Below are 112754 nucleotides of genomic sequence, written 5' to 3'. Positions count from 1 at the left end.
GAGCGGTGGGGTGGGGGGTGTCATGCCGCGCAGAGGCGTGCTTGAGGGGGACGGGAAGGCAGGCTCGGGGCGAGGCGGAGTGGTCGTGCCGCCGAGCGTGGAGTAGCCCGGGGGCCTGCCGTCCAGGGGCGAGCCTGTCGAACCGCCCGGTGCCCTGTCGCTCAGCGCGCCGCCGGGCAGAACGGTGCCCGGCAGCGGGGAATCCGCCGTGTCCCGGCGCACCCGTGCCTCGCTGGGCCCTCTGTCGTCCGGCTGCAGTACCGCCAGGATCCGGGCGGCGACCTGCCGCTTGACCGGGAGCGGTGCGGCGCGCAGCGCGATGGCGCCCACGACCGCGGCCAGGGCCAGGCAGTACATCACCGTCACCCAGGTGGCGGCGGGACGGCCCGCGTACAGCCCGTGGATCAGGGCCGAGCACCAGGCCGGATAGGCCAGCATGTGGACCGCCCGCCAGCGGGCGGCCACCTGGACCGGCGACGCGAAGGCGCTCCGCAGGGCTCCCGTCAGCCCAGTGGTGACCATGAGCAGGGCTGCGAGGGAACCGAAGCCGATGAGGCCCTTCGTGCCCGTGAAGCCGAGTCCGAACGGGATCAGTGCGGCCAGCAGCGTGGTGTGGTCCAGTGCGAGCTTGACCGTGATGTGCAGCAGCAGAAGGGCCAGCGCGGCGACCGCGGTCGCGCGGTGGACGGCCTGGGCGAGCAGCCGCTGCCGGGAGTTGAGGAACAGCCTGTCCGTGGCGACCAGGCCCCAGATCACGGAGCTGGTGAGGGAGACGAGCGACAGGACGCCCGCGCCGAAGTTGAGGAAGTCGCGGAAACCATCACCTCCGACGAACACGAGCACGGGTATGAGCAGCAGCGTCATCGCCGCCACCCCGCCCCGGGCCGTGGGGCTCGGAAGCGGAAGAGAACGGATCTTGCGACGAGGGTTCATGGGCGGCGACTCCGAATGGTTCGGCAAAGCGTTCCCACAGCCGCATGCTAGGTGTCAGCAAACCGTTGGGTACGTGGTTTGAGTTATTGCGTTGTTACCAAAGGGCAACCCGGGATTTCTGCTGCCCCGATAGCAGTACGCGGGGTGAGCCCCGCCCCTTCAACGGTGTGAGCCACGCCACGCGCGCGTGGCCGACGGTTCCGCCCCCCGGCGGAAGCTCGTCGCGGGCCGCGCGAGGGCTGCGGTACCCTGACGCCATGCGTGCCGTACGCCTTCTGCTTAGCGGGCCGCGCTGATCAGTGCCGACGGATGAAAAGACCCGTCGGAATCGGCGCGGCGTCCCCTCCTGTGCGAGGGGCTTTTTCGTTTCCGAACCGGTTGCGCACGGCTTCCGGACCGCTGGCAGAGACGATCGATGGAGCTTTGAGGATCATGAGCGAGACGAATTCCTCCCCCGCCGCCGAAGGCGCGGGAGGGGCCACGGCCGAGGTGGCCGCGCCGCACCGCTACACGGCCGCCATGGCCGCCGAGATCGAGGCACGCTGGCAGGACTTCTGGGAGGCCGACGGGACGTACGAGGCCCCCAACCCGAAGGGCGACCTGGCGGGCGACCCGGCGCTGGCGGCCAAGCCCAAGAAGTTCATCATGGACATGTTCCCGTACCCCTCGGGTGCGGGACTGCACGTCGGCCACCCCCTGGGGTACATCGCCACGGACGTCTTCGCCCGCTTCCAGCGCATGACGGGCCACAACGTCCTGCACACCCTGGGCTTCGACGCCTTCGGCCTGCCCGCCGAGCAGTACGCCGTGCAGACGGGCACGCACCCGCGCGTGTCCACCGAGGCCAACATCGAGAACATGACGGCGCAGCTGCGCCGCCTGGGCCTGGGCCACGACAAGCGCCGGTCGTTCGCCACGATCGACCCGGACTACTACAAGTGGACCCAGTGGATCTTCCTGCAGATCTTCAACTCCTGGTACGACGATGAGGCGAAGAAGGCCCGTCCCATCAGCCAGCTGATCGCCCAGTTCGAGAGCGGCGAGCGCGCAATTCCGGGCACCACGCGCGCGTGGAACCAGCTGAGCGCCGCCGAGCGCGCGGACGTCCTGGGCGAGTACCGCCTGGCGTACGCCTCCGACGCGCCCGTCAACTGGTGCCCGGGCCTGGGCACCGTGCTGGCCAACGAGGAGGTCACCGCCGACGGGCGCTCCGAGCGCGGCAACTTCCCCGTCTTCAAGGCCAAGCTGCGCCAGTGGAACATGCGCATCACGGCCTACGCCGACCGGCTGCTGGACGACCTGGAGGCGCTGGACTGGCCCGAGGCCATCAAGCTGCAGCAGCGCAACTGGATCGGCCGGTCCGAGGGTGCGCGCGTCGACTTCCCGATCGACGGCGAGCGCATCACGGTCTTCACCACGCGCCCGGACACCCTGTTCGGCGCGACCTACATGGTGCTGGCGCCCGAGCACCCGCTGGTCGAGAAGTTCACCCCGGCCGCCTGGCCCGAGGGCACCCACGAGGTGTGGACCGGCGGCCACGCGACCCCGGCCGAAGCCGTCGCCGCCTACCGCGCGCAGGCCGCCTCCAAGTCCGACGTCGAGCGGCAGGCCGAGGCCAAGGACAAGACCGGCGTCTTCATCGGCGCGTACGCGACCAACCCGGTCAACGGCGAGCAGGTCCCCGTCTTCATCGCCGACTACGTCCTGATGGGCTACGGCACCGGCGCGATCATGGCCGTACCGGCGGGCGACCAGCGCGACTTCGAGTTCGCGCGCGCCTTCGAGCTGCCGATCCACTGCATCGTCGAGCCGACCGACGGCCGCGGCACCGACACGTCGACGTGGGAGGACGCCTTCGCGTCGTACGATGCGAAGATCATCAACTCCTCCAACGACGACATCTCGCTGGACGGCCTGGGCGTCGTCGAGGCCAAGGCGCGCATCACCGAGTGGCTGGAGCGCAAGGGCATCGGCCAGGGCACCGTCAACTTCCGGCTGCGCGACTGGCTGTTCAGCCGCCAGCGCTACTGGGGCGAGCCGTTCCCGATCGTCTATGACGAGGACGGCATCGCCCACGCGCTGCCCGAGTCGATGCTGCCCCTGGAGCTGCCGGAGGTCGAGGACTACTCGCCGCGCACCTTCGACCCGGACGACGCCGACACCCAGCCCGAGACCCCGCTGTCCCGCAACGAAGAGTGGGTCAACGTCACGCTGGACCTGGGCGACGGCCCGAAGAAGTACCGCCGCGAGACCAACACCATGCCCAACTGGGCCGGTTCCTGCTGGTACGAGCTGCGCTACCTGGACCCGCACAACAGCGAGAAGCTGGTCGACCCGGCGATCGAGCAGTACTGGATGGGCCCGCGCGAGGGCCAGCCGCACGGCGGCGTCGACCTGTACGTGGGCGGCGCCGAGCACGCCGTGCTGCACCTGCTGTACGCGCGCTTCTGGTCCAAGGTGCTGTACGACCTGGGGCACGTCTCGTCGGCCGAGCCGTTCCACAAGCTGTTCAACCAGGGCATGATCCAGGCCTACGTCTACCGGGACAGCCGTGGCATCGCGGTGCCGGCCGCCGAGGTGGAGGAGCGCGACGGCGCGTACTACTACCAGGGCGAGAAGGTCTCCCGGCTGCTGGGAAAGATGGGCAAGTCCCTGAAGAACGCGGTGACTCCGGATGAGATCGCCGCCGAGTACGGCGCGGACACGCTGCGCCTGTACGAGATGGCGATGGGTCCGCTGGACGTGTCGCGGCCGTGGGACACGCGCGCGGTGGTGGGCCAGTTCCGGCTGCTGCAGCGGCTGTGGCGCAACGTCGTCGACGAGACGACGGGCGAGGTCACCGTCGTCGACGTCGCCGAGTCCGACATCGACGAGGACACGCTGCGCGCCCTGCACAAGGCGATCGACGGCGTCCGCCAGGACCTGGAAGGCATGCGGTTCAACACCGCCATCGCCAAGGTCACCGAGCTGAACAACCACCTGACCAAGGCCGGCGGTGCCGTGCCGCGGTCCGTTGCCGAGCGCCTGGTGCTGCTGATCGCGCCGCTGGCCCCGCACATCGCCGAGGAGCTGTGGCGCAAGCTGGGCCACACGGACTCGGTGGTCCACCAGGACTTCCCCGTGGCCGACCCGGCGTACGTCGTGGACGAGACCGTGACCTGCGTCGTGCAGGTCAAGGGCAAGGTCAAGGCGCGCCTGGAGGTCTCTCCGTCGATCTCCGACGAGGAGCTGGAGAAGGTGGCGCTGGCTGACGAGAAGGTCGTGGCGGCGCTGGGCGGCGCAGGCATCCGCAAGGTGATCGTGCGGGCGCCGAAGCTGGTGAACATCGTTCCTGCGTAAACGGGGCCTGTGGCCGGGACGGGGCGGCACCGTCCCGGCCGACCCGGGGCGAGGTAGTCGGTCGGGGTAGTCCCCTACGGGCAGGTTGGGGGTTCCACAGGAACCCTCGGCCTGCCTCTTCCGTTTACCGTGGGAGAACCGGTACAGGTCCTGGGAGGAGCGTCATGGACGTCGTGATCGCAGTCGTGGCGCTGCTGTTCGTGCTCTTCGTCGTGGTGGCGGGGTACGCCACGGTGAAGGTCGTCGGCGCCGCTAAGCGCGGCGTGGACCGCACGATCACCCAGGCGCGCCGCACGGTGGAGGACACCACGCTGCGTGCGCGGACGCTCGCACAGCCGGGAGCCGTGGGCGAGCTGGCCCAGCTGCGCCTGCACCTGCGCACCTCGATGAGGGCCACCCAGGACGCGCTGCACGCGGCCGTGGCCGAGGACGCCTCGCTGAAGGAGTCCCTCGGCCTCTTCGAGCGCCTCAGCGTCCACGGACACGAGCTGGACGACGAGCTCAAGCGGCTGGAGAGCGAGCCGGACAGGGCCCGCCTCGCCGAGCAGCTGCCTGCGCTGCGGGAGCGTACGGAGCGGATCACCACGTCGGCGGACGCCCTGCGCTGGGCGGCGCGTGACCGTGCGCGCCGGTTCGCGGACGACGACCTCGAGTCGCTGAGTGCCCAGATCGACGTGGAGGCGGGCGCCCTGCGCCACTGGACGACGGAGCCGGAGCAGCCGCGGCATGCGGGGTCGTCGCCGGGTCCGGCGTCGCGTCCCGCCGCCTCGTGGCCGGAGGCCCCGGGTCCCGAAGGGGCCGCCGCCGAACAGACCTGGCAGGACTCCTCGGCAGCGGCAGGCCAGGAGCCGACGCGGCCCGCGATCACACCGCCGGGCCCGCGGGTCACGTACTCGTGGCAGAAGAAGGCCCGCCCCGAGAACACGACTTGACACGACTTGATGTGGGCGGCGGCTCTGGCGGCCGGCTGAAGACTCATGCGGTGGCTGTGCCGTTGGGTGAACGCGCGTGCCGTCGTGGCTGGTTCCGTGTGTTGCTGTGGCTCGTGGCGTGTGCGCCGTTGTGGCTGGCTCCGTGTGCGTCGTCGCGGTGATCGGGCAGAGGATTGGAGGCCGGTCCTGCAGCATGCCGGTGGGTGATCCCGCAGAAGGCCGGTGGGGCCGGGCTGCCGCCCGGGCGCCCCGGCAGGTAATCTCCAGCTCATGTCCCGCCATGTCGCCATCGTCACGGATTCCACGGCCTACCTGCCGAAGCCGACGATGGAGCGCCACGGCATCACGTCGGTACCCGTGACGGTGGTCCTGGGCGACCAGGCGCTCGACGAGGGCACCGAGATCTCGGCACGTTCGCTGGCCCAGGCGCTGCAGGAGCGGCGGCCCGTGACCACCTCCAGGCCCAGCCCGGAGGCGTTCGCCGAGACGTATCGCAAGGTCGCCGAAGCCGGCGCCACCGGGATCGTCTCGCTGCATCTGTCCTCAGAGCTGTCGGGAACGTACGACGCCGCCGTGCTCGCGGCGGGACAGGCGGCTGTGCCTGTACGCGTTGTGGACACCGGCATGGTGGCCATGGCCCTCGGTTTCTGCGCCCTCTCGGCGGCCGAGGCCGCGGAGGCCGGCGGTACGGTCGACGAGGCGGTCGCGGCCGCCGAGAAGCGGGCCAAGGGCACGTACGCGTACTTCTACGTCGACACTCTCGACTATCTGCGCCGCGGTGGCCGGATCGGGGCCGCGCAGGCCCTTCTCGGATCGGCTCTCGCGGTCAAGCCGCTGCTCAAGCTCGACGGTGGCCGCATCGAGCTCCTGGAAAAGGTGCGGACCGCCTCCAAGGCGATCGCCCGACTCGAGGAGGTCGTGGCCGAGCGCGCCGGAACGGGCCGCGTCGACATCGCCGTCCACCATCTCGCGGCGTCGGAACGGGCATCGGCACTCGCCGAGAGGCTGCGGGAGCGGGTGCCCGGGGTGGCCGACCTGCATGTGAGCGAGGTGGGTGCGGTGATCGGGGCCCATACGGGACCCGGATTGCTGGGGGTTGTCGTTTCGCCTCGGTGAGGGGGCGCGCGGTCGGGTGTGTGGACGCGGCCCTTGTGGGTGACGCAGTTATCCACAACTGCTGGGTAATCCACGGAATTCGAGCAAGATCAGCGGGTTGGTCTCGCGGGGCATAGCTTCGCGGCCATGGGACTTCGATCACCTTCCAGCCACAGGGTCACCGTCGTCACGAGTGGGCCGGGGCGCGGACCCGCCTCCGACCTCCGGGCACGGCGACGTCACAGCCGGCGCCACGGTTACTACAGCCAAGGCCACGGCCGCGGTTACGGCTACGGGCACGGGCGGGGGCGAGTCGGCCGCCGGCGCACTTCGGCCGAGGCGTTGCGCCTGCGGGCGGAGGCGCTGTTCGCGGAGGCGGAACAGGCGGGGCGGCGGGGGCGGGGGGATTCGGAGCATGGCCCGCCGCCCGGGGGGCCGGCCGGCGAAGGTTCTGTTGCTGCGTCTGCGTCTGCGTCTGCGTCTCCGTCTGCTTCTGCTTCTGCTGGTCTTGCGCCCGCTCGGGGGCTTGGTGCTGCGCCTGGTGGTGGGCCGGATGCCGCGCCTGCCGAAGGGCCTGGTGCTGCGACTGGCGGCGCGCCGGATGGTGCCGGTGCGGCCGAGGACACGGCCGACTCCACGGGGCATGCGGAACGCGCGGAGCCGTCGTGGCGAGGGCGGGCCGCGCTTGCCGTACGGGAACGGCTTCCGCTGTGGCTGCAGTTGAGATGCGGTCTCGAGCGGCGCAGCGTGACAGCGCTCGCCGTGGTCCTCGTTGCCGCAGCGGTCTTCGCGGTGCAGCACTTCTGGACCGGGCGGACCCAGCCGGTGCGCGCGCCTGACGTGGTGCGCGCGGAGGCCCCGGCTGCCGGGGAGGAAGCAGCGCCGGACGCCTCGGCCGGGGTGGGTGCGGGGGCAGCGAGAGGAGCCCTCCCGGACGGGGGCGGCGCAGCGATCGTCGTCGACGTCAGCGGGAGGGTACGCGACCCCGGAATCCACGAGCTGCCCGCGGGCTCCAGGGTTGCGGATGCGCTGCGCGCGGCGGGCGGTGTCCGCCCGGGCACGGATATCGGAGGACTCAACCGGGCGCGCCTCCTCGTGGACGGCGAGCAGGTGGTCGTCGGCGGGCCCCCGGGAGCCATGACAGGAGGGCCTGTAGCGCCGGGTGCGGCAGGGGCCGGCTCCGGCGCGGCCCCCGCCGGTCCCGTCAGCCTCAACACGGCCACGGCGGAACAGCTGGACACGCTGCCGGGCGTCGGTCCTGTGCTGGCACAGCACATCATCGCCTACCGCACCCAACACGGCGGTTTCCGCTCGGTCGACGAGCTCCGTGAGGTCAACGGCATCGGAGACCGACGCTTCGCCGACCTGCAGAATCTCGTACGGCCATGAGCCGGCGGCCAGTTCACACACGCGGCAGGCGAGGACCTGCGTCCTCGAACCATGCGCCGGAATCCGTCTCCTTGGTGGACACGGGGACCCCGCGGGCATCCCTCCCCTCGGTGGACACGGGGACCCCGTCGGCATCCGTCCCCACGGCGGGCACGGCACCCCCGCAGGCTCCTCGCCAGGCTGTGCACGCGGCGTCCGGGAACCGGCTCGGTGTGGCACACCCGCGGCAGGAAGGGCCTCCCGACCTCCGTCTCGTGCCGCCCGCGCTGGCGGCGTGGGCGGCGGCGGCCGTGGCGCTGGGGGCGCCTCCGGGCTGGGCAACACTTGCGGTGGCGTTCTCCGTTGTGGCAGCCGGGATGCTGTTGCTGCCAGAAGTGGTCGCGAGAGCGAGGAGGCAGGCGCATTCCGCTGGGCCCCGGCGAGCGTGGGGACGCCTCTCGGTGGCCGCGGTCCTTCTCTGCACGGCCGCATCCACCGCCTCGGCCGCTCTCCACGGGGCCGATGTACGCCGCGGTCCCGTCCCCGCCCTGGCGGCGCGATACGCCGAGGTGACGGCGGAGCTGGAGGTGAGCTCGGACCCGCGTCTCACCAGACCGCGCATCAAGGGGCATCACCTGGCACCGACCAGTGTGGTCATCGACGCCCAGGTGCTCCGCGTCGTGACGCCGGACGGCACGGCGACGTCGACCCGCACACCGGTCCTCCTGATCGCCGACGCGATCCCGCCCACCCCATCGGATTCCGGGAGGTCTCACACCACTGGTCCGCCCACGGCGCGGAACCCTGGCAGCTCGCCCTGGCTCGCGTTGCTTCCCTCGACACATCTGCGTGTGCAGGCACGGCTCGCGCCGCCGCTCGCCGACAGCGGACGGATCGCGGCAGTGCTGCGCGTGAGCCGCGGCGAAAGCCCTCATGTCGTGGGAGCACCGTCCGGGCTACAGCGGTTCGCCGGAGAGTTGCGCGGCGGGCTTCGCGAGGCCACGGACGGGCTGCCGCCGGACGCGCGGGCGCTGCTGCCGGGGCTCGTCGTGGGAGACACCTCCCGTGTACCGGCCGACCTGGACGATGCCTTCAAGGCGACGGATCTCACGCATCTGCTTGCTGTCAGCGGGGCCAATTTCACGATCCTGCTCGCCCTGCTCATCGGACCGCCGGGAAGGGCCCACAGGGCGGAGCGGGGCGGTCTCGCTCCGCGCCTCGGTATTCCCCTGCGGGCTACCGCGCTGCTCGGCGGCGCCCTCGCCCTGGGCTTCGTCATCGTGTGCAGGCCGGAGCCGAGCGTCTTGCGGGCGGCGGCCTGCGGAGGCATCGCGCTACTCGCCATCGGCACCGGGCGGCGCCGCTCCCTGATCCCCGCGCTGGCCGCGGCGGTGCTGCTGCTCGTCCTCTACGACCCGTGGCTGTCCCGCAGTTACGGCTTCCTGCTCTCCGTACTGGCCACCGGTGCCCTGCTCACGGTCGCCCCGCGGTGGAGTGCCGCACTCAGGAGGCGCGGTGTGCCGCCGCGTCTGGCCGAAGCTCTCGCCGCGGCGGCTGCCGCCCAAGCGGTGTGTGCCCCGGTCGTGGCGGTCCTGGCCGCGCGGGTGAGTCTGGTGGCGGTGCCCTGCAATCTGCTGGCGGAGTTCGCGGTGGCCCCGGCCACCGTGCTGGGCTTCGCCGCGCTGGCGGCGGCACCTGTGGCGATGCCCCTCGCCAAGGCGCTGGCTTGGTGCGCGAGTTGGCCCGCCGACTGGATCGCGAAGATCGCCCGTACCGGTGCGGCACTGCCCGGGAACGGCGTGGACTGGCCGGGCGGCTGGAGCGGCGGGTTGTTGCTCGCCATCGCCACGGCTGTGGTCGTGCTGGTGGGCCGGCGGATGGTGAGGCACCCCTGGTGGATCGCGGCCTGCGCCCTGCTGCTCCTGGTCGTGGTGGTGCAACCGCCGTCGCTGAAGCGGGTGATCACGGGATGGCCGCCACCCGGCTGGCGGCTGGTGCTGTGCGACGTGGGCCAGGGGGACGCCGCCGTGCTCTCTGCAGGACACGGCAGCGGGGTGGTCGTGGACGCCGGGCCGGATCCGGTGCTGGCCGACCGTTGTCTGCGTTCGCTCGGTATCACTCGCATTCCGCTCGTCCTGCTGACGCACTTCCATGCCGACCATGTGGCGGGGCTGCCCGGGGTGTTGCGCGGGCGTTCGGTCGGGGCGATCGAGACGACCGGGTTTCAGGAGCCGCCCGATCAAGCCGAGTTCGTTCGCCGACAGGCGGCCGTCCGGAACATTCCGGTGAGCCGGGCTGCGGCGGGGGAGCGGCGGCGCACAGGCTCCCTCGAGTGGCAGGTGCTGTGGCCTCCACCGCGCCCGGCGCCAGAGCCGGAGGGCCCGAACGACGCCAGCGTCACGCTGCTCGTACGAACCGCAGGACTGACCATGCTGCTTCTCGGCGACCTCGAACCACCCGCGCAGCGGGCACTGCTGCGGACCCCTTCGGGCGCACGGCTGCCGCGTGTGGATGTGCTGAAGGTGGCCCATCACGGTTCGGCGTACCAGGATCCCGTGCTCATGCGTCGCGCCGCTCCCCGTCTGGCCCTGATCTCATGTGGCGAGGACAACCCGTACGGGCACCCTTCGCCCGGCACCGTCGCGGCTTTGCAGAGCGGGGGCGCCACGGTGCTCCGTACGGACAGGGACGGGGCGTTGGCCGTCATGGGGGCGGCCGCCGGGGGACTGATGTGGGCGGCCGCCGAGGCAGGGCCGACGACCGGTCGTGAGGCTCGGGCGCCGCCGGGGCGTGGTGGGGTGCTACCCGCAGAAACCACATCCCACCTGAAGAATCAGTAACTGCACCGACCAATTCGGGATTACTCGTGCCAGCTCACATTACTTCCGCTGCATTCCCGTAATGTGAGCGTGTGTTGCCTCGAATGCCGCATCAGTGGTCGAATGCATCCTCGATACGAGTGAGGCAAGTGGCACAGGGGGATGTTGCGCATGTTCGGCCGTCGGCGGGGCAGTCAATCGAATCGGGTTCTGCGCTCGGGTCCTTTCTCCGCGGTGCAGGTGCCGCCTTCGGCCGGTGTGGTCAGCTGTCGGGTGCTCGACCCGGTGAACGAGCCGGTGCGGAACGCCGAGTTCGCCATCAGCGACGAGATGGGCCGCACGGTGGTCAGCGGAAGCACCGACCCCTTCGGCTCCTTCGTCGCGACCGTGCCGGCCGGTGACTACCGCCTGGCGGTCTCCGCGGAGGGCTTCACTCCGTACCACGCGAACGCCTCGGTCGGTGAGAGCGCGCACGCCTCGCTCGGCGATGTCACGCTGCAGGTCGCCCAGCTGCCGGTGCTGCCGCAGCCCGGGGACTGGGAGATCGAGCCGACGCACTCCTCCATCGGCTTCACCGCGCGGCATATCGGGCTGGCCCGTATCCACGGCCGGTTCAACACGTTCGCGGGGGTCATACGCATAGCCGAGCGCATCGAGCACTCCGCGATGCATGTGGTCATCGATGCTTCCTCCATCGACACCAATGTCAAGATGCGCGACGACCATCTGCGGTCCGCCGACTTCCTAGACGTGGACCGGTTTCCGGTGCTCGAGTTCTACAGCGACCGGTTCGTGCACAGGGGCGGCAGCCGGTGGGCGATCACCGGTGCGCTCTCGTTGCACGGCGTGACGCGCACGATCACGCTCGACACCGAGTATCTCGGTGTCGGCACCGGCATGGAGGGCGAGACGCGGGCCGCCTGCCGCGCCACCACCGAACTGCACCGCGACGACTTCACGATCAGCTGGCAGACGATGCTCGCGCGTGGCATAGCGGTGGTCGGACCCAGCATCAAGATTGACTTGGACGTGCAGGCGGTCCCCAAGGCGTGACGTGCAGGCGGTCCCCAAGGCGTGACGTGCAGGCGGTCCGCAAGGTGTGGGGCCCGAGGGACCGAGGCCTCGGTGGTACCGGAAAATGTGCACGTGAGCGATGTGAGACATGTGCTGGTGCTGCCCGACCGCGATGCCGCGGAGGAGGCCGCCGAGGCGCTCGGCGAACGGTTCGGGGTCGAGGAGGAGCCGAAGCTCGTCAGGGACGCCCTGGCCGGCGAGGACGACGCCGAGGACGCGCAGTGGCTCTTGGTCGTGGAGGACCCCGAGGACCGGCTCGACCCCGTGGCGCTGGACGCGTTCGCGGGCGAGTGGGACGGGTGGCGCGAGGAGCCGTGACCACGCGGCCGCGGCCGCGAGACCGCGTTTTGCGAACGGTGATCTCCCGGTCCTGCGGCCCGCGGGCAAGGTGGCCGGAGGGCCCGGTGGCCTGCTGCTGTTCTTCGCCGGGCGACGCCTGCCGGTGGATGCCGGGGGCGTTGTCAGTGGGCCGTGGGATGCTTGGGCGCGATGGCAAGGAAGACTGAAACCGCCGGTCAGGCAGATCCGCTCGCGCCCGTCACGCTTGCCGTGGGGCAGGAGGAGCTGCTGCTCGACCGTGCCGTGCAGCAGGTCGTGGCCGCGGCCCGTGCCGCCGACGCCGACACGGACGTGCGTGACCTCACCCCGGACCAGCTGGAGCCCGGCACGCTCGCCGAGTTGACGAGCCCCTCGCTCTTCGCCGAGCGCAAGGTCGTGGTCGTGCGCAATGCGCAGGATCTGTCGGCCGACACGGTCAAGGACGTGAAGGCGTATGTGGCTGCTCCGGTCGAGGAGATCACGTTGGTGCTGCTGCATGCGGGCGGTGCCAAGGGGAAGGCGCTGCTGGATGCCGCGCGCAAGGCGGGTGCGCGGGAGGTCGCCTGCCCCAAGATGACCAAGCCGGCGGACCGGCTCTCGTTCGTGCGGAGCGAGTTCCGGACCCTGGGGCGCTCGGCGACGCCCGAGGCGTGCCAGGCGCTCGTCGACGCGATAGGCAGCGATCTGCGGGAGCTCGCCTCCGCCGTGTCACAGCTCGTCGCAGATGTAGAGGGCACGATCGACGAAGCCGTCGTGGGCCGCTACTACACGGGACGCGCAGAGGCGTCCAGCTTCACGGTGGCCGACCGGGCGGTGGAGGGTCGGGCGGCCGAGGCGCTCGAGGCGCTGCGCTGGTCGCTGGCGACCGGGGTCGCCCCCGTGATGATCACCAGTGCGCTGGCGCAGGGCGTGCGGGCCATCGGAAAGCTGTCGGCCGCCCGTGGCGGCCGCCCCGCGGATCTCGCGCGAGAGCTGGGCATGCCGCCGTGGAAGATCGATCGGGTGCGGCAGCAGATGCGGGGGTGGACGCCGGAAGGGGTTGCGGTGGCCCTTCGGGCGGTGGCGGAGGCGGACGCCGGCGTCAAGGGCGGCGGTGACGATCCCGAGTACGCCCTCGAAAAGGCGGTCGTCACGATCGCTCGGGCCGCGCGGGCCCGGCGGGGGTAGGGGCGTCCCCGTTCGGCCCGCTCGCGGCCGCCGACCGGTGGCCGGTTCCGCCGTTGCGCGCCGGTTCCGCCCACGCCGAAGGCCCCTGCCGCCGCCCGGGGGAAGGGCGGAGGCAGGGGCCTTCGGGTCAAGCTGCTGGGTTCGTACCCGCGTGGCGAACGCAGGCCGCGTACGAACCCGGGGGTGCCGGTCGGGAGCGGATGAGAGAGGGCCCGCTCTGGGTCCTTCCGGCGGTCAAGTCAGGGGATGGGTCGCGAGGACCCAGCCGACTCAGCCCTTGAGGGAAGCGACCTTGGAAGCCAGCGCCGACTTCTTGTTGGCGGCCTGGTTCTTGTGGATGACGCCCTTCGAGACGGCCTTGTCGAGCTGGCGCGCGGCAGCGCGCTGGTACTCGGTGGCCTTCTCGACGTCACCCGCGGCAGCGGCCTCGCGAGCCTTGCGGATCGCGGTCTTCAGAGAGGACTTGACGGCCTTGTTGCGCAGCCGGGCCTTCTCGTTGGTCTTGATCCGCTTGATCTGGGACTTGATGTTCGCCACGAATGAGCCTTTTCAGGTTCAGGCACGGGCCCGTGCAGGTCCCGTACCGGTGATTTCATTCCTAATCTTTCTTTGTGTCTCGCGCTGAGAGGGCATGAGACACAGCTGCCCAGGCTACCAGCGGACCGGGGACCGGCCCAAACCCGTCGCACCCCCCGGCCCGTGGGACCATGGAACCTGCGTATTGATCCGACTTGATCCGACCCGAGGCGACAGGCGCCTCAAGAGACAGGACCCTGCGTGCCCGCGATCACTGACCATGTGCCCGAGCCGAGCCGTACCGCCCCGGCTCTGATCCGCAATTTCTGCATCATCGCGCACATCGACCACGGCAAGTCCACGCTCGCCGACCGGATGCTCCAGCTGACCGGTGTGGTCGAGCAGCGGCAGATGCGCGCTCAGTACCTCGACCGTATGGATATCGAGCGCGAGCGCGGCATCACGATCAAGTCCCAGGCGGTACGGCTGCCCTGGGCGCCCACCACGGGTGACGGCCAGGGCCGGACGCACATCCTCAACATGATCGACACCCCGGGGCACGTCGACTTCACGTATGAGGTGTCCCGGTCCCTCGCGGCCTGTGAGGGCACGATCCTGCTGGTTGACGCGGCCCAGGGCATCGAGGCGCAGACCCTCGCCAACCTGTATCTGGCGATGGAGAACGACCTCACGATCATCCCTGTGCTCAACAAGATCGACCTGCCGGCCGCGCAGCCGGAGAAGTTCTCCGAGGAGCTCGCCAATCTGGTCGGCTGCGAGCCCGAGGACGTGCTGAAGGTCTCCGCCAAGACCGGCCTGGGCGTGGAGGCCCTGCTGGACAAGGTCGTCGCCGAGATCCCGGCCCCGGTCGGTGTCGCCGACGCCCCCGCCCGCGCGATGATCTTCGACTCGGTCTACGACTCCTACCGCGGCGTCGTGACCTACGTACGAGTCGTCGACGGCCAGCTCAACAAGCGTGAGCGGATCCGGATGATGTCCACGGGCGCGACCCACGAGCTCCTCGAGATCGGGACGAACTCGCCCGAGATGCTGCCCGCCGACGGCCTCGGCGTCGGCGAGGTGGGCTATTTGATCACCGGTGTGAAGGACGTCCGCCAGTCCAAGGTGGGTGACACGATCACCCAGCAGTCCAAGGGGGCGACCGAGGCGCTGGGCGGTTACAAGGACCCCAAGCCCATGGTGTTCTCCGGCCTGTATCCGCTGGACGGCTCGGACTACCCCGAGCTGCGTGACGCCCTCGACAAGCTGCAGCTCAACGACGCGGCGCTGGTGTACGAGCCCGAGACCTCGGCAGCGCTCGGCTTCGGCTTCCGCGTCGGCTTCCTGGGTCTGCTCCACCTGGACGTGATCCGTGAGCGCCTGGAGCGGGAGTTCGGGCTCGACCTGATCGCCACCGCGCCCAACGTGGTGTACCGCGTCGTCATGGAGGACGGCAGCGAGCACACCGTCACCAACCCGAGCGAGTTTCCCGAGGGGAAGATCGCCGAGGTGTACGAGCCGGTCGTACGGGCCACGATCCTCGCGCCGTCCGAGTTCATCGGCTCGATCATGGAGCTCTGCCAGAACCGGCGCGGCGTCATGCTCGGCATGGACTACCTCTCCGAGGACCGCGTCGAGATCCGCTACACCCTGCCGCTCGCCGAGATCGTCTTCGACTTCTTCGATCAGCTGAAGTCCAAGACCCGCGGCTACGCGTCCCTCGACTACGAGCCCACCGGCGAGCAGACGTCCAGCCTGGTCAAGGTCGACATCCTGCTGCACGGCGACAAGGTGGACGCCTTCTCGGCGATCACCCACAAGGACCAGGCGTACGCATACGGCGTACGGCTGGTCGCCAAGCTCAAGGAGCTCATTCCGCGGCAGGCGTTCGAGGTGCCGGTCCAGGCCGCGATCGGCTCCCGGGTCATCGCCCGCGAGACCATCCGCGCCATCCGCAAGGACGTTCTCGCCAAGTGCTACGGCGGTGACATTTCCCGTAAGCGGAAGCTGCTGGAGAAGCAGAAGGAAGGCAAGAAGCGGATGAAGATGGTCGGCTCCGTCGAGGTCCCGCAGGAGGCCTTCATCGCGGTGCTGTCCAGCGACGACAGCGGCCAGTCCAAGAGCAAGAAGTAGCCCTCGGGCAGGCACGGGCCTTCCGGGCGAAGGCAGGCGGGCGATGGGCCCGGCGCGCCACCACGGCGCGCCGGGCCCATCCGTATATGTGCCGTATGTGCCCTGTGGCGTCCGTGTACGGGCGGGCTGCCGCAGCTTCCGTGGCGGTGGGACGCGCCCCGAGTCCCGGCAGCGCGCCCCGTCTCTGTAGGAAGTGACAGGCCGTGGCCTCTTACGTGCGCGGCCTCTCCGCTCTACTCTGATCACTGCTCGATGGTTACTCGTGAGTTAAACAACACCAGCCGCACTAGTCAGTCGCACGCACTGTGAGTCAGTGGAGACGCACTGCCGCGGGCCCGGAGGATGTCGTGAGCGACACACAGACCCTGATCGAGAACCGACCGCCGTCCGTGGCGACTCTCTTCTTGGAGCGCGTGGCGGCCACACCCGATGCCGAGGCCTACCGCTATCCCGTGCCGCCGGCCTCCGGTGAGGGGCCGGACGACTGGAAGTCGCTGAGCTGGGCCGAGGCGGCCGACCGGGTCTACGCCATCGCGGCCGGGCTCATCGAGCTGGGCGTGCAGCCCGAGGAGCGGGTGGCCCTCTCCTCAGCAACCCGGGTCGAGTGGATCCTTGCCGACCTCGGCATCCTCTGCGCGGGCGCAGCGACGACGACCGTCTATCCGCAGACGAACGCCGAGGAGTCCGCGTTCATCCTGTCGGACTCGGACAGCCGGGTGCTGATCGCCGAGGACGCGGCGCAGCTCGCCAAGGCGCGCGAGAAGCGCACTGAGCTGCCGGACCTCGCGCACGTCGTGGTGATCGACCCGAAGGGTGTCGAGCCCTCCGACGACGACCCCGAGGGCTGGGTCCTCACGCTCGCCGAGCTGGAGGTGCGCGGTGCCGCGTACCTCGAGAAGAACCCGGACCTGATCAAGAAGAAGGTCTCGGCGATCACCGCCGACCAGCTGGCGACCCTGATCTACACCTCGGGCACCACCGGCCGTCCCAAGGGCGTGCGGCTGCCGCAGGACAACTGGTCGTACATGGCGAAGGCCATCGCCGCGACCGGTCTGGTCACGGCCGACGACGTGCAGTACCTGTGGCTGCCGCTCGCCCACGTCTTCGGCAAGGTGCTGACCAGCGGCCAGATCGAGGTCGGGCACGTCACCGCGGTCGACGGCCGGGTCGACAAGATCATCGAGAATCTGCCGGTCGTGCAGCCGACGTACATGGCCGCGGTGCCGCGCATCTTCGAGAAGGTCTACAACGGCGTCGCCGCCAAGGCCCGTGCGGGCGGCCCGGCCAAGTACAAGATCTTCCAGTGGGCGGCCGAGGTCGCCCGCGAGTACGCCAAGGTCACCCAGGACAACTTCCGCCGTACCGGTAGCACGTCGGCGCCCTTCGGCCTCGCCGCCAAGCACAAGATCGCCGACGCGCTCGTCTACGCCAAGCTGCGGGAGGCCTTCGGCGGCCGGCTGCGCGCCTGCGTCTCCGGCTCGGCCGCGCTCGCGCCCGACATCGGGTACTTCTTCTCGGGCGCCGGCGTCCACATCCTGGAGGGCTACGGCCTGACGGAGTCGTCCGCCGCGTCCTTCGTCAATCCCGGCGAGGCGTATCGCACCGGCACCGTCGGCAAGCCGCTGCCCGGCTGCGAGGTGCGCATCGCGGACGACGGCGAGATCCTGCTGCGCGGCCCGGGCATCATGGAGGGCTACCACGGGCTGCCCGAGAAGACCGCCGAGGTCCTTGAGCCGGACGGCTGGTTCCACACCGGCGACATCGGTGAGCTCTCCGCCGACGGCTATCTGCGGATCACGGACCGCAAGAAGGACCTGATCAAGACGTCTGGCGGCAAGTACATCGCGCCGGCCGAGGTCGAGGGCCAGTTCAAGGCCGTCTGCCCGTATGTCTCCAACATCCTGGTGCACGGCGCCGACCGGAACTTCTGCACCGCCCTGATCGCGCTCGACGAGCCCGCGATCCTCGGCTGGGCCAAGGAGAACGGCCTGGGCGGCAAGTCGTACGCCGAGGTGGTCGCCGCGCCGGAGACGGTCGAGCTCATCGACGGCTACGTCAAGCGGCTGAATGAGGGCCTGCAGCGTTGGCAGACCATCAAGAAGTTCAGGCTGCTGCCGCGGGATCTGGATGTCGAGCACGGGGAGCTGACGCCCAGCCTGAAGCTGAAGCGGCCGGTCGTCGAGCGGGAGTACAAGGGGCTCATCGACGAGATGTATGCGGGGACCCGCGAGGGGTGACCGTGTGACGGGCGGGCCCGGGGCGCCTGAGGGGTGCCCCGGGCCCGATTGCGTTGTCGCCCGGCCGAGAGCGATCGCCTTGGCTTCAGCTCCGGCAGATCCAGCGGCTCCCGGAGCTCCGGCAGCTCACCGGTTCCCTTGACTGTGACTGCGATGCCGCGCATCTATGCGGTCAGCCGGGCGAGCCGGGCGGCCATGATGTTGACATTTTCGATCACATCACGCCAACTTCCGGACAGAGCTTGCGCTTTCGCGTGGCCGCCCAGCCGCCCCTCGGCGCCGATCTCGCGCGCGCCCCGGGGCACCGCTCCCGTGATGAGTGACAGCTGATCCACGTCCTGTTGACCGTGCTTGTTGACCGTGCGGCCCAGTCGGAAACGGGGGCGCGCACACGGGAGTCGCCAGCGCGCAAGAGCCGTCATGGCTGCGTGCACAGGGCGTGGATCCGATGGCGGAATCTGTCCTGTTTCGAGCACGCGCATAGCACTCTTCTCATCCACGACCGGCCACTTCGGTAACTCGGTGCTTATGGGCGCGGTCGGTCTGTCACCCTGTCCGAGTCGCCTGAGGCCTACTCCCCGAACTGCTCAGGAGCCGCACCGTGGGGCCCATCCCGAGGCAACGGAAGACCGCATTCCGTGCCGCCGCGTCACCGGCGTTACCGGCGCACCCGCCCGGAACGGCGCCGGTCGCGCGTACGTCGCTGCCCGGCAACCCGCTCGCACCGGCCGCCGCACGCCGCTTCGTGCGGGCGGTGCTGGCGGAGTGGGCGGGGGCGGCAGGGCCGGCGGATCGCGGGTCCGCCGAGGCTCTCGCTGCGGGCGGCGCTGACGCGGATGTCGGCGCGGATGTCGGCGCGGCCGATGCCCTGATCGCGGATGGGTGCGCGTCCGTTGCGGCCGATGGCGTGATCGCGGATGAGTGTGCCTCCGTCGTGGCCGATGGCGTGGCCGCGGATGAGTGCGCCTCCGTCGCCGCCCATGCCGTGGCCGGGGATCAGTGCGCCCCGCATGCCCTTCTGGCGGCGCCCGTCGTCGAACGTCTCGTCGACGACGCGATGGTCCTCGTCAGCGAGCTCGTCACCAACGCCGTCGTGCACGCGGGCACCGACGTGGAGCTGCTGTGCCGGCTCGAGCCCGTCGAGGCGGGCGCGTACGCCCTGGACGAGCACGCCTACCAGCCCGATGGATACGTCCCGTATTTCGCGGAGGCAGCGGAGACCACGGAGACTGCGCAGTCTGGCGAGTACGCCCCGGCGAGCGTCGAGGCCGGCGGTTCCCTCGTCATCGAGGTCTCCGACCACCACCCTGCGCGGGCGGTACGCGGTGACGGGCTCGCCGTGGCGCAGGGGACGCCCGAGTTCGGGCGCGGCCTGCATCTGGTCTCCGCCCTGTCCACGTCCTGGGGAGTCACCTACCGGCCGGGCACCAAGACCGTCTGGGCCCGGCTGCCGATCGCCGGCCTGCCCGCCGTGCTCGAGAGCGAGGCGTACGCAGGCGAGAGCGCCCCGCAGCGCGGGTTCAGCGCGGCCGGTCCTCCCTTCGCACCGCCCGGGCGCGGCTCCGGGGATCAGGACTGGGTCAACCACGGCGCGCTGTCCTTCCTCGCCGAGGCCTCCGATCTGCTGGCCGGGCAGCTCGACGAGGACCTGGTCGCGGCCCTCGCCGGACAGCTCCTGGTACCGCGGCTCGCAGACTGGTGCGCCGTGTGGCTGAACGACGAGGACGGCCGGGCGGGCTGGGGCACGGACGCCGCAACGGGCGGCCGGCGCGCGACCGAACGGCACGGCGGCGCCGGGGCCGGGGCGGGGACGGGAGCGTCCGGCTGGCCTCGGCTCGCCCGCGTCTGGCACGTCAACGAGAACCGCATCGAGGAGCTCCGCCGCATCCTGGAGAAGGAACCGCCGATGCTCCCCGACACGCTGCGCTCCGGAGCCGTCCCGGTGCCCTGGCCTGGAGCGGAGGCGCCGCACGGACCATCGGGTGGTGCATCGCATGGCGCAGCGGACGGTGCATCGGGCCACACGCCGGACCACACGTCGGACGTGAGGTCGCCGGACGACAGGCCGCCGGACGACATGTCACTGGACGGCAGGTCGTCGGACGACACGTCCGAGGCACCCGGTGCGGCCCTCGCGTACCAGCTGATCGCAGGCGGCCGGCCGCTCGGCACTCTCGTCATCGGCAGGTCGGGTCTGACCCGCTTCCCCGACGAGATCACTGGCCTCGTCGAGGACTTCTGCCGCCGCGTCGCGCTCGCCATCGGCGCGGCCCGGCAGTACGCCCGCCAGGCCACCATCAGCCGTGTCCTGCAGCGCGGCCTGCTGCCCACGGCCGTCGCGCAGATCCCCGGCGTCGAGTCCGCCCTCGTCTACGAACCGCGTGACAAGGGCGGCCCGGGCGGCGACTTCTACGACGTGTTCCCCGCCGGACACGGACGTTGGTGCTTCGCCCTCGGAGACGTCCAGGGCAAGGGGCCCGAGGCTGCCGTCGTCATCGGGCTCGCCCGGCCCTGGCTGCGGCTGCTGGCGCGCGAGGGCTACCAGGTCGCCGAGGTCCTCGACCGCCTCAACCAGATGCTGCTCGACGACGCCACGGAGGCTGCGGACGCGGCCGCGCGCGCCATCGCCGCCGTGGGCGGGCCCGACGTACCGCCCGAGGGCTCCATGCCCCGCTTCCTCTCCCTCCTCTACGGCGAGCTGGTTCCCACCGGCGACGGCGTGCACTGCACTCTCGCCTCCGCCGGGCACCCACTGCCGCTGCTGCTGCGCCCCGACGGCGACGTACGGGCCGCGGCTGCGCCGCAGGTGCTGCTCGGGGTCGTCGAGGACGTGACGTACCACAGCGAGAGCCTCGAGCTGCGCGCCGGCGACACGCTGCTGTGCGTCACCGACGGGGTGACGGAGCGCCGCTCCGGGCGGCGCCAGTTCGACGACGGCGACGGTCTCGCTGTCGCGCTCGCCGACTGCGCGGGGCTGAGCGCACCGCTCGTGGCCGAGCGGATACGGCGGCTGGTCCACGAGTTCGCGGACGGGCCGCCGGAGGACGATCTGGCGCTGCTGGTGCTCCAGGCCCAGTGAGCTGCCCTTCCGGCCGCGGCGACTCGGCGCGGTCCGGCGGATTCCTCCGGTACGGGACAATGGAACGCATGCCTTCCGCACTCCCCGACGGCGAGCCCGTGCCCGAGGACGGCGCGCTGCCCGCGCACGCCCTGGCCGGCGCCGCCGACCGCCCCCTCGGGTTCTACCTGCACGTCCCGTACTGCGCCACCCGCTGCGGCTACTGCGACTTCAACACGTACACCGCCACCGAGCTGCGCGGCACCGGCGGCGTGCTCGCGTCCCGCGACAACTACGCGGCGACCCTGACCGACGAGATCCGCCTCGCCCGCAAGGTGCTCGGCGACGATCCACGGCAGGTGCGGACGGTCTTCGTCGGGGGCGGTACGCCGACCCTGCTGGTCGCGGACGATCTCGTACGCATGCTTGCGGCCATCCGGGACGAGTTCGGGCTGGCGGACGACGCGGAGATCACCACGGAGGCGAACCCGGAGTCCGTCGACCCGGCGTATCTGGCGGCCCTGCGCGAGGGCGGCTTCAACCGGATCTCCTTCGGCATGCAGAGCGCCCGGCAGCACGTCCTGAAGATCCTGGACCGCACGCACACCCCTGGACGTCCCGAGGCCTGCGTCGCCGAGGCGCGCGCGGCAGGCTTCGACCACGTCAACCTCGACCTGATCTACGGCACGCCGGGCGAGTCGGACGACGACTGGCGCGCCTCCCTCGACGCGGCCATCGGCGCCGGTCCGGACCACGTTTCGGCGTACGCGCTGATCGTCGAGGAGGGCACCCAGCTCGCCCGCCGCATCCGCCGCGGCGAGATCCCGATGACCGACGACGACGTCCACGCGGACCGCTATCTGATCGCGGAGGAGGCGCTGTCCGGGGCGGGCTTCGAGTGGTACGAGGTGTCCAACTGGGCCACCTCCGAGGCCGGGCGGTGCCTGCACAACGAGCTGTACTGGCGGGGTGCCGACTGGTGGGGGGCCGGACCCGGGGCGCACAGCCATGTGGGCGGGGTGCGGTGGTGGAACGTCAAGCATCCCGGGGCGTATGCGGCGGCGCTGGCGGGAGGGCGGTCGCCCGGGGCCGGACGCGAGGTCCTCTCCGAGGAGGATCGGCGTGTGGAGCGGGTTCTGCTGGAGCTGCGGTTGCGGGAGGGGTGCCCGTTGTCCCTCCTGCGCCCGGATGGCCTCGCCGCGGCCCGGCGGGCGCTGTCCGAGGGGCTTCTGGAGGCCGGTCCGTACGAGGACGGGCGTGCCGTTCTCACGTTGCGGGGGCGGTTGCTGGCGGATGCGGTGGTCAGGGACCTGGTCGACTGAGGGTCTCCAGGCCCGGTGCCAAGTGTCCGGCTTCGCGCCCGCGGCGGATGGGTTCTTCGCCCCCGCCGCCCCTACCCTTCCCGTCCCTGGGGGCTCCGCCCCCAGACCCCCGTATCGGCCTGAACGGCCTCGTCCTCAAACGCCGGACGGGCTGGTGGTGACGAAGTCGATCAGCTCTTCCACTCTGCCCAGGAGTGCCGGCTCCAGGTCCTTGTACGACTGCACCCGGGACAGGATGTGCTGCCATGCCGCGCCCGTGTTGTCCGGCCAGCCCAGGGCGCGGCACACTCCCGTCTTCCAGTCCTGACCCCGCGGCACCGTCGGCCATGCGCGGATGCCGAGCGCCGACGGCTTCACCGCCTCCCAGATGTCGATGAACGGGTGGCCGACCACGAGCGCGTACTCGCTCGTGACCGACTCGGCGATGCGGGACTCCTTCGAGCCGGGGACCAGGTGGTCCACCAGGACGCCCAGGCGGGCGTCGGGGCCAGGGCAGAAGTCCGCGACGATCGACGGGAGGTCGTCGACGCCCTCCAGGTACTCGACGACGACGCCCTCGATGCGCAGGTCGTCGCCCCACACCTTCTCGACCAGTTCGGCGTCGTGGCGACCCTCGACGTAGATCCGTCCGGCGCGGGCGACACGCGCGCGTGCGCCCGGGACGGCCACAGAGCCGGATGCGGTACGGGTCGGTCGTCCCGGAGCCGATGACGGCCGGACCAGCGTCACCACTCGGCCCTCCAGCAGGAACCCGCGCGGCTCCAGCGGGAACACCCGGTGCTTGCCGAAGCGGTCCTCCAGCGTGACCGTGCCCGCCTCGCAGCGGATCACCGCACCGCAGAAGCCTGTGCCGGGCTCCTCGACGACCAGGCCTGGTTCGGCCGGGACCTCCGGTACCGGCTTGGGCTTCTTCCAAGGTGGGGTCAGATCTGGTGAGTACTGGCGCATTCGGATGACGATAGGGAGAAGGCTTGGGCCGTGACTATGACACGCCGAAGCGGGCCGCCAGCTGATCGCGTTGCGCCCGGACAAACGCCGCATTCACCGCGGCACCGTGCCCCGGTACGTACACCGCGTCCTCGCCGCCCAGACTCAGCAGCCGGTCCAGGGCTGAGGGCCAGCGGGACGGCACCGCGTCCGGGCCCGCCTGCGGTTCGCCCGACTCCTCGACGAGGTCTCCGCAGAAGACGATCTCGGGCGTCGTGGCGGTGGCGGGCACCAGGACCGCCATGTCGTGTCCGGTGTGGCCAGGGCCCACATTCGCGAGCAGAACCTGGTGGCCGCCGCCTAGGTCGAGGGTCCACTCGCCGCTGACCCGGTGACGCGGAGCGACGAGGAGTTCCGCGGCCTCCGCCGCGTCCGCCGGGTCGAGCCCGTGCCGTACCGCGTCGGCCAGCAGGTCCTTGCGGCCCGCCGCGAACACCCAGTCGATCCCCACCGGGCCGTACACCTCGACCCCCGCGAACGCCGCCGCGCCGAGCACATGGTCGAAATGAGGATGTGTCAGTGCGAGATGCGTCACGCGCCGGCCGGGGCCGAGCAGCGCCTGCGCCTCCTGGCGCAACTCAGCGCCCTGCCGCAGGCTCGACCCCGCGTCGACCATGAGCGCCGCCCCCTCGCCCACGACCAGGCCCACCGTGCAGTCCCACACCGGCAGCCGGCGGCGGCCCACGCGGGGCGACAGCCCTTCCCAGCCCCGTGATCCCCACGCCACGTCCATCATGTTCCCCGCGCCACGTCCGTCACGATTCCCACGACACGATCCTCGCCCCGTCCGGGAGCCCACTTGCCTACCGGCGACGCTAGTCGCCGAGGCCCGCCGCGGCACGACACCCCAGCCCAGACCGCACATATCGGCAGCGCTCCGGTGTGACCGCCCTTGCCGGGGCCGTACCTACCGGCCGTACACTTGGGGAACGCTGGCACTCGCACACAGTGAGTGCCAGGCGAGAGGCCGCAAGGGGACGACAGACCTGGAGGTGTGCGCGGATGCTCAGTGAACGCAGACTCGAAGTGCTGCGCGCCATCGTCCAGGACTATGTCGGCACCGAGGAGCCCGTCGGCTCCAAGGCTCTGACCGAGCGGCACAAGCTCGGCGTCTCCCCGGCGACCGTGCGCAACGACATGGCGGTGTTGGAGGAGGAGGGCTACATCGCCCAGCCGCACACCAGCGCGGGGCGCATCCCCACGGACAAGGGGTACCGCCTCTTCGTCGACAAGCTGGCGGGCGTCAAGCCGATGACCCCGCCCGAGCGCCGGGCCATCCAGAACTTCCTCGACGGCGCCGTCGACCTCGACGACGTCGTGGCACGCACGGTGCGGCTGCTCGCGCAGCTGACCCGGCAGGTCGCGGTGGTGCAGTACCCGTCGCTCACGCGGTCGACGGTGCGCCATGTCGAGCTGCTGTCGTTGGCACCGGCCCGGCTGATGCTCGTACTGATCACGGACACCGGCCGCGTCGAGCAGCGCATGGTCGACTGCCCCGCCCCCTTCGGTGAGACCTCGCTCGCCGATCTGCGGGCGCGGCTCAACAGCCGGGTCGTCGGCCGGCGCTTCACCGACGTGCCGCAGCTGGTGCAGGATCTGCCGGAGGCCTTCGAGAGCGAGGACCGCGGCACCGTCTCGACCGTGCTCTCGACGCTGCTCGAGACGCTGGTCGAGGAGACCGAGGAGCGGCTGATGATCGGCGGCACCGCCAATCTCACCCGCTTCGCACATGACTTCCCCCTCACGATCCGGCCGGTGCTCGAGGCGCTTGAGGAGCAGGTCGTGCTCCTCAAGCTGCTCGGCGAGGCCAAGGATTCTCAAATGACCGTACGGATCGGTCATGAGATCGCCCATGAGGGGCTCAACTCCACGTCTGTGGTGTCGGTGGGCTACGGTTCGGGCGGCGAGGCAGTCGCCAAGCTCGGCGTGGTCGGCCCGACCCGCATGGACTACCCGGGAACGATGGGAGCAGTACGCGCAGTGGCACGTTACGTCGGACAGATCCTGGCGGAGTCGTAAGTGGCCACGGACTACTACGCCGTACTCGGCGTGCGCCGCGACGCGTCCCAGGACGAGATCAAGAAGGCCTTCCGGAGGCTCGCCCGCGAGCTGCACCCGGACGTCAATCCCGATCCGAAGACGCAGGAGCGCTTCAAGGAGATCAACGCCGCGTACGAGGTGTTGTCGGACCCGCAGAAGAAGCAGGTCTACGACCTCGGCGGCGATCCGCTCTCGTCGAGCGGTGCAGCGGGAGCGGGCGGCTTCGGAGCCGGCGGCTTCGGCAACTTCTCGGACATCATGGACGCCTTCTTCGGTACGGCGTCCCAGCGGGGCCCGCGGTCGCGTACGCGGCGCGGCCAGGACGCGATGATCCGGCTCGAGATCGAGCTGGACGAGGCGGCGTTCGGGACCACGAAGGACATCCAGGTCGACACGGCCGTGGTGTGCAACACCTGCAACGGCGAGGGTGCCGCTCCCGGCACGTCGGCGCAGACGTGTGACATGTGCCGCGGCCGGGGCGAGGTGTCGCAGGTCACGCGGTCCTTCCTCGGCCAGGTCATGACCTCGCGGCCGTGCCCGCAGTGCCAGGGCTTCGGCACGGTCGTGCCCACCCCGTGCCCGGAGTGCGCGGGCGACGGCCGGGTGCGGTCGCGGCGGACGCTGACCGTGAAGATCCCCGCCGGTGTCGACAACGGCACGCGGATCCAGCTCGCCGGCGAGGGCGAGGTCGGACCGGGTGGCGGGCCCGCGGGCGATCTGTACGTGGAGATCCACGAGCTGCCGCACCCGGTCTTCCAGCGGCGCGGCGACGATCTGCACTGCACGGTCACCATCCCGATGACGGCCGCGGCGCTCGGCACGAAGGTGCCGCTGGAGACGCTGGACGGGCTGGAGGAGGTCGACATCCGGCCCGGTACGCAGTCCGGGCAGTCGATTCCGCTGCACGGGCGTGGCATCACGCATCTGCGGGGTGGCGGGCGTGGCGATCTTGTCGTGCATGTCGAGGTGCAGACGCCGACGAAGCTTGATCCTGAGCAGGAGCGGTTGCTGCGGGAGCTGGCGAAGCTGCGGGGGGAGGAGCGGCCCACGGGGCAGTTCCAGCCGGGGCAGCAGGGGCTTTTCTCGCGGCTCAAGGATGCGTTCAACGGGCGGTGACGCCTTTGGGGGCGTCACCCTTGCGGTTGGGTGCCCCCGTTGCACGGGGTGGGCCTTACATACGACGTTGCCGTGCGTCGTGGTGCTGTGCCCACCCGTTCCGCCCTGCGGAACGATTGCCCACAGCGGTAGCGGCGCGGCAGCGCCCCGAAGGGGCGCGGGGCTGTGACATATGCGGCTCCGCCCTATGCGGAAGGGTGGATTCGGTGTTGTTTTCCGGTCGTGACAACATGCCGTCATGTCCAGCGCACTGAGCGATCTTTTTCCGATTCCGATCGTGCAGGCCCCCATGGCGGGGGGCGTCTCGCGGCCGCTGCTTGCCGCTGCTGTGTCGGAGGCCGGCGGGCTCGGTTTTCTCGCGGCCGGGTACAAGACCGCCGACGGGATGTACCAGGAGATCAAACAGCTGCGCTCGCTGACCGGCCGGCCGTTCGGCGTCAATCTCTTCATGCCGCAGCCCGAGTATGCGGACCCGGCCGCCGTCGACGTCTACCGCTGCCAGCTCGCCGGTGAGGCCGCCTGGTACGGCACCGAGCTCGGCGATCCGGACAGCGGCCGCGACGACGGCTACGACGCCAAGCTGGCGATCCTCCTCGACGACCCGGTGCCGGTCGTCTCCTTCCACTTCGGCTGCCCCGCCCCCGAGGTGCTCGAGTCGTTCTCGCGCGCGGGCACGCTGACCATGGTCACCGCCACCACGGTCGAGGAGGCCCAGGCCGTGCAGCGGGCCGGCGCCGACGCCGTAGTCGTCCAGGGCGTCGAGGCGGGCGGCCACCAGGGCACGCACCGCGACAATCCGGAGAACGACGCCGCGGGCATCGGCCTGCTGTCGCTGGTCACACAGGTACGCGAGAGCGTGCGGCTGCCGATCGTGGCGGCCGGCGGGATCATGCGCGGCGCGCAGATCGCCGGGGCGTTCGCGGCCGGTGCCCAGGCGGCGCAGCTGGGCACGGCGTTCCTGGCCACACCCGAGTCGGGCGCCAACGCCCTGCACAAGGACGCGCTGACCAACCCCCTCTTCGTCCGCACCGAACTGACGCGCGCCTTTTCCGGGCGCCCGGCCCGCGGTCTCGTCAACCGCTTCATGCGTGAGCACGGCCCGTACGCCCCGGCCGCGTACCCCCAGATCCACCACCTCACCTCCGGCCTGCGCAAGGCGGCCGCGGTGGCCGGTGACCCGCAGGGCATGGCGCTGTGGGCCGGACAGGGGCACCGGCTGGCACGGGAGCTCCCGGCCGGGCAGCTCGTCGAGGTGCTGGCCGCCGAACTGCACGCGGCGAAGGCGGCCCTGTCGGCGGGGAGCGGCTCATGACCGCGCCGGTGTTCGTGGTGGACGAGGTCCCGGACGGCCCCGAGTACGTACTGGAGGGGCCCGAGGGGCGGCACGCCGTCTCGGTCAAGCGGCTGCGGCCCGGCGAGGAAATCGTGCTCACCGATGGGCGCGGCCGCTGGACGGAAGGCGTCGTGAGGGCGGCCGAGGGCAAGGACCGGCTCGTGGTCAGTGATCTGACGGGCATTCAGGAGGAGCCGGCCCCCACCCCCCGGATCACCGTCGTGCAGGCCCTGCCCAAGGGCGACCGAGGCGAGCTCGCCGTGGAGACCATGACGGAGACCGGTGTCGACGCGATCGTGCCGTGGTCGGCGTCGCGCTGCATCACGCAGTGGAAGGGCGAGCGGGGCGTCAAGGCGCTCGGCAAGTGGCGCGCGACGGCGCGCGAGGCGGGCAAGCAGTCGCGGCGGGTGCGCTTCCCCGAGGTGGCGGACGCCATGACGACCAGACAGGTCGCCGCGCTCCTGGCCGAAGCCGACCTGGCGGCCGTCCTGCACGAGGAACGGGACTACGGCAGCGAGCCGCTCGCCACCGCCGAACTCCCCACGACGGGCGAGATCGTGCTCGTCGTAGGGCCTGAAGGGGGAGTCTCACCCGAAGAGCTGCAGGTCTTTGCGGCGGCAGGCGCCAGGACGTACCGGCTGGGGCGTACCGTGCTGCGTACGTCGACCGCGGGGACGGCGGCGGTCGCGCTGCTGCTCGGCCGCACCGGCCGCTGGTCCTGACGCAGGCGACGCGTCCCTGAGGGTCCCCAAGAGGAGGTCGCGTTGGAACTCGCCCAGGTGAGGCTGCTCGTCTCTGACTTCCCGGCCTGCTACCGCTTCTACGCCGATGTGCTCGGGCTGAAGCCGCAGTCGGGAGCGGAGAACGGCCCGTACGAGAAGTTCAGTCCCGCCGTCGGATCGGCGGGCATCGCGCTGCAGGACCGCGCCATGATGGCCGAGGTGCTCGGCGAGCTCGCCGACTCCGTGAACGGGCACCGCTCCCTGGTGGTGCTGCGCGTCGACAACCTCGACGCCTACTGCGCGGAACTCGTGGGCCGCGGAGCGATCCTCGAACACGGGCCCGCCGCCATGACGGACCGTATGCGCGTGGCCCACCTCAAGGACCCCGAGGGCAATCTGGTGGAGCTTCAGGAGTGGCTGCTGATGCGCGGCTGACGGGCCGCGGGAGGCGCGACAGGGCAGGTGACCGCGCAGGTCCGCGGCCCGAACTGATCGCCCGAACTGATCGAAAACGCTGACCTGGACGCCGGTCACTGCTTAGTGTGATCGGGTGACACAGCCTGCGTACCTTCGGTTCCCGCATCTGCACGGCGACCTGCTCGCCTTCACCGCTGAGGACGACGTCTGGGTCGCGCCCCTCGACGGCGGCCGCACCTGGCGGGTCAGCGCCGACAACGTCCCCGTCAACCACCCGCGGATCTCCCCGGACGGGACCACCGTCGCCTGGGCGTCCACCCGCGACGGGGCCCCCGAGGTCCATGTCGCACCCGTCGACGGCGGGCCGTCACGGCGGCTGACGTACTGGGGAAGCCAGCGCACGACCGTCCGCGGCTGGACCCCGGACGGGCACGTGCTCGCGCTCACCACCCACGGCCAGGCATCGCTGCGCCGCAGCTGGGCGCGGGCCGTGCCGCTCGACGGCGGTCCCGCGGCCACCCTTCCGTACGGGCCCGTGGGCGCCGTCGCGTACGGCCCGGACTCCCAAGTCGTCCTGCTGTCCGCGCCGATGGGACGCGAGGCCGCCTGGTGGAAGCGCTACCGGGGCGGCACCGCGGGCAAGCTGTGGATCGACCGCGAGGGCGACGGCGAGTTCGTGCGACTGCACGAGGGGCTCGACGGGAACCTCGAATACCCGATGTGGGTGGGCGAGAGGGTCGCGTTCCTCTCCGACCACGAGGGCGCGGGCGCGGTCTACTCGTCCCTGGCCGATGGCTCCGACCTGCGGCGGCACACGCCCGTCGACACCGAGGCCGGCTTCTACGCACGCCACGCGTCGACCGACGGCAGCCGGGTCGTCTACGCCAGCGCCGGGGAAGTGTGGCTCCTCGACGACCTCGACGGCGCCGAACCCCGCCGACTCGACCTGCGTCTCGGCGGGCAGCGGGTCGACCTGCAGCCGCACCCCGTGACCGCCGTCCGCTGGTTCGGCGCCGCCGCGCCCGACCACACCGGGCGCGGCAGCGCCGTCTCCGTCCGCGGCGCCGTCCACTGGGTCACGCACCGGGAGGGACCCGCCCGCGCGCTCGCCGCCACGCAGGGCGTACGCGCCCGGCTGCCGCGGACCTTCCGGGTGGACGGCGAGGAACACGTCGTGTGGGTCACCGACGCCGAAGGCGACGACGCGCTGGAGTTCGCCCCGGCCACCGGCCTCGCACCCGGCGCGACCCCGCGGCGGCTCGCAGCCGGGCAGCTCGGCCGCGTCCTGAGCCTCGCGATGGCCCCCGACGGCAGCCGTGCCGCCGTCGCCTCGCACGACGGGCGGGTGCTGCTCGTCGAGCGGGAGACAGGGGAGGTACGGGAGGTCGACCGCAGCGAGCATTCAGACGCGAACGGGCTGGTCTTCTCGCCCGATTCGGCGTGGCTCGCCTGGTCCCACGCCGGGCCCGAACCGCTGCGCCAGATCAAGCTCGCCAACATCGCGGACCTGTCCGCCACGGAGGCGACGCCGCTGCGGTTCCGCGACTACTCGCCCGCGTTCACGCTGGACGGCAAGCACCTGGCGTTCCTGTCGGCGCGGTCCTTCGACCCGGTCTACGACGAGCACGTCTTCGACCTGGCGTTCGTGGGCGGTTCGCGGCCGCACCTGATCACCCTGGCCGCCACGACCCCGTCGCCCTTCGGGCCGCAGCGGCACGGCAGGCCGTTCGACGCGCCCGACAAGGACGAGACGCCCGACAGCGAGGGCGCCCCTGTCACCCGTATCGACCTCGACGGGCTCGCCGACCGCATCGTGCCGTTCCCCGTCGAGGCCGCCCGCTACACGACCCTGCGTGCCGCCAAGGACGGCGTGCTGTGGCTGCGGCACCCGGTCCTTGGGGCGCTCGGCGCCTCCCGCGCCACGCCCTCCGACCCCGATCCGAAGTCGGAGCTGGAGCGCTACGACCTGGTGCAGCAGCGCCTCGAGGAACTCGCCGCGGACGCCGATCACTTCGCGGTCAGCGGCGACGGCAAGCGCGTCCTGCTGTGGACCGGGGAACGGCTCAAGGTGGTGCCGAGCGACCGGCGCGCCTCGAACGACGACGACAGTGACACCAACATCACCGTGGACCTGTCGCGCATCCGGCGGACCATCGACCCCGCCGCCGAATGGCGCCAGATGTTCGACGAGACCGGCCGCCTCATGCGGGACAACTTCTGGCGGGCCGACCTCGGCGGCGTCGACTGGGACGGCGTCCTCGACCGCTACCGGCCCGTCCTGGAGCGCGTCGCCACCCACGACGACCTCGTCGACCTGCTGTGGGAGGTCCAGGGCGAGCTCGGCACCTCGCACGCCTACGTCACACCGCGCGGCGGCTGGGGCGGCCCCGGGACCCGGCAGGGGCTGCTCGGCGCCGACATCTCACGGCACGACGACGGCAGTTGGCGCATCGACCGCATCCTTCCGTCGGAGACGTCCGACCCCGACGCGCACTCGCCACTCGCCGCGCCCGGCGTCGCCGTGCGCGCCGGGGACGCGATCGTCGCGGTCGGCGGACAGCCCGTCGACCCGGTGACCGGGCCCGGACCGCTGCTCGTCGGTACGGCGGGCAAACCCGTCGAACTGACGATCTCACCGGCCGGCGGGGGAGACCTGCGCCATCCCGTGGTCGTCCCCATCGACGACGAGGAGCCCCTGCGATACCACGCCTGGGTCGCGGACCGCCGCGCGTACGTCCATGAGAAGTCCGGCGGACGGCTCGGCTATCTGCACGTCCCCGACATGCAGGCGCCCGGCTGGGCGCAGATCCACCGCGACCTGCGCGTCGAGGTCGCCCGCGAGGGACTGGTCGTGGACGTCCGCGAGAACCGCGGCGGCCACACCTCCCAGCTCGTCATCGAGAAGCTCGCCCGGCGGATCGTCGGCTGGGACCTGCCGCGTGGAATGCAGCCGTACAGCTATCCGCTGGACGCGCCGCGCGGGCCCGTCGTCGCCGTCGCCAACGAGTTCTCCGGCTCGGACGGCGACATCGTCAACGCAGCGATCAAGGCGCTGGGCATCGGCCCGGTTGTGGGCGTCCGCACCTGGGGCGGCGTGATCGGCATCGACAGCCGCTACCGGCTCGTCGACGGCACGCTCGTCACCCAGCCGAAGTACGCCTTCTGGCTGGAGGGATACGGGTGGGGCGTCGAGAACCACGGCGTCGACCCGGACGTCGAGGTCGTCCAGGCGCCGCAGGACCATGCGGCGGGGCGGGATCCGCAGCTGGACGAGGCGATACGGATCGCGCTGGCCGCGCTCGCGGAGAACCCGGCGAAGGCGGCGCCGGAGCTTCCGCCGCTCGACTGAGCCGGCGCCGGGCTTCCGGCGCTCGACTGAGCGGCGCCCACCGCGGGGCGGCGCGGGCGCCGCGGGCGGTGGATACGATGCCGTCGTAACGATCACGTCGTGAGGAGGCCGTAGATGGCGGGCGAAGCGCAGGCCGACTGTCTGTTCTGCAAGATCGTCGCGGGAGAGGTCCCGGCAACCGTCGTACGGGAGACCGAGACCACCGTCGCCTTCCGCGACATCAACCCGCAGGCACCCACCCACGTCCTGATCATCCCGAAGGTGCACTACCCGGACGCCGCCACGCTCGCCGCCGCCGAGCCGACCATCATCGCCGACATACTGCGTGAGTCCCGCGAGGTCGCCGCAGGGGACAAGATCGAGGACAGGGGCTACCGGGTCGTCTTCAACACCGGCACCGGCGCGGGCCAGACCGTGTTCCACGCGCACCTGCACGTGCTGGGCGGCCGCGGCCTCGAGTGGCCCCCCGGGTAGCGGGAGCGGTAACCGACCTTGTCCGTACGTGAACTGGTGGTCCTCGGCACCGCCAGCCAGGTCCCCACCCGGCACCGCAACCACAACGGCTATCTGCTGCGCTGGGACGGCGAGGGCATCCTCTTCGACCCAGGCGAGGGCACCCAGCGGCAGATGCTGCGCGCCGGGGTCGCCGCGCACGACCTGAACCGGCTGTGCGTCACGCACTTCCACGGCGACCACTCGCTCGGACTCGCCGGGGTGATCCAGCGGATCAACCTCGACCGCGTCCCGCACGAGATCACGGCGCACTATCCCCGGTCCGGAAAGCGGTTCTTCGACCGGCTGCGGTACGCGACGGCGTACCGCGAGACGGTCGGCCTGACCGAGGTGCCGGTCGCCGCTGACGGGGTGGTGGCGACCACCTCGTCGTACGCCCTTGAGGCGCGTCGGCTTTCGCACCCCGTCGAGTCCTACGGCTACCGGCTCCTCGAACCGGACGGCCGCCGCATGCTCCCGGACCGGCTCGCCGCGTACGGCATCGAAGGACCGGACGTGGGCCGCATCCAGCGTGAGGGCGTGCTGAACGGCGTGGCCCTGGAGCAGGTCAGCGAGGTGCGGCGCGGTCAGCGGTTCGCCTTCGTCATGGACACCCGGTTGTGCGAGGGCGTGCACGCGCTCGCCGAGGGCTGCGACATGCTCGTCATCGAGTCGACGTTCCTTCACGAGGACGAGCAACTGGCCGTGGAGCACGGTCACCTGACCGCTGTCCAGGCGGGCCGGGTCGCGCGGGACGCGGGCGTGCGGCATCTCGTACTGACGCACTTCAGCCAGCGCTACAACGACCGCGGCGGCCCTTCGGCGGCCGGGGTCGCGGAGAAGTTCGAGCGCGAGGCGCGCGTCGCCGGGTTCGACGGGGAGCTGACGGTGGCGGCGGATCTGATGCGGGTGCCGCTGCCGAAGCGGGGCGGGCGGTAAGTCGGTAACGGGCACGCACGCGTGCTCTTCGTTTTCGCTCGTTTCGGCCGTGCGGGTCGTCCGCGTACAGCCCGTCCGGTCCCTTTTCTCCGCTGTGCGGCGCTCCTCGTACGATGAAGATCCAGTGCCGCCTCACGGCACGCACCCCCACGACTCGACGTAAGGCGCGCCCGTGCCCCTCCCCAAAGCCGAACTCCACCTCCACATCGAGGGCACCCTCGAACCCGAGCTCGCCTTCGCGCTCGCCGCGCGCAACGGCGTCGAGCTGCCGTACGCGGACACCGAAGAGCTGCGCAAGGCCTACCAGTTCAGTGATCTGCAGTCGTTCCTGGATCTCTACTACGAGCTGATGGCCGTGCTCCGCACCGAGCAGGACTTCGAGGAGCTCACGGACGCGTATCTCGAGCGGGCCGCCGCGCAGGGCGTGCGGCATGCGGAGATCTTCTTCGACCCGCAGGCGCACATGGCGCGTGGTGTCGGCATCGGTACGGTGATCGAAGGCCTGGGGCGGGCCCTGGACCGGTCCGAAGAGCGGCACGGCGTCTCCACGCAGCTGATCATGTGCTTCCTGCGGGACCAGTCCGCCGAGTCGGCGATGGAGACACTCGAGGCCGCGAAGCCGTATCTGAACCGGATCGTGGGCGTCGGGCTCGATTCGGCCGAGGTGGGGCATCCGCCGGTGAAGTTCCGCGAGGTGTACGAGGCGGCGGCCGCCCTCGGGCTGCGGCGGGTCGCCCACGCGGGCGAGGAGGGACCGCCCGCGTACATCTGGGAGGCCCTCGACGTGCTCGGCGTCGAGCGCGTCGACCACGGGCTGCGGGCCATGGAGGACCAGGAGCTGGTGGAGCGGCTGGTACGGGAGCGGGTGCCGCTGACGCTGTGCCCGCTGTCGAACGTACGGCTGCGTGCCGTGGACGTCCTCGAGCAGCACCCGCTGGGGCGGATGCTCGACGCCGGGCTGATGTGCACCGTCAACTCCGACGATCCCGCCTACTTCGGCGGGTACGTCGGGGACAACTTCCATGCGGTGCGCGATGCGCTCGGGCTTGAGCTGGAGCAGATGCGGGTGCTTGCGCGGAACTCCTTCGAGGCGGCGTTCCTCGAGCATGACGAGGGGCGGCGGGGGCGGTATCTGGCGGAGGTCGAGGCGTACGAGTTCGGGGGGTGACCGTTCTTCGCCGCTCCGCGGCGGGGTTTTTGGCCCTCCGGGCCACGGTTCCGGCCGCTCCGCGGCCACCCTCCGCACGCCGCTCCGCGGCCCCCCCTCGCACGCCGCTCCGCGGCTCAGCGGGGCGCGGTTGAGGCCGTTTCGTGGGGCGTCGGCTGGTGGCCCGCGGGGGCGAACGCCCGTTTGGTGAGGGGGCGTCGTGGGGCCCGGACCGTGATCTCCACGATCGGCTGCTCCGGCGTGCCGATCTGGGGGAGCGGGCCGGTCGGGGCGCCGGTCTTGGCGGCGAGTACCGCCGCGGGCGCACCGCCCCGGCGGCGGATGGCGCCGGGTACGAGCGGGCGGCCGCCGGTGTGCAGGGCGACCGCCGTGAGCGGTGCCGCGAGGATCAGGAGCCCGGCTCCCAGCAGGGCGCCCATCGCCGGGTAGCCCGCCCACGTCGACAGCAGGCTGCCCGCGAGCGGGCCGCAGGCCGTACCGAGCGATGAAGCCGAGCCGCACAGCACCGCCCAGCGGCCGCGCTGGTCGAGCGACGCGGCCAGACCGATCAGGTACGACAGGACCACCGGGTAGACGGTGTTCCAGGCGATCTCGCCGGTCGCGAAGGACGGCAGGTCGTCGGCGGACGCGCTGACCGCGATGCAGCAGGCGATCAGCGCGGTGCCCGCGCCGATCGGCAGTGCGCGCCCCAGCCTCGCGCCCAGCACACCCGCGCCGATGACGCCGAGGAGCGCGGCGCCCAGTGCCGCCGCGAAGACCGCGCCCACGGCGGCTTCGCCGAGCCCCGCCTGGCTGGTGCCGATACGGCTGCTCACGCCCCACAGCGCGTTCTGGGCCAGGGACCAGCACATCATGGCGCCCGCGAGGACGAGTCCCGAACGGCGGTGCGGGAGGGGGGCTGTGGGCGCCGCAGCGTGCCCGGCCGCGATGCCCGGCCCGGGCAGCCGGCCCGTCGCGGGCCACACCAGCAGCGCCGTGAGCGCGAGTGCGGCGAAGGGCAGCCCGTGTCCGCCGCCGAGGTGCGGGATCGTCAGATACAGGGCGCCGGCCAGTGCCGACACGCCGAGCAGTCCGAGCGTCGAGGTCCGGTGAGGATCGCGTCGGCCGGCGATGCCCGCCGCGGCGACCGTCGTCGCCGTACCGGATCCGAGTCCGCCCGCTGCCACGCCTGCCACGACGAGTGGTACGGCCGAGGACAGGGCGGCGCAGCCGTAGCCGGTGGCCGCCAGCAGCAGTCCGGCCCGGGCCAGCCGTCCCGGGCCGAGGGCCTCCACGCGGGAGGCGAGGACGAATCCCGCGGAGGCGGAACACAGCAGCAGGGCACTGCCGACGGCTCCGGCCTGAGTGGGTCCGAGTCCCAGGCCGGCACCGAGCCGGCCCATCACGGTGGGCAGGAGATAGGCGGCGAGATAGCCGGCCGTGAAGAGGGCGACGAGCGGCCAGGAGGCAGCGGACAGCACGGAGTTGCGGCGCGGCGACACGGGCGTTCCCAGGGCATGCGAAAACGACAGATGAGGGATGAAGAGGGGTGGAGCGGCTGTCGACGGACAGGAACGCGCGCCAATTTGTATCAAGCACGTAGAGCCGCGAAGAAGCCGGGGAGGTGTGATCTGCGGCACATTGGGTTTGCTGTGCCGACGTCCGGGTAGCAGTGGCGCTTCACGCGGTCGGCGCCTCGGCCCGTCGCCTCAGTTCGGCGTCCTGGTCCAGGCCTCGATTCGGCGTCTTGGTCCAGAGGTAGGTTCGGCGTGGCTCGGGCCCCGGGCCGGCGGCGAGTCGCGGGTGAGGTGAGGTGTGGCGGCCGCTCAGCGCCAGTTCGGAGCGCCGTTCGCCGGGGGTGCCGTCGCCTCGATCTTGGCGCGGATCTCCTGCATCACGGAGATGATCTGCCGCTCGTGTTCGTCCGTGAGCCGCGCGACCGGTACGGAGCAGCTGATCGCGTCCTGTGCGGGTGCGGGGGCGTCGTAGCGCAGTGCGAAGCCGAAGCCGACGATGCCGATGACGCCCTCCTCGCGGTCGGTGGAGTAGCCGCGCTCGCGGACCGTGGCCAGGTCGGCGGCGAGTGCGGCGCGATCGGTGAGGGTGTTCGGGGTGGCGCGTTCGTAAGGGCCGTCGGGCAGCTCGGTGTCCGGGCGTTCGGCGAGCAGCGCCTTGCCGAGCGCGCCCATGTGGGCGGGCAGCCGTCGGCCAACCCGGCTGATCGTGCGCAGGTATTCGTGCGACTCCCGGGTGGCCAGATACGCCACGTCCGCTCCGTCGAGCCGGCCCATGTGGAGGGTCTCGCCGAGCGCCTCCGACGCCTCGTCGAGGTAGGGGCGTACGAGGCGTACGCGCGGGTCGGAGTCCAGGTAGGTCGTGCCGGTCAGCAGGGCGTGGATGCCGATGCCGTAAAGGGAGCCGGTGATGTCGGTGCGGACCCAGCCGCGGCTGATCAGCGTCTGCAGCAGGGCGTACATCGAGCTGCGGGGCACGCGGAGCTCGTCGGCGAGCTCCCGCAGGCGCGCGGGCCGGTCGCCGCGCGCGGCCAGCAGCTCCAGCAACTCCACTGTGCGGGCGGCGGACTTCACCTCGCGCACGCCGCCCGGCTCGGGCGCCGGGCGTGCTTCCGGTTCGGCGTCTGCGCCTGTTCGCGGGCGGCCGTCATCCGACATGCGTCGATCGTAGTCGGGGGCGGCCGCGCGGGATCGGGTGCGGGCGTGGTGCGCTCCGCGTCCGCCCCGGCCATTGACGGTCTCCGTTCGCGTATCTAGCCTCCATTCTCAATGATGGACATCATCTACGTATGAAGATGAAGGGGCGAGGATGACGACGGAGCGCGATCTCACCATCAGCGAGGTGCGGCTCACGCCGGTCCTCATCGCCGACCCGCCGCTGCTGAACACGCAGGGGGTCCACCAGCCCTACACGCCGCGCCTCATCGTGGAGGTCGTGACCGCCGCCGGGATCACGGGCGTCGGCGAGACGTACGGCGACACCAAGTACCTCGAGCTGGCCCGGCCCTTCGCCGACCGGCTCGTCGGGCGTCAGGTCTCGGACCTGGGCGGACTCTTCACCGTCGCCGACGAGGTGGACGTGGACGCCGCCCGCGTCGAGAACGCCCTCGACGTCGGCGGTCAGCGCGGCGTCCAGACCGCCGACAAGCTGCGGCTCTCCGTCGTGTCCGGCTTCGAGGTCGCCTGCCTCGACGCGCTCGGCAAGGCGCTCGGCCTGCCCGTGCACGCGTTGCTCGGCGGCAAGGTGCGCGACGCGGTCGAGTACAGCGCCTACCTCTTCTACAAGTGGGCCGACCACCCCGCGGGCGTGCCGAGCGAGAAGGACGACTGGGGTGAGGCCGTCGATCCCGCCGGGATCGTCGAGCAGGCCCGCAGGTTCACCGAGCGCTACGGCTTCACGTCCTTCAAGCTCAAGGGCGGCGTGTTCCCGCCCGACGAGGAGATCGCCGCGATCAGGGCCCTCGCCGAGGCCTTCCCCGGCCACCCACTGCGCCTGGACCCCAACGGCGCCTGGTCCGTGGAGACCTCGCTGAAGGTCGCCGCCGCACTCGGGGACGTGCTCGAGTACCTGGAGGACCCGACGCTCGGCACCGATGCCATGGCCGAGGTCGCGTCGCGGACCTCCATCCCGCTCGCCACCAACATGTGCGTGACGACCTTCGCCGAGATCAAGGAGGCGTTCACGCGCGATGCCGTCCAAGTGGTGCTCTCCGACCACCACTACTGGGGCGGACTGCGCAACACCCGGGAACTGGCCGCCATCTGCCGCACGTTCGGTGTCGGCGTCTCCATGCACTCCAACACCCATCTGGGGATCAGCCTCGCCGCGATGACCCAGGTCGCGTCGACCATCCCGGGCCTCCACCACGCCTGCGACTCCCACTACCCCTGGCAGTCCGAGGACGTCATCACCGAACGCATCGCCTTCGAGGGCGGCACCGTGAAGGTCACCGACACCCCCGGCCTGGGCGTGGAGCTCGACCGCGACAAGCTGGCGTTCCTGCACCAGCGGTGGCTCGACGACGACGGGACGATGCGCGACCGCGACGACGAGGCGGCGATGCGGGTCGCCGACCCGGAGTGGACGCCGCCGGCGGTGCCACGCTGGTAGCCCTCATCGGCGGGCACGGGTCCACCGGTGGGGTGTGACTGTTTCCAGCGGTTGACATCTGCTGCTCGGAGCGGTTCGTCCGTCCCGGGGTCCGGCACACTTGGCTCACCAGCACCACTCAGGGAGCGTGTCGTGAGCGCGTACGACGGAGAGCCGCCAGGGGCGTACCACGGAGCACATGTGGACCCGCTTGCCGGGCTGCGTACCGCCGACGACCCGCCCTGGGACGTCTACCTCACGGGCACCGTCTTCCTCGACATCGTCTTCACCGGGCTCGACTCCGCGCCCGAGCGCGGAACCGAGTCGTGGGCGCGGGGCATGGGCTCGAGCCCGGGCGGCGTGGCCAACATGGCGACCGCGCTCGCCCGGCTGGGCCTGCGCACCTCGCTGGCCGCGGCCTTCGGCGACGACCACTATGGGGAGTACTGCTGGGACGCCCTGGAACAGGGCGAGGGCATCGACCTCTCGGCGTCGCGCAGCGTGCCCGGCTGGCACTCGCCGGTGACCGTCTCCATGGCCTACGAGGGCGAACGCGCCATGGTCTCCCACGGGCACGAACCGCCACCGGAGGAGCCTGCTCCGGATTGCCCGCCACGCGCGCGTGCCGCCATCGCATCGCTCACGCCGGGCAGGCGCGCACCGTGGATCGCCGAGGTCGCGAGCGAGGGGACCCTGGTCTTCGCCGACGTCGGCTGGGACGACACCGGCCGCTGGGACCTGGCCGGGCTGGCCGATCTGGGGCACTGCGAGGCGTTCCTGCCGAACGCCGAGGAGGCCATGCGGTACACCCGTACGGACTGCCCGCGGGCCGCGGCGCACGCCCTCATCGACTACGTGCCGCTCGCCGTGGTCACCCTGGGTGCGCAGGGGGCGTATGCCGTGGACGGGCGGACGGGGGAGACCGCGGAGGTGCCGGCCATCGAGGTCGAGGCGCTCGATCCGACCGGGGCGGGGGATGTCTTCGTCGCCGGGTTCGTCACCGGGACGCTGGCGGGGTGGCCGCTGGCGGACCGGGTGGCGTTCGCGGGGCTGACCGCAGCGCTGTCCGTGCAGGAGTTCGGGGGGTCGTTGTCGGCGCCCGGGTGGGCGGAGATCGCTGCGTGGTGGCGGCGGGTGCGGGCGTATGACGAGCAGGATCCTGGGGCGCTTCGGCGGTACGCCTTCCTGGAAGCGTTGCTTCCGGAAGTCGCCCGGCCGTGGCCGCTTCGGCGGGCCGTGCCGACCATTGGCTTCCGCGCCGCCCGGTAGTCGTCGGTGCCGTACTTTTCGCGGCGCCGTACGTCGTGGGGCTGTGCCCACCCTCCCCCAGCTACCGCTGGGAGGTGCCCCCAGCCCTGCGGAACGATTGCCCACAGCGGTGCGGCCTGGCCGCCCACAGCGGTGCGGAACGCCTGCCCACAGTGGTAGCAGTACGAAAAGGCCTACGGGCATGTCCGTGGGCCGTCGTACCCTGGGCAGTGCACAGGCTGCCGAAGCGGTAGGCAGGCGTTCCGTATTGAGGAGGATGAGCAGGCATTCCGAGCCGGCCCATGACTCAGACACCCACAGCTCACACCCCCGCGCAGGGGCAGGCACGAGCGCACTTCACCGTCCCGGCCAAGCACCCGATGGTCACCGTGCTGGGTTCCGGAGACTCCCTCCTGCGCGTGATCGAGAAGGCCTTCCCGGCGACCGACATCCACGTCCGGGGCAACGAGATCAGCGCCGTCGGCGACGCCCACGAGGTCGCCCTCATCCAGCGCCTGTTCGACGAGATGATGCTGGTGCTCCGCACCGGACAGCCGATGACGGAGGACGCAGTGGAACGCTCGATCGCCATGCTCCGCGCGAGCGAGAACGGCGAGAGCGCCGCCCAGGAGACCCCCTCCGAGGTCCTCACGCAGAACATCCTGTCCTCGCGCGGCCGCACCATCCGCCCCAAGACGCTCAACCAGAAGCGGTACGTCGACGCGATCGACAAGCACACGGTCGTCTTCGGCATCGGCCCGGCCGGTACGGGCAAGACCTATCTCGCCATGGCCAAGGCGGTCCAGGCCCTGCAGTCCAAGCAGGTCAACCGGATCATCCTGACCCGCCCGGCCGTCGAGGCCGGCGAGCGGCTCGGCTTCCTGCCCGGCACGCTCTACGAGAAGATCGACCCGTATCTGCGCCCGCTGTACGACGCGCTGCACGACATGCTCGACCCGGACTCGATCCCGAGGCTGATGGCCGCGGGCACGATCGAGGTCGCGCCGCTGGCGTACATGCGAGGCCGGACGCTCAACGACGCGTTCATCATCCTCGACGAGGCGCAGAACACGAACCCCGAGCAGATGAAGATGTTCCTCACCCGCCTCGGCTTCGACTCGAAGATCGTGATCACGGGTGACGTGACGCAGATCGACCTGCCCGGCGGTACCAAGAGCGGTCTGCGGCAGGTCCGGGAGATCCTCGACGGCGTCGAGGACGTCCACTTCTCCATGCTCACCTCGTCGGACGTCGTACGGCACAAGCTGGTGGGCCGTATCGTCGACGCCTACGAGAAGTACGACCGCCGCAACGGCACCGACCACGGCCCCCACGGTCCTCAAAACCATGGTCCTCAAGGCCCCCACCAGAGCCGAGCCCCCCGGGGTCAGTGAGACCGGGGCAGTGACATCCACCAGCAGGAGACCAGCACGACCATGTCGATCGACGTCAACAACGAGTCCGGCACCGAGGTCGACGAGCAGGCGATCCTCGACATCGCCCGCTACGCCCTCACGCGGATGCGCATCCACCCGCTCTCCGAGCTCTCGGTGATCGTCGTGGACGCCGACGCCATGGAGCAGCTGCACATCCAGTGGATGGACCTGCCGGGACCGACGGATGTCATGTCCTTCCCGATGGACGAGCTGCGCCCGCCGTCGAAGGACGACGAGGAGCCCCCGCAGGGCCTGCTCGGCGACATCGTGCTCTGCCCCGAGGTCGCCGCCAAGCAGGGCCAGGAGGCCCCCACGCAGCACTCCATGGACGAGGAGCTCCAGCTGCTCACCGTCCACGGGGTGCTGCACCTGCTCGGATACGACCACGAGGAGCCCGGCGAGAAGGCCGAGATGTTCGGCCTTCAGCAGGCGATCGTGGACGGCTGGCGGGCGGAGAAGGGCATGACCGGCCCCTCCCCGGCCCCGACCGTCTCATAGTGCCGTGAGCGGTCAACTGATCATCGGCGCCGTCCTGCTGGTCGTCGTCGCCTGGCTCGCCGCCTGCGCGGAGGCCGGCCTCGCGCGCGTCTCCAGCTTCCGCGCGGCGGAGGCGGTCCGCAGCGGACGGCGCGGCGCCGCCAAGCTCGCCCAGGTCGCGTCCGACCCCACCCGCTATCTCAACGTCGCGCTGCTCGTGCGCGTGGCCTGCGAGATGGCGGCGGCCGCGATCGTCACGTACGCGTGCCTGATCGCGATCGACGAGACCTGGGAGGCGCTCGCCATCGCCATCGCGGTGATGGTGCTCGTCAGCTATGTCGCGGTCGGCGTCTCGCCGCGCACCATCGGCCGCCAGCACCCGCTGAACACGGCGACGGCCGCGGCGTACGTCCTGGTGCCGCTGGCCCGCATCATGGGCCCGATCCCGTACCTGCTGATCCTCATCGGCAACGCGCTCACGCCCGGCAAGGGCTTCCGCCGCGGCCCGTTCGCCTCCGAGGCCGAGCTGCGGGCACTCGTCGACCTTGCCGAGCAGGAACAACTGATCGAGGACGAGGAGCGCCGCATGGTGCACTCCGTCTTCGAGCTCGGCGACACCCTCGTACGCGAGGTCATGGTGCCCCGCACCGACCTGGTCGTCATCGAGCGCTTCAAGACGATCCGGCAGGCCCTGACGCTGGCGCTGCGCTCGGGCTTCTCGCGCATCCCGGTGACCGGGGAGAGCGAGGACGACATCGTCGGCATCGTGTATCTCAAGGACCTCGCCCGCAAGACGCACATCAGCCGCGACGCCGAGTCCGAGCTGGTGTCCACCGCGATGCGGCCAGCGGCCTTCGTGCCCGACACCAAGAACGCCGGCGACCTGCTGCGCGAGATGCAGCAGGAGCGCAACCACGTCGCCGTCGTCATCGACGAGTACGGCGGCACGGCCGGCATCGTCACCATCGAGGACATCCTCGAGGAGATCGTCGGCGAGATCACCGACGAGTACGACCGCGAGCTGCCGCCCGTGGAGGAGCTGGGCGAGAGCCGGTACCGGGTCACGGCCCGGCTCGACATCGGCGACCTCGGCGAGCTGTACGGCCTGGAGTCCTACGACGACGAGGACGTGGAGACCGTCGGCGGGCTGCTCGCCAAGGCGCTCGGGCGCGTGCCCATCGCCGGCGCGTCCGCGGTCGTCGAGCTGCCGGACGGTCGCGAGCTGCAGCTCACGGCGGAGGCCGCCGCGGGCCGCCGGAACAAGATCGTGACGGTGCTCGTGGAGCCGGTGGGGCCGGTGGCCCCGGAAGAGGACGATGCCGCGTGAGCCCGGACGAGCTGCGCGCCTTCTGCCTCTCCTTCAACGCGGCGGTCGAGGAGTTCCCCTTCAATCCGGACATCTCGGTCTTCAAGGTGTGCAACAAGATGTTCGCACTGACCGATCTGGCCGGGCGGCCGCTCACCGTCAACCTCAAGTGCGACCCGGAGGACGCGCTGCGGCTGCGCGCCGACCATCCCGGGCGGATCGTTCCGGGCTGGCACATGAACAAACGCCACTGGAACACGGTGACGGTCGGGCCGCTGCCCGACCGTCTGGTCCGTGAACTGATCGAGGACTCCTACGACCTGGTGGTCGCGGGCCTCCCGCGCGCGCAACGCCTCCGCCTCGACCGGCCGTAAGCAGCTCGACCGGCCGTAACCAGTACGTGCTGGTCAGCTGACTGCCGCTGCCCGTCGGCCACCCAGGCCGGGGGCCGTATGCTCGGCTCATGACCGAGAGCACCGCGCTTGACCCCGAGGACCGCAAGATCGTCACCCTGGCCCGTTCCGCACGGGCCCGCAACGGTGTGCCCGAGGGGGCGGCTGTGCGTGACGAGACGGGGCGTACGTATGTCGCTGGGACCGTTGCGCTCGAGTCGCTGCGGCTCAGTGCGCTGCAGACGGCGGTCGCCATGGCCGTTGCCTCGGGTGCGAAGTCTCTGGAGGCCGCGGCCGTGGTCACCGAGGCGGAGGCCGCCTCGGACGCGGACCTTGCCGCGGTACGGGACCTTGGTGGGGCCGGGACGCCGGTGTTGGTGGCCGGACCTGATGGGACGGTCCGGGCCACCGTCAGCGCGGGCTGAGCCACCCGGGGCCGCGGGAGCTACAGCGCGTCCGGGCCCCGTTCCCCCGTTCGTACGCGGATCACCGTGTCCACCGGTACCGCCCAGACCTTGCCGTCGCCGATCTTGCCTGTGTGCGCGGCTCGGACGACCGCGTCCATGACCGCCTCGGCGTCGGCGTCCTCGACGACCACCTCGATGCGGACCTTGGGGACGAGGTCGACCTGGTACTCGGCGCCCCGGTAGACCTCGGTGTGGCCGCGCTGGCGGCCGTAGCCGCTGGCCTCCGTGACGGTCAGGCCGTGGACGCCGAGTTCCTGGAGCGCGGTCTTCACCTCGTCGAGGCGGTACGGCTTGACGATCGCGGTGATGAGCTTCATGCGGAGGGGCTCCTGTCAGTCCTTCGAAACGGGCGCCGGTGCGTGGGATGAGAGGGCCGCGGTCTGCGGGGCAGCGTGGCCCAGAACGCCGTGATCGTAGGCGCTCTCCGCGTGCACTGTCTGGTCCAGTCCCGTGAGTTCGTCCTCCGCGGAGGCGCGGAAGCCCATCAGCTTGTCGATGGCCTTGCCGATCCCGTACGTCACGAGGAACGTGTACGCCGCCACGACCACCACGGCCACGGCCTGCCTGCCGAGCTGCCCGAAGCCGCCGCCGTAGAAGAGGCCCTCCTTGCCGCCCGTCATCGAGGCCGTCGCGAACAGGCCGATGAGCAGCGTGCCGACGACTCCGCCGACGAAGTGCACGCCGACGACGTCCAGCGAGTCGTCGTAGTCGAAGCGGAACTTCCAGGCGACGGCGTACGAGCAGACGACGCCCGCCGCGAGGCCGACCACCGCGCCGCCGAGGATGCCGACCGTGCCGCACGCGGGCGTGATGGCCACGAGGCCGGCGACCGCGCCCGAGGCCGCGCCGAAGGTGGTCGGGTGGCCGTCGCGGAGCTGCTCGACGAGGAGCCAGCCGAGCAGGCCCGTGCAGCCGGCGACCACGGTGTTGAGGAGTGAGGCCGCGGCAAGACCGTTGGCGCCGAGCGCCGAGCCGCTGTTGAAGCCGAGCCAGCCGAACCAGAGCAGGCCCGCGCCGAGGATCACCATCGGCAGGTTGTGGGGGCGCATCGCGTCCTTCTTGAAGCCGATGCGGGGGCCGAGCACCAGGGCCAGTGCCAGGCCCGAAGCCCCGCAGGCGATCTCGACGACGAGCCCACCCGCGAAGTCCAGGGCGCCGAGGGAGTTCGCGATCCAGCCGTCCGGTCCCCACACCCAGTGCGCGACGGGAACGTATACAAGAAGCGTCCACACCGGTACGAAGACCAGCCAGGCCGCGAACCTCGTGCGATCTGCGATCGCGCCGCTGATCAGTGCCGCGGTGAGGATCGCGAAGGTGAGCTGGAAGGTGGTGAAGAGGAGGGTCGGGACGGTGCCGGTCACGCTGTCGGGGCCGATGCCCGCCATGCCGAGGTGGTCGAGGCCGCCGATGATCCCGGCGAACGCGTCGTCGCCGAAGGCGAGGGAGTAGCCCGCGACCAGCCAGACGACCGTGACCAGCGCGATCGACACGAAGCTCATCATCAGCATGTTGAGGACGCTCTTCGTGCGGACCATGCCGCCGTAGAAGAGGGCCAGGCCGGGTGTCATGAGCAGGACCAGTGCGGTGGAGGCGAGCAGCCAGGCCGTGTCGCCTGAGTCGATGCGCGCGGCGGCCAGGGTCTCGGGAGGCAAGAGGGTCTCTCCTCGGGTGCGGTGGGGGACGTCGGCGACGGAGAGCCTCACCGGCGCAGGTTTCACAACAGGTACCTTCGCGTTTCCGGCATGTTTCGTGTTGCGTGGGGGTTTCCGGAATCTCACCGCGAGACGGCGGTTGTGCATCGCCGCGCAGGGGCTGCGTACGGCTGTGTACGGCGGGGCCGGATGATCAGGGAGAATGGGCGCCATGAGCGTTCGCCCCCCTGCATCCCAGGCACCCGAGGCATCCGAGCCGTCCGAGGCCGTCCACCGGTCCGGCTTCGCATGCTTTGTCGGCCGGCCCAACGCCGGCAAGTCCACGCTGACGAATGCTCTGGTCGGCCAGAAGGTGGCGATCACCTCGAACCGTCCGCAGACGACGCGGCACACGGTACGGGGCATCGTGCACCGCCCGGACGCCCAGCTGGTGCTCGTCGACACCCCTGGCCTGCACAAGCCGCGCACGCTGCTCGGCGAGCGTCTCAACGACGTCGTACGCACCACGTGGGCCGAGGTCGACGTGATCGGCTTCTGTCTCCCGGCGAACGAGAAGATCGGCCCCGGCGACCGCTTCATCGCCAAGGAACTTGCAGGGATCAAGAAGACCCCCAAGGTCGCGGTCGTGACCAAGACCGACCTGGTCGACTCCAAGGCCCTCGCCGAACAGCTCATCGCGATCGACCAGCTCGGCAAGGAGCTCGGCTTCGAATGGGCCGAGATCGTCCCGGTGTCGGCGGTTGGCGACAAGCAGGTGCAGCTGCTGGCCGACCTGCTCGTCCCGCTCCTGCCCGAGGGTCCGACGCTCTACCCGGAGGGCGATCTGACCGACGAGCCCGAGCAGGTCATGGTGGCCGAGCTGATCCGCGAGGCCGCGCTCGAGGGCGTACGGGACGAGCTGCCGCACTCCATCGCGGTCGTCGTCGAGGAGATGCTGCCGCGCGAGGACCGGCCCGCGGACAAGCCGCTCCTCGACATCCACGCCAACCTGTTCATCGAGCGCCCCAGCCAGAAGGGCATCGTCATCGGCCCCAAGGGCAAGCGCCTGAAGGAGGTCGGCATCAAGTCCCGCAAGCAGATCGAGGCCCTGCTGGGTACGCCCGTCTTCCTCGATCTGCATGTGAAGGTCGCGAAGGACTGGCAGCGGGATCCGAAGCAGTTGCGGCGGCTCGGGTTCTGAGGAAGGGCTGCCGAGCGAGGGCTACGCCCCTTCCTTCAGCACCCTCCTGATCAGTTCCCGCTGGGCCTCCGTCAGGTGCGGGTCCGCGCAGTGGACCGTGCGGCCGTCGACCGTGATCGCGTAGCTGAAACCGTCCGGCACCCCGGCCGGTGGCGCGCCCCGGCCGGCGGCCAGGGCCCGCTCGGCCAGGGAGCGCCACTCCTCGGCGTCGGCCCGCCCGGTGACGTCCACCTCGGCGTGCCGCTCGATCCCGGCGAATCCGCCCGTGCGCGTGACGTGGATACGCATGGTTCCTGTCTAGTACGGCGACGGGTCAGGCAGTAGGGGTCGCAGTCGTGGCCACGCCGACCCGCTCCCACGCCTTGAGCACGGCCTGCCGCTCCTCGCCCTCGCCGTACCGGCTCACCGCCGCCGCGACCGTCAGCCGCGCGAAGTCGGTGAACTGCGCCTGCGAGTCCAGTTCGCCGCCGGTCAGCACGTCGTACCAGATCTGTCCCGCCCGCTCCCACGCATGGCCGCCGAGCTCGCCGGCGACCTGGTAGAAGGCGTGGTTGGGGATGCCGGAATTGATGTGGACACCGCCGTTGTCGCGGCCGGTGCGGACGTAGTCGTCCATCGTCGCGGGCTGCGGGTCCTTGCCGAGCACATCGTCGTCGTAGGCCGTGCCGGGCGCCTTCATGGAGCGCAGCGCCTTGCCGGTGACGCGGGGCGCCAGCAGGCCCGCGCCGATCAGCCAGTCGGCCTCGGTGGCGGTCTGGCCGAGCGTGTACTGCTTGATCAGCGAGCCGAAGACGTCCGAGAAGTGCTCGTTCAGCGCGCCCGGCTGCCCGAAGTACGTCAGGTTCGCGGTGTACTGCGTGACGCCGTGCGCCAGCTCGTGGCCGATGACGTCGACGGGGATGGTGAAGTCGAGGAAGATCTCGCCGTCACCGTCGCCGAAGACCATCTGCTCGCCGTTCCAGAACGCGTTGCCGTAATCCTCGTCGTAATGGACCGTCGCGTTCAGCGGCAGGCCCTCGCCGTCGATGGAGTCGCGTCCGTACGCCTTCAGGAAGAGGTCGAAGGTCGCGCCGAGACCGGCGTACGCGCGGTTGACCGTCGCGTCGTTGCCCGGCTCGTCGCCCTCGCCGCGGACCTTGCGGCCCGGCAGGTCGGTGCCGTGCCCGGCGTCGTAGATCGTGCGGTGCGGCTGTTCCGCGGCGGCTTCCCCGGGCGGGGCCGGCGAGGGCGCGCCGATCACCGTGGTCATACGGCGGCGCGTGCGCTCGAAGGCGTCCCGCTCCAGGGTGCGGCGTGCGGGACCGGCGAGCGCGGAGTCCTGGTGCTGGGCGAGGGTGTCCAGGATGTGGGGCGGGACGATGGTGCAGAAGACGGGCTCGAAGCCTGCTCGGCAGGGACTCGTGGCGTTGGGGGTCATGGTGTGCAATGTGGCACTGGGTCATTCAGCTGTCACCAACTGCAACCATGATTGCTGAAATGGAGTGACAGATCATCTCTTGCCCGTAACCGGACGGCGATCCCGCATACTGATACAGGCCCCCGCGGACAGCGCTGTCTCGGCTAGGCTGCGGAGCATCATGCGTTTCGGGCTGCTTCTCCTTAGCTGCCGCGGCGAGGGCCTGTAGTCGTAGGCCGACCCCCTCCCCGCGGAGTTCGGTGTTGCGCTTCGACCCGTCGGCCGTCCCCCGCGGACCCATGAGGAGCCCCACGCATCATGACAGCACCTGCTGATCGCCCCACGCCCATCACCAATGGGACGCATTTCCAGCGGCCGACCGCGATGCCGATCCACAAGTACGGCCAGTACGACGCCGTGGACATCCCGGACCGCACCTGGCCGAACAAGCGCATCACCAAGGCGCCGCGCTGGCTGTCGACGGACCTGCGCGACGGCAACCAGGCCCTGATCGACCCGATGTCGCCCGAGCGCAAGCGCCGGATGTTCGACCAGCTGGTCAAGATGGGCTACAAGGAGATCGAGGTCGGCTTCCCGGCCTCCGGCCAGACAGACTTCGACTTCGTGCGCTCGATCATCGAGGAAGAGGGCGCGATCCCGGACGACGTCACGATCTCCGTACTGACGCAGGCCCGCGAGGACCTGATCGAGCGGACCGTCGAGTCGCTGAAGGGCGCCAAGCGCGCCACCGTCCACCTCTACAACGCCACCGCCCCGGTCTTCCGCCGGGTCGTCTTCCGCGGCTCCAAGGACGACATCAAGCAGATCGCCGTCGACGGCACGCGGCTGGTCATGGAGTACGCCGAGAAGCTGCTGGACCCGGAGACGGTCTTCGGCTACCAGTACAGCCCGGAGATCTTCACCGACACCGAGCTGGACTTCGCGCTGGAGGTCTGCGAGGCGGTCATGGACGTCTGGCAGCCCGGTCCGGGCCGCGAGATCATCCTCAACCTGCCCGCCACGGTGGAGCGTTCGACGCCGTCCACGCACGCGGACCGCTTCGAGTGGATGGGCCGCAACCTGTCCCGCCGCGAGTACGTCTGCCTGTCGGTCCACCCGCACAACGACCGCGGTACCGCCGTCGCCGCCGCCGAGCTGGCGGTGATGGCCGGCGCTGACCGCGTCGAGGGCTGCCTGTTCGGGCAGGGCGAGCGCACCGGCAACGTCGACCTGGTCACCCTGGGCATGAACCTGTTCTCGCAGGGCGTCGACCCGCAGATCGACTTCTCCGACATCGACGAGATCCGTCGCACGTGGGAGTACTGCAACCAGATGGAGGTCCACCCGCGCCACCCGTACGTGGGCGACCTGGTCTACACGTCCTTCTCCGGCTCCCACCAGGACGCCATCAAGAAGGGCTTCGACGCGATGGAGGCCGACGCGAAGGCCAAGGGCGTCACCGTCGACGACATCGAGTGGGCCGTCCCGTACCTGCCGATCGACCCGAAGGACGTCGGCCGCTCCTACGAGGCCGTGATCCGCGTCAACTCGCAGTCCGGCAAGGGCGGCATCGCGTACGTCCTGAAGAACGACCACAAGCTGGACCTGCCGCGCCGGATGCAGATCGAGTTCTCGAAGATCATCCAGGCGAAGACCGACGCCGAGGGCGGCGAGGTCACCGGCAGCGACATCTGGGCGGTCTTCCAGGACGAGTACCTGCCCAACCCGGACAACCCGTGGGGCCGTATCCAGGTCAAGAACGGTCAGTCCACGACGGACAAGGACGGCGTCGACACCCTCACCGTCGAGGCCGAGGTGGACGGTGTCGAGACGACCCTGGTCGGCACCGGCAACGGCCCGATCTCCGCGTTCTTCCACGCGCTGGCCGGCATCGGCGTCGACGCCCGCCTGCTCGACTACCAGGAGCACACGATGAGCGAGGGCGCCTCCGCGCAGGCCGCCTCGTACATCGAGGTCGCCATCGACGACAAGGTGCTGTGGGGCATCGGCATCGACGCGAATACGACACGCGCGTCGCTGAAGGCCGTCGTCTCCGCCGTCAACCGCGCGGCGCGGTAACCCCGTTCACCTGGGATTGCCCGGCCCCGTCCGCCCCCGAGGCGGGCGGGGCCGCGTCGCGTCTTGGCCATGTCGGCGCCAGGTGGCTCCTACGTACTGACGCCGCCTCGTCGATGTGGCTAACATCACGCCAACGCGACGATGATGCCGCGTGGTTACGGAGGTGCGACGACGTGCTGCCAGGACGGGGACGAAACAGCCGTAGTACTGCCATTGCGCGCATTCTCGGCATTCGCACCGTGTGGACCACCGTCGGCGACGGCGAGTTCTTCTGCCCCGGCTGCGGGGGCGACCGCAACTACCAGCGCAGGACCGGGCGTCGCCGGTTCCTTCTGTTCGGTGTCCCGCTGGCGGCGCGGAGTGCCGTCGGACCCGTCGTCGAGTGCAGCGCGTGCGGCCACCGCTTCGGCACGGACGTGCTCGACCACCCGACGACCACCCGCCTCGCCGCGATGCTCCGCGACGCCGTCCACACCGTGGCCCTCGCCGTCCTCGCGTCGGGCGGTTCGCCCTCGCGTGCCGCGCTGGAGACCGCCGTCGCCGCCGTGCGCTGCGCCGGATCCGACGACTGCACCGAGGAACAGCTCGCCGCGCTCATCGAGGCACTGGCCGCCGACACCGGCCGGCTGCTGCCCGAGCAGTGCGGTTCGAGTCTCGCCGGTCTCGCCATAGAGCTCCACGAAGCCCTCGATCCGCTGGCGCCCCACCTCGTCCCCGCGGGCCGCGAGTCGATCCTGCTGCAGGCGGCGCGCATCGCCCTCGCCGACGGCCCGTACACGCCCGCGGAGCGGGACGTCCTCACCACGGTGGGGCGGGCGCTGACGCTCCCCGAGGACGATGTGACGCGGCTCCTTGCGACGGCGCGGGCGCCGTTCTGACGCGGGGCCCTGCGGGGCTTCTTCCCCAATCCCGCCCCTTCCCGAACTGGGGGCTCCGCCCCCAGACCCCCGTGATCGCCCTTCGGGCTCGTCCTCAAGCGCCGGACGGGCTGAAAAATCAGCCCCTCTGGGGGCACCTCCCAGCGGTAGCTGGGGGAGTTTGAGGAGCGGGGGCCCGGGGGCAGCGGGGCGGGCTTGGGGAAGAAAAACCCCCTACAACAACCCCGCCCCGGCCAGAAACTTCCCCACCCGCTCAACCTCCCCCGCGGACAGCGGAACCTGCGGCTCGGCGGTAGCCGGACAGTCGATCACCCCCCGCAGATGCAGCGCCGCCTTGAACGCCCCCAACGCCGACGAACTCCCCCCCATCCGCCCCGCGTCCCCAACCGCCACCATCCCGAACAGCCCACACAACCGCTCCTGCTCGGCCCGCGCCCGCTCCCAGTCCCCCTCCCGGCAGTACCGATAAAGCCGCACATACCCCTCGGGATCGACGTTCCCCAGCCCCGGCACGACGCCATCCGCCCCCATCGCCAGCGCCGAGTCCACGACCAGCTCAGAGCCGGTGAGGACGCTGAACCCGGAGATGCCGCCGCGCGCACGCGCCCCCATCACCACCTGCCGGAACCCGCCCTCGTCGCCACTGGAGTCCTTCAGCCCGGCCAGCACACCCTCCGCGGCCAGCCCGAGCACCAGCTCGGCGGCCAGCTTCGAGTGCACGGACACCGGCAGGTCGTACGCGAGGACCGGCACCGGCGACCCGGCGGCGATCAGCCGGAAGTGGCGGGCGATCTCGGCGGGATGGGTGCGCGTGTAGAAGGGCGCGGTGGCGACGACGGCGTCCGCGCCCGCCTCGGTGACGTACCGGACGTGGTCCAGGACCCGCGGCGTCGTCATGTCGATGACTCCGGCGAGCACGGGCAGCTGACCGCCGACGTGCCCGACGACCGTCTCGACGACGGTCCGGCGCTGCCGGTCGGTCAGATACGCCACCTCGGACGACGAGCCGAGGACGAACAGGCCGTCCACGCCGCCACGCACCAGATGGTCGACGAGCCTGATGAGGGAGGCGGTGTCCACCTCGCGGTCCGGTGTCAGGGGGGTGCAGACGGGCGGGACGACACCGGTCAGCGGGGCGGTAAAGGTCATCAAGGCTCCCTGGCGTTCATCTGTGGGGGAATGTCCGGCGGGACATCCGTCGCGATACGGACATCCGCTGTACCGAGGGTCGCAGCCTGGGCGACCAGCTCGCGCGTCGACTGGCCGTCCGCCACCGGATGGTGGCAGCGGAATCGGTGACCGGGCGTCGCCGCGTCCGCGAAGTCCGGCATGACCGCCGCACACGCGTGGTCGGCCTTCCAGCACCGCGTACGGAACGGGCAGCCGCTCGGCGGGCGGGTCGCCGACGGGACGGGCCCGGCCAGCGGGATCGGGTCGATCGGATCCAGAAGGCCCGGGGTCGCAGAGAAGAGAGCGCGCGTGTACGGATGCCTGGCCCGGTCCGTGACCTCCCCGGCCGGTGACTCCTCGACGATCCGCCCCAGATACATCGTGATCACGCGGTCGCTCATCCGCCGGACCGTCTGGATGTCGTGCGACACGAACACCAGCGCAAGGCCCAGCCGTTCCTTCAGGTCCAGCAGGAGGTTGAGGATCTGGGCCCGTACCGACACGTCCAGGGCGCTGGTCGGCTCGTCCGCGACGACCAGGTCCGGTTCGAGCGCGAGCGCCCGGGCGATGGCGACGCGCTGCCGCTGCCCGCCGGAGAGCTGCCCGGGCAGCCCGTCGGCGAGGACGCGCGGCAGGCCGACCAGCGCCATCAGCTCCCGTACCCGCTCCTCCCGCTGGGCGGGTGTTCCGCGCCGGTGGACGTCCAGCGGGTCGCGGAGGATCTGCCGCACCGTCAGCCGCCGGTTCAGTGCCGTCGAGGGGTCCTGGAAGATCATGCCGGTGCGGCTGCCGATCGTCGCCCTGCGCTCGGCGGGCTTCATGGCCCACAGGTCGCGGCCGCGGAAGGACACCGTGCCGGCGGTCGGCCGCTGCACGCCCACCAGGACCTTGGCGAGCGTCGACTTGCCGCACCCGGACTCGCCTACGACGCCGAGGGTTTCGCCGGGTTCCAGGCTCAGGTCCGCGCCGGTCAGCGCGTACACCCGGTCGCGGGAGAACAGACCGCCCGTACGCGCCTTGTGCACGACATGGACGTCGGAGAGGGAGATCAGACTGACACGGCCGCCCGGGTTCACGGCCTCCTTCGCGCTCACTTGACGGCCTCCTCGTTCCCTCGGGGCCCGGCCAGGTCCACCCCGACCGCGGGATGGTGGCAGGCGACCGCGTGCCGCCGACCGCCGCCCACCGGATCCCGCGGGCTCGCCGCATCCCGCGAGCCACCCGCCCCGTGCAAGCCCACCAGCTCCGGTGCCGCCTCCCGGCACACCTCGCTCGCCATCGGGCACCGGTCGGCGAACCGGCAGCCCGCCGGGAAGTCCGCGGGCGACGGCACGACGCCCCTGATCTGCGTCATCCGCTCCGCGGCCGACTCCAGCGACAGCACCGAACCCAGCAGCCCGCGCGTGTAGTGGTGCGCCGGGGCCTCGACGAGGTCGGCGGTCACGCCGGTCTCGACGATCTGCCCGCCGTACATCACCACCACCCGGTCCGTGACGTCCGCGACCAGCGCCAGATCGTGCGAGACGAGGATCAGCGCGAACCCCAGCTCCGCGCGCAGCCGCAGCAGCAGCTCGATGACCTGCGCCTGCACGGTCACGTCCAGCGCGGTCGTCGGCTCGTCCGCGACGATCAGCTTCGGGCTGCGCGACAGGGCCATCGCGATCAGTACGCGCTGACGCTGGCCGCCGGACAGCTCGTGCGGATAGCTGCGCAGGGTCCGCTCGGGGTCGAGGCCCACCATCTCCAGCAGTTCGGTAGCCGGACGCTTCCCACCCCGCCGTACGACCTGCTTCAGTTGCGCGCGGATCGTCATCGCCGGGTTCAGCGACGACAACGCGTCCTGGTAGATCATCGCCATGTCATGCCCGAGAAGGCGGCGCCGCGTGCGCATCGGCATGCCGATCAGCTGCCTGCCGTCGAAGGTGACGCTGCCGCGGATGCGGGCGCCCTTCGGCTCGAGGCCCATCACCGTCAGCGCGGTCAGCGACTTGCCGCAGCCGGACTCGCCGACCAGGCCGAGGACTTCACCGGGGCGTACGTCGAAGCTGATCCCGTCGACGATGTCGACACCGTCGTGACGTGCGTCGAAACCGATCGCGAGCCGCGAGACCTCCAGCACGGGCGGCCCCTGCGGCAGCGGCCGCGCACGCTCCCGCAGCCGTGCCGCCGCCTCGGTGAGGCCGGGCAGCTCCAGCACGGTCCCGGTCCCGGGCTCGGCCGCCTCCAGGCGGTCCTCGGTACGCGCCTTCTCCGCCGGTACGTCGCGCGCGGCGGGCGCGGCCCACGCGTCCGAGACCCCCTCCGAGAGGATGTTCAGCGACAGGACGGTGACCAGCATCAGCAGCCCGGGGAAGACCGTGGCCCACCAGCCGCCGGTCAGCACCATGTTCTTGCCGTCGGCGATGACGCTGCCCCACGACGGGTCCGGCGGCCGTACGCCCGCGCCGATGAAGGACAGCGACGCCTCGAAGACGATCGCCTCCGCCACCTGCACCGTGCAGAACACCAGCACCGGAGCGGCGCAGTTGATCGCCACGTGTTTGAGGACGATGTGCGGGGTCCGCGCTCCGATCACGCGTTCAGCGGTGACGTAGTCCTCGCCGTACTGGTCCATCACATTGGCCCGTACGACCCGTGCCACCGGCGGCGTGTAGAGGAACGCGATCGCGCAGATGAGGACCGGGATGCCACCGCCGAACACGGCCACGAGCACGGCCGCCAGCGCGATCCCCGGGAAGGCCATGACCACGTCGAGGCAGCGCATCAGCGTCTCGTCGACCGCCTTGCGCGAGGTGGCCGCGATCGCGCCGAGCAGCGCGCCCACGACGAGGGCGAGACCGGTGGCCCCGAGCCCGATGGCCAGCGACCAGCGTGCCCCGTACATGAGCCGGCTGAGGATGTCGCGGCCCAGGCTGTCCTGCCCCATCCAGTGCTCGCCCGACGGGGCGCCCTCGCCGTGGCCGCGGTCGATCAGCGGGGCTTGGTCGAGCGGGTCGTGCGGGGCGATGAGCGGCGCGAGCAGCGCCATCAGGACGACGACGCCGATGACCACGACGGCGATCCGTGAGACGACGGGCAGCCGGCGGAACCCGCGCAGCCGGATGCCGGGCCGGGAGAGCCGCTCGGCCAGCCGCCTCCTCGAAAGGCTCGCAAGCGGACCGGGCATCAGACGGCACTCCCCAGACGCGGAAGCCAACACGGGCAGAGGACGGAGGTCGGCATCACGCGGCACCCCTCAGACGCGGATTGACCAGCAGATAGAGGATGTCGATGACGAGGTTCACGATCACGAACCCGAAGGCGGTCGTCAGCACGACCCCCTGTACGACGGCCGGATCGCCGTTCTTCACGGCGTCGATCATCAGCTTCCCCATCCCCGGCAGCGAGAAGATCGTCTCGATGACGACCGCGCCGCCGAGCAGGTAGCCGACCCGCAGGCCGAGCACGGTCAGCGGGTTGATCAGCGCGTTGCGCAGCACGTTCCGCCCGACCACGACGACCGGCGGCAGTCCGCTGCCGATCGCCGTGCGCACGTAGTCCTTGTCCAGCTCCTCCACCACCGCCGTGCGCACGATGCGGGTGAGCTGGGCGGCGACCGGCAGCGACAGCGCGAACGCGGGCAGCGTCATCGTGTTCAGCCAACCGCTGAACGAGTCCGCCGGGTTGATGTATCCGCCGGTCGGGAACCAGCCCCGGTCGACGGCCAGGTACTGGATCATCAGCAGCGCCAGCCAGAAGCCGGGCGCCGCGACGCCGGTCAGCGACACGACGCGGATCAGCTGGTCGGGCAGCCGGTCCCGGTAGATCGCGGCGGTGACGCCGCCGATCAGGGCGAGCACCACCGCGATCCCGAGCCCCATGAACGTCAGCTGCATGGTGAGCGGCAGCGCGGTGGTGACCTGGTCGACGACCGGTGCCCTGGTCAGCACGCTGATGCCCATGTCGCCGCGGAGCAGGTCGCCGACGAAGTCGACGTAGCGCACGGGCAGCGGATCGAGCAGCCCGTTCCGCTCGCGGAAGTCGTGCAGCTGCTGCTCGGTCGGGTTCGCGCCCTGGAAGTACGCGGATGCCGGATCGCTGTCCGAGAACCGCATCACGAGGAAGACGAACAGCACGATCCCGAGCATCAGGGGAACGAGCAGGGCGACACGGCGGACGAGGATCCTGGCGATCGCGACCACGGTCTTCGAGCCTCCGTGCGGTCAGCCGGCGGCCGGCTTGGCCTGCAGCACGTTGATCCCGGGATACGGCTGGGGCCTGATACCGGTGATCTTCTTCGGATCCCAGGCCGTCATCAGCTCGTTGTGGACGACCGGGTAGATCACGGCGTTCTCGGCGACGACGTCGATGTACTCCTGCGTCATCTGCTTCTTCTTCTCGGCGTCCGGCTCCCGCGTGGCCTGGTCCATCATCTTGAACAGGGCCTTGGCCTCGGAGCTGTCCTCCCAGCGGGCGTACCGCATCCAGGTGTTGCCGGGCCCGTAGTTGTAATGCATGATCAGGTCCGCGTCGAGCCCGAACTGATTGGGGTTGGACGCCGCCGCGACGACCTGGAAGTCCTGCTTCTGGTCGAGCTTCGTGAACAACGCCGCCGTCTCCTGCGGCTCCAGCGTCGTCTGCACCCCGATCGCGTCCCACGAGGCCTTGATCGTCGGCAGACAGTCCACGATCCAGCTGACATTGACCGCCATCAGGTTCACCTTCAGCCCGCTCACCCCCGCGTCCGCCAGCAGCTGCTTGGCCTTGTCCGGGTCGTACGCGTAGACCGTCTTCGCCTTGCGGTACGTCGGGTTGCCCTCGTTGAGGTACGAGGTCGCCGGCTTGCCGTGCCCCCGCAGCGCGGCCGAGATCATCTTCTCCGTGTCGATCGCGTAGTGCAGCGCCTGCCGCACCCGCACGTCGTCGAACGGCTTGTGGGCGGTGTTGAACAGCAGGAACAGATGGTTCATCCCGGCGCCGCCCTCGACCGTCAGCCCGTCCTTCGTCAGCTGGTCGATGTTGGCGTACGGGATGTTGTCGGAGATCTGCGCGCCCGCGCTCCCGCCGGAGATCTTGGCGACGCGGGGCGCGGCGTCCACGATCGACAGCCAGTTCATCTTCTTGAAGGTGGCCTTGCGCGGCCCGTTGTAGCCGTCGTATGCCTCGAACGTGGTGTTGGACTTCGGGTGGTGCGCGGTCTGCCGGTACGGTCCCGAGCCCACCGCCTTGCCCTTGGCGGCCTCGTCCAGCGCACCCGGCTGTTCGTACACGTGCTTCGGCATGATCTTGGCGAGCGTCAGCCGGGGCGCGCCCTCCGGGAACGGGAACTTCAGCACCAGCTCGACCGACTGGTCGTCGACCTTCCTGACCTCCTTCAGCCAGGAGCCGAAGAAGTTCTTGGCGAGCGTCTGCGTGTCCGGGTCCAGGACCCGGCCGAAGGTGAAGACGACGTCGTCGGCCGTGACCGGCTTGCCGTCGTGCCACTTCGCGCCGTCGCGCAGCGTGAATTGCCACGTGGTCGCGGACAGGTCCGCGGGGATCGCCGTGGCCAGCGCGGGATACGGCTCCCGAGTGATCGGGTCGGTGTCGAGGAGACCCTCGTAGATGTGGTGGTTCGCGGCCATGCTGAACGCCGACGCCGTCATCAGCGGATCCCAGCTCTGGTCGTTGCCGTAGCCGATGACGGCGGTGAGCGTCTCGAGACCGCCCTTGCCGTTGCCGTCGTCGGTCTCGTTGGTGGACTCCGGCCCCGCCGAACAGGCCGACAGCGTCGAGGTGACGGCGGCGGCCGCGCCCAGCGCGCCGGTGTACTTCAGGAACGACCGGCGGTGCAGTGCCGGTACGGGGGTCACGTCGCGCACGGTTCCTCCTGGGAGGAGTGGTCTGGGGGAGGGGGTACTGGGGTCGGAGTGAGCGTCGGCGTGGGGGGAATGGGGTTCGGAGTGGGGGAGATACGACGTCCTACGTCATGCCCAGCAGCGTGACGATAAGAGGGGGTCGGGGACCGGTCAAGGGACCGCGCACGACTGGCACTTCCTCCAGAGGTGCGACCAATGGCACCTTGAAACAAGGCCAGTTGGAGTCTTTTCTTCAGGCGGAGGGCAGAGGTTTCCGGCAGAGATGGGACGTCGGACGTCCACGCGCGTACGATGTGCCGCATGTCCGAGCAGCCCTCGGGGCCGAGGAACTCCGGCCTGCGGTCCGCCCGTGAGCGACGCGTGAGCGGACAGATCCAGCGCGAGGTCATGCAGTTGATCCTCGACCGCAAGCTCCAGCCAGGAGCCCCGCTGCCGACCGAGACCGAGCTCATGGAGGACCTCGGCGTCAGCCGCAACTCCGTCCGCGAGGCCCTCAAGGCGCTCCAGGCCTTGGACATCGTCGACATCCGGCACGGCTACGGCACGTACGTCGGCCAGGCCTCGCTGACCCCCCTCGTCGACGGCCTCACCTTCCGCGCGCTCTCCCAGCTCGACGACGACACCCGCGCCCTGGGCGAGATCCTGCAGGTCAGAGAGGTGCTGGAGGAGGGTCTCATACGCAGGGTCGCGGCCTCGCTGACGGACGCGGAACTCGACCGGCTGGAAGCGATCGTCGTCCGCATGGAGGAGACGGGCGGTACGGGCAGTCCCTTCCCGGAACTCGACCGCGAGTTCCACGAGGTGCTCTACCAGTCGCTCGGCAACACGCTCGTACCCCAGCTCCTCGGCGCCTTCTGGAACGTCTTCCGCCGCGTCTCCGCGGCCCGCGGCTGGACCGACGACCCGACCCCGGACCTCACCGTCCGCCGTCACCGCGACATCCTGACGGCCCTACGCGCCCGCGACGTCGAGCGCGCCCAGCGTGCGATGGCGGACCACTTCAGGGGGATCGAGGCGCGGGCGGGGCGGGGTGCCCGGGGGGTCGGCTGACGCGCCTCGGCCCCGTCAGATGCGGGGCGCGCCCATGGCGGCGCTTCCTCGCACTACTGCCGGGCCTCCACGTACTCGTCGGTGACGAATGAGTTGGCGGCGATGGTGACGGCCCGTTCATGCGGGCTGTCTGCAACAGCCCCGGAACTACCGTCGGCGCAAACTCACAGATTTTCGTGGCCAAAGCTTCCAGTTCTGCTACCGGCGCGAAGTAATCCGCATAGCGCCGGTCATTGATGAGCTTCCTGCACATCCGCTCGAAAAAACCGCCGGTTTGCAGGACGTCGTCGATCCGTCGGGCGACGTCCAACTGCGGCTTGCGAATTGCCTGTTCGAATTGGCCGATGTATGCACCGGATACGAAGACCCGCGCACCCAGCTCCACCTGGGTGAATCCCGTGTCTTCGCGGCGTCGTTTCAGTTCTGCTCCGAAGAACTCCCAAGCCGCTTGCCGTGAACCGTTGGCCATCGCCAACCCCCTTGGTACGCACCGCACTTGCAGAGAACCGGCTCCTTTCGAGTGTAGGGGTGGAACGGCACCGTGGAGATGTGAAGCATGAAATGTCGGAGGGAAAGGGAACCGGTGAAGGCGGAAGATGGGACACGACACTCGGCGCGGTGTGTCGAGGAGGCGGAGGAGACGGTGACGGAATTGCGCATGGCGCTCGCGCGGGCGGGAATTGCATTGCCTTCCCTGCGGATCGACCCGGTGACCGTGGCGCGCGATGCCCCATGCCCGCTGATCGAATCGGGCCGATGTTCCGTCGGCGTCGCCGCTCGCCTGGCGGCGGCGCTCAGGGCTTGTGCGCCGCGTGCGGCCCGTACGCCGGATGCGGCCGCCGCCGCGAACGGAGGCGCCGCGCGATGAAGCCCCCCATCGGTTCGTACGCCGTCGACACCCGTACCGGCAAGGTGGGCCGGGTGGTGGGCCACGAGGGGTCGTACGTTCAGCTCAGACCGCTCGGCGGCGGCCGGGAGTGGGACTGCGAACCGGGAGCCGTACGGGCCGCGACCGCGGCGGAACGATTGCGCGCGGCCACCGCGTACGCGAACGCGCGCAGCCGCGGAGAGGTGCCGTGACGCAGCGCTTCGGCGAGGTTCGGTGACCCGCCACGGCACCTGCGGCCGTGGGAGAGAATGGCTCCATGAGTCTGTTCCGGGACGACGGCATCGTGCTGCGGACCCAGAAGCTCGGTGAGGCCGACCGCATCATCACGCTTCTGACCCGCGGGCACGGCCGTGTGCGTGCCGTCGCCCGCGGAGTGCGCCGGACGAAGTCGAAGTTCGGGGCGCGGCTCGAGCCCTTCTCCCATGTGGACGTGCAGTTCTTCGCGCGCGGCAGCGAGCTGGTCGGCCGCGGGCTGCCGCTCTGTACGCAGAGCGAGACGATCGCTCCCTACGGTGGCGGGATCGTCACCGACTACGCCCGCTACACGGCCGGTACGGCCATGCTGGAGACGGCGGAACGGTTCACCGATCATGAGGGCGAGCCGGCGGTGCAGCAGTACCTGCTGCTCGTCGGAGCCCTGCGCACCCTCGCCCGCGGCGAGCACGCACCTAATCTCGTCCTGGACGCGTTCCTGCTGCGGTCGCTGGCCGTGAACGGCTACGCGCCGAGCTTCAGCGACTGCGCACAATGCGGGATGCCCGGCCCGAACCGGTTCTTCTCGGTCGCTGCGGGCGGTTCCGTATGCGCCGACTGCCGCGCGCCCGGCAGCGTCGTACCCTCGCCGGAGGCACTGACCCTCCTCGGCGCGCTGCTGACGGGCGACTGGGAGACCGCGGACGCGTGCGAGCCCCGGCACGTACGGGAGGGCAGCGGCCTGGTGTCGGCGTATCTGCACTGGCACCTGGAGCGCGGACTGCGCTCCCTGCGGTACGTAGAGAAGTGACAACCCACCCGGCGAGCCCCAGCAGAACCGGCAAGCCTGGCAAGCAGAAAGTCGAGAGCAGGAAGACGTGAGCCTCATGGCACGACGCGGGATGCTCGGACGCCCCCGCCGCGAGTACAAGGCCCCCGAGCCGCACCCCTCCGGGGCGCGTCCGCCGAAGCTGCCCGGTGAGCTGGTCCCGAACCACGTGGCGATCGTCATGGACGGGAACGGCCGGTGGGCGAAGGAGCGCGGGCTGCCGCGGACCGAGGGCCACAAGGTCGGCGAGGGCGTCGTGATGGACGTGCTCAAGGGCTGCCTGGAGATGGGCGTGAAGAACCTCTCCCTGTACGCCTTCTCGACGGAGAACTGGAAGCGGTCGCCGGACGAGGTGCGCTTCCTGATGAACTTCAACCGGGACGTCATCCGGCGCCGGCGCGACGAGATGGACGAGCTCGGGATCCGTATCCGCTGGGTGGGCCGTATGCCCAAGCTGTGGAAGTCCGTCGTGCAGGAGCTCCAGGTCGCGCAGGAGCAGACGAAGGGCAACGACGCGATGACGCTGTACTTCTGCGTGAACTACGGCGGACGGGCCGAGCTCGCGGACGCCGCGCAGAAGCTGGCGGCCGACGTCGCGGCCGGGAAGCTCGACCCAGCAAAGATCACCGAGAAGACGATCCAGAAGTACCTCTACTACCCGGACATGCCGGATGTGGATCTCTTCCTCCGCCCGAGCGGCGAGCAGCGCACGTCCAACTACCTGATCTGGCAGTCCAGTTACGCCGAGATGGTCTTCCAGGACGTCCTGTGGCCGGACTTCGACCGGCGCGACCTGTGGCGGGCCTGTCTGGAGTACGCGTCGCGCGACCGCCGCTTCGGCGGGGCGATCCCGAACGAGGAGCTGCTCGCGATGGAGGGCAAGCAGGCGTAGCCCGTCGGGCTCTCGGTTTCGCGGGGCGTAACGGGACGTTAGGGTTCCGCCCATGGTTCACCAGGGGCGGGACATCATCCAGGGCGCGGACGCCGTCGAGCTGGCCTACCGGCCGACGCGCAGGGACATACGCACGGGCATCGGGGTGCGGGAGCGCATCCGGCGCCTCGTGGTGCTGCGGTGGGCCTTCGTGCTGATGTTCCTGGCGTTGGCCGTTCGGCACGTAATGACCATGGACGTGGTGAACAGCGCGTCCGCCGCGTTCTCCTTCGCCCTGGCGGTCATGCTTCCGGTGCTGATCTGGTCCCTCCCGCACCTCCAGGCCTACCACGTACTGCGGCTCGTCTCCTGGCACGGCGAATACCGCACGACGGTGACCGACGCCGGGATAGCCGCCGAGACCGAGCACTCGAGCCTGGTGCAGCGGTGGTCGATGTTCCGCGGCTACCGCGAGACGCGCGACCACCTGGTACTGCTCAGCCGCGACCCGAACATCCTCGTCCTGGAGGTGCTGCCCAAGCGCGGACTGCGCTCCCCGGAGGACGTGGAACGGCTGCGGGCCCACCTCGACCGGCATCTGAGCCGGGTCTGAGGAGGGCCCGAAACCACGGGGCGCGGGGGCTCAGTCCTCGTCGGACCGCGCCGCGCACTCCGCGCACGTGCCGAAGATCTCCACCGTATGGGCGACGTTCACATAGCCGTGCTCGGACGCGATGGCCTCGGCCCACTTCTCGACGGCCGGGCCCTCCACCTCGACGGCCCTGCCGCAGGCGCGGCAGACCAGGTGGTGGTGGTGCTCGCCGGAGGAGCAGCGGCGGTAGACGGACTCGCCGTCGCTCGTGCGCAGCACGTCCACCTCGCCGGCGTCGGCGAGGGACTGCAGGGTGCGGTAGACCGTGGTTAGCCCGACTGAGTCGCCCCGGTGCTTGAGCATGTCGTGGAGCTCCTGCGCGCTGCGGAACTCGTCCACCTCGTCCAGAGCGGCTGCCACGGCCGCTCGCTGCCGGGTGGATCGGCCCCGTACTGGTCCAGCGGTCGTCACCGTTGCCTCCTCACATCAGCTGCCGGGCCATTGTGCCAGGTGGCCGCGGCACGGTGGGACGCTCGCCTTCGGCGAGGGCCCGGTCCGATGCCTGCGGGCACTCACCTCGGCGCCGGGGCGCGGCCCGGCGGCACCTTCTCCGAAGCCGCCTGCGGAGCCACGCCTGCCCCTGCTCCGGCCCCGGTCCCGGATTCCGGAAGCTGGCAGCCCGTCGCTCCCGCCTCGGCCCCGGCAGCGGCCGCGGCGGCCCGTGCCCTGCGCCGGGCGAGCGGCGTGGCCAGCGCGGTCAGGGCGATGAACACGGCGATGGTCAGCAGCACGATGGTCGCGCCGGGCGGTACGTCCTGGTAGTACGACGTGACCGTGCCGCCGAGCGTGACGCCGACGCCGATCGTCACCGCGATGCCGAAGGTCGCGGCGAAGCTCCGGCTGAGCTGCTGGGCGGCCGCCACGGGCACCACCATCAGCGCGCTGACCAGGAGCAGGCCCACGACCCGCATGGCGACGGTCACCGTGACCGCCGCCGTGATGGCGGTGAGCAGGTTCAGGGCGCGCACCGGCAGCCCGGTCACGCGCGCGAACTCCTCGTCCTGGCTGACCGCGAACAGCTGCCGCCTCAGGCCCAGCGTGACGAGCACGACGAAGGCAGCGAGCACGCAGATGGCCAGCACGTCCTGCTCCGACACCGTCGACAGCGAACCGAACAGGTACGAGCTGAGGTTCGCGTTGGAGCCGCCCGGCGCGAGGTTGATCAGCATCACACCGCCCGCCATACCGCCGTAGAAAAGCATGGCCAGGGCGATGTCGCCGCGCGTCCTGCCGTACCAGCGGATCAGCTCCATGATCACCGAGCCGAGCACGGCGACCGCCGTCGCCATCCACACCGGGGACGTCGACAGCAGGAAGCCGAGGCCGACGCCGGTCATCGCGACGTGGCCGATGCCGTCGCCCATCAGGGCCTGGCGGCGCTGGACGAGGTAGATGCCCACGGCGGGCGCGGTGATGCCGACGAGGACGGCGGCGAGCAGGGCCCGCTGCATGAAGGCGTAGTTCAGGATCTCCATCGCCGGTCCTAACTCAGCAGGCCGGTACGGACCGGCCCTACGTCGGCGGTGTGCGGGTGGACGTGGTCGTGGCCGGGCAGCGCGTGCTGGCCGACGGCGGCCGGGGGCGGCCCGTCGTGGACGACGCAGCCGTCGCGGAGCACCACGGCCCGGTCGATGAGCGGCTCCAGCGGCCCGAGCTCGTGCAGGACGAGCAGGACGGAGGCGCCGGCTGCGACCTGCTCGCGCAGGGTCGTCGCGAGCACCTCCTGGCTGGCCAGGTCGACACCGGCCATCGGCTCGTCCATGATCAGCAGTTCCGGATCGGAGGCGAGAGCCCGCGCGATCAGTACGCGCTGGTGCTGGCCGCCGGAGAGCGCGTTGACGGAGTCCTTGGCGCGGTCCGCCATGCCGACGTGCTCCAGGGCCCGGTGCACGGCCTCCCGGTCGGCCTTGCGCAGCACCCCGAAGCGGGCGCGTGAGAGGCGCCCGGAGGAGACCACCTCGGTCACGGTGGCGGGCACGCCGCCCGCGGCCGTGGTGCGCTGCGGCACGTAGCCGACGCGCGCCCAGTCGCGGAAGCGGCGGCGCGGGGTGCCGAAGAGCTCGATCTCACCACCGGTGACGGGCACCTGGCCGATGACCGTCCGGACCGCCGTCGACTTGCCGGAGCCGTTGGCGCCGAGCAGGGCGACGACCTCACCGCGGTGCACGGTGAGGTCGATGCCCCGCAGCACGGGGCGCGCGCCGAGCTCCGCCGTCACTGCCCGCAGGGATATGACGGGGTCGGCGGGGTTGTCGGCCCGGGTGGCCTTCATGGCTTGCGCCTTTCCGTGCTGCTCCGGCGGTGCGGAGGGGTTGTCCGCGTCACTTGGCTCCGAGTGCCTTCTGCAGTGCCTGGAGGTTGGACTCCATCACCCCGAAGTAGTCGTCGCCCTTGGACTTCTCGGTGATGCCCTCGACCGGGTCGAGCACATCGGTCTTCAGATTCGCGTCGTTCGCGAGCGTCTTCGCCGTCTTGTCGCTGACCAGTGTCTCGTAGAAGACGGTGGTGACCCCGTCGGCCTTGGCCATCTCCTGGAGCTCCTTGACGCGCGCCGCGCTGGGCTCGGTCTCCGGGTCGAGACCGGTGATGGCCTCCTCGATGAGGCCGTAGCGCTCGGCGAGGTAGCCGAAGGCGGCGTGGGTGGTGATGAAGACCTTGGAGTCGGTGTTCGCCAGACCGTCCTTGAACTGCGTGTTCAGGTCGTCGAGCTTCTTGACCAACGCGGCGGTGTTCTTCTCGTATTCCGCGGCGTTGTCCGGGTCGGCCTTCTCGAAGGCCTTACCGACGCCCTCGGCGACCTCGGCGTACTTCACGGGGTCGAGCCAGATGTGCGGGTCCTTGCCGCCCTCGGCCTCGTGGTCGTGGCCCTCCTCCTCGGAGTGCCCTTCCTCGGCGTGCTCGTCGTGCTCCTCGGCGTGGCCGCCGACCTCCTCGCCGTGCTCCTCGAGGCTGGTCAGCGTGGCGGCGTCGATCTTGGTCTTGACCTCGGACTGCTGCACCGCGTCGTCGACGGCGGGCTGGAGGCCCTTGAGGTAGAGGACGGCGTCGGCCTCCTGGAGCTGCGCGGTCTGCTTGGCGCTGATCTCCAGGTCGTGGGGCTCCTGGCCGGGCTCGGTGAGGGTGGTGACGTTCACGTGGTCCCCGCCGATCTCCTCGGCGAGGAACTCCATGGGGTAGAACGACGCCACGACGTCGAGCTTCCCGCTGCTGTCGCCGTCCGCGGCGTTGGAGGTGGAGCAGGCCGAGAGCGCACCGAGGCCGAGTGCGGTGACGGCGGCGACAGCGATGCCGGTGCGTATTCGGGAACCGGGTCGGGAGGGGGCCAGGTTGCGGCGTACGTTCATGACACTCATTTTCAACAAATCTGGAAACGATTGTCAATAAATGCCTGGTGAACCTCCATGCGGGAACCGATTTGATCCGGGGGGTGCGAGCGCCGGTAACCTGAAGCATTCGCTCCTGAAGTGATGCTCAGAGCCCTTGCTCCGGGCAAGCGCTTCGTCGTCGTCGTAATGAAGAGAGCACCGTGGCCGCCGACAAGATCGACACCATCGTCAGCCTCAGCAAGCGCCGTGGCTTCGTGTACCCCTGCAGTGAGATCTACGGCGGTCAGCGTGCCGCCTGGGACTACGGGCCGCTGGGCGTCGAGCTGAAGGAGAACATCAAGCGCCAGTGGTGGCGCTACATGGTCACCTCGCGCGAGGACGTCGTCGGTATCGACTCGTCTGTGATCCTGGCGAGCGAGGTCTGGCAGGCCTCCGGGCACGTCGCCACGTTCACCGACCCGCTCACCGAGTGCACCTCCTGTCACAAGCGGTTCCGCGCGGACCACCTGGAGGAGGCGTACGAGGCCAAGCACGGCAGGATGCCCGAGAACGGCCTCGCGGACATCAACTGCCCGTTCTGCGGTAACAAGGGCCAGTTCACCGAGCCCAAGCAGTTCTCGGGTCTGCTGTCCACGCACCTCGGCCCGACGCAGGACAGCGGCTCCATCGCCTACCTGCGCCCCGAGACCGCACAGGGCATCTTCACCAACTTCGCGGCCGTCCAGCAGACCTCGCGCCGCAAGCCGCCGTTCGGCATCGCCCAGATGGGCAAGTCGTTCCGCAACGAGATCACGCCGGGCAACTTCATCTTCCGCACCCGCGAGTTCGAGCAGATGGAGATGGAGTTCTTCGTCAAGCCGGGCGAGGACGAGAAGTGGCACGAGTACTGGATGGAGCAGCGCTGGAACTGGTACACCGGCCTGGGTCTCCGCGAGGAGAACATGCGGTGGTACGAGCACCCGAAGGAGAAGCTCTCCCACTACTCCAAGCGCACCGCTGACATCGAGTACCGCTTCCAGTTCGGCGGCAGCGAGTGGGGCGAGCTCGAGGGCGTCGCCAACCGCACCGACTACGACCTGTCCGCGCACTCGAAGGCCTCCGGCCAGGACCTGTCGTACTTCGACCAGGAGGCCGGCGAGCGCTACACGCCGTACGTCATCGAGCCCGCGGCCGGTGTCGGCCGCACCATGCTCGCCTTCATGCTGGACGCCTACACCGAGGACGAGGCGCCCAACGCCAAGGGCAAGATGGAGAAGCGCACGGTCATGCGCTTCGACCACCGCATCGCCCCGGTGAAGGTCGCGGTGCTTCCGCTGTCGCGGAACCCCGAGCTGTCCCCGAAGGCGAAGGGGCTGGCGCAGACGCTGCGCCAGCACTGGAACATCGAGTTCGACGACGCCGGTGCCATCGGGCGCCGTTACCGGCGGCAGGACGAGATCGGTACGCCGTTCTGTGTGACCGTCGACTTCGACACGCTCGACGACAATGCGGTGACGGTGCGTGAGCGTGACTCGATGAAGCAGGAGCGGGTTTCTCTCGACCAGATCGAGGGGTATCTGGCGGCTCGGCTCATCGGTTGCTGACCGCTGCACGGTGCTTGTAACGGTGCCGGGTCCCTTTGAGGGGCCCGGCACCGTCGTGTTCCCGGTCATTCAATACCGGAAGTACTCCTGCTGGTCTTGTGGTTCGTGCACACTGGGCGCGACCGTAGCCGGGGCCGGGAGGCACGATGGTGGCGATAACCACGAGCAAGGTCAGCAGATGGGACCAGCACGGGCGTGAGCACACCGTCCGTGTGCGGCGGGCGGGCGTCCAGCGTTCGCTGGTCTGCGACACCTGCGGCTGGAGCAAGGGCGCGCAGTTCCTGCCCTGGCTCAAGGCGCAGGAGCATCTCGCGGAGGAGCACCAGGCGACCGTGGACCCCTCGGAGAGGGACTCCTGACCGCCCTCACCCGATCGTGCGCGGCAGCCGCAGACTCAGTCCCGTCGTCAAGGCCACGCCAGCCAGCTGCACCAGCAGCGTCACCACCAACGCATCCCGCATGCCCATGGCCGGCACCAGCGAGACGAAGAGCGTGCCGAGCGTCGCGACGCCCAGGGCCAGGGCCGACTGCTGGGTGGTGATCATGACGCCGCTGCCCACGCCCGCGCGCGCCGCCGGGACCTCGGAGAGGATGATCCGGAAGAGGACCGGAAGCTGCAGCGCCTGCCCCATGCCCGCCACCGCCGCGCCCGGCAGGAGCTCCACGAAGCCCAGGTGCGGCCAGCTCCGCCAGGCCGCGAGCACGATCAGCGCGATGCCGACCGCCTGGATCAGCCCGCCCGCGGTCACCACCCGTGTCCCGTACCGGGCGACGAGCCGCGGTCCCGCCAGCGATGTCAGGAAGAAGACGAGCGCCATCGGGGTGAGCGCGAGTCCTGCCGCCACCGGCCCGACCCGCGCACCCTCCTGCAGCGACACCGCGATCACGAACATGAAGCCGCTGAACCCGATCGAGAACGGGACGATCATCACCAGGCCTCGCCGCAGCGACACCAGCCCGAACAGGCTCGGCGGCACCAGCGGCGTACGCCCCTTGCGCTCCGCGCCGCGCTCCACCCGGTAGAAGGCGAAGGCCGCGAACGGGAACACGGCCAGCGCCACCCAGGTCCACAGCGGCCACCCGGCCGCGCGCCCCTCGGTCAGCGGCGCGAGCAGCGTCAGCAGGGAGACGGCGAGCAGGGCGGTGCCCGGTCCGTCGATCGGTTCCGGGCGCTCGGAGCGGGTCTCGGGCACGGCGCGTGCGGCGAGCGAAAGTCCCGCCAGTACGACCGGTACGTTCACGAGGAAGACGGAGCGCCAGCCCGTACCGGCGATGTCGGCCGAGACCAGGACGCCGCCGAGGATCTGCCCGGCGATCATGGACAGGCCCGCGGTGGCGCCGTACAGGCTCATCGCCCGTGCGCGCCGCTGCCCGGACGTCGCCGCCTGGATCGTGGCCAGCACCTGCGGCAGCATCAGCGCGGCCGAGGCACCCTGTGCCGCCCGCGCGAGCACGAGCGTCCAGGCGTCCGGCGCGAGACCGCACGCCAGCGAGGTGAGCCCGAAGGCGGCCATGCCACCGATGAAGAGCCTGCGCCGGCCGAACATGTCGCCGAGCCGGCCGCCGAGGACGAGCAGCACGGCGTACGAGACGCCGTATGCGGCGACGACCAGCTCCAGGACCGACTCGCTCGCGGCCAGGTCGTGGCCGATCGTCGGCAGGGCGACGTTGACGATGAAGAAGTCGATGAGGGGGAGTGCCGCGCCGAGCAGCACGGTGAAGAGCCCCAGGCCGCCGAGCCCGGGTGGGGCGGCGGTCGGGGTGCGGACTGCGCTTGCCAGGGTTGTGGTTCCGGATTCGCTCACGTACGCCAGACTGGTCCGGAACTCAGACTGGTACCAGAGTCTCTTTATCCTGGTAGAAGGAGTACCTGGAAACAGGCTTGGCGGTTCGGCAGGCTGGAGGCATGACCACCATGACGCCACAGACGATGAGGCCGCAGGCCAGGGAGCGGGAGTCCGTGGTGGCGGCCACGGAGACCGCGACCGCCAGGGAGACCGCGACCGCCAGGGAGAGCGCGGCGTCCACGGAGAGCGCGGCGTCCACGGAGGTCGTCGCGTCCACGGAGTTCGTGGAGTCCGTAGAGGTCGCTGAGGGAGCGGCCGAGGTGCGGCGGCACGAGCTCGCCGCGTTCCTGCGCAGCCGCCGTGAGCGCATCACGCCCGAGCAGGTCGGCCTGGCGCGCGGACGCCGCCGGCGCACCCCGGGCCTTCGCCGCGAGGAGGTCGCGCAGCTCTCCGCTGTCGGCGTCACCTGGTACACCTGGCTCGAACAGGCCCGGGACATCCAGGTATCCGTCCAGGTCCTCGACGCGCTGGCCCGCACCCTGCTGCTGGATCCCAGCGAGCGCGCCCACCTCTTCAAGCTGGCCGGCGCCGCCGACCCCGCGCCGGGCACGCCCTGCCCGTCGATCACTCCGGCGCTGCGGCAGGTGCTGGCGCAGCTGGAGCCCCTGCCGGCCTGCATCCAGAACAGCCGGTACGACATCCTCGCGTACAACCGCACGTACGGGCGGCTGCTGTGCAACCTCGACGCGATCCCGCCCGAGGACCGCAATGGCATGATCCTCGCGTTCACCAACGAGGAGTGGCGGTCGTCGATCGTGATGCTCGACGAGACGATGCGGCTGATGGCCGCCAAGTTCCGGGCCGCGATGGCCGGCCATCTCGCCGAGCCCGCCTGGAAGATGCTGCTCAAGCGGCTGGAGTCGGAGTCGCCGGAATTCCGCGAGGCGTGGGAGCGGCACGAGGTGCTGGGCGCGCAGAGCAAGACCAAGCAGTTCCGCAACGCCGACGTCGGGCTGCTCACCCTGGACCACACCGACCTCTGGCTGGGCCCGGCGCACGGCCCGCGCCTCGTGACGTACGCCCCGACGGACGCCGAGTCGCGGGAGCGGCTGGAGAAGCTGCACGCTTTGGCGCTCGCCGTTGGGTGAAACCGATGGCCGGCCCGCGACGCGGGCCGGCCGCGGTCAGGCCACCGGGTCCAGGAAGGTCAGCACCGAGGCGTCCTCCTCGATCAGCGGGGCGAGTGCGGTGTTGAACGGGCCGCCGTACGGGGCCTTCAGGTGGGCCTGGAAGGCGTCCTCGTCCCGGTACACCTCGAAGATCCAGTAGGCGCGCGGGCTCGACGCCTTGGTGTAGACGTCGAAGGCGAGGTTGCCGTCTTCCTCGCGCACCTTCTTGGCGTACTCCAGGATCAGGCGGGCGACCTCGTCCTCCGCGCCCTCGCGTGCGGTGAACTCGGCGAGCAGGGTCTTGTTCACGGTGTGGTGTCCTCCGTGGTCGGCGTGATGTGAGGATCAGTCGCGGTAGGAGTCGAGGTGCCAGACGCTGGCCCGGTCCAGCTTCACCGAGCCGTTCTCGGCGAAGACCTGCACCCCCTGGCTGCCGGGGTCGGGGAAGATCTGGTCGGTGATGACCGCTTCGCCACTGCCGCCGAAGACCTCGACGGACGACCAGTCGACGAGGATCCGCAGTTTCACCTTGCCGTTCTTGGCCTGCAGTGGTGCTCGCTGGACGCCGGGGAAGGAGCTGTTGAAGTCCACGGCGCCGGAGCGGGTGCGGTCGACGTACAGCTCCTGTGTCGTGGTGTCGTAGCCGATGGCGGTCTCCTCGCCGTCGGCGCCGGTGCGCACCTTGAGGCCGAAGCGTTCGGCGTCCTTGAGGGAGAAGGTGGCCTCGATGTCGAGTGCCTTGCCCTTGGCCGCGGGGCCGATCAGGGGCTTTGTGGTGCTCTTGACGGTGACGCCGGCCGCCGACGCCGGGTGCCCTTGCCGTAGGGACTCCAGGCTGCTCACCGGCTTGCTGGTCAGCCGGATCTGGCCGTTGATGGTGCGCAGGGCCATCTCCCGGGGGGCGCTCTGGGCGCCGCGCCAGGGGGAGGTGGGGATGGCGCCGCTGTAGTCCCAGTTGTTCATCCAGCCGATCATGTACCGCTTGCCGCCCGGTGCGTTCTCCCAGGACACCGCCGCGTAGTAGTCCTTGCCGTAGTCGGCCCAGTCGGCGCGCTGCACCACGGACTTGGCCGGGGTGTCGGCGGCGGTGAACTGGTCGGCCAGGATGTGGCCCCAGCCGGCGGTGTTCATGTCGACGATCTGGATACGTGCCTTCTTGCCGGCGTAGGGACGCAGGTCGAAGGAGGCCCAGTCCAGAGTCTCGCTGTTGGAGCCGGTGGCGCTCCGGACGACCTCGCCGTCGACGATCAGGTTGACGGACGTCTCCTGGGAGACGGGCTGGGCCTCGGTGTCGGACAGCATGATGTGGTCGACGTTGAGGTGGCCCCAGCCGCCGGTGTTGTCATCGACGATCCTGATCTGCGCCTTCTTGCCGGCGAGGTCGCCGACGTCCCACGAAGCCCAGTTGAGCGCCTCGGCGTCCTTTCCGGTGGTGCTGCGCACGACCTGGCCGTCGACGAGGAGTTCGAGGGCGGTGGGGTTGGCGGAGCCCGCGGGGTGGTAGCCGCCGCCGATGAGGAAGTTGATGTGCTTCTTGTCGATGGTGAATGCGGGCGAGGTGAGGGTGCCGGTCGTCGAATCGCCGTTCAGGTAGGTGTTGACGAGGCCGCTGCCCAGGAATCCGGAGACTTCTTGCTGGTTGGGGAGGGTGCCGGTGGCCGGTGCCGAGCCGAAGGCGTCTCCGGTCTTCGTCCAGTCGCCGTAGCTGCCGCCTTCGAAGTCGGCGAGGAGCGTACCCTCGGGTGGAGGCCCCTGCTCCATGACGGTACCGGCCTCGTGCGGGTGCCGTCCGCCGCCGACCTTGAAGTTCAAGTAGGGGCTGTCCACGGTGAATTCGGGTGAGGTGAGGATGCCGGTGGCGCCGTCACCGCTGTGGAAGCTGTTGGCGAGGCCCTTGCCGTCGAAGCCCTCGACGGTCCCCTGCCCGGCCAGTGCCCCGGCCGCCGGTCCGTCGCCGAACGCGGTGCCGGCCGGCGTCCACGTACCGAAGTCGGTGCCCTCGAAGTCCTGCACCACCGTGCCGGTGGGCGGGGTGTAGGTGCCCTTGTCCTCGGCGGTGAACCTCTTGCCGTCGAAGTCGCCGATGAAGTACTGGGCGGCCGAACCGCCCGCGATACCACCGGGGTTGATGTTGACGACCAGGACCCACTTGATGTTGTTCTCGTCCCCGTCGACCGCGAGGGGGAACAGGTCCGGGCACTCCCACACGCCGCCCGTCGCACCGGCCGGCCCGAACTCGCTGAGCAGGTCCCAGTCCTTGAGGTTCTTCGATGAGTAGAACCGCACCTTGTGCTCGGTGGACAGCGACACGGTCATCAGCCAGCTCTTGGTCGGCTCGTACCACTGGACCTTCGGGTCACGGAACTCTCTGGAGCCGATGTCGATGACGGGATTGCCCTGGTACTTGGTCCAGGTGCGGCCGCGGTCGGTGCTGTAGGCGAGCGACTGGGCCTGCGTGCCGCCGTTCTTGTAGGCGCTGGTGTAGATCGCCACCATGGGCGGGTTGTTCTTGGTGCCGAACCCGGTGGTGTTGTTCCAGTCGACGACCGCGCTGCCGGAGAACACCATCTCCTTGTCGTCGTGCGACAGGGCGAGCGGCAACTCCTCCCAGTGCACGAGGTCCTTGCTCACCGCGTGCCCCCAGGACATGTCACCCCAGGAGTTGCCGTTCGGGTTGTACTGGTAGAAGAGGTGATACTCGCCCTTGTAGTACACGAGGCCGTTGGGGTCGTTCATCCAGTTCTTCTCCGGGGTGAAGTGGAACTGGGGCCGGTAGGTCTCGGAGTACGGCGGGGTGTCGGCAGCGACGGCTTGGGGGGCGAGCGAGGCCCCCGACAGGGCGCACACGGTCGCCACCGCCGCGATCAGCCGCGTGCGGGCATGAGGGGATACACGTCCAGAGCTCATGGGGTCTCCTGTGCTGCGGCCGTCCACGCTGCGGAGCCTGCTGCCGGCACGGACGGACGGAAAAGTGACTCCTTGCCCGGCGCCGTCGTCCGCGGCGCCTTGGCAAGGAGGTGTCATCGTTGACTTGTGTCATCGATGACATCAAGTGGGCCCGATGATGGGGGTAATCCGGCTATCGCGTCAACGGTGCGGTCCTGATTCCCCGGCGCGGCTCGGCTGCCCGTTTATCCGCGCCCGGCTGTGGCGAGCCGCGCCAACTCGCTTTGCCACGGCGGGTTGGGACCGGCAACCGAGCAGGTCAGGGCTGCAACCTGAGTGGCGAACCGGCCGGCTTCGGCGACATCGTCGAGGCGGAGTTCCGTCAGTCGGCCGCCGAGGAGGCCGCGGGACCCGAGGTGGTGCAGCAGCCCGGCGGTGAAGGAGTCCCCTGCCCCCACCGTGTCGACGACCTGTGCCGCCACCGCGGGCACTTGTAGCCGTTCGCCGTCGAGTGAGGCCAGGGCGCCGTCGGCACCGCGCGTGATCACGACCAACCGGGCCCCGGCCGCGTGCCAGATGTCGCACGCCTGGTCGGGCGGCGTGCCCGGCAGCAGGAGTTCCAGGTCGTCCTCGCTCAGCCGGAGCACATCGGCAAGGTCGCACCAGTGCGCCAGCCGGGCGCGGTAGACCTCGGGATCCACCAGCAGTGGCCGGACGTTGGGGTCGATGCTGATGGTCGCCCGAGGGGCCGCCGCCGCCAGGAAATCCTCCACCACCGCCGCGCCGGGTTCCCGGACCAGGGCCAGGGACCCGGTGTGCACGCAGGCGGTCTCGGACAGGTCCACCCGCGCCAGCTCCTCGGCTGTCCACTGCCAGTCGGCCGTGTTCTGCGCATGGAAGGAGAAGGCGGCCTGCCCCTCGGCGTCCAGCTCCGCCACGGCCAGTGTGCTGGGCTCCGCGGCCGCGACGGCGCTCGACAGGTCCACCCCGGACGCCTCCAGGTGGGCCCGGAACAGGCGACCGAACACGTCGCCGGACAGTCGCGCGAGGAAGCGGGCCGGGGTGCCGAGGCGGGCCAGGGCGACGGCTGTATTCGCAGGTCCGCCACCAGGCAGGACCCGCAGGGCGAGTTCGTTCGAGGTGCTTGCGGGTTCGGTGAACGCATCCGCGACGCACTCCCCCAGGACGGTGATCTGGCGCGGGCTCATGGGCTGCTCTTCTCTGTGAACGCACGGGCGAAGGCGGACACGGACCGGGCATCCGCCGCGGCCGTTACGGACTTGTGTCGGGTGCAAGGCATTGACGTTGCCGGGAGGCGGAGTCCATCATCCTCGGCAAGCAGTGTCAACGATGACATATGTCAACGATGACACCTCGGGACGGCATGCTCCGATGCCGCCGCACCGCCCGCGATCCCGCAGGAGTCCTTCATGTCTCGCACCCCTCGTCTGCCCTCAGCCCTCCTCAGAGCCGCCGCGTGCACCGGCCTGGCTGCCCTCACCCTGACGGCCTGCGGATCCGGCTCCGGAACGGACACCGCCGGCTCCGGTTCGGGCAGCGTCAAGGTCGGTCTGATCACCAAGACCGACACCAACCCGTTCTTCGTGAAGATGAAGGAAGGTGCGGAGAAGGCCGCCAAGGCGGACGGCGTCCAACTGATGACCGCCGCGGGCAAGTTCGACGGGGACAACGCCGGTCAGGTCACCGCCATCGAGAACATGGTCGCCGCCGGGGTGAAGGGCATCCTGATCACCCCCAGCGACTCCAAGGCGATCGTGCCCGCGATCGAGAAGGCCAAGGCCAAGGGCGTCCTGGTCATCGCCCTGGACACCCCGACCGAGCCTGAGAGCGCCGTCGACGCACTCTTCGCCACCGACAATCTCAAGGCCGGCGAGCTGATCGGCGAGTACGCCAAGGCCGCCATGAAGGGCAAGACCGCGAAGATAGCCACCCTCGACCTCGCGCCGGGCGTCTCCGTCGGCGTCCAGCGGCACAACGGCTTCCTCAAGGGCTTCGGCATCGACGACAAGGACCCCTCGGTCGTCTGCTCCCAGGACACCGGAGGCGACCAGGCCAAGGGCCAGACCGCCATGGAGAACTGCCTCCAGAAGGAACCCGGCATCAACGTCGTCTACACGATCAACGAGCCGGCCGCCCTGGGCGCGTACACCGCACTGAAGGCCAAGGGCCGGGAGAAGGACGTGCTGATCGTCTCCGTCGACGGTGGCTGCACCGGCACCCAGGCGGTCAAGGACGGCAAGATCGCGGCGACTTCGCAGCAGTACCCGCTGAAGATGGCCGCCGAGGGCGTCAAAGCCGTCGTGACGTACGCCAAGGACGGCAAGAAGGCGTCCGGTTACACCGACACCGGCGTCACCCTGATCACCGACAAGGCGCAGGACGGGGTCACGTCCAAGGACACCGCCTACGGCCTGGAGAACTGCTGGGGCTGAGCCGCCCGCGGCCCCCGACCCACCGTTCGACACCCCCTCGGCGGGGCGGCCGGCCCCTCCTCCCCGACCAGGGACGGCCGCCTCCTTCTCCCCTTGTCCTCCGGCAAGGACTGACCAGGACTTCTGTCTCCCGACAAGGACTTCGCATGACCGCCACGTCCACGCCCCCGAGCACGTCCTCGCCGTACGCCGAGCTGAAAGCGCCGACCACGGCCCGCAGACTGCTCACGGCACCGACCACCGGCCCGCTGGTCGCCCTCCTCCTGGCCTGCGTCTTCTTCTCCTTCTCGACCGACCAGTTCTTCACGGGCGGCAACTTCTCGCTGATCGTGCAGCAGGTCATGGTCGTCGGCACCCTCGCCATCGGTCAGACCCTGATCATCCTCACCGCGGGCATCGACCTGTCGTGCGGTGCCGTGATGGCGTTCGGCAGCATCATGATCGCCAAGATGGCCGCCGAGGGCTCACTGCCCCCGCTCGTCGCCATCGCGCTGGGCATAGCCGTCTGCGGCGGCTTCGGCCTGCTCAACGGACTGCTGGTGCAGAAGATCCCGCTGCCGCCGTTCATCGTCACCCTCGGCATGCTCAACGTGGCGTTCGCACTGACCCACATCTACTCCGAGGAGCAGACGGTCACCAACCTGCCCGGCCCGCTGACGGCTCTCGGGCAGACCTTCCCGCTCGGCAATACCGACATCACCTACGGCTCGCTGGTCACCATCGCCCTGTTCCTCCTCCTCGCCTACGCGCTGAGCAGCACCGGTTGGGGCCGGCACGTCTACGCGCTGGGCAACAGCCAGGAAGCCGCGCGCCTGAACGGCATCCGCACCTCTCGCCTGACCATCGGTGTCTACACCGTGGCGGGCCTGCTGTACGGCATCGCAGCCCTGCTGCTCATCTCCCGCACCGGAGTCGGCGACCCCCAGGCCGGACAGACCGACAACCTCGACAGCATCACCGCCGTGGTCCTCGGCGGCACCAGCCTCTTCGGCGGACGCGGCTCGGTGCTGGGCACCTTCATCGGCGTCCTCATCGTCGGCGTCTTCCGCAACGGCCTGCAACTGATGGGCGTCGCCTCCATCTACCAGACGCTGATCACCGGAGTCCTGGTGATCCTCGCGGTGACCGTCGACCAGATCTCCCGGAAGAAGGCCCGATGACCACCACATCCTCCCCCACCCCCGTCCTGCAGGCCCGCGGTCTCGTCAAGCGCTACGGCCACGTCACCGCCATCGACGGCGCCGACTTCGACCTGCTGCCCGGCGAGGTACTCGCCGTCATCGGTGACAACGGTGCCGGAAAGACCAGCCTGATCAAGGCACTTACGGGTGCGGTGGTCCCCGACGCGGGCGAGATCCGGCTCAACGGCGAGCCGATCCAGTTCTCCGGGCCGCAAAGTGCGCGCGCCCACGGCATCGAGACGGTCTACCAGGACCTCGCCGTGGCCGCCTCCATGGACATCGCGTCGAATATGTTCCTCGGCCGCGAACTGCGCCGCCCCGGCATCCTCGGCAGCGCCTTCCGCATGCTCGACAAGAAGCGCATGCGCCAGGAGGCCGCCGAGCACATGGCCGATCTGAAGATCGGCCTGCGCTCGCTGACACAGTCGGTCGAGACCCTCTCCGGCGGACAGCGGCAGGCCGTCGCGGTCGCCCGTTCCGTCGCCTGGGCCCGCAGCGTCGTCGTCATGGACGAACCCACCGCCGCGCTCGGCGTCAAGGAGTCCGGCCAGGTCCTGGACCTCATCCGCCGCGTCCGGGACAAGGGCATGCCGGTCGTCCTGATCAGCCACAACATGCCCCACGTCTTCGAGATCGCCGACCGGATCCACGTCCACCGGCTGGGCCGGCGTGCTGCCGTGATCAAGCCCTCGGACTACTCCATGGCGGAGGTCGTCGCCATCATGACCGGCGCACTCACCGTGGACGCGGCCGGAGATACTGTCGTAGCGGATTCCGAGGCGGCGAAGGCCGCGGGACTCCAGGCCACCTGACCACATCACTCGGCACTCGACGGAATCCGGCCGAGGCCGCGGCCGGACCCGACGAGCACAGGAGACCGTTCCTCCATGGCTGCGAACCGCCGCCCCACCCTGGCCGACGTCGCCCGAGAAGTGGGCGTCAGCGCCAAGACCGTCTCCCGCGTCCTCAACGAGGACGGGCCCGCCTCGGCCCAGACCAGGGAACAGGTGCTCGCCGCCGTGGCCAAGCTCGGCTTCCAGCCGAACCTCATGGCCCGCAACATCCGCGTCGGCGGACCCGACACCACCATCGGGCTGGTCATCCCCGACCTCGGCAACCCCTTCTTCGGCGCCGTGGCCAGGAGCATCGAGGACACGGTCCGCGAACGCGGACTGACCCTGCTCCTGGGCTCCTCCGCAGACGACCCCGACCGCGAACGCGCCCTGACGGACAAGTTCCTCGCCCGCCGCGTCAGCATCCTCATGGTCGTGCCCTCCGTCGGCGCCGACCACTCCCACCTCAAGACCCACCGCACCGCGGGCCTGCCCGTCGTCTTCCTCGACCGTCCGGGAGTGGGCCTGTCCACGGACAGCGTCGTCAGCTCCAACCGTGCGGGCGCCCAGGACGGCGTCGCCCACTTGATCACCCACGGCCACCGGCGCATCGGCTTCGTCGGCGACCTCCCCACCAAGCTCTACACACGCCGCGAGCGCCTGGCCGGATACCGCGCGGCCCTGCAGGAAGCCGACATCCCGTACGACCGCTCCCTGGTCACCGATGCCCACGACCAGCACGGGGCCGCCGCCGCAACCTCCCAGCTCCTGGGCCTGGCGGATCCGCCCACCGCCTTGTTCGCCGGCAACAACATCGTCGCGCTGGGCATCATCACCGAACTCGCCCACAGTGACCGAAAGGATGTCGCCGTCGTCGCCTTCGACGACGTGGAACTCGCCGAGGCACTCGAACCGGCCCTGACCGTCGTCGCCCAGGATCCCGAGGAAATCGGCAGATCGGCAGCCGCCACCGCCCTGGCCCGCGTCGACGGCGACCGCTCCCGCGCCCGAACCATCACCGTCCCCACCCGACTGATCGTCCGCGGGTCGGGGGAACGGCCCGCTCCGGTGCTGCAGGAGGCATGACCAGGGAGGCGTGCTGCGATGCCGCCGAGTACGGTCCTTGCCCGAAAGGCGGAGGCGGCAAGACGGCGTGTTCCCGGTGTTCGCCGCCTTCTTCGTTGCCGACTCGGCGAGCGGCGAACCCTGAAGTACGCGTTATGCGCGGCCTGGCACCCCGGCCGTCTGCTGAATCTCCGCCGTCTCCAGGCGTTCCGCCGTGCGCCGGGCCGTACGGCGAGCCCATGTGCCGCTCGTCAGGGCGCCCAGGGCGAGGACGGCCAGGCCGCAGGCCGTGATGATCCACCAGGCGGGACTGGCGGCGGCGACGAAGCTGTCGCGGTACGCGGAGCTGCTCACGCCCGACGCGAGGACCGCGCCGATCACCGCGACGCCGAGCGTCGCGCCGATCTGCCGGCTGGTGGACGCCACCGCGGCGGCGACGCCGGCCTGGGCGCGCGGCATCCCGGCGACCGCGGTGTTGGTGATCGGCGCGTTCACGAAGCCGAATCCGACGCCGAACAGGACATAACCGATCACGAGCGTGGTGTTCGCCGTCTCCGCTTCGAAGGCCGCGAAGAGAACGCCGCTCGCCGTCATCGTCACGCCCGCGACCAGCAGCGAGAGCCGCGGCCCCCGGCTGCCGACCAGCCGCCCGGACAGCGGGGCGCACACGAAGCACATCGCGGCCATGGGCAGCATCCACAGGCCGGCGTGGAGGGCGTCGAGGCCGCGTACGTTCTGGAGGTAGAGCGTCGACAGGAACAGGAAGCCGCCGAGCGCGGCGAACGCGCTCACCGCGACCCCGACCGCCCCGCTGAACGGAGCGCTGCGGAAGAACCGCAGGTCGATGAGCGGTTCGGCGCGCCGCGGCTCGTAACAGAGCAGCCCGACGAGCGCGCAGAGTGCGACCGCGGCGCAGGTCAGGATGAGCGGTGAGGCGAGCCCCTCGGCGGGCGCCTCGATGATCGCGTACGTGAGGCAGCCGAGCAGTGCGATCACCAGCAGCTGCCCGACGGGGTCGGGGCGGCGGGGCTTCGGTGCGCGGGACTCGGGGACGTAGCGCCCCGTGAGTAGCAGTGCCGCGACGCCGATCGGCACGTTCATCCAGAAGATCGAGCGCCAGCCGACCGACTCCACGAGCAGCCCGCCGATCAGCGGTCCCGCCGCCATCGATATGCCGACGACACCGCCCCAGACGCCGATGGCGCGGGCGCGCTCGCGCGGGTCGGTGAAGGTGTTCGTGATGATCGACATGGCGACCGGGTTGAGCATCGAACCGCCGACGGCCTGCACCATCCGGAAGACCACGAGCAGCTCGAGGCTGGGCGCGAGCGAGCAGAGCGCCGAGCCGACGGTGAAGACGACAAGCCCGGCCTGGAAGACCCGGCGGCGGCCGATGCGGTCGGCGGTCGAGCCCGCGAGCATCAGGAGCGAGGCCAGCACCAGCGTGTACGCGTCGATGGTCCACTGCAGCCCCGCGACGCTCGCGTCGAGGTCTCTCTGCAGGGACGGCAGGGCGACGTTCAGGACGGTGTTGTCGAGGCTGACCATCAGCAGGCTCAGGCAGCAGATGGTCAGGACGAGCATCTGACGGCGGTGGCTGAGCTCGGGCATGACGCACACGGTACTCCTGTAGTACGCCTAACTAAAGGCTTTCGGCCGACGCCGGACGTCTGGGCGACAATGAGGGAATGTCCACGCCGTCCACCGCGCCCACGCCGTCCACCGCACAGTCCGCTCCGTCCGCTCCGTCCGTCATGGCAGCCTCCACGCTCTCGATCGGTCCGCACACGGTCCAGCCGCCCGTCGTGCTCGCTCCCATGGCGGGTATCACGAATGCGCCGTTCCGCACGCTCTGCCGTGAGTTCAGCGGGGGCAAGGGGCTGTTCGTCAGCGAGATGATCACGACGCGGGCGCTGGTCGAGCGCAACGAGAAGACGATGCAGCTGATCCACTTCGACGCGAGCGAGACGCCGCGGTCGATCCAGCTGTACGGCGTGGACCCGGCGACCGTCGGCAAGGCCGTCCGCATGATCGTCGAAGAGGACCTCGCCGACCACATCGATCTCAACTTCGGCTGCCCGGTGCCCAAGGTGACCCGCAAGGGCGGCGGCTCGGCCCTGCCGTACAAGCGGAACCTGCTGCGCGCGATCCTGCGCGAGGCGGTCGGCGGGGCCGGTGATCTGCCCGTGACGATGAAGATGCGCAAGGGCATCGACGACGACCACATCACCTACCTCGACGCCGGGCGCATCGCCGTCGAGGAGGGCGTGACCGCGATCGCCCTGCACGGGCGGACCACCGCCCAGCACTACGGCGGCACCGCCGACTGGGACTCCATCGCGCGGCTGAAGGAGCACGTGCCGGAGATCCCCGTCCTCGGCAACGGCGACATCTGGTCCGCGGACGACGCGCTGCGGATGATGCGCGAGACCGGGTGTGATGGGGTGGTCGTCGGGCGCGGGTGCCTGGGGCGGCCGTGGTTGTTCGGGGATCTCGTCGCCGCCTTCGAGGGGCGGGACGACCTGGCCCGGCCGACCCTTCGCGAGGTTGCGGCCGTCATGGTGCGGCACGCGACGCTGCTCGGCGAGTGGCTGAACGACGAGGCGCGGGGCGTCATCGACTTCCGCAAGCACGTGGCCTGGTATCTGAAGGGCTTCTCGGTCGGCTCCGAGATGCGGAAGCGGCTCGCGGTCGCCGCTTCGCTCGCCGATCTCGAGGCGGGGCTCTCCGAGCTCGATCTCGAGCAGGAGTGGCCCGCGGGGGCCGATGGGCCCCGCGGGCGGACGTCCGGGAAGAACCGGGTGGCGCTGCCGGACGGGTGGTTGGCCGACCCCTATGACTGCGCTGGGGTGGGCGAGGAGGCGGAGCTGGACACGTCCGGGGGCTGACGCGCGGCCGTCGCCCCGCGGCGCCACCGCTGTGGGCAGTCGTTCCGCTGGGGCGGAACGGGTGGGCACAGCGGAGCCCTCTGCGCAGGGCGCGCTGTTCCACCCCCGGGCAACCCACCGTCGGGGCTGGCCGGGGGTACGGTGCGCAGCCCGGCGCGTCGGGGTTCCGCCTGTGCCCACCCGTTCCGCCCCAGGCGGAACGCATGCCCACAGGCGGCGGAGCAGAACCTACGCGCCCCCAACCGCCGTGAGCAGAGCCAACGGCGCTGCCGCCGAGCGGGACTCCCGTACGCACGCGTGCGGGTACGGAACCGGCGACGGGTGCGTCGAGCGGTCGTAGCCGGCGAGGACCTCCGGGAGGCGGTGGCCGTCGGCCGTTGCCGCGTCGACCAGGGCGTGGGCCACCGCCCGCGCCTCGTCGTGCAGCCCGTACCGGGCAAGGCCCAGGGCGATCAGGGCGTTGTCGTGCGGCCAGACCGAGCCCCGGTGGTAGGACAGCGGGTGGTACGCGGGCTGTCCCGTGGCGACCGTGCGAACGCCCCAGCCGGAGAAGAAGTCGGGCTCCAGGAGACGGCGGCCGACCAGTTCGCCGTACTCCTTGTCGAGCAGGCCCGACCACAGCAGATGGCCCGCGTCCGAGGCGAGCGCGTCGACGTGCCGGCCGTCGCCGTCCAGGGCGAGCGCCGGGAAGTCGTGCTCGGCCATCCAGAATTCCCGCTGGAAGCGGTCGCGCAGGTCGGCGGCCGCCTGTTCCAGCAGGTCGGCGTACACCTCGTCGCCCCAGACGGTGCGGGAGAGCTGGGCGGTGCGGCGCAGGGCGTCGTACGCGTAGCCCTGGGCGCCCGCGGCCATCACCGGGCCTGTGGCGCGGCTGCCGTCCGCCGAGCAGATGGCGCCCGGCGAGTCCTTCCAGTTCTGGTTGGCGAGGCCGCCTTCGTCCGCGCGGTAGACGAGGTAGCCGCGTGAGGTGAGGCCGCCGTGGTCCAGCATCCAGCCGACCGCCGCGCGCGCGTGCGGCTCGAGGCGGCGGGCCAGGGCCGCGTCGCCCGTCTGCTCGACATAGGCGCCGAGGAGCACCAGGAACAGCGGGGTCGCGTCGACCGAGCCGTAGTACCGGCCGTACGGCACCTGGCCGAAGTGCGCCAGCTCGCCGTGGCGCACCTCGTGGACGATCTTGCCGGGCTGGGCGACCGTACCCGCGGACGCCTCCGGGGCCTGCACCGCGGCCAGCGCGGGGAGCGTGGCGGCCGCCAGCTGCGGACGGTAGGGGAGCGCGAAGAGCGAGGTCAGCAGCGCGTCGCGGCCGAGCAGGGTGAGGAACCACGGAACGCCCGCCGCCGGTACGCGCAGCTCCTCGCCGTCGGGCCCGGTGGCCGGGACCTGCAGGACGGCCAGGTCGGACAGGCCCCGGGCGCAGGCCGCGGCCAGCTCCGGCCAGCCGTCGGGGAGGGCGATGCCGTCGGTGAACTCCCGCTCGATGTCGGCCAGGCGGGAGGCGGCGGCGGACGGGGAGTGCGGCACCTGCGGCTCGTCGGTGCCGTGCGGGCGGGCCGCGACGCGCAGGATCAGCTCGGCCGTGGCGCCCGGCTCCAGCTCCAGCGTCCAGACGAGGCGCCGGGCGCCTGTCCCGGTCTCCTCGACGCCGTCCGGCTCGGGCTCGGCCGTGACGGTGGTACAGGACCGCCACTCCCCGCGCCGGTAGCTGAACTCGACGCCGTCCTCCAGGACCCGCCGACTGCGGACGGCGCCCGTCTTCGCGTACGTACGGTGGTCGGAGCGCAGCTCGAACTGGTCGGTGAAGTCGGCGTCGACCGTGAGCCCGATGCGGACCGTCGCCGGGACGGGCCGGTTGGAGGCGATGCGCAGCGCCTCCACGAACGAGCCGTCCGCGACGGCCTGCTCACGGAAGAGCGTGTACGCGGGCGGCTCCTGACGGCCGCCGCGCGGCACGAGCACGCAGCGGGCCGTGCCCGCCGCCGCCCCGTCCGATGCGCCCCCGCCGTCCGGTCCGGGCAGCCCGTTCGGCCCGTCCGCGACCGGTGTGAGGACGTCCGGTACGGCCCCGTCGACCGTCAGCTGCCACCGGCTGAGATGCCGGGCGTCGCGCACGAACAGCCCGTCGGGCGAGGTGCTGCCGCGCACCCCGCTGATGTCGCCGCCGTGGCCCACGGCCGCGAACGTCCCGCCGTGCACGAGCAGATGATGCCGGTCCGTCATCGCCGGTCCCCTCCCTTGTCCTTGTCGAAGCCGTCGTGCTTTTCGAAGCCGTCGTGCTTGCCGAAGCCGTGGTACGCGTCGAACCCGTCGTGCTGGTGGACCTCGTCGTACTGACCGAGCCCATCGGACTGACCGAGCCCGTCGCGCTGGAACCTCCTGGCGCGCGCGTCGCCGTGCAGCAGATCGAGGGTGAGCGCGGCCGTCCAGCTGAAGCCGCGCGCGCCGCACCCCTCGCCCGTGTACGGGTCGACGTACTCAGCGAAGTCCGATGTGGCCGCCGTCCTCAGCAGCGCCGAGCGCAGGCCGTCCGCGAGCGGGCGCTCGCCGTGCAGGCGCAGGCCCCGCTCGAGGAGCCAGTTGGTGTTGAACCAGGCCGGGCCGCGCCAGTACCGGTGCGGATCGAAGGCCGGGCCCTTCAGGTCGTAGCTGGGCACCAGGCGTGCGCTGCCGCCGAGCTCGAAGTGCGGCCCGCGGGCGGTGTCCACGAGTGCCCTGGCGACGGACCGGGGGAGCATCGGCAGGATCAGCGGCAGCAGGCCCGCGACGCTGCGCGCCGGGACGAGGGAGCCCCGGCCGCGAGCGGCGGGGTCGCGCAGGTCGCGGCAGAAGAAGAGCCCCTCGGCCGGGTCCCACAGCCGCTGCACGAGGGTGTGCGTCAGCCGCTCCGCGCGCGCGTGCCGCGCGGTACCGGCCGCTCCCAGCTCGCCCGCGATCCGCGCCAGGGCGTGCTCGGAGGCGATCAGCAGGGCGTTGAACGCCGGGTCCTCGACCGCGAACTCCCCGGCCCCGTCGGCGTACCGCCCGTCGCGGTAGTCGGCCGCCAGCCGCACGTACCGCCCGTAGTCCAGGTCGGTGGGCCGGTCCTCCGCGGCGCCGTGGTCGAGGTCGGCGCGCCGGAAGGTGCGGGCGGAGGCGGGCTCCACGCGCGCGAGGGGCGCGTCCCAGGCGGGGCTGTTGTCCATGCCCTGCTCCCAGGGGTGGACGACCGCCGCGAGGCCGTGGCCGCCCAGGTCCCGGCGGTGCAGCAGATAGCGGTGCCAGGCGGCGAGCCGCGGATAGACCCGCGGAAGGAACGAGCGGGCGCGGGAGAGCTCCGGGTCGGCACGGTGCACCAGCCAGGCGGCCAGGGCGTGCGCCGGTGGCTGGACTATGCCGGACGTCTGTACGGTGCGCGGCGCGCCGGCCGCGCTGCCCGCGGTGGAGGAGCGCCAGAAGTCCGGGCTGGGGAAGTAGGCGTCCAGGGCGATGGCGGGATTGAAGACGATGTGCGGGATGCGGCCGTCACCCCACTGCGCGTTCAGGAGAGTCTCCAGCTCCACCTGTGCGCGCAACGGCGACAGATGGCGCAGTCCGATGGCGATGAACGCCGAGTCCCACGACCACTGGTGCGGATACAGACCGCGCGAGGGCACCGTGGACGTGCCGGTCCAGTTGGCCCCCAGGACGCGGGCGGCGCTGAAGTGCAACGACTCCGCGGAGTCCGCGGGATTGAAGGCAATCGCTCCGCTATGCGCGCTCTCACCACGGCCGGGCGGAGGGGGTGAGGCGGCGGTGCACACGGTGCCGGCGTGCCCGCTGCGACGGGCGGTGAGCTGGGTTGTGCGATCCACGCAGGTCTCCCCGAAGACGTACGGCCGACCAGTTCGGCAATGGGTACCGTAGGGTTACGTCTATTTAACACGCAAAACCCAATATGTAATGTGGAGTTGCACGACGCAAGAGGGTTCAGGAGGAGGAAACATGGCCGGGGGCCAGGCGAGCGCCGGAGACCTGTTGCATCTGGTGCGCAGTGGGCGCGCGACGACCCGCGGTGCGCTCCAGCAGATGACGGGGCTGTCCCGGGCCACGGTCGGCCAGCGGCTCGACCGGCTGTTCCGGGCGGGCTGGCTGCGCGAGGGCCAGGCCGGTCCCTTCGACAAGTCCGCCTCTCCGCTCGGCGGGCGCCCCTCCATTCGGCTCGAGTTCGACGACGCCCATGCGGTGGTGCTCGCCGCCGACCTCGACACCCGCCACGCGCGCGTGGCGCTGCTCTCCCTCGCCGGCGAGGTGCTCGCCGAGCACACGGGCTCGCTGCTCGTCGAGGAGGGCCCGGAAGCGGTCCTCGGCGAACTCGGCGGCTGGTTCGCCGACTTGCTGAAGCAGACCGGCACCCACGCCGACCGCGTGTGCGGCATAGGCCTCGCCGTGCCAGGACCGGTGGACAGCGACACCGGCCGCGTCGTACAGCCGCCGATCATGCCGGGCTGGGACCGCTACGACATACGGGGCCGGCTGCGCCGCGCCTTCGCCGAGCAGGCGGGCGGTGCATCGGACGTGCCGGTGCTCGTCGACAACGACGCGAACCTCATGGCGTACGGCGAACAGCGCACCGGATACCCGGACTGCTCGGCCTTCGCGCTCATCAAGGTCTCCACCGGCATCGGCGCCGGCGTCGTCGTCGACGGCGCCGTGTACCGCGGGATCGACGGGGGTGCCGGGGACATCGGGCACATCCGGGTGCCGGAGGGCGCCGACGCGCTCTGCAAGTGCGGCTCGTACGGCTGCCTGGCCGCCGTGGCCAGCGGGCGCGCCGTCGCGCAGCGGCTGACCGAGGCGGGCGTACCGGCCACGTCCGGCTCGGACGTGCGCGAGCTGCTGGCGGCCGGGCACCCGGAGGCGGTGCGGCTGGCGCGGGATGCGGGCCGCCGGGTCGGCGAGGTGCTGGCCACCGTCGTCACGCTGCTCAATCCCGGGGTGCTGATGATCGCGGGCGACCTGGCCGGAACCCCGTTCCTGACGGGTGTGCGCGAGCTGCTGTACCAGCGGGCGCTGCCGCGCTCGACGGCCCGTCTTGAGGTGGTCACCTCGCGGCTGGGCGAGCGGGCGGGGCTCATGGGCGCGGGGGCGCTGGTCGTGGAGCATCTGTACGCCCCGGAGCGGGTGGAGGAGCGGTTGCTGGCCCTGGGGCTGTGACGGCCCTGTGACGGCCGGCCGGCGCTACGGCTCCGGGTCCTGGGCCCGTCCGGATAGTGAAATCCAGCCCGCGTCTGTAGCGTGATTCTCGCCACCCTTGATAGCTGGTGCGCTCAGATGAGCGGATCTTGAGAGGGTCCACTTCTCCAAGGGGTGGCACTGAGTGCCATCGGTCATGACTTCAAGAAGTGGAAGCAGGTGTGAGTTCATGTGCTCACATGAGCGTTTACTCTCCATCTACGGGCGTTGATTAATTCAAGATCTAAAAACATCCAGGCGCAAACTTGAGGGGCCTCATCACTTTCGATCTACTGGCGGACGGGTGGTTACAGCCGTATGACGCGCAAGTGGACGTACCGAGGTGCCTTCGATCTGGGTATGTTCCTCGCCGTCAGGGCAGCCACCGCGTCCTCGAGGAGTCGAGTCCCGTGTCGGAAAACAAAGATCCCCACGTACCTCAGGGCGTGAAGTTCGTTTACGACTTCACCGAAGGCAACAAGGACCTCAAGGATCTGCTCGGCGGGAAGGGTGCGAACCTCGCCGAGATGACCAACCTCGGTCTGCCCGTCCCTCCGGGCTTCACCATCACCACCGAGGCCTGCAAGGTCTACCTCGACAGCGGCGAGGAGCCGGAGGCACTGCGTGACGAGGTGAGTGCACACCTCGACGCCCTCGAGCAGAAGATGGGCAAGAAGCTCGGCCAGGCCGACAACCCGCTGCTCGTCTCCGTCCGCTCGGGCGCCAAGTTCTCGATGCCCGGCATGATGGACACCGTCCTGAACATCGGGCTCTCCGACAAGTCCGTGTCCGGTCTCGCGGCCCAGGCCGGCGACGAGCGGTTCGCCTGGGACTCGTACCGCCGCCTCATCCAGATGTTCGGCAAGACCGTCCTCGGCGTCGACGGCGACCTCTTCGAAGAGGAGCTGGAGAAGGCCAAGAAGGCCAAGAAGGTCACGGTCGACACCGAGCTCGACGCGGCCGACCTCAAGAAGCTGGTCACGAAGTTCAAGAAGATCGTCAAGACCGAGGCCGGGCGCGACTTCCCGCAGGATCCGCGCGAGCAGATGGACCTCGCCATCAAGGCCGTCTTCGACTCGTGGAACGGCGACCGCGCGAAGCTCTACCGCCGCCAGGAGCGCATCCCGCACGACCTCGGCACCGCCGTCAACGTCTGTTCGATGGTCTTCGGCAACCTCGGCCCGGACTCCGGCACGGGCGTCGCCTTCACGCGCGACCCGGCCTCCGGCCACCAGGGCGTGTACGGCGACTACCTGCAGAACGCGCAGGGCGAGGACGTCGTCGCGGGCATCCGCAACACCGTGCCGCTCGCCGAGCTGGAGCAGATCGACAAGAAGTCGTACGACCAGCTCATGCAGATCATGGAGACCCTGGAGAACCACTACAAGGATCTCTGCGACATCGAGTTCACCATCGAGCGCGGCCAGCTGTGGATGCTGCAGACCCGCGTCGGCAAGCGCACGGCGGCCGCGGCCTTCCGGATCGCGACGCAGCTCGTCGACCAGGGGCTGATCGACGAGGCCGAGGCGCTGCAGCGCGTCAACGGCCAGCAGCTGGCGCAGCTGATGTTCCCGCGCTTCGACGAGGCCGCGAAGGTCGAGAAGATCGGCCGCGGTATCGCGGCGTCGCCGGGCGCGGCGGTCGGCAAGGCCGTCTTCGACTCGTACACCGCCGTGAAGTGGTCCCGGTCCGGCGAGAAGGTCATCCTGATCCGCCGTGAGACCAACCCGGACGACCTCGACGGCATGATCGCCGCGGAAGGCATTCTCACGAGCAGGGGCGGCAAGACCTCGCACGCCGCCGTCGTCGCGCGCGGCATGGGCAAGACCTGTGTGTGCGGCGCCGAGGAGCTCGAGGTCGACACCAAGCGGCGGCGGATGACCACGGCCGACGGCACGGTGATCGAGGAGGGCGACGTCGTCTCCATCGACGGCTCGACCGGCAAGGTCTACCTCGGCGAGGTGCCCGTCGTCCCGTCCCCGGTCGTCGAGTACTTCGAGGGCCGCATGCACGCGGGCGCCGACGACGCCGACGAGCTGGTCGCCGCCGTCCACCGGATCATGGCGTACGCCGACCGGGTGCGCCGGCTGCGCGTCCGCGCCAACGCCGACAACGCCGAGGACGCTCTGCGGGCGCGGCGCTTCGGCGCCCAGGGCATCGGCCTCTGCCGCACCGAGCACATGTTCCTCGGTGAGCGGCGCGAGTACGTCGAGCGGCTCATCCTCGCCGACACCGACGAGGAGCGCGAGGACTCCCTCAAGGCCCTCCTCCCGCTCCAGCGGCAAGACTTCGTCGAGCTCTTCGAGGCGATGGACGGCCTGCCCGTCACCGTCCGCCTCCTCGACCCGCCGCTGCACGAGTTCCTGCCCGACATCACCGAGCTGTCGGTCCGCGTGGCGCTCGCCGAGTCCCGCAAGGACGCCAACGAGAACGACCTGCGGCTGCTGCAGGCCGTGCACCGGCTGCACGAGCAGAACCCGATGCTGGGTCTGCGCGGTGTCCGCCTCGGCCTGGTCATCCCCGGCCTGTTCACCATGCAGGTACGGGCGATCGCCGAGGCCGCGGCCGAGCGGAAGAACGCCAAGGGCGACCCGCGCGCCGAGATCATGATCCCGCTCGTCGGCACCGTTCAGGAGCTGGAGATCGTCCGCGACGAGGCCGAGCAGGTCATCGCCGAGGTCCAGGCCGCGACCGGCGTCGAGCTGAAGCTCGCGCTCGGCACGATGATCGAGCTGCCGCGGGCCGCGCTCACGGCCGGTCAGATCGCCGAGGCGGCGGAGTTCTTCTCCTTCGGTACGAACGACCTGACGCAGACCGTGTGGGGCTTCTCCCGGGACGACGTGGAGGCCTCGTTCTTCACGGCCTACCTGGAGAAGGGCATCTTCGGGGTCTCGCCGTTCGAGACCATCGACAAGGACGGCGTGGGCTCGCTCGTGCGGAACGCCGCACAGGCCGGCCGTGCGACCCGCCCCGACCTGAAGCTCGGCGTCTGCGGTGAGCACGGCGGCGACCCGGAGTCCGTGCACTTCTTCCACGAGGTGGGCCTGGACTACGTCTCCTGCTCGCCGTTCCGGATCCCGGTGGCGCGCCTGGAGGCCGGGCGGGCCGCGTCCTCGGCGAAGGGCAGCGACAACCGCTGAGCGAACCGGTGGCCGGCGACGGTTGGCCGGCCACCGCCTGATCCCCCGGAGCCGCCGTCGGTCCCCGACCCTCAACCGATCGCCGGCGGCTCCGGTGCCCTGATGGAGGGGCGGCACCCTGTGCGGGGGTGCCGCCCCTCCTGCTTCATCTGCCGAGACTGTCGAGCTACGTCGCTGACCAGGGAAAATGTGGACGAGGCCGAGCTACCCGACCGGTGAGCCAGGGCCTGTCCGGTCGGCGGGGAGGAACACCGGACAGGCCCTGGCGGATTCAGGCGGACCAGGGGCGCATGCGGACGGTCGGGGTCAACCGCGGTTCGTTAGTCCCGGTGCAGCCAGACCGTGGTGTCCGGTGGCAGCAGCCCGTCGTTGTGCAGCGGCCTCGATGTGAGGAGGGGCCGGTAGGCGTCGGGGAGCGGGATCGGCTGGTCGGAGAGGTTGACCGCGCACAGCAGTCCGTTGCCGCGTTCGAAGACGAGCGTGCCGTCGGGGCTGTCCAGCCAGCGGAACTCCTCGCCTGCCAGACCGGGCGTGGTGCGGCGCAGGCGCAGGGCCGAGCGGTAGAGCTGGAGCATGGAGGTGGGGTCGGCCTGGTTGGCTTCGGCGGTGTAGGACTTCCAGTCTTCGGGTTGGGGGAGCCAGGGGGTGGCGCCGGTTGTGCTGAAGCCGAAGGGTGGGGTGTCGCCGGTCCAGGGGAGGGGGACGCGGCAGCCATCGCGGCCTCGGATGGTGTGGTCGGAGCGTTCCCAGGTGGGGTCTTGGAGGGCTTCCTCGGGGAGGTCTTCCACTTCGTACAGGCCCAGTTCTTCGCCCTGGTAGATGTAGGCGCCGCCGGGCAGCGCGAGCATGAGGAGGGTGGCGGCGCGGGCGCGGCGGGTGCCGAGGGTGCGGTCGGAGGGGTGGCCCTGGTCGCGCATCGGGTTCGTCACGCCGGTGTAGGCGCGGCCGTAACGGGTGACGTGGCGGGTCTCGTCGTGGTTGGAAAGGACCCAGGTAGCGGGGGCGCCGACGGTGGCGAGGTCGGTGATGCTGTGGTCGATGACCTCCCTCAACCGATCTGCTTCCAGGGGGCATTTGAGGAAGTCGAAGTTGAAGGCGGTGTGCAGTTCGTCGGGGCGCAGGTAGTCGGCGAGACGCCCAGGGCGGACGTGGGCCTCGGCGACGAAGACGCGGCGGTCGGGGTAGTTGTCGGCGATGGCGCGCCAGCTGCGGAAGATGTCGTGGATGCCGTCGCGGTCCCAGTGCGGGTGGTTCTCCTGGCCCTCGCGCGCCAGGACGGAGAACTCCGAGAGGCCCAGGTCCGGCAGCGCAGGGTCCTTGGCCATGCCGTGGGCCACGTCGATGCGGAAGCCGTCGACGCCCAGGTCGAACCAGAAGCGCAAGATCGATTCGAACTCTGCGCGGACCTCGGGGTTGTCCCAGTTCAGGTCGGGCTGTTCGGGGGCGAACAGGTGCAGGTACCACTGGCCGTCGGGCGTGCGGGTCCAGGTGGGGCCGCCGAAGGCTGCGTGCCAGTCGTTGGGCGGCAGGGAGCCGTCCTCGCCCCGCCCCTCGCGGAAAATGTACCGCTCCCGCTCGGGGGAGCCAGGTCCTGCGGCGAGTGCCTGCTGGAACCAGAGGTGGTGGTCGGAGGTGTGGTTGGGGACGATGTCCAGGATCACGCGCAGGCCGAGGTCGTGGGCTTCGGTGATGAGCTGCTTGGCTTCGTCGAGGGTGCCGTAGGCGGGGTGAATGTCGCGGTAGTCGGAGACGTCGTATCCGCCGTCGGCCAGCGGGGAGGGGTACCAGGGGTTGATCCAGATGGCGTCGACACCGAGGTAGGCCAGGTAGTGCAGGCGGGAGCGGAGGCCGGCGATATCGCCGATTCCGTCGCCGTTTTCGTCGGCGAAACTGCGTATGTAGACCTGGTAGATGACGGCGGAGCGCCACCAGGAGTCGCTTGTGTTGCTCACGTTGCTGGGTTCCTGACTGTTCGGTGTGCGTGTGGGGGTGAAGCAGGGGAGATGCCTGCGCTAGCCCTTGACCGAGCCCTGCAGCAGCGCCTTGACGAAGTGGCGCTGAAGGAACAGGAATACGAGGATCGTGGGCGCCATGATCAGCAGGGCTCCGGCGTTCAACAGGACCTGGTCGGTGCTGTATTTCGTGGTGAACGCCTGCAAGGCGCCGGCCATGGTGCGTTTGTCGGGGTCGTCGATGAGCACCAGGGCGAGCAGGAACTGGTTCCAGGTGGACAGGAACATCAGCAGGGCCAGGGAGGCGATCGCCGGGCGGGCCAGCGGCAGGTGGATGTGGCGCAACGCCCGCCAGGGGCCGGCGCCGTCCATGCTCGCGGCCTCCGACAACTCCCGTGGGACGTTGGCGAAGTGCGCTCGCATCCAGAAGACCGCGAACGGCATGTTCATTCCGATCAGCGGCAGGATCAGCGCCCACTGGGTGCCCAGCAGGCCCATCGCCTTGACCTGCTCGTACAGCGGGACGATGACGATCTCGTACGGCAGGGTAAGGGTGAGGACGAGGACCGTGTAGAAGAGGCGGCCGAGCGGGATCTCCAGGACGGCGATCGCGTACGCGGCCATCGTCGAGATCAGCACCGCGACGGGTACGACGCCGAGGACGATCAGGGTGCTGGACTTCAGCAGGGTGGTGATGTTGGCGACGTTCCAGGCGTCGGCGAAGTTGTGCCACTGCGGGTCGCTGGGCCAGCTCAGGCCGCTGGGGAAGGAGCCCTGGGGCGCGAGGGCGGCGCTGACCATGCTCAGCAGCGGTACGACGGAGTAGAGCGCCGCCGCCGCGATCAGTACCAGCCCGGGCGCGCGTCGGCGCAGTGTCTGTGTCGGTGCGGGCATGGGGTTACTTCTCCCGGAACAGGCGCTGGAGCGGGGCGACGATGGCGATCACGATCAGGGCGAGGACGACGGCGAGCGCGGAGGCCGCGCCGAGGCGGTTGTCGTTGAAGGCCAGGGTGTAGACGGCGACGCCGGGGACCATCGTCTGCGTACCGGGGCCGCCCTGGGTGGCGAGGTAGACCACGTCGAAGCTGGCGAGGGCGGCGATGATCGTGATGGTGACGCAGACGCCGATCTCGGCGCGGAGACCGGGCAGGGTCACGGACCAGAACTGCCGGATCGGCCCCGCGCCGTCGATGCGGGCCGCCTCGTACAGACTGGCGTCGATCTTGCCGATGCCGGCGAGCAGCAGCATCGTGCACAGGCCGGCGGACAGCCAGGTGCCGATGAAGCCGACCGCGGTCAGCGCCCAGGTGAAGTCGGCCAGCCAGGGCCGGGCCAGCGAGTCGAGGCCGATGGCCCGCAGGAGCTGGTTGACCACGCCGTTGTCGGAGTACATCCACGTCCAGGCCACGCCGGCCGCGGCGCCGGGGATGATCTGCGGCAGGAACAGCAGGGTGCGGGCCAGGGCGCCGGTGAAGCGACCCTGGAGCTGCCGCAGTACGGAGGCGGTGATCAGGGCCAGGGTCACCGGCAGGACGGTGAAGAAAAGAATGAGGTAGAAGGCGTGCAGCAGCGAGGAGAACTGCTCGGAGTCCGTGAAGACCTCGACGTAGTTCTTCATGCCCACCCAGGTGGAGGCGCCGACGCCGTCCCAGTCGTAGAAGGAGTACTGGATCGACAACAGCACCGGGCGGAAGTTGAAGACCCCGTAGAAGGCCAGGGCCGGGAGGGCGAACAGCCAGCCGGCCCACCGCCGGGCCCGGAGCCCGCGGCGGCTGCGATTCCGGCTGCGGTTCCGAGCGCCGGTGGCGCCCTCCTTGCGGCTGATGCCGAGCGACTTGGTCAGTTGCATGGTGGTCAGCTGCTCTTGAGGGCGTCGGCGTAGGTGGTCTGCAGGGTCTTCACCATCGCGGCGGGTTCGACCTTGCCGGAGACCAGCAGCTGGAGCTGCTGGTTGAGCTTGGTGTTGACCTCGGGCGTGGAGTTCTGCAGCCAGCTGTCGAAGCCGTTGTCGGCGGCGATCGCGGCGTAGCCGGCCTGGATCTGCTCGGTCAGCGTGCCGGACAGGGACGGCTTGCCGGCGCTCTTCGCATCGGACGTCAGGGCGGCGTAACCGTTGTCGACGGCGACCTTGGCTGCTTCCGGGGTGGTGAGGAAGTCAAGGAACAGGGCGGCGGCGTCCTTGTTCTTGGAGCGCGAGGCGATCGAGAAAGCGAGGGTGTTGCTGGTCATCCCGGCGTACTTACCGCCCTTCTCAGCGGGCGGCATCGGGAACACCCCGTACTTGCCCTTGAAGTTCTTGTCGATGGTCTGCACGATCCAGCTGCCCTGGAAGAAGAACAGGCCCTTGCCGCCGGTGAACTGCCCGTACGACGCCTCCTGGTTGATGGCGTTGACGTCGGAGGCGAAGTACCCGGCCTTGATCCACTTCTGCAGGGTCTTGGTGGCCTTCACGGCCTCCGGGGTGTCCAGGCTGGCGCCGGGCTTGTGGTAGACGATGTCGCTGAGCGCCTGGGCACTCATGTAGTCACCGAGCAGCAGGTTGTACAGGTGGCCGATCAGGCCGTCCTGGTTGGAGGCGACGATCGGGGTGATCCCCTGCTTCTTCGCCTTGGCCATGACGGCTTCGAGTTCGGCGACGGACGCGGGCGGGGTCTTCATGCCGACCTTGGCGGCCAGCTCCTTGTTGTAGAAGACGCCGACCAGGGGCCCGGCCGAGCCGCCTGCCTGGTACAGCGGCCCGGAACCGATCACGCCGTTCGACACCCGGCCGGGCGCGAGCGCGGATGCCGGGACCTTCGAGCTCCAGCCGTACGCCTTGTCGTAGGCGTCGAGGTTGGTGAGCAGGTTGTCCTTGACGCCGCCGAGGAGGTCGTAAGGCTGCACGATGTCGGGCGCTGAGTCGGAGGCGAGCACCCTCGGCAGGACGGTGTTGTAGTTGTTGTCCGCCTCCACCCGCAGCTTGACCTTGATCTTCGGGTACTTGGCCTCGAAGGCGTCGGCCAGGCCCTGCTCGTACGCCTGCAGGCCCGCCGCCGAGAACAGCGTCAGTGTCGCCGGGGTGTCGCCGACGGCGGTGTTCACCGCGGTCGGCGTCGCATCGGCCGGCGAGCCGGAGTCGGAGCCCGAGCCGGGCGCGCTGCACGCCGCCAGGGTGGCCAGCGCGGACCCGGCGGCCACGGCCGCGAGCGCGGCGCGCAGGCGCTTGCCGGCGGCGCCGGTGGTTGATCTGGCCGGGGAGGGGGTGGGGTGCTCAAGCATGATGCCTCCTCGCATCCATGCGGCTGCCGCTCACGGTCGGCAGACGGATTCTCGGCGTGCTTCCCGGAGGGCCGCAGGGAGGTGTCGGACTCATTCGGAAGCGTTTCCGTTGCCGAAAGACTGAGCGCCCAAGTCAGGGCTGTCAAGTAACGAAACCGCAACATCGTTTTGACGTGCTGAAACGATGAGATACCCCTCGCGAGGGAAACGGCTGGTCGCACGGAGCCCTTCGGAAGTCCTTCCGAGAGGAATGGAAGCGTTTCCCATTGTGGGTTAGCCTTCCGGCATGGCGCAGAATTCCCGGAAGATCAACATGGCGGACGTGGCCCGCAGGGCGGGCGTCTCGATGGCCACCGCCTCGCGCGCGCTCAACAACGAAAACGGCGTAGCCGAATCCACACGGCGCCGCGTCCTGGCGGTCGCCGAGGAACTCTCCTACGTCGTCTCCCCTGAGGCATCGCGTCTGGCCGGCGGCGCCACCGGGCGGGTCGCGGTGGTCGTGCCGCACATCTCCCGCTGGTTCTTCGCCACCCTGCTCGAAGGGCTGGAGGCGGTCCTGCGTGCCGCCGACCTCGATGTGCTGCTCTACCACGTCGACGGCATCGAGGACCGGCACGACTTCTTCCACCGGCTGCCGGCCAGACGCAAGGTCGATGCCGTCGTTGTCCTGGCCTTCCCCGTCGCGGAAGAGGAGCAGCGGCGACTGGAACTCATGGGCGTCACCATCATCGCCGCAGGCGGCCAGCACGCCCCGTACCCGAACGTGTGCATCGACGACGAGACCGCCGGGCGACAGGCCATGGACCATCTGATCTTCCTGGGCCATCGCCGTATCGCCATGATCGCCGCCGTCGACCCCGACCAACCGGGCGAACTGGCACCACCGGGCCGCTCCAACGCCTACTATGCCGCGCTGCGCGACGCGGGCATCCCCAGCGACGAGCAGCTCGTCGCCACCGTCAACTGGGGCGGTGCCGAAGGCGCCGACGCAATGGCCAGGCTGCTGAGCCAGCGCGAACCACCCACCGCCGTCTACGCCCACTCCGACGAAGTTGCCCTGGGCGCCGTCCGCACCCTGCGCCGCGCGGGCCTGCGCATCCCCGAGGACATGTCCGTCACCGGCATCGACGACCACCCCCTCGCCGAACTGACCGACCTCACCACCGTGCGGCAACCCGTCCGGCAGCAAGGCGAACTCGCCGGGCGCATGCTTTTGAACATCCTGCGCGGCGAAGAGACCGACCACGACGTCGTCGTACCGACCCAACTCGTCATCCGCGGCAGCACCGCACCACCTCGCTCGTAGCCGCGACACGCCGGCCCTCAGGTCGCCGGCCGCCTGGCGGCGCGGGCACGACGAAGGGCGGCACCCGTGCGCCACGGGCGCTGCCCACACGGAGGAGGTCAGGCGCGGAACGGCCCCGTCACCTCGTACGTGATGCCGCCGGACGAGCTGCCGGTCGTGCCGCGCTGCGACGAGAAGTAGAGGCGCTTGCCGTCGGGGGAGAAGGCCGGGCCGGTGATCTCCGAGCTCGACTGGCCGGTGATGCGCAGGAACGGCGCGACGATGTCGTCCGGCGTGATGATGCAGATCTCCATGTTGCCGCCGTCCTCGGCGACGAACAGGTCGCCGGAGGAGGAGCCGGTGACGTTGTCGACGCCGGTCAGCGGGGCGCCGCCGCCGCTGACGAGGGAGTCGTCGTAGGCCAGCTCGTAGGTGCTGTTCAGCAGGTTGAGCTGCCAGACGCGGTTGTCGCCCTTGGTGGTGAACCAGACAGTGTCGTTGGCGTAGTGGCAGCCCTCGCCGCCGTTGAAGATCTTGGCGCCGGAGACCTGGTCGCGGGTGACGGTGGGCGAGCCGTCGCGGTCGGGCACGGTCGTCCAGGTGAAGCTGCCGGAGGTGGCCGTGCCGGCCGTGAGGACCTGCAGGGTGCCGGCGGACAGGTCGCCCCAGATGGCCGGGATGAACCGGTAGAAGCAGCCGTCGCTCTCGTCCTCGGTCATGTAGATGACCTTGCGGACCGGGTCGGCGGCGGCCGCCTCATGCTTGAAGCGGCCCATCGCGTCGCGGCGGACGGCGGCCTTCCCGCCCCACGGGTCGGTCTCGTAGACGTAGCCGAGGGAGACCTCCTCGCAGGACAGCCAGGTGTTCCACGGCGTTGCGCCGCCCGCACAGTTGTTCCGCGTGTTGGACAGGATCCGGTAGGCGCCGGTGATGGAGCCCGAGGAGTTGAACTTCACCGCGCCGGCGCCGCCGCCGGTGCTGATCTCGGAGTTGGAGACGTAGATCCAGCCCGTGCCGTCGGCGAAGCAGGCGCCGCCGTCAGGAGCGTTGTGCCAGGTGTAGGAGGTGCTGCCGACCCGCTGGCCGGACCGGGCGATGACCCGGCTGGTGAAGCCGCTGGGCAGCTGGATGCCGTTGGCGTCGGCGGTGCCCAGCGCCCCGTACGGGCCGGGGCCCTTCTGGGCCGGGGCCGCGTAGGCGGCGCCGTGCATCAGGGTGCCGCCGAAGGCGGCGGCCGACGTGCCGATGACTGCTCCGCGCAGGAAGGTACGACGTTCCACTCTCGCTCCAGGGGGTGTCGTGACCGTCCCGGCACCGGGCGGTGCCGAGGGTCGAGCGTGGGGGGCCGGTCAGGGACCCTAGGCGCGCCGAGTTGACGGGTCATGGACAACGCATGACGCGATCCTGGCGCTGGATGGCCGAGAAGGAACCGTCCAGCCGTCGTACGGTGAAGTAACCACCATCGCCACAAGGGAGCTCCCCCATGACGGGCTGGAAGGCGAGCGACATCCCCGACCAGAGCGGCCGTGTCGCCGTGGTCACCGGCGCCAACAGCGGCATCGGATACGTCACGGCACGCGAACTCGCCCGGCACGGAGCCCGGGTGCTCCTCGCCTGCCGCAGCGAGACGCGCGGCATCGAGGCATCGGACCGGATCCGGGCGGAAGTCCGGGACGCCGACGTGCAGTTCGTCCCGCTCGATCTCGGCTCGCTCGATTCCGTACGGAAGTTCGCTTCCGCCTACGACCGCGACCACGGCCGGCTTGACCTGCTGATCAACAACGCGGGCGTGATGGCCCTGCCGTACGGCCGGACGGCGGACGGTTTCGAGACGCAGTTCGGCGTCAACCACCTCGGGCACTTCGCGCTCACCGGGCTGCTGATGCCGCGGCTCCTGGCCGCCCCCGAGGCTCGCGTCGTCAGCGTGTCCAGTGGCTTTCACGCGCTCGCCAACATCGACATCGACGACCTCAACAGCGAGGGCCGCTACCGGCGCTGGATCGCCTATGCACGCTCCAAGACCGCGAACCTGCTGTTCGTCCACGAACTGGCGCGCCGGCTCGCCGCCGTCGGCTCCGGCGTCGTGGCGGCCGCCGCGCACCCCGGCTACGCCTCGACGAACCTGCAGACCAAGGGCCCGAGGATGGAGGGCCGCAAGGCCGTCGAGCGCGTCGTGTCCCTCGGCAACCGGGTCTTCGCCCAGTCGGCCGATGCCGGTGCGCTGCCCACGCTGTACGCGGCCACGGCACCCGGCGTCGCCCCGGACTCCTTCACCGGCCCCCGCTTGCAGGGCTGGCGCGGCGCGCCCGCACCGTCCTGGCGCGCCCCGTGGACGCTGAACGACACGGCGGGCGAGCGACTGTGGGCCGCATCGGAAGAGCTGACGGGCGTCACGTACGACGCGCTCAAAGTGTGAGCCCCACCGGCGTCAGCAGCCGGTGGGGCTTCACCTGTTCGTCGCTCAGGCCGCGCACCCGCGCTTCCGCACAGCAGCGGGCGGGGCCCTCACCTGATCACGGCACGCTCAGGCGGCGACGCCCGCGCTGCGCACCTCGTACGCCGTCACCGCGACCTCCTCGTCGTCCAGGCACTTCCCGGACTCCAGGTCGAAGCGCTGCTTGAGCAGCGGCGAGGCGACGAACGGGCGTCCCTGCGCCGAGCCGAGCAGGCCCCGCGAGAGGACCGCCGCGCCCGTGAACGGGTCACGGTTGTCGATCGCGTACAGACGGCCCGACCGGTCGAGGAAGATCGCGGCCTGCCGGCCGTCCGGCAGCAGCGCGGCGACACCGCGGCCGGGCGTCAGACGCGCCAGGTCGCAGACCGTGAACCAGTCGCCGGTCCCGTCCAGGAGCAGCTGGACCTTCAGATCAGTGGTTTCCGGGGCGAGCGTCATCGGGTGGCGGTTCCTTCCAGGGGTCGGGTGCCGATCGTCAGAAGCGGCAGATCCGGCTTGATCTGGTCGCGCTCCGGGACGAAGCTGACCAACGGGTCCGGGGTGTCGGGCGCGTTCACGAAGGAGACGAACCGGGCGAGCTTCTCCGGGTCGTTGATGGTCTCGGCCCATTCGTCGCGGTAGTTCGCGACGTGGTCGGCCATCAGCTTCTCCAGCTCGTCGCAGATGCCGAGCGAGTCGTGGACGACGACGTCACGTACGTGGTCGAGGCCGCCCTCGATGCGCTCCAGCCAGGTCGACGTGCGCTCGAGGCGGTCGGCCGTACGGATGTAGAACATCAGGAAGCGGTCGATCAGCCGGATCAGCTCGGCGTCGGACAGGTCCTGGGCCAGCAGGTCCGCGTGGCGCGGGGTCGCGCCGCCGTTGCCGCCGACGTACAGGTTCCAGCCGTTCGCCGTGGCGATCACGCCGAAGTCCTTGGACTGGGCCTCCGCGCACTCGCGCTGGCAGCCGGAGACCGCCGACTTCAGCTTGTGCGGGGAGCGCAGGCCCCGGTAGCGCAGCTCCAGGTCGATGGCCATGCGGACCGAGTCCTGCACGCCGTAGCGGCACCAGGTCTGGCCCACGCAGGACTTCACCGTGCGCAGCGCCTTGCCGTACGCGTGCCCCGACTCGAAGCCCGCGTCCACCAGCCGCGCCCAGATCATCGGCAGCTGCTCGACGCGCGCGCCGAACAGGTCGATCCGCTGACCACCGGTGATCTTCGTGTAGAGCCCGAAGTCGCGGGCCACCTCGCCGATCACGATCAGCTTCTCCGGGGTGATCTCACCGCCGGGGATGCGCGGCACGATCGAGTACGAGCCGTTCTTCTGCAGGTTGGCCAGGAAGTGGTCGTTGGTGTCCTGCAGCGATGCCTGCTCGCCCTCCAGGACGTAGCCGCTGACGCCGAGCGTCGGCGCGAGCGAGGCGATGATCGAGCCCACTGCGGGCTTGCAGATCTCGCAACCGTCGCCGCCGCGCGCACCCTCGCGGCCGTAGCGGTCGAGAAGGTCCTGGTACGAGGTGATGCGCAGGGCGAGGACGATCTCGTACAGCTCCTGGCGGGTCTGGCCGAAACAGCCGCACAGGCCCTTGTCGACCTCGACACCGGACGCCTCCAGCTCGGCGTTGACGAGCTGGCCGAGGACCTTGACGCAGCTGCCGCACGTCGTACCGGCCTTGGTGCACTTCTTCACCTCGGGCACGGTCGTGCACTGGTGGTCGGTGACGGCGCTGCGGATCGTGCCCTTGCGGACGTTGTTGCAGGAGCAGATGATCGCGTCGTCCGGCAGCGCGGTCGGGCCGAGCTGGACGGACTCGCCGGCGCCGGCGGGCAGCACCAGCGACTCGGGCGAGACCGGCGGGACCGAACCGGTGAAGGCCTTCAGCGTGCCGTACGCCTCCGCGTCTCCGACCAGGATGCCGCCGAGCAGGGTTCCGTCGCGGCCGATGACCAGCTTCTTGTACAGGCCCGCGCGGGAGTCGGAGTAGACGACGTCCAGGCAGTCCTCGGTCGCGCCGTGCGCGTCGCCGAAGGACGCCACGTCGACACCGAGCAGCTTCAGCTTGGTGGACAGGTCGGCGCCGGTGAAGGCGGCCTCGTCCGCGGCGATGGTCGCGGCGGCGGTCTCGGCCTGCTCGTAACCGGGGGCCACCAGGCCGTACACCCGGCCGTCCGCTGCCAGTGCGCACTCGCCGATCGCGAACACGTGCGGGTCGTTCACCGTGCGGCACTGCTCGTCGACGGTGATGCCGCCGCGCTCGCCGACCGTGAGGCCGCAGTCGCGGGCCAGCTGGTCGCGGGGGCGGACACCGGCGGAGAACACCACCATGTCCGTGGCGAGTTCGGAGCCGTCGGACAGCTTCATGCCGGTGACCGCGCCGGACTCGTCGGTGACGATCTCCTGCGTGCCCACGCCGGTGTGCACGGTCAGGCCCATGTTCTCGATGGTGCGCAGCAGCGCGGCGCCACCGCCGTCGTCGACCTGCACCGGCATCAGGCGCGGCGCGAACTCCACGATGTGGGCGTTGAGCCCGAGGCCCTTGAGGGCGCCGGCCGCCTCCAGGCCGAGCAGACCGCCGCCGACCACGGCACCGGTCGTCGCCTTCGTCTTCGCGTACTCCTCGATCGCGAGCAGGTCCTCGATCGTGCGGTAGACGAAGCAGCCCTCGGCGTCCTTGTTCGGGACCGGCGGCACGAACGGGTAGGAGCCGGTGGCGAGGACGAGGATGTCGTACTCGAAGACCTGGCCGGACTTGGCGGTCACCCTGCGGGCCTCGCGGTCGACCGTCTCCGCCGGGTCGCCGATGTACAGCTCGATGCCCTCCTTCTCGATGAACGCCATGTCGGTCATCGAGAGGTCCTCGGGCGTCTTGCCCGAGAAGTACGAGGTGAGCGCCACGCGGTCGTACGCCGGGCGCGGCTCCTCGCACAGCACGACCACGCGGTGCGTGGCGGTCAGGCCGCGCTCGGCGAGCGCTTCGAGGAAGCGCTGGCCGACCATGCCGTGGCCGACGAGCACGATCGTGGGGCGGGGGCCGGTCCCCACAGGTGCGGTCGTGGACATCAGGAGCCTCCATGGTTGGTGAGCAGGTGGAGCAGGGGGGCGCCGTCCGTGGGGAGCGGCTCTGCTCCCTCCCAGGCGCGGGCGAGCGCGCCGACGGTGCCGAGTTCGCCGATGAGAACCCCGCCGACCAGGCGGTCGTCGCGGACGACGACCTTGCGGTACGTGCGGCGGGTGGCGTCGGTGAGCTGCACGACATCGTCGCCGGGCAGGGCTTCGGTCTCCCCGAAGGCGGCGAGGTCCAGCGGTCCTGTGCCCTGTTCGGCGAGGGTGAGCCGGGTCAGGGCGCGGGTGCCGGTGTAGCGCGGTGCGGGGTCCGAGGTGAGGAGCGCCGCGAGAGTGTCGGCCTGGTCGAGGGCCGGTGCGGCCAGGCCGTACACGTGACCGTCGTGTTCGGCGCAGTCGCCGATGGCCCTGATGTGGGGGTCGGAGGTGCGCAGCTCGTCGTCGACGACGATGCCCTTGCGAACCTCGAGGCCCGCCGCGACGGCGAGGCCGGTACGGGGGCGGACACCGCAGGCGAGGACGACCAGGTCGGCCTCGAGCCGGTAGTGGTCGGCGAGCTCCACCGCGTGCACCGTGCCGTCGGTGCAGTGGATGCCGCGCACGCGGCACTCCGTGTGGATCTCCACGTCCATGCCGGTGAGGTGGCGGTGCACCAGCTCCGACGCCTTCGCGTCCAGCTGGCGCTCCATGAGGCGCTCGCCCTGCTGGGCCATGACGACCTGGGCGCCGCGCTCGGCGAGCGCCCGCGCCGCGGAGACGCCGAGGAGGCCGCCGCCGATCACGACGGCGCGCGTCCCTTCGCGTACCGCGGCGGAGAGCGCCAGGCAGTCGTCCATCGTGCGGAAGGCGTGCACGCCCTTGGGGAGGTCGCGCGCACCCGGCTCGAACAGGCCGCGCAGCGCGGGCAGCACCGGGTTGGAGCCGGTCGCCAGGACCAGCGTCTCGTATGCGATCACGCTGCCGTCGTCGCAGTGCACCAGCCGGTCCTCGCGGTCCACGCGGACGACGCGGGCACGCAGCTGGGGGCTCGTCGGGGCGGGCAGCGCGATGATCTCGGGCGAGTACCTGCCCGCCAGCACCTCGGCGAGCAGCAGGCGGTTGTACGGGGCGTGCTCCTCCTCGCCGATGAGCAGGGCGTCGGGCCCCAGCCGCTGGGCGAGCCGGGCGCCCGCGGGGCCGGCGCCGATCACCACCACACGCGTTTTCGAGGTCATGCCTTGAGCGTGCGTCGTGGGTGTTACCCGTCGGCATCCCCTCTGTTTCCCGAGAGGAACGCTGCGCTCAGCAGTGGCCGGGGGCCGGTGTGAGGGTTTGCGCGAGGGGGTCCGATGTGGGGGCGGTGCGGGGTGCTCTCCGAGGCCGGTATGCCCTGGTCGCGGCTGTTTCCGGCCGTCCGGACCTCAAATGCGTCTCAAGCCTCGTCGTATTCCATGGACGGGACACTTATCGCGTCCTTAGGGTCGCGATCATGCCTGACATATCCCTGATGACCGTGCTCGTGCTCTGCCTCGCCGCGGGCGCGGCCGGATGGGTCGACGCCGTGGTGGGTGGCGGCGGACTGCTGCTGCTTCCCGCTCTGCTGCTCGGCCTCCCGGGCAGCACCCCGGCAGCGTACGCCCTCGGCACGAACAAGGCGGTGGCGATCGTCGGCACGACGGGCGCGGCGGTGACGTATGTGCGCAAGGCGCCCGTGGACGTGTGGACGGCGGTCCGGATCGGGCTCGCTGCCGTCGCCGGGTCGATGGGCGGCGCGTTCTTCGCGGCCGGAATGAGCACCGAGGTGCTGAAGCCCGTGATCATGGTCGTGCTGCTTGGCGTCGCGGCCTTCGTGATCCTCAAGCCCGCGTTCGGCACCGCCCCGGCCGCCGGTCCTGCGTCCCGCCGCCGCATCCTCGCCGCCATCGGCCTGGCCGGGCTCGGCATCGGCTTCTACGACGGGCTGATCGGCCCCGGCACCGGTACGTTCCTGGTGCTCGCGCTCACCGCCGTGCTCCACCTAGACCTGGTGACGGCCTCGGCGACGGCCAAGATCGTCAACTGCTGCACCAACGCCGGAGCGCTCGCGATGTTCGCCTGGCAGGGCACGGTGCTGTGGCAACTGGCCGCGCTGATGGCCGTGTTCAACCTGGCGGGCGGCACCCTGGGCGCGCACACGGCCCTGAAGAAGGGCAGCGGCTTCGTCCGCATCGTGCTGCTGACGGTGGTGTTCGCACTGGTGGCGAACTTGGCGTATGAGCAGTGGGTGGCGTGAGGCCGTGCTGAAGGGGCGCGGCAGCGCCCAAAAAGGGGCGCGGGGAACTGCGCGACCAGCCACGACAGCGCGGCAGCGAACCGACGGCGGCACACCGCGGCACAACCAACGGAGCGCTCAGCGGGTAGCGGTCAGGTGCGCGAAGACCACGACATTCCCCTGGTACCCCGTCTTCTTCGAATAGCCGCCCCCGCAGGTGATCACCCGTAGTTCGGGGCGGCGGGCGGGGCCGTAGACCTTCTCGTCCGGGAAGTTCCGGCTGTCGAACACCTCGATGGCGTCGACCGTGAAGACGGCGACCGACCCGTCCCGCCGGTCCATCTCGATGGTGTTGCCCTTCTTCAGCGCGCCGAGGTTGTAGAAGACGGCGGGGCCCTCGGCGTCGTCGACGTGTCCGGCCACGACGGCGGTTCCGGTCTCGCCGGGCGTCGTCCCGGCCTCGTACCACCCCGCGAGGTTCTTTTTCTCGGCCGGCGGTGCCTCGAGGCTGCCCGACGAGGTCAGGCCGAGGCCTGTGAGGGGCGCGTTCACGCGTATCGCGGGGATGCGTATGCGGTCCGGTGGCGAGGGCGGCAGCGGGGGCGCCGCGGGCGGTTCGCCGCCGGTCCCGGCCGACGAGGCGTCGCCGGCCTGCGCGGCGGACGGCTGCGGCGGCGGGGGGCCCTCGGTGCCGTTGCGTATCAGCCATATGCCGGAGCAGAGGGCGACGGCGGTGACGGCGGCTATCGCGGCGTCGGGGACCCTTCGGCGGCGGCCGGCGCGCGCATGCCGTGCCGTGCTCGTCCGTGCCGGCCTCGCCCTGCAGGGTATGCGCATGGGCACCTCCGGGTGGCTCGTCCGGTTGGCTGATCCGATGGCTGATGGTTGCTGCTGGTTGATAGGCGCTGGTGGCTGATGGTCGCTGGTGGTGGGCGGTCGCGGCTTGCGGTTGCCGGTCGCGGCTCGCGGTGGCCGCCTTTCGGGGTGGCCGCCCGGCGCCCGGCCGGATGCCGGGCGGCCGGATGCTGGGCTTCCGCGTCCCCTCCGGGCGCCGCGAGGGGCTACGGGCCCGGAGGGGGCGGGGTAGCGGTACCGGCGGACAGCGGAGGGCGTCCGTCAGATCCTGTCGCCTCTCGCCCGGCGATGCAGGAGCCAGGTACCGCCCGCGGCGGCCACGGCCAGCGCCGCCACACCCGCCGCGGTCTGCACGGGGTCGGGGCCGAGCGCGCCGCCGACCCCCGTCTCTACACGTCCTTTGGGCTGGGCCTGCTCCCCGGCCACGGCCAGGATGACCTTCAGATCGCCCGCCACCTGCTTGTCTCCGCGGAAACACTTCGCGACGATCTCGTACGTGCCCGGCTGCGCGGACGCCGGCACCTTGAACTGGCCGATCGCCTCCCCCTCGTGCGCGCTCGGCGCCAGCGTGAACATGCCCGCACCCACCGCGCTCGCGTCCCCCGTCGCCGTCTCCCCGGCCCCGCAGGCCTTGGTGTTCGCCGACACCGTTGCGCCCGGTGCCGTGGTGGACGGATACAGGTCCAGGGCGTTCGCGTCGCTCGCGTGGGCAGGGGCGACCGACAGGCCCGCCGCGGCGGCGGCGAGCACGGTACCGGTCAGCAGGCGGCGTCTGCGCATGGTGCTTGCACCTCCGAGAGGGCGCGGCCCGCGGCATCCCCATGTGCCGCCGAGTCGGTCGCGTCCCTGCCCTTCCGAGGTAAGTGGCACCCGGCGGCACACGCCTGCTGATGACACATCAGAAACCGCGCGGCAGGCGCTCTCCGGACACTCAGGAGCGAACGTTCCAGCAGGTCACCGGCGTGTCGGCGAAAAGGAACCCCAAAGGGCGCGGCGAGACGGTGAACGGGTGACGGACCCGCGCCGTCCGGCGCGTCAGAGCGCCTCCCACGGCACGGAGGGGTACAGGCCCGTCAGCCCTTTCATTGGCTTCTCGAGCTTCTCGCCGACCGTGAAGTGCGTGTCGTCGATCCGCCGTACCGGCGGCGATGTCTGCGAGTTCATCACAACGGCGGACGTGTACGAGGCCAGGCGGGCGAGGCGCACGGGAGTGTGGGGGGCGGGGGACGGCCGGGGTGCGCGGGCCGTCCCCCGCCGGGTCGCTCGCCGGGTCGGCAGGGGCGTTTGCCGGGCCGGTCAGCCCACCGAAACCGCCGACCACGCAGCGCCCACCGCGGCGTACTCCGCGCTCCCCGCGCCGTACAGGTCCTTCGCCGCGTTGAGCGTCGCCGTGCGGGCGCCCGCGTAGTCCGTCGACGAGGTCATGTAGACGGTCAGCGCCCGGTACCAGATCTTGCCCAGCTTGTCCTTGCCGATGCCGTTCACCGTCGCGCCGTTGCACGTGGTGCCGTTGTGCTGCACCCCGCCGATCGTCTTCGGGCCGCTGCCTTCGGCCAGCAGATACGCGAAGTGGTTCGCGACGCCCGACGAGTAGTGCACATCGAGGCTGCCGACCGACGAGCTCCAGCAATCCGCGGACTTGCCGTCCCTGGACGGCTGGTCCATGTAACGCAGGGCCGACCTGCCGAAGCCCGGCTTCACGATCTTCTCGCCGATGAGCCAGTCGCCGGGGTCGGCGGGGTTGGCCGCGTAGAACTCCACCAGCGTGCCGAAGATGTCGGACGTCGCCTCGTTCAGGCCCCCGGGCTCACGCGAGTACGTGAGTCCCGCGGTCTTGGACGTGACGCCGTGGGACATCTCGTGCCCGGCCACGTCCAGGGACACGAGCGGTCCGAACGTCGTCCCGTCACCGTCGCCGTACGTCATGCAGAAGCACTTGTCGTCCCAGAAGGCGTTGTTGTAGTCGGTCCCGTAGTGCACACGGTTGTACGACCCCTTGCCGTCGCCGGCGATGCCGCTGCGCCCGTGCACGTTCTCGTAGTAGTCCCAGGTCGTGTCCGTGCCGTACTGCGCGTCGACCGCCGCGGAAGCGCGGTCCGAAGCGGCCCCGTTCCCCCAGTGGTTGTCGGCATCGGTGAAGACCGCCGCGGGCGCCCGCTCCACGCAGAGGACGAGGAGGCAGGTGTCCGTCTTGTTCTGCGCGTCGCCGGTGTAGGTGCCGCCGCGCGTGGCGTCCTTGAGCTGGTACGACGAGCCGGACTGGGTCGTCTGCAGCGGCACCGTCCCGCTGTAGAGCGACTGGCCGTCGCCGGTCGCCGTCTCGATGGTGTCCCAGGCGTCGATCTGCCGGCCGGTGCGGGCGTCGGTGAGGACGACGCGGGCGACCGGGTTGCCGAGCGAGTCCTGCCCGGTGGCCTCGGTGCGCCAGGCGAGCTTGGGCTCGCCGTGCAGCGCGTCGACGACGAGCTGGGGCGTGACGACGATCTTGCGCAGCGTCTCGCCGAGGTTCACCGCGCGCAGGGCCGCCGCGGCCAGGTCCGCGGCCTTCGGCGCGGAGAGCGAGGGCTTGACGGTCGGCACGGCGATGTCGCCGCGCACGGCCCGGTCGGCGCCGCGGTAGCCGCCGTCGGGCGTCAAGTGGACGACGAAGTCGCCGCCGAGGACGGGCAGCTGACGGTACGTGCGGTCGTAGCGGACGTGCTGGCTGCCGTCCGCGTCGACGACGACGTCGCGCACAGTGGTCGACTGCGCGTCGGTGATGCCGAGTCGTCCGGCGAGCGAGGCGATCGCGGTCTGCGCGTGGCGGATCGCGTCGGCCCGGCTGGGCAGCGGCTGGTCGGCCGCAGCCGCGGTGGGGGTGAGGGCGCCGGCCAGGAAGGCGGTGGCCGCCACGGCGATGCCCGCGGCGCTGCGATGCGAGGTTGTCAGGGGCGCTGGGGTGCTCGGGTCCGGCGAGGTCGAGGTCGTCGGGGCCGGTGGGGTCGAACGCTTCGCAGTCGTCGGGCGTCTCATCGATCTCCTCGGCTGGGGCCCGGCGTCTGGCCGGGGGGCTGGGGACGGTGGGGGCTGGCCTGCGCGGTAAGCGCGCTGACGTTCGCTCAGGTTTACGAGCTCATGACATGTCATGTCCATAGCGATCTTGTGCCGCTGTCGTGGAGCTGTGGTGCGCGGGTGGGGGGAGGAGTGCAGACAGGCAAGGCGCGAGGAGGGCGCGCAGGCGACGCAGGCGGGGGGCGACAATCGGTTCGTGGACCGGATCTGCGGTCCCGTCGGACTGGACCGGCGATTCCGGCGGACGGGTTCGATGGGTTCGTCGGACCGGATCGGCTTGCGAAGGGAACCCGTACATGACCACGGCCGAGTGGCTGACCGTGCTGACCACGACGGACGACGAGGAGAAGGCGCGGCGGCTCGCCCGCGGAGCGGTGGAGGCGAGGCTCGCGGCCTGCGCCCAGATCCCGGCCCCCGTCACCTCCGTCTACCGCTGGGAGGGCACCGTCGAGACCGCGGACGAGTGGCAGGTCCTGTTCAAGACGACGGCTGACCGGTACGAGGCGCTGGAGTCCTGGCTCACCGAGGCGCACGACTACGACGTGCCGGAGATCATCGCCACGCCGGTGGCGCGCGGCAGCGCGGCGTACCTGGAGTGGGTGACGCGGGAGACACGCGACAGCGTTGGGTCTGGCGAAGCGGCGGAGACCGGGAGGGCCGGAAAGACGGGGGAGTCCGGGGCGTGATGCGCCTGCCGTTCTTCGTCTACGGGACGCTGCGGCCCGGCGAGTGCAACCACGACCTTTTCCTGCGCGGGCGGACGGTCGCCGAGGAGGCCGCCCGGCTGGCGGGCGCGGTGTTGTACGAGGGGCCCGGCTATCCGTACGCCGTCGAGGAGGACGAGGGCGTCGTGTACGGGGAGCTGGTGACCGCGGCGCCCGACGCCTACGACCGACTGCTGGCCGGACTCGACCGGTTGGAGGGCTACGCCCCGGGCGACCCCGCCAACCTCTACGAGCGCGTGGCCCGCCCCGTGACGTGCGGCGACGGCAGGGTGGTGCGGGCCTGGGTGTACGTGGCGGCGCCGGCGGTCGCAGCGGACCTACGAGCGAACGGCAAGCCGATCGAGGGCGGCGCCTGGACGGCTTCCTGAGCCACGGCGACGCGTGCGCGTGGCCGCACTCACCGCTGTGGGAAGGCGCTCCGCGGGGCGGAACGCGCGTGGCCGCACCTCACCGCTGTGGGCAGGCGTTCCGCAGGGCGGAACGGGTGGGCACAGCCCACGTCGTACGGTGCCCTGGGGTTTCCACGGTGACGCCGTACCGCAGTGTCCCTGGGCACCCGACGACTGGGTGGCCCGGGAGTAAGGGGCGTCACCCGACGTCGCGGGGTGCCGCTGTGCCCACCCGTGCCGCCCCTAGCGGCACGATTGCCCACAGCGGCGGCGGTCTGTGGCGGCGGCCGCTAGGCCGTCGTCGGGGTGGCCGCCAATTCGAGGCGTACCGCGCACGCCTTGAACTCCGGCATCCGCGACGTCGGATCGAGCGCCGGATTCGTCAGGGTGTTGGCCCGCCCCTCGCCCGCCCAGTGGAACGGCATGAAGACGGTGTCGGGCCGGATCGCGGTGGTGATGCGCGCGGGCGCGACGGCCTTCCCGCGCCGGGACACCACGGCAACCGCGTCCCCCTCCGCGGCCCCCAGCCGCTCGGCCAGCCGCGGATGCATCTCCACGAACGGCCCGGGCGCGGCCGAGTTGAGCTCGTCCACGCGGCGGGTCTGGGCGCCCGACTGGTACTGGGACACGACCCGCCCGGTCGTCAGCAGCACCGGGTACTCGGCGTCCGGCTCCTCCGCGAGCGGCCGGTGCGTGACCGGCACGAACCGGGCCCGCCCGTCCGGGGTCGCGAAACGGTCCAGGAAGAGGCGCGGGGTCCCGGGGTGGGAGACGGAGCCCGGCGCACTCGCGGCCTCTCCGCGAGCACCGGTGTCGCGCGGAATCGCGGCGTCCCTGGGAGCACCGGCATCCTGCGGGCTCGCGGCGTCCCCCGGAGCACCGGCATCCCGCGGACTTCCGGCGTCGCCCGCCGGGTCGTCCGGCAGTACGTCGAACGCGGCGTCCTCGCTGTCCTCCAGCGGCCCGCCGGTCGCCGGGCAGGGCCAGAACACGCCCTGCTCCCGCGCCAGCCGCCCGTAGTCGATGCCCGAGTAGTCCGCGGGACCGCCCGCCGACGCCCGGCGCAGTTCGTCGAAGACCTCCTCCGGGTCTGTGGGGAAGCCCTTCTCCACGCCCAGCCGCGAGGCCAGTTCGTTCAGGACGACCAGGTCGGAGCGGACACCGGGCGGCGGGGTCAGCGCCTGGCGGCGCAGCAGGACCCGCCCCTCCAGGTTCGTCATCGTGCCCGTCTCCTCGGCCCACTGCGTCACCGGCAGCACGACGTCCGCCAGCGCCGCCGTCTCCGACAGGACCACGTCCGCGACGGCGAGGAAGTCCAGGGAGCGCAGCCGCTCCTCGATGTGGGCGGCCCGCGGCGCCGACACCACGGGGTTGGAGCCCATCAGCAGCAGCGCCCGCACGTCGCGCCCCAGCGCGTCGAGCAGTTCGTACGCGCTGCGGCCCGGGCCCGGCAGGCTGTCCGGGTCGACGCCCCACACCTCGGCGACATGGCGTCGCGCCTCGGGGTCGTCCAGCTTCCGGTAGCCCGGCAACTGGTCCGCCTTCTGGCCGTGTTCGCGCCCGCCCTGGCCGTTGCCCTGGCCCGTCAGACAGCCGTAGCCCGACAGCGGGCGGCCCGCGCGGCCCGTGGCGAGGCACAGGTTGATCCACGCGCCCACCGTGTCGGTGCCCTTCGACTGCTGCTCCGGTCCGCGCGCGGTGAGCACCATCGACGACTCCGCGTCGCAGAACATCCGCACGGCCTCGCGGAGTTCGGGAACGGACACCCCCGTGATCCGTTCCACGTACTCCGGCCAGTGCGCCATCGCCGCCGCCCGTGCGTCCTCCCAGCCGGTCGTACGCTCCTGGATGAACGCCTCGTCCGTCCGGCCCTCCGCCACCACCAGGTGCAGCATCCCCAGCGCCAGTGCCAGGTCCGTGCCAGGGCGCGGCGCCAGATACAGATCCGCCTGCTCGGCGGTGCGCGTGCGCCGCGGGTCGATGACGATCAGCTTGCCGCCGTTCTCCTTCAGCTCCGTCAGATAGCGCAGCGCCGGCGGCATCGTTTCCGCAAGATTCGAACCGACCAGGATCACACAGCCGGTCCGCGGAATGTCCTCGAGCGGGAACGGCAGCCCCCGGTCCAGGCCGAACGCCTTGTTGTGCGCGGCCGCCGCCGACGACATGCAGAACCGGCCGTTGTAGTCGATCTGCGACGTGCCCATCACGACCCGGGCGAACTTCCCGAGCGCGTACGCCTTCTCGTTCGTCAGCCCGCCGCCGCCGAAGACCCCGCACGCGTCCGGGCCATGCTCCGTGCGCGTGCGGGACAGGCCCTCGGCGATACGGTCGAGGGCCTCCTCCCAAGTGGCCGGTTCGAGCTCGCCGGTGGCAGGGCGACGGACCAGCGGCTCGGTCAGGCGCACTCGGGAGGAGAGCAGGGCGGGCGCTGTGCGGCCCTTGCCGCACAGCGCTCCCCGGTTGACGGGGAACTCCGTGCGCTCCACCACGTCCACGCCGCCGCCCTCGTTCGCCGACAGGTTCATGCCGCACTGCAGGGAGCAGTAGGGGCAGTGTGTCGGTGTCAGGGTCGGCGTGAGGGGCGCCGTCGGCGGTGGGGTCGGCGTCGCGGGGGCAGAGTGCATGCTGCCAGCGTGCGTCGGGCGTGTTACGTGCTGCGGTGTGGCCCGTTACGCAGCCGGTACGGGGACCTCCCGGTGGGGTGCGGGGCGACGTGAGGTACCCCCGCGGGCTCCGCCCGGGACTGATGCTGCGCCCGTGCGGGTGCGCTCTGGTGCGCCACCTGCCGGTGGGTGGGGCGGGTCGTGCGCGTCTGCGGGTCCGCTCCGGTTCGCCACCTGCCGGTGGGTGGGGCGGGGCCGCGCCGGGATGTACGTCCTCGGTCTGGCGCCGAGCCGTACGTCGTCGGGTTGGCCCACACTTTGCGCCAGCCGCTGCGGGCGCACATCCCGCCACGTCCCCTTCGGCCGGAGGGCGGGTGGGCAGCGCTGCCGCTACCGTTGTGGGCAATCGTTCCGCAGGGCGGAACGGGTGGGCACAACCCACGACGTA

The 112754-nt window shown here is 70.7% G+C and carries 90 protein-coding genes and 3 pseudogenes; 51 read left to right on the top strand and 42 right to left on the bottom strand.

All coding sequences use genetic code 11. The annotated features are described in order from the left end of the window. Positions 1-864, bottom strand: a pseudogene (locus tag STSP_RS35280) (cytochrome b/b6 domain-containing protein); the annotation flags it as partial. Positions 865-1365: 501 nt separating this feature from the next. Between STSP_RS35280 and leuS the strand changes: the two are divergent. The 8 genes from leuS to holA all read left to right on the top strand — a co-directional run bounded on the left by leuS (position 1366) and on the right by holA (position 13045). After that, positions 1366-4272: a leucine--tRNA ligase gene (gene leuS, locus STSP_RS35275; protein ID WP_067285193.1), complete on the top strand. Its 2907-nt coding sequence runs from the start codon at positions 1366-1368 to the stop codon at positions 4270-4272. Between the two features lie 164 nt (positions 4273-4436). Continuing rightward, positions 4437-5204, top strand: coding sequence for a hypothetical protein (locus tag STSP_RS35270; RefSeq protein WP_067285190.1), 768 nt, complete (start codon positions 4437-4439; stop codon positions 5202-5204). Between the two features lie 270 nt (positions 5205-5474). Then, positions 5475-6320, top strand: a complete 846-nt coding sequence (locus tag STSP_RS35265; protein WP_067285188.1) for a DegV family protein — start codon at positions 5475-5477, stop codon at positions 6318-6320. A 726-nt stretch (positions 6321-7046) separates the two neighbouring features. Further along, positions 7047-7688 (top strand): ComEA family DNA-binding protein, encoded by a 642-nt coding sequence (locus tag STSP_RS41400; protein ID WP_408646401.1) that lies wholly within the window; start codon positions 7047-7049, stop codon positions 7686-7688. A 182-nt stretch (positions 7689-7870) separates the two neighbouring features. Then, entirely contained in the window at positions 7871-10507 is a 2637-nt protein-coding gene (locus tag STSP_RS35255; protein ID WP_232789923.1) for a ComEC/Rec2 family competence protein, read from the top strand. A 150-nt stretch (positions 10508-10657) separates the two neighbouring features. Beyond that, complete coding sequence (locus tag STSP_RS35250; RefSeq protein ID WP_078067763.1) at positions 10658-11539, top strand: YceI family protein; 882 nt, start codon at positions 10658-10660, stop codon at positions 11537-11539. Positions 11540-11632: 93 nt separating this feature from the next. Continuing rightward, positions 11633-11878, top strand: a complete 246-nt coding sequence (locus STSP_RS35245; protein ID WP_078067762.1) for a hypothetical protein — start codon at positions 11633-11635, stop codon at positions 11876-11878. 171 nt (positions 11879-12049) lie between these two features. Beyond that, entirely contained in the window at positions 12050-13045 is a 996-nt protein-coding gene (gene holA, locus STSP_RS35240; RefSeq protein ID WP_067285183.1) for a DNA polymerase III subunit delta, read from the top strand. Between the two features lie 270 nt (positions 13046-13315). Here holA and rpsT read toward each other — a convergent pair whose 3' ends face one another. Further along, positions 13316-13582 (bottom strand): 30S ribosomal protein S20, encoded by a 267-nt coding sequence (gene rpsT / locus STSP_RS35235; protein ID WP_015660447.1) that lies wholly within the window; start codon positions 13580-13582, stop codon positions 13316-13318. A 240-nt stretch (positions 13583-13822) separates the two neighbouring features. On the opposite strand from rpsT, the gene lepA reads away from it, so the two are divergent. Further along, positions 13823-15694, top strand: a complete 1872-nt coding sequence (gene lepA, locus STSP_RS35230; protein WP_067285181.1) for a translation elongation factor 4 — start codon at positions 13823-13825, stop codon at positions 15692-15694. A 347-nt stretch (positions 15695-16041) separates the two neighbouring features. Beyond that, positions 16042-17931 carry an AMP-dependent synthetase/ligase gene (locus STSP_RS35225; RefSeq protein ID WP_067285180.1) on the top strand — a complete coding sequence of 630 codons (1890 nt, stop codon included), beginning with the start codon at positions 16042-16044 and terminating at the stop codon, positions 17929-17931. Positions 17932-18098: 167 nt separating this feature from the next. Here the strand turns inward: STSP_RS35225 and STSP_RS37980 are convergent. Together STSP_RS37980 and STSP_RS40665 are read right to left on the bottom strand one after the other, a co-directional pair. Beyond that, positions 18099-18305: pseudogene (locus STSP_RS37980) on the bottom strand (hypothetical protein); the annotation flags it as partial. 284 nt (positions 18306-18589) lie between these two features. Then, the gene (locus STSP_RS40665) at positions 18590-19030 is read right to left on the bottom strand and encodes a hypothetical protein (protein ID WP_067285178.1); all 441 of its coding nucleotides are present in this window, start codon (positions 19028-19030) and stop codon (positions 18590-18592) included. Between STSP_RS40665 and STSP_RS37975 the strand changes: the two genes are divergently transcribed. Together STSP_RS37975 and hemW are read left to right on the top strand one after the other, a co-directional pair. Continuing rightward, positions 18989-21010, top strand: a complete 2022-nt coding sequence (locus STSP_RS37975; protein ID WP_232789918.1) for an ATP-binding SpoIIE family protein phosphatase — start codon at positions 18989-18991, stop codon at positions 21008-21010. The genes STSP_RS40665 and STSP_RS37975 overlap by 42 nt on opposite strands. 68 nt (positions 21011-21078) lie before the next feature. Further along, complete coding sequence (hemW, locus tag STSP_RS35210) at positions 21079-22311, top strand: radical SAM family heme chaperone HemW (RefSeq protein ID WP_067285176.1); 1233 nt, start codon at positions 21079-21081, stop codon at positions 22309-22311. Between the two features lie 135 nt (positions 22312-22446). Here the strand turns inward: hemW and STSP_RS35205 are convergent, their stop codons facing one another. Further along, the gene (locus STSP_RS35205) at positions 22447-23259 is read right to left on the bottom strand and encodes a DUF3097 domain-containing protein (protein WP_067285175.1); all 813 of its coding nucleotides are present in this window, start codon (positions 23257-23259) and stop codon (positions 22447-22449) included. Positions 23260-23293: 34 nt separating this feature from the next. Next, on the bottom strand, positions 23294-24031 hold the full coding sequence (locus STSP_RS35200; protein WP_067285173.1) for an MBL fold metallo-hydrolase: 738 nt from the start codon (positions 24029-24031) through the stop codon (positions 23294-23296). A 269-nt stretch (positions 24032-24300) separates the two neighbouring features. On the opposite strand from STSP_RS35200, the gene hrcA reads away from it, so the two are divergent. From hrcA to STSP_RS35155, 9 genes are all read left to right on the top strand, one after another. After that, entirely contained in the window at positions 24301-25317 is a 1017-nt protein-coding gene (hrcA, locus tag STSP_RS35195; RefSeq protein WP_067285171.1) for a heat-inducible transcriptional repressor HrcA, read from the top strand. Further along, complete coding sequence (gene dnaJ / locus STSP_RS35190) at positions 25318-26454, top strand: molecular chaperone DnaJ (protein WP_067285169.1); 1137 nt, start codon at positions 25318-25320, stop codon at positions 26452-26454. It begins immediately after the preceding gene. A 238-nt stretch (positions 26455-26692) separates the two neighbouring features. Continuing rightward, positions 26693-27766, top strand: coding sequence for a nitronate monooxygenase (locus STSP_RS35185; protein WP_067285167.1), 1074 nt, complete (start codon positions 26693-26695; stop codon positions 27764-27766). After that, positions 27763-28509: a 16S rRNA (uracil(1498)-N(3))-methyltransferase gene (locus tag STSP_RS35180; protein WP_067285165.1), complete on the top strand. Its 747-nt coding sequence runs from the start codon at positions 27763-27765 to the stop codon at positions 28507-28509. The genes STSP_RS35185 and STSP_RS35180 overlap by 4 nt, the downstream gene beginning before the upstream one ends. Positions 28510-28551: 42 nt before the next feature. Next, positions 28552-28944: a VOC family protein gene (locus tag STSP_RS35175; RefSeq protein ID WP_067285163.1), complete on the top strand. Its 393-nt coding sequence runs from the start codon at positions 28552-28554 to the stop codon at positions 28942-28944. Positions 28945-29059: 115 nt separating this feature from the next. Next, positions 29060-32275 carry a S41 family peptidase gene (locus tag STSP_RS35170; RefSeq protein WP_067285161.1) on the top strand — a complete coding sequence of 1072 codons (3216 nt, stop codon included), beginning with the start codon at positions 29060-29062 and terminating at the stop codon, positions 32273-32275. Positions 32276-32389: 114 nt separating this feature from the next. Continuing rightward, positions 32390-32749: a histidine triad nucleotide-binding protein gene (locus STSP_RS35165; protein ID WP_067285159.1), complete on the top strand. Its 360-nt coding sequence runs from the start codon at positions 32390-32392 to the stop codon at positions 32747-32749. An 18-nt stretch (positions 32750-32767) separates the two neighbouring features. Further along, a complete protein-coding gene (locus tag STSP_RS35160; protein ID WP_067285158.1) occupies positions 32768-33706 on the top strand; it encodes a ribonuclease Z in 939 nt (312 codons plus the stop codon). A 172-nt stretch (positions 33707-33878) separates the two neighbouring features. Next, positions 33879-34874 carry an adenosine deaminase gene (locus tag STSP_RS35155; protein WP_067285156.1) on the top strand — a complete coding sequence of 332 codons (996 nt, stop codon included), beginning with the start codon at positions 33879-33881 and terminating at the stop codon, positions 34872-34874. A 116-nt stretch (positions 34875-34990) separates the two neighbouring features. On the opposite strand, the gene STSP_RS35150 is transcribed toward STSP_RS35155, so the two are convergent. Both STSP_RS35150 and STSP_RS35145 read right to left on the bottom strand, forming a co-directional pair. Further along, positions 34991-36355 carry an MFS transporter gene (locus STSP_RS35150; RefSeq protein ID WP_232789917.1) on the bottom strand — a complete coding sequence of 455 codons (1365 nt, stop codon included), beginning with the start codon at positions 36353-36355 and terminating at the stop codon, positions 34991-34993. 324 nt (positions 36356-36679) lie between these two features. Further along, positions 36680-37525, bottom strand: a complete 846-nt coding sequence (locus STSP_RS35145) for an IclR family transcriptional regulator (RefSeq protein ID WP_078067761.1) — start codon at positions 37523-37525, stop codon at positions 36680-36682. 151 nt (positions 37526-37676) lie between these two features. On the opposite strand from STSP_RS35145, the gene STSP_RS35140 reads away from it, so the two are divergent. From STSP_RS35140 to STSP_RS35110, 7 genes are all read left to right on the top strand, one after another. Continuing rightward, positions 37677-38978, top strand: coding sequence for a glucarate dehydratase family protein (locus STSP_RS35140; protein ID WP_067285154.1), 1302 nt, complete (start codon positions 37677-37679; stop codon positions 38976-38978). 132 nt (positions 38979-39110) lie between these two features. Beyond that, on the top strand, positions 39111-40226 hold the full coding sequence (locus STSP_RS35135) for a carbohydrate kinase family protein (protein ID WP_067285152.1): 1116 nt from the start codon (positions 39111-39113) through the stop codon (positions 40224-40226). Between the two features lie 281 nt (positions 40227-40507). Then, positions 40508-41599, top strand: coding sequence for a PhoH family protein (locus STSP_RS35130; protein ID WP_078067760.1), 1092 nt, complete (start codon positions 40508-40510; stop codon positions 41597-41599). Positions 41600-41641: 42 nt separating this feature from the next. Next, complete coding sequence (gene ybeY, locus STSP_RS35125) at positions 41642-42139, top strand: rRNA maturation RNase YbeY (RefSeq protein WP_067285149.1); 498 nt, start codon at positions 41642-41644, stop codon at positions 42137-42139. 4 nt (positions 42140-42143) lie between these two features. Then, a complete protein-coding gene (locus STSP_RS35120) occupies positions 42144-43445 on the top strand; it encodes a hemolysin family protein (RefSeq protein ID WP_067285147.1) in 1302 nt (433 codons plus the stop codon). Beyond that, positions 43442-43798, top strand: a complete 357-nt coding sequence (locus tag STSP_RS35115) for an MmcQ/YjbR family DNA-binding protein (protein WP_067285145.1) — start codon at positions 43442-43444, stop codon at positions 43796-43798. Before STSP_RS35120 ends, STSP_RS35115 begins: the two co-directional genes overlap by 4 nt. 89 nt (positions 43799-43887) lie before the next feature. After that, the gene (locus STSP_RS35110) at positions 43888-44241 is read left to right on the top strand and encodes a cytidine deaminase (RefSeq protein ID WP_067285143.1); all 354 of its coding nucleotides are present in this window, start codon (positions 43888-43890) and stop codon (positions 44239-44241) included. A 20-nt stretch (positions 44242-44261) separates the two neighbouring features. Here STSP_RS35110 and STSP_RS35105 read toward each other — a convergent pair whose 3' ends face one another. Continuing rightward, positions 44262-44600 (bottom strand): P-II family nitrogen regulator, encoded by a 339-nt coding sequence (locus STSP_RS35105; protein WP_067285141.1) that lies wholly within the window; start codon positions 44598-44600, stop codon positions 44262-44264. Between the two features lie 15 nt (positions 44601-44615). Continuing rightward, positions 44616-45935 (bottom strand): ammonium transporter, encoded by a 1320-nt coding sequence (locus tag STSP_RS35100; protein ID WP_067285140.1) that lies wholly within the window; start codon positions 45933-45935, stop codon positions 44616-44618. A gap of 202 nt (positions 45936-46137) precedes the next feature. Between STSP_RS35100 and era the strand changes: the two genes are divergently transcribed. Beyond that, positions 46138-47115 carry a GTPase Era gene (era, locus tag STSP_RS35095; RefSeq protein ID WP_067285138.1) on the top strand — a complete coding sequence of 326 codons (978 nt, stop codon included), beginning with the start codon at positions 46138-46140 and terminating at the stop codon, positions 47113-47115. A 21-nt stretch (positions 47116-47136) separates the two neighbouring features. Here era and STSP_RS35090 read toward each other — a convergent pair whose 3' ends face one another. Both STSP_RS35090 and STSP_RS35085 read right to left on the bottom strand, forming a co-directional pair. Further along, complete coding sequence (locus tag STSP_RS35090; RefSeq protein WP_067285136.1) at positions 47137-47403, bottom strand: protealysin inhibitor emfourin; 267 nt, start codon at positions 47401-47403, stop codon at positions 47137-47139. Between the two features lie 25 nt (positions 47404-47428). Next, a complete protein-coding gene (locus STSP_RS35085; protein WP_067285134.1) occupies positions 47429-48532 on the bottom strand; it encodes a M4 family metallopeptidase in 1104 nt (367 codons plus the stop codon). Positions 48533-48829: 297 nt separating this feature from the next. Here STSP_RS35085 and leuA point away from each other — a divergent pair, with 297 nt between their 5' ends. Both leuA and STSP_RS35075 read left to right on the top strand, forming a co-directional pair. Next, complete coding sequence (gene leuA / locus STSP_RS35080; protein WP_078067759.1) at positions 48830-50590, top strand: 2-isopropylmalate synthase; 1761 nt, start codon at positions 48830-48832, stop codon at positions 50588-50590. Positions 50591-50763: 173 nt separating this feature from the next. Further along, positions 50764-51468 (top strand): TerB family tellurite resistance protein, encoded by a 705-nt coding sequence (locus tag STSP_RS35075; RefSeq protein ID WP_067285131.1) that lies wholly within the window; start codon positions 50764-50766, stop codon positions 51466-51468. A 213-nt stretch (positions 51469-51681) separates the two neighbouring features. Here STSP_RS35075 and STSP_RS35070 read toward each other — a convergent pair whose 3' ends face one another. Genes STSP_RS35070 through STSP_RS35050 form a run of 5 tightly spaced genes read right to left on the bottom strand, consistent with a single transcriptional unit; the run spans position 51682 to position 58478 of the window. Further along, the gene (locus STSP_RS35070) at positions 51682-52617 is read right to left on the bottom strand and encodes a dihydrodipicolinate synthase family protein (RefSeq protein ID WP_067285130.1); all 936 of its coding nucleotides are present in this window, start codon (positions 52615-52617) and stop codon (positions 51682-51684) included. Beyond that, positions 52617-53732 (bottom strand): oligopeptide/dipeptide ABC transporter ATP-binding protein, encoded by a 1116-nt coding sequence (locus STSP_RS35065; protein WP_332835408.1) that lies wholly within the window; start codon positions 53730-53732, stop codon positions 52617-52619. Before STSP_RS35065 ends, STSP_RS35070 begins: the two co-directional genes overlap by 1 nt. Then, positions 53729-55804, bottom strand: coding sequence for a dipeptide/oligopeptide/nickel ABC transporter permease/ATP-binding protein (locus STSP_RS35060; RefSeq protein WP_067285128.1), 2076 nt, complete (start codon positions 55802-55804; stop codon positions 53729-53731). Before STSP_RS35060 ends, STSP_RS35065 begins: the two co-directional genes overlap by 4 nt. Positions 55805-55859: 55 nt before the next feature. After that, on the bottom strand, positions 55860-56819 hold the full coding sequence (locus STSP_RS35055) for an ABC transporter permease (protein ID WP_067285126.1): 960 nt from the start codon (positions 56817-56819) through the stop codon (positions 55860-55862). A 21-nt stretch (positions 56820-56840) separates the two neighbouring features. Beyond that, complete coding sequence (locus STSP_RS35050) at positions 56841-58478, bottom strand: ABC transporter substrate-binding protein (RefSeq protein ID WP_067285124.1); 1638 nt, start codon at positions 58476-58478, stop codon at positions 56841-56843. A 384-nt stretch (positions 58479-58862) separates the two neighbouring features. On the opposite strand from STSP_RS35050, the gene STSP_RS35045 reads away from it, so the two are divergent. Next, positions 58863-59525 (top strand): FadR/GntR family transcriptional regulator, encoded by a 663-nt coding sequence (locus STSP_RS35045; RefSeq protein ID WP_408646402.1) that lies wholly within the window; start codon positions 58863-58865, stop codon positions 59523-59525. Between the two features lie 65 nt (positions 59526-59590). On the opposite strand, the pseudogene STSP_RS37965 reads toward STSP_RS35045, so the two are convergent. After that, positions 59591-59994, bottom strand: a pseudogene (locus STSP_RS37965) (Scr1 family TA system antitoxin-like transcriptional regulator); the annotation flags it as partial. A gap of 395 nt (positions 59995-60389) precedes the next feature. On the opposite strand from STSP_RS37965, the gene STSP_RS35040 reads away from it, so the two are divergent. From STSP_RS35040 to STSP_RS35025, 4 genes are all read left to right on the top strand, one after another. Then, positions 60390-60605, top strand: coding sequence for a hypothetical protein (locus STSP_RS35040; protein ID WP_067285121.1), 216 nt, complete (start codon positions 60390-60392; stop codon positions 60603-60605). Between the two features lie 65 nt (positions 60606-60670). Then, on the top strand, positions 60671-61417 hold the full coding sequence (recO, locus tag STSP_RS35035) for a DNA repair protein RecO (RefSeq protein WP_067285119.1): 747 nt from the start codon (positions 60671-60673) through the stop codon (positions 61415-61417). A gap of 76 nt (positions 61418-61493) precedes the next feature. Beyond that, on the top strand, positions 61494-62327 hold the full coding sequence (locus STSP_RS35030) for an isoprenyl transferase (protein ID WP_067285117.1): 834 nt from the start codon (positions 61494-61496) through the stop codon (positions 62325-62327). Between the two features lie 52 nt (positions 62328-62379). Continuing rightward, the gene (locus STSP_RS35025; protein WP_067285115.1) at positions 62380-62919 is read left to right on the top strand and encodes a YcxB family protein; all 540 of its coding nucleotides are present in this window, start codon (positions 62380-62382) and stop codon (positions 62917-62919) included. A 30-nt stretch (positions 62920-62949) separates the two neighbouring features. Here STSP_RS35025 and STSP_RS35020 read toward each other — a convergent pair whose 3' ends face one another. The 4 genes from STSP_RS35020 to STSP_RS35005 form a co-directional block, all read right to left on the bottom strand. After that, positions 62950-63369: a Fur family transcriptional regulator gene (locus STSP_RS35020; protein WP_067285113.1), complete on the bottom strand. Its 420-nt coding sequence runs from the start codon at positions 63367-63369 to the stop codon at positions 62950-62952. Positions 63370-63470: 101 nt separating this feature from the next. After that, positions 63471-64433: a metal ABC transporter permease gene (locus tag STSP_RS35015; protein WP_067285111.1), complete on the bottom strand. Its 963-nt coding sequence runs from the start codon at positions 64431-64433 to the stop codon at positions 63471-63473. Positions 64434-64441: 8 nt separating this feature from the next. Further along, the gene (locus tag STSP_RS35010; RefSeq protein ID WP_067285109.1) at positions 64442-65230 is read right to left on the bottom strand and encodes a metal ABC transporter ATP-binding protein; all 789 of its coding nucleotides are present in this window, start codon (positions 65228-65230) and stop codon (positions 64442-64444) included. 49 nt (positions 65231-65279) lie between these two features. Next, on the bottom strand, positions 65280-66302 hold the full coding sequence (locus tag STSP_RS35005; protein ID WP_067285107.1) for a metal ABC transporter substrate-binding protein: 1023 nt from the start codon (positions 66300-66302) through the stop codon (positions 65280-65282). 182 nt (positions 66303-66484) lie between these two features. Between STSP_RS35005 and STSP_RS35000 the strand changes: the two genes are divergently transcribed. Both STSP_RS35000 and STSP_RS34995 read left to right on the top strand, forming a co-directional pair. Next, a complete protein-coding gene (locus tag STSP_RS35000; protein ID WP_067285105.1) occupies positions 66485-67867 on the top strand; it encodes a glycine--tRNA ligase in 1383 nt (460 codons plus the stop codon). A 146-nt stretch (positions 67868-68013) separates the two neighbouring features. Beyond that, positions 68014-68226, top strand: a complete 213-nt coding sequence (locus STSP_RS34995) for a hypothetical protein (RefSeq protein WP_067285103.1) — start codon at positions 68014-68016, stop codon at positions 68224-68226. A gap of 6 nt (positions 68227-68232) precedes the next feature. Here the strand turns inward: STSP_RS34995 and STSP_RS34990 are convergent, their stop codons facing one another. Then, positions 68233-69672: an MFS transporter gene (locus tag STSP_RS34990; protein ID WP_067285101.1), complete on the bottom strand. Its 1440-nt coding sequence runs from the start codon at positions 69670-69672 to the stop codon at positions 68233-68235. A gap of 110 nt (positions 69673-69782) precedes the next feature. Between STSP_RS34990 and STSP_RS34985 the strand changes: the two genes are divergently transcribed. Next, the gene (locus STSP_RS34985; protein ID WP_232789921.1) at positions 69783-70802 is read left to right on the top strand and encodes a helix-turn-helix transcriptional regulator; all 1020 of its coding nucleotides are present in this window, start codon (positions 69783-69785) and stop codon (positions 70800-70802) included. Between the two features lie 36 nt (positions 70803-70838). Here the strand turns inward: STSP_RS34985 and STSP_RS34980 are convergent, their stop codons facing one another. The 3 genes from STSP_RS34980 to STSP_RS34970 all read right to left on the bottom strand — a co-directional run bounded on the left by STSP_RS34980 (position 70839) and on the right by STSP_RS34970 (position 74917). Beyond that, positions 70839-71132: a putative quinol monooxygenase gene (locus STSP_RS34980; protein WP_067285099.1), complete on the bottom strand. Its 294-nt coding sequence runs from the start codon at positions 71130-71132 to the stop codon at positions 70839-70841. 36 nt (positions 71133-71168) lie between these two features. After that, positions 71169-73730, bottom strand: a complete 2562-nt coding sequence (locus STSP_RS34975; RefSeq protein WP_067285098.1) for a glycoside hydrolase family 32 protein — start codon at positions 73728-73730, stop codon at positions 71169-71171. Positions 73731-73954: 224 nt separating this feature from the next. Next, entirely contained in the window at positions 73955-74917 is a 963-nt protein-coding gene (locus STSP_RS34970; RefSeq protein ID WP_067285096.1) for a carbohydrate kinase family protein, read from the bottom strand. Between the two features lie 222 nt (positions 74918-75139). On the opposite strand from STSP_RS34970, the gene STSP_RS34965 reads away from it, so the two are divergent. The 4 genes from STSP_RS34965 (at position 75140) to STSP_RS34950 (ending at position 79262) form a co-directional block, all read left to right on the top strand. After that, positions 75140-76162 (top strand): sugar ABC transporter substrate-binding protein, encoded by a 1023-nt coding sequence (locus STSP_RS34965; RefSeq protein ID WP_067285094.1) that lies wholly within the window; start codon positions 75140-75142, stop codon positions 76160-76162. Positions 76163-76308: 146 nt separating this feature from the next. After that, positions 76309-77322: an ABC transporter permease gene (locus STSP_RS34960; RefSeq protein WP_067285092.1), complete on the top strand. Its 1014-nt coding sequence runs from the start codon at positions 76309-76311 to the stop codon at positions 77320-77322. After that, positions 77319-78155 carry an ATP-binding cassette domain-containing protein gene (locus STSP_RS34955; RefSeq protein ID WP_067285090.1) on the top strand — a complete coding sequence of 279 codons (837 nt, stop codon included), beginning with the start codon at positions 77319-77321 and terminating at the stop codon, positions 78153-78155. The genes STSP_RS34960 and STSP_RS34955 overlap by 4 nt, the downstream gene beginning before the upstream one ends. Positions 78156-78230: 75 nt before the next feature. Next, positions 78231-79262, top strand: a complete 1032-nt coding sequence (locus tag STSP_RS34950) for a LacI family DNA-binding transcriptional regulator (protein ID WP_067285089.1) — start codon at positions 78231-78233, stop codon at positions 79260-79262. A 132-nt stretch (positions 79263-79394) separates the two neighbouring features. On the opposite strand, the gene STSP_RS34945 is transcribed toward STSP_RS34950, so the two are convergent. After that, positions 79395-80852, bottom strand: coding sequence for an MFS transporter (locus tag STSP_RS34945; protein ID WP_067285087.1), 1458 nt, complete (start codon positions 80850-80852; stop codon positions 79395-79397). A gap of 143 nt (positions 80853-80995) precedes the next feature. Here STSP_RS34945 and dusB point away from each other — a divergent pair, with 143 nt between their 5' ends. Further along, the gene (gene dusB, locus STSP_RS34940; RefSeq protein WP_107441492.1) at positions 80996-82129 is read left to right on the top strand and encodes a tRNA dihydrouridine synthase DusB; all 1134 of its coding nucleotides are present in this window, start codon (positions 80996-80998) and stop codon (positions 82127-82129) included. A gap of 228 nt (positions 82130-82357) precedes the next feature. On the opposite strand, the gene STSP_RS34935 is transcribed toward dusB, so the two are convergent. Continuing rightward, complete coding sequence (locus STSP_RS34935; RefSeq protein WP_067285084.1) at positions 82358-84346, bottom strand: amylo-alpha-1,6-glucosidase; 1989 nt, start codon at positions 84344-84346, stop codon at positions 82358-82360. Then, positions 84343-85956, bottom strand: a complete 1614-nt coding sequence (locus STSP_RS34930; protein WP_408646400.1) for an MGH1-like glycoside hydrolase domain-containing protein — start codon at positions 85954-85956, stop codon at positions 84343-84345. Before STSP_RS34930 ends, STSP_RS34935 begins: the two co-directional genes overlap by 4 nt. 130 nt (positions 85957-86086) lie before the next feature. Here STSP_RS34930 and STSP_RS34925 point away from each other — a divergent pair, with 130 nt between their 5' ends. Beyond that, complete coding sequence (locus tag STSP_RS34925; RefSeq protein WP_067285083.1) at positions 86087-87298, top strand: ROK family protein; 1212 nt, start codon at positions 86087-86089, stop codon at positions 87296-87298. Positions 87299-87726: 428 nt separating this feature from the next. After that, positions 87727-90456 carry a pyruvate, phosphate dikinase gene (gene ppdK / locus STSP_RS34920; RefSeq protein ID WP_067285081.1) on the top strand — a complete coding sequence of 910 codons (2730 nt, stop codon included), beginning with the start codon at positions 87727-87729 and terminating at the stop codon, positions 90454-90456. A gap of 320 nt (positions 90457-90776) precedes the next feature. Here the strand turns inward: ppdK and STSP_RS34915 are convergent, their stop codons facing one another. Genes STSP_RS34915 through STSP_RS34900 form a run of 4 tightly spaced genes read right to left on the bottom strand, consistent with a single transcriptional unit; the run spans position 90777 to position 95666 of the window. Further along, the gene (locus tag STSP_RS34915) at positions 90777-92408 is read right to left on the bottom strand and encodes a glycoside hydrolase family 13 protein (RefSeq protein ID WP_067285075.1); all 1632 of its coding nucleotides are present in this window, start codon (positions 92406-92408) and stop codon (positions 90777-90779) included. Positions 92409-92468: 60 nt separating this feature from the next. After that, a complete protein-coding gene (locus STSP_RS34910) occupies positions 92469-93302 on the bottom strand; it encodes a carbohydrate ABC transporter permease (protein WP_067285073.1) in 834 nt (277 codons plus the stop codon). 4 nt (positions 93303-93306) lie between these two features. Beyond that, a complete protein-coding gene (locus STSP_RS34905) occupies positions 93307-94257 on the bottom strand; it encodes a carbohydrate ABC transporter permease (RefSeq protein ID WP_067285072.1) in 951 nt (316 codons plus the stop codon). Positions 94258-94262: 5 nt separating this feature from the next. Next, on the bottom strand, positions 94263-95666 hold the full coding sequence (locus STSP_RS34900) for an ABC transporter substrate-binding protein (protein ID WP_067285070.1): 1404 nt from the start codon (positions 95664-95666) through the stop codon (positions 94263-94265). A 286-nt stretch (positions 95667-95952) separates the two neighbouring features. Here STSP_RS34900 and STSP_RS34895 point away from each other — a divergent pair, with 286 nt between their 5' ends. Further along, a complete protein-coding gene (locus tag STSP_RS34895) occupies positions 95953-96972 on the top strand; it encodes a LacI family DNA-binding transcriptional regulator (RefSeq protein ID WP_067285068.1) in 1020 nt (339 codons plus the stop codon). A gap of 98 nt (positions 96973-97070) precedes the next feature. Here the strand turns inward: STSP_RS34895 and STSP_RS34890 are convergent, their stop codons facing one another. Beyond that, positions 97071-98231, bottom strand: a complete 1161-nt coding sequence (locus STSP_RS34890; protein ID WP_067285066.1) for an alkaline phosphatase PhoX — start codon at positions 98229-98231, stop codon at positions 97071-97073. 203 nt (positions 98232-98434) lie between these two features. Between STSP_RS34890 and STSP_RS34885 the strand changes: the two genes are divergently transcribed. Further along, the gene (locus STSP_RS34885) at positions 98435-99367 is read left to right on the top strand and encodes an oxidoreductase (protein ID WP_067285064.1); all 933 of its coding nucleotides are present in this window, start codon (positions 98435-98437) and stop codon (positions 99365-99367) included. A 108-nt stretch (positions 99368-99475) separates the two neighbouring features. Here STSP_RS34885 and nirD read toward each other — a convergent pair whose 3' ends face one another. The 3 genes from nirD to STSP_RS34870 are packed head-to-tail and all read right to left on the bottom strand — an operon-like array spanning position 99476 to position 103667. Further along, positions 99476-99844 carry a nitrite reductase small subunit NirD gene (nirD, locus tag STSP_RS34880; RefSeq protein ID WP_067285062.1) on the bottom strand — a complete coding sequence of 123 codons (369 nt, stop codon included), beginning with the start codon at positions 99842-99844 and terminating at the stop codon, positions 99476-99478. Beyond that, complete coding sequence (gene nirB, locus STSP_RS34875) at positions 99841-102450, bottom strand: nitrite reductase large subunit NirB (RefSeq protein WP_067285060.1); 2610 nt, start codon at positions 102448-102450, stop codon at positions 99841-99843. The genes nirD and nirB overlap by 4 nt, the downstream gene beginning before the upstream one ends. Then, entirely contained in the window at positions 102450-103667 is a 1218-nt protein-coding gene (locus STSP_RS34870) for an NAD(P)/FAD-dependent oxidoreductase (protein ID WP_067285058.1), read from the bottom strand. The genes nirB and STSP_RS34870 overlap by 1 nt, the downstream gene beginning before the upstream one ends. Before the next feature lie 254 nt (positions 103668-103921). Here STSP_RS34870 and STSP_RS34865 point away from each other — a divergent pair, with 254 nt between their 5' ends. Beyond that, a complete protein-coding gene (locus STSP_RS34865) occupies positions 103922-104704 on the top strand; it encodes a sulfite exporter TauE/SafE family protein (RefSeq protein ID WP_067285056.1) in 783 nt (260 codons plus the stop codon). A gap of 117 nt (positions 104705-104821) precedes the next feature. Here the strand turns inward: STSP_RS34865 and STSP_RS34860 are convergent, their stop codons facing one another. The 4 genes from STSP_RS34860 to STSP_RS34850 form a co-directional block, all read right to left on the bottom strand. Further along, positions 104822-105520, bottom strand: a complete 699-nt coding sequence (locus STSP_RS34860; RefSeq protein WP_078067756.1) for a class F sortase — start codon at positions 105518-105520, stop codon at positions 104822-104824. Positions 105521-105799: 279 nt separating this feature from the next. Then, on the bottom strand, positions 105800-106318 hold the full coding sequence (locus STSP_RS34855) for a hypothetical protein (protein ID WP_067285055.1): 519 nt from the start codon (positions 106316-106318) through the stop codon (positions 105800-105802). A gap of 255 nt (positions 106319-106573) precedes the next feature. Beyond that, a complete protein-coding gene (locus STSP_RS39455) occupies positions 106574-106744 on the bottom strand; it encodes a hypothetical protein (RefSeq protein ID WP_157902980.1) in 171 nt (56 codons plus the stop codon). Between the two features lie 90 nt (positions 106745-106834). Continuing rightward, positions 106835-108550 carry a M4 family metallopeptidase gene (locus STSP_RS34850; protein WP_078067755.1) on the bottom strand — a complete coding sequence of 572 codons (1716 nt, stop codon included), beginning with the start codon at positions 108548-108550 and terminating at the stop codon, positions 106835-106837. A gap of 335 nt (positions 108551-108885) precedes the next feature. Between STSP_RS34850 and cutA the strand changes: the two genes are divergently transcribed. Together cutA and STSP_RS34840 are read left to right on the top strand one after the other, a co-directional pair. Continuing rightward, positions 108886-109275, top strand: a complete 390-nt coding sequence (cutA, locus tag STSP_RS34845; protein WP_078067754.1) for a divalent-cation tolerance protein CutA — start codon at positions 108886-108888, stop codon at positions 109273-109275. Beyond that, on the top strand, positions 109275-109682 hold the full coding sequence (locus STSP_RS34840) for a gamma-glutamylcyclotransferase family protein (protein ID WP_067285053.1): 408 nt from the start codon (positions 109275-109277) through the stop codon (positions 109680-109682). Before cutA ends, STSP_RS34840 begins: the two co-directional genes overlap by 1 nt. A 311-nt stretch (positions 109683-109993) precedes the next feature. On the opposite strand, the gene STSP_RS34835 is transcribed toward STSP_RS34840, so the two are convergent. Next, the gene (locus STSP_RS34835; protein ID WP_078067753.1) at positions 109994-112327 is read right to left on the bottom strand and encodes a molybdopterin oxidoreductase family protein; all 2334 of its coding nucleotides are present in this window, start codon (positions 112325-112327) and stop codon (positions 109994-109996) included. Positions 112328-112754: the final 427 nt, after the last annotated feature.

This window comes from Streptomyces jeddahensis, assembly GCF_001642995.1.
Taxonomy (GTDB): domain Bacteria; phylum Actinomycetota; class Actinomycetes; order Streptomycetales; family Streptomycetaceae; genus Streptomyces; species Streptomyces jeddahensis.
This window is presented reverse-complemented; position numbering and strand designations above follow the sequence as displayed.

What these genes read in the sequence shown, in the direction of transcription:
- leuS (WP_067285193.1), top strand. Translation starts at nt 1,366, where the DNA reads ATGAGCGAGACGAATTCCTCCCCCGCCGCCGAAGGCGCGGGAGGGGCC.
- STSP_RS35270 (WP_067285190.1), top strand. Translation starts at nt 4,437, where the DNA reads ATGGACGTCGTGATCGCAGTCGTGGCGCTGCTGTTCGTGCTCTTCGTC.
- STSP_RS35265 (WP_067285188.1), top strand. Translation starts at nt 5,475, where the DNA reads ATGTCCCGCCATGTCGCCATCGTCACGGATTCCACGGCCTACCTGCCG.
- STSP_RS35250 (WP_078067763.1), top strand. Translation starts at nt 10,658, where the DNA reads ATGTTCGGCCGTCGGCGGGGCAGTCAATCGAATCGGGTTCTGCGCTCG.
- holA (WP_067285183.1), top strand. Translation starts at nt 12,050, where the DNA reads ATGGCAAGGAAGACTGAAACCGCCGGTCAGGCAGATCCGCTCGCGCCC.
- STSP_RS37975 (WP_232789918.1), top strand. Translation starts at nt 18,989, where the DNA reads ATGGTCCTCGTCAGCGAGCTCGTCACCAACGCCGTCGTGCACGCGGGC.
- hemW (WP_067285176.1), top strand. Translation starts at nt 21,079, where the DNA reads ATGCCTTCCGCACTCCCCGACGGCGAGCCCGTGCCCGAGGACGGCGCG.
- STSP_RS35205 (WP_067285175.1), bottom strand. Translation starts at nt 23,259, where the DNA reads ATGCGCCAGTACTCACCAGATCTGACCCCACCTTGGAAGAAGCCCAAG.
- STSP_RS35200 (WP_067285173.1), bottom strand. Translation starts at nt 24,031, where the DNA reads ATGGACGTGGCGTGGGGATCACGGGGCTGGGAAGGGCTGTCGCCCCGC.
- hrcA (WP_067285171.1), top strand. Translation starts at nt 24,301, where the DNA reads ATGCTCAGTGAACGCAGACTCGAAGTGCTGCGCGCCATCGTCCAGGAC.
- STSP_RS35185 (WP_067285167.1), top strand. Translation starts at nt 26,693, where the DNA reads ATGTCCAGCGCACTGAGCGATCTTTTTCCGATTCCGATCGTGCAGGCC.
- STSP_RS35180 (WP_067285165.1), top strand. Translation starts at nt 27,763, where the DNA reads ATGACCGCGCCGGTGTTCGTGGTGGACGAGGTCCCGGACGGCCCCGAG.
- STSP_RS35165 (WP_067285159.1), top strand. Translation starts at nt 32,390, where the DNA reads ATGGCGGGCGAAGCGCAGGCCGACTGTCTGTTCTGCAAGATCGTCGCG.
- STSP_RS35145 (WP_078067761.1), bottom strand. Translation starts at nt 37,525, where the DNA reads ATGTCGGATGACGGCCGCCCGCGAACAGGCGCAGACGCCGAACCGGAA.
- STSP_RS35140 (WP_067285154.1), top strand. Translation starts at nt 37,677, where the DNA reads ATGACGACGGAGCGCGATCTCACCATCAGCGAGGTGCGGCTCACGCCG.
- STSP_RS35130 (WP_078067760.1), top strand. Translation starts at nt 40,508, where the DNA reads ATGACTCAGACACCCACAGCTCACACCCCCGCGCAGGGGCAGGCACGA.
- ybeY (WP_067285149.1), top strand. Translation starts at nt 41,642, where the DNA reads ATGTCGATCGACGTCAACAACGAGTCCGGCACCGAGGTCGACGAGCAG.
- STSP_RS35110 (WP_067285143.1), top strand. Translation starts at nt 43,888, where the DNA reads ATGACCGAGAGCACCGCGCTTGACCCCGAGGACCGCAAGATCGTCACC.
- STSP_RS35105 (WP_067285141.1), bottom strand. Translation starts at nt 44,600, where the DNA reads ATGAAGCTCATCACCGCGATCGTCAAGCCGTACCGCCTCGACGAGGTG.
- era (WP_067285138.1), top strand. Translation starts at nt 46,138, where the DNA reads ATGGGCGCCATGAGCGTTCGCCCCCCTGCATCCCAGGCACCCGAGGCA.
- STSP_RS35090 (WP_067285136.1), bottom strand. Translation starts at nt 47,403, where the DNA reads ATGCGTATCCACGTCACGCGCACGGGCGGATTCGCCGGGATCGAGCGG.
- STSP_RS35085 (WP_067285134.1), bottom strand. Translation starts at nt 48,532, where the DNA reads ATGACCCCCAACGCCACGAGTCCCTGCCGAGCAGGCTTCGAGCCCGTC.
- leuA (WP_078067759.1), top strand. Translation starts at nt 48,830, where the DNA reads ATGACAGCACCTGCTGATCGCCCCACGCCCATCACCAATGGGACGCAT.
- STSP_RS35070 (WP_067285130.1), bottom strand. Translation starts at nt 52,617, where the DNA reads ATGACCTTTACCGCCCCGCTGACCGGTGTCGTCCCGCCCGTCTGCACC.
- STSP_RS35060 (WP_067285128.1), bottom strand. Translation starts at nt 55,804, where the DNA reads ATGCCCGGTCCGCTTGCGAGCCTTTCGAGGAGGCGGCTGGCCGAGCGG.
- STSP_RS35045 (WP_408646402.1), top strand. Translation starts at nt 58,863, where the DNA reads ATGCAGTTGATCCTCGACCGCAAGCTCCAGCCAGGAGCCCCGCTGCCG.
- STSP_RS35040 (WP_067285121.1), top strand. Translation starts at nt 60,390, where the DNA reads ATGAAGCCCCCCATCGGTTCGTACGCCGTCGACACCCGTACCGGCAAG.
- recO (WP_067285119.1), top strand. Translation starts at nt 60,671, where the DNA reads ATGAGTCTGTTCCGGGACGACGGCATCGTGCTGCGGACCCAGAAGCTC.
- STSP_RS35030 (WP_067285117.1), top strand. Translation starts at nt 61,494, where the DNA reads ATGGCACGACGCGGGATGCTCGGACGCCCCCGCCGCGAGTACAAGGCC.
- STSP_RS35025 (WP_067285115.1), top strand. Translation starts at nt 62,380, where the DNA reads ATGGTTCACCAGGGGCGGGACATCATCCAGGGCGCGGACGCCGTCGAG.
- STSP_RS35015 (WP_067285111.1), bottom strand. Translation starts at nt 64,433, where the DNA reads ATGGAGATCCTGAACTACGCCTTCATGCAGCGGGCCCTGCTCGCCGCC.
- STSP_RS35010 (WP_067285109.1), bottom strand. Translation starts at nt 65,230, where the DNA reads ATGAAGGCCACCCGGGCCGACAACCCCGCCGACCCCGTCATATCCCTG.
- STSP_RS35005 (WP_067285107.1), bottom strand. Translation starts at nt 66,302, where the DNA reads ATGAACGTACGCCGCAACCTGGCCCCCTCCCGACCCGGTTCCCGAATA.
- STSP_RS34995 (WP_067285103.1), top strand. Translation starts at nt 68,014, where the DNA reads ATGGTGGCGATAACCACGAGCAAGGTCAGCAGATGGGACCAGCACGGG.
- STSP_RS34985 (WP_232789921.1), top strand. Translation starts at nt 69,783, where the DNA reads ATGACGCCACAGACGATGAGGCCGCAGGCCAGGGAGCGGGAGTCCGTG.
- STSP_RS34975 (WP_067285098.1), bottom strand. Translation starts at nt 73,730, where the DNA reads ATGAGCTCTGGACGTGTATCCCCTCATGCCCGCACGCGGCTGATCGCG.
- STSP_RS34970 (WP_067285096.1), bottom strand. Translation starts at nt 74,917, where the DNA reads ATGAGCCCGCGCCAGATCACCGTCCTGGGGGAGTGCGTCGCGGATGCG.
- STSP_RS34965 (WP_067285094.1), top strand. Translation starts at nt 75,140, where the DNA reads ATGTCTCGCACCCCTCGTCTGCCCTCAGCCCTCCTCAGAGCCGCCGCG.
- STSP_RS34960 (WP_067285092.1), top strand. Translation starts at nt 76,309, where the DNA reads ATGACCGCCACGTCCACGCCCCCGAGCACGTCCTCGCCGTACGCCGAG.
- STSP_RS34955 (WP_067285090.1), top strand. Translation starts at nt 77,319, where the DNA reads ATGACCACCACATCCTCCCCCACCCCCGTCCTGCAGGCCCGCGGTCTC.
- STSP_RS34950 (WP_067285089.1), top strand. Translation starts at nt 78,231, where the DNA reads ATGGCTGCGAACCGCCGCCCCACCCTGGCCGACGTCGCCCGAGAAGTG.
- STSP_RS34945 (WP_067285087.1), bottom strand. Translation starts at nt 80,852, where the DNA reads ATGCCCGAGCTCAGCCACCGCCGTCAGATGCTCGTCCTGACCATCTGC.
- dusB (WP_107441492.1), top strand. Translation starts at nt 80,996, where the DNA reads ATGGCAGCCTCCACGCTCTCGATCGGTCCGCACACGGTCCAGCCGCCC.
- STSP_RS34935 (WP_067285084.1), bottom strand. Translation starts at nt 84,346, where the DNA reads ATGACGGACCGGCATCATCTGCTCGTGCACGGCGGGACGTTCGCGGCC.
- STSP_RS34925 (WP_067285083.1), top strand. Translation starts at nt 86,087, where the DNA reads ATGGCCGGGGGCCAGGCGAGCGCCGGAGACCTGTTGCATCTGGTGCGC.
- STSP_RS34910 (WP_067285073.1), bottom strand. Translation starts at nt 93,302, where the DNA reads ATGCCCGCACCGACACAGACACTGCGCCGACGCGCGCCCGGGCTGGTA.
- STSP_RS34905 (WP_067285072.1), bottom strand. Translation starts at nt 94,257, where the DNA reads ATGCAACTGACCAAGTCGCTCGGCATCAGCCGCAAGGAGGGCGCCACC.
- STSP_RS34900 (WP_067285070.1), bottom strand. Translation starts at nt 95,666, where the DNA reads ATGCTTGAGCACCCCACCCCCTCCCCGGCCAGATCAACCACCGGCGCC.
- STSP_RS34895 (WP_067285068.1), top strand. Translation starts at nt 95,953, where the DNA reads ATGGCGCAGAATTCCCGGAAGATCAACATGGCGGACGTGGCCCGCAGG.
- STSP_RS34885 (WP_067285064.1), top strand. Translation starts at nt 98,435, where the DNA reads ATGACGGGCTGGAAGGCGAGCGACATCCCCGACCAGAGCGGCCGTGTC.
- nirD (WP_067285062.1), bottom strand. Translation starts at nt 99,844, where the DNA reads ATGACGCTCGCCCCGGAAACCACTGATCTGAAGGTCCAGCTGCTCCTG.
- nirB (WP_067285060.1), bottom strand. Translation starts at nt 102,450, where the DNA reads ATGTCCACGACCGCACCTGTGGGGACCGGCCCCCGCCCCACGATCGTG.
- STSP_RS34870 (WP_067285058.1), bottom strand. Translation starts at nt 103,667, where the DNA reads ATGACCTCGAAAACGCGTGTGGTGGTGATCGGCGCCGGCCCCGCGGGC.
- STSP_RS34865 (WP_067285056.1), top strand. Translation starts at nt 103,922, where the DNA reads ATGCCTGACATATCCCTGATGACCGTGCTCGTGCTCTGCCTCGCCGCG.
- STSP_RS34860 (WP_078067756.1), bottom strand. Translation starts at nt 105,520, where the DNA reads ATGCGCATACCCTGCAGGGCGAGGCCGGCACGGACGAGCACGGCACGG.
- STSP_RS34855 (WP_067285055.1), bottom strand. Translation starts at nt 106,318, where the DNA reads ATGCGCAGACGCCGCCTGCTGACCGGTACCGTGCTCGCCGCCGCCGCG.
- STSP_RS34850 (WP_078067755.1), bottom strand. Translation starts at nt 108,550, where the DNA reads ATGAGACGCCCGACGACTGCGAAGCGTTCGACCCCACCGGCCCCGACG.
- cutA (WP_078067754.1), top strand. Translation starts at nt 108,886, where the DNA reads ATGACCACGGCCGAGTGGCTGACCGTGCTGACCACGACGGACGACGAG.
- STSP_RS34840 (WP_067285053.1), top strand. Translation starts at nt 109,275, where the DNA reads ATGCGCCTGCCGTTCTTCGTCTACGGGACGCTGCGGCCCGGCGAGTGC.
- STSP_RS34835 (WP_078067753.1), bottom strand. Translation starts at nt 112,327, where the DNA reads ATGCACTCTGCCCCCGCGACGCCGACCCCACCGCCGACGGCGCCCCTC.